The organism is Burkholderia sp. AU33545 (genome assembly GCF_020419685.1).
GTDB classification, from domain to species: domain Bacteria; phylum Pseudomonadota; class Gammaproteobacteria; order Burkholderiales; family Burkholderiaceae; genus Burkholderia; species Burkholderia diffusa.
In genome coordinates, this window is the sequence record NZ_JAIZRQ010000012.1 from 53,769 (window position 1) to 168,820 (window position 115,052).

The 115,052-nt window shown below is 66.8% G+C and carries 102 protein-coding genes, 1 tRNA gene, 1 pseudogene and 2 riboswitches (2 of these 106 cut by a window edge); of the genes and pseudogenes, 44 read left to right on the top strand and 60 right to left on the bottom strand.

Annotation, left to right across the window (positions count from 1 at the left end; genetic code table 11):
- Positions 1-798: the 3' portion of a phage late control D family protein gene (locus LGM71_RS31565; protein WP_226118429.1), read on the top strand. The gene continues 348 nt to the left of window position 1, outside the view; 798 of the gene's 1,146 nt are visible here — the last part of the coding sequence; its start codon lies beyond the left edge, outside the window; it ends in the stop codon at positions 796-798.
- A gap of 8 nt (positions 799-806) precedes the next feature.
- Here the strand turns inward: LGM71_RS31565 and LGM71_RS31570 are convergent, their stop codons facing one another.
- Positions 807-1,046, bottom strand: coding sequence for a hypothetical protein (locus tag LGM71_RS31570; RefSeq protein WP_226118431.1), 240 nt, complete (start codon positions 1,044-1,046; stop codon positions 807-809).
- A 223-nt stretch (positions 1,047-1,269) separates the two neighbouring features.
- On the opposite strand from LGM71_RS31570, the gene LGM71_RS31575 reads away from it, so the two are divergent.
- The gene (locus tag LGM71_RS31575) at positions 1,270-1,650 is read left to right on the top strand and encodes a helix-turn-helix domain-containing protein (RefSeq protein ID WP_226118433.1); all 381 of its coding nucleotides are present in this window, start codon (positions 1,270-1,272) and stop codon (positions 1,648-1,650) included.
- On the opposite strand, the gene LGM71_RS31580 is transcribed toward LGM71_RS31575, so the two are convergent.
- Positions 1,641-2,132, bottom strand: a complete 492-nt coding sequence (locus LGM71_RS31580; protein WP_413226928.1) for a helix-turn-helix domain-containing protein — start codon at positions 2,130-2,132, stop codon at positions 1,641-1,643. The genes LGM71_RS31575 and LGM71_RS31580 overlap by 10 nt on opposite strands.
- Positions 2,133-2,207: 75 nt before the next feature.
- On the opposite strand from LGM71_RS31580, the gene LGM71_RS31585 reads away from it, so the two are divergent.
- The 14 genes and pseudogenes from LGM71_RS31585 to LGM71_RS31650 all read left to right on the top strand — a co-directional run bounded on the left by LGM71_RS31585 (position 2,208) and on the right by LGM71_RS31650 (position 9,698).
- The gene (locus tag LGM71_RS31585) at positions 2,208-2,435 is read left to right on the top strand and encodes a hypothetical protein (RefSeq protein WP_226118435.1); all 228 of its coding nucleotides are present in this window, start codon (positions 2,208-2,210) and stop codon (positions 2,433-2,435) included.
- A gap of 16 nt (positions 2,436-2,451) precedes the next feature.
- Positions 2,452-2,643, top strand: coding sequence for a hypothetical protein (locus LGM71_RS31590; protein WP_017432096.1), 192 nt, complete (start codon positions 2,452-2,454; stop codon positions 2,641-2,643).
- Positions 2,644-2,671: 28 nt separating this feature from the next.
- On the top strand, positions 2,672-2,863 hold the full coding sequence (locus tag LGM71_RS31595) for a hypothetical protein (RefSeq protein WP_012734469.1): 192 nt from the start codon (positions 2,672-2,674) through the stop codon (positions 2,861-2,863).
- A 27-nt stretch (positions 2,864-2,890) separates the two neighbouring features.
- A complete protein-coding gene (locus LGM71_RS31600; RefSeq protein ID WP_006757081.1) occupies positions 2,891-3,139 on the top strand; it encodes an ogr/Delta-like zinc finger family protein in 249 nt (82 codons plus the stop codon).
- Positions 3,140-3,227: 88 nt separating this feature from the next.
- A complete protein-coding gene (locus LGM71_RS31605; protein ID WP_226118436.1) occupies positions 3,228-3,422 on the top strand; it encodes a hypothetical protein in 195 nt (64 codons plus the stop codon).
- Positions 3,423-3,426: 4 nt separating this feature from the next.
- A complete protein-coding gene (locus tag LGM71_RS31610) occupies positions 3,427-3,621 on the top strand; it encodes a hypothetical protein (RefSeq protein WP_226118437.1) in 195 nt (64 codons plus the stop codon).
- 43 nt (positions 3,622-3,664) lie between these two features.
- Entirely contained in the window at positions 3,665-3,859 is a 195-nt protein-coding gene (locus tag LGM71_RS31615; RefSeq protein ID WP_226118438.1) for a hypothetical protein, read from the top strand.
- Between the two features lie 4 nt (positions 3,860-3,863).
- Positions 3,864-4,319 (top strand): hypothetical protein, encoded by a 456-nt coding sequence (locus LGM71_RS31620; protein WP_226118439.1) that lies wholly within the window; start codon positions 3,864-3,866, stop codon positions 4,317-4,319.
- 3 nt (positions 4,320-4,322) lie between these two features.
- On the top strand, positions 4,323-4,685 hold the full coding sequence (locus LGM71_RS31625; protein ID WP_226118440.1) for a hypothetical protein: 363 nt from the start codon (positions 4,323-4,325) through the stop codon (positions 4,683-4,685).
- The gene (locus LGM71_RS31630) at positions 4,682-4,936 is read left to right on the top strand and encodes a hypothetical protein (RefSeq protein ID WP_226118441.1); all 255 of its coding nucleotides are present in this window, start codon (positions 4,682-4,684) and stop codon (positions 4,934-4,936) included. Before LGM71_RS31625 ends, LGM71_RS31630 begins: the two co-directional genes overlap by 4 nt.
- A gap of 2 nt (positions 4,937-4,938) precedes the next feature.
- Positions 4,939-7,731: a toprim domain-containing protein gene (locus tag LGM71_RS31635; RefSeq protein ID WP_226118442.1), complete on the top strand. Its 2,793-nt coding sequence runs from the start codon at positions 4,939-4,941 to the stop codon at positions 7,729-7,731.
- A 320-nt stretch (positions 7,732-8,051) separates the two neighbouring features.
- On the top strand, positions 8,052-8,348 hold the full coding sequence (locus LGM71_RS31640; RefSeq protein WP_226118444.1) for a hypothetical protein: 297 nt from the start codon (positions 8,052-8,054) through the stop codon (positions 8,346-8,348).
- A gap of 70 nt (positions 8,349-8,418) precedes the next feature.
- A pseudogene (locus LGM71_RS33240) lies at positions 8,419-8,508 on the top strand (DNA-binding protein); the annotation flags it as partial.
- A gap of 113 nt (positions 8,509-8,621) precedes the next feature.
- Entirely contained in the window at positions 8,622-9,698 is a 1,077-nt protein-coding gene (locus LGM71_RS31650) for a tyrosine-type recombinase/integrase (protein WP_264160650.1), read from the top strand.
- A gap of 54 nt (positions 9,699-9,752) precedes the next feature.
- Here LGM71_RS31650 and LGM71_RS31655 read toward each other — a convergent pair.
- Positions 9,753-9,828 (bottom strand) — tRNA-Arg (locus LGM71_RS31655).
- Between the two features lie 252 nt (positions 9,829-10,080).
- On the opposite strand from LGM71_RS31655, the gene LGM71_RS31660 reads away from it, so the two are divergent.
- Positions 10,081-10,980: a c-type cytochrome gene (locus LGM71_RS31660; RefSeq protein ID WP_174919996.1), complete on the top strand. Its 900-nt coding sequence runs from the start codon at positions 10,081-10,083 to the stop codon at positions 10,978-10,980.
- Positions 10,981-11,070: 90 nt separating this feature from the next.
- Here the strand turns inward: LGM71_RS31660 and LGM71_RS31665 are convergent, their stop codons facing one another.
- Positions 11,071-13,158, bottom strand: a complete 2,088-nt coding sequence (locus LGM71_RS31665) for a UvrD-helicase domain-containing protein (protein ID WP_059601965.1) — start codon at positions 13,156-13,158, stop codon at positions 11,071-11,073.
- Between the two features lie 405 nt (positions 13,159-13,563).
- Between LGM71_RS31665 and LGM71_RS31670 the strand changes: the two genes are divergently transcribed.
- Positions 13,564-15,003 (top strand): glycosyltransferase family 2 protein, encoded by a 1,440-nt coding sequence (locus tag LGM71_RS31670; RefSeq protein ID WP_226118447.1) that lies wholly within the window; start codon positions 13,564-13,566, stop codon positions 15,001-15,003.
- A gap of 82 nt (positions 15,004-15,085) precedes the next feature.
- Positions 15,086-15,880: an FkbM family methyltransferase gene (locus LGM71_RS31675; protein ID WP_059601969.1), complete on the top strand. Its 795-nt coding sequence runs from the start codon at positions 15,086-15,088 to the stop codon at positions 15,878-15,880.
- Positions 15,881-15,901: 21 nt separating this feature from the next.
- Here the strand turns inward: LGM71_RS31675 and LGM71_RS31680 are convergent, their stop codons facing one another.
- Complete coding sequence (locus tag LGM71_RS31680; protein WP_226118449.1) at positions 15,902-16,609, bottom strand: SGNH/GDSL hydrolase family protein; 708 nt, start codon at positions 16,607-16,609, stop codon at positions 15,902-15,904.
- 244 nt (positions 16,610-16,853) lie between these two features.
- Here LGM71_RS31680 and LGM71_RS31685 point away from each other — a divergent pair, with 244 nt between their 5' ends.
- The 9 genes from LGM71_RS31685 (at position 16,854) to LGM71_RS31725 (ending at position 29,205) form a co-directional block, all read left to right on the top strand.
- Positions 16,854-17,906: an oxidoreductase gene (locus LGM71_RS31685; RefSeq protein WP_226118451.1), complete on the top strand. Its 1,053-nt coding sequence runs from the start codon at positions 16,854-16,856 to the stop codon at positions 17,904-17,906.
- A 196-nt stretch (positions 17,907-18,102) separates the two neighbouring features.
- A complete protein-coding gene (locus tag LGM71_RS31690; RefSeq protein WP_226118453.1) occupies positions 18,103-18,471 on the top strand; it encodes a hypothetical protein in 369 nt (122 codons plus the stop codon).
- Positions 18,472-18,594: 123 nt separating this feature from the next.
- Positions 18,595-18,702: riboswitch (glycine riboswitch) on the top strand.
- A 31-nt stretch (positions 18,703-18,733) separates the two neighbouring features.
- Positions 18,734-18,866: riboswitch (glycine riboswitch) on the top strand.
- Between the two features lie 84 nt (positions 18,867-18,950).
- Entirely contained in the window at positions 18,951-20,069 is a 1,119-nt protein-coding gene (gene gcvT, locus LGM71_RS31695) for a glycine cleavage system aminomethyltransferase GcvT (RefSeq protein ID WP_124627961.1), read from the top strand.
- 127 nt (positions 20,070-20,196) lie between these two features.
- Complete coding sequence (gcvH, locus tag LGM71_RS31700) at positions 20,197-20,577, top strand: glycine cleavage system protein GcvH (RefSeq protein WP_057926424.1); 381 nt, start codon at positions 20,197-20,199, stop codon at positions 20,575-20,577.
- Between the two features lie 59 nt (positions 20,578-20,636).
- The gene (gene gcvP / locus LGM71_RS31705) at positions 20,637-23,564 is read left to right on the top strand and encodes an aminomethyl-transferring glycine dehydrogenase (protein ID WP_226118455.1); all 2,928 of its coding nucleotides are present in this window, start codon (positions 20,637-20,639) and stop codon (positions 23,562-23,564) included.
- 152 nt (positions 23,565-23,716) lie between these two features.
- Positions 23,717-24,853: an alginate lyase family protein gene (locus LGM71_RS31710; protein ID WP_226118457.1), complete on the top strand. Its 1,137-nt coding sequence runs from the start codon at positions 23,717-23,719 to the stop codon at positions 24,851-24,853.
- A 30-nt stretch (positions 24,854-24,883) separates the two neighbouring features.
- A complete protein-coding gene (locus LGM71_RS31715; RefSeq protein ID WP_059601985.1) occupies positions 24,884-26,272 on the top strand; it encodes an L-serine ammonia-lyase in 1,389 nt (462 codons plus the stop codon).
- Positions 26,273-26,410: 138 nt separating this feature from the next.
- On the top strand, positions 26,411-28,114 hold the full coding sequence (locus LGM71_RS31720; RefSeq protein WP_226118459.1) for a thiamine pyrophosphate-binding protein: 1,704 nt from the start codon (positions 26,411-26,413) through the stop codon (positions 28,112-28,114).
- Positions 28,111-29,205, top strand: coding sequence for an ADP-heptose--LPS heptosyltransferase (locus LGM71_RS31725; RefSeq protein ID WP_226118461.1), 1,095 nt, complete (start codon positions 28,111-28,113; stop codon positions 29,203-29,205). Before LGM71_RS31720 ends, LGM71_RS31725 begins: the two co-directional genes overlap by 4 nt.
- 60 nt (positions 29,206-29,265) lie before the next feature.
- On the opposite strand, the gene LGM71_RS31730 is transcribed toward LGM71_RS31725, so the two are convergent.
- The 3 genes from LGM71_RS31730 to LGM71_RS31740 form a co-directional block, all read right to left on the bottom strand.
- Positions 29,266-30,300 (bottom strand): helix-turn-helix domain-containing protein, encoded by a 1,035-nt coding sequence (locus tag LGM71_RS31730; protein WP_059601994.1) that lies wholly within the window; start codon positions 30,298-30,300, stop codon positions 29,266-29,268.
- 185 nt (positions 30,301-30,485) lie between these two features.
- On the bottom strand, positions 30,486-31,028 hold the full coding sequence (locus LGM71_RS31735) for a hypothetical protein (protein WP_226118463.1): 543 nt from the start codon (positions 31,026-31,028) through the stop codon (positions 30,486-30,488).
- 325 nt (positions 31,029-31,353) lie between these two features.
- Positions 31,354-32,880, bottom strand: a complete 1,527-nt coding sequence (locus LGM71_RS31740) for an aldehyde dehydrogenase family protein (RefSeq protein WP_059602002.1) — start codon at positions 32,878-32,880, stop codon at positions 31,354-31,356.
- 317 nt (positions 32,881-33,197) lie between these two features.
- Here LGM71_RS31740 and LGM71_RS31745 point away from each other — a divergent pair, with 317 nt between their 5' ends.
- On the top strand, positions 33,198-33,623 hold the full coding sequence (locus tag LGM71_RS31745) for a pyridoxamine 5'-phosphate oxidase family protein (protein WP_059602244.1): 426 nt from the start codon (positions 33,198-33,200) through the stop codon (positions 33,621-33,623).
- 272 nt (positions 33,624-33,895) lie between these two features.
- On the opposite strand, the gene LGM71_RS31750 is transcribed toward LGM71_RS31745, so the two are convergent.
- Complete coding sequence (locus LGM71_RS31750; RefSeq protein WP_226118465.1) at positions 33,896-35,500, bottom strand: MFS transporter; 1,605 nt, start codon at positions 35,498-35,500, stop codon at positions 33,896-33,898.
- Between the two features lie 151 nt (positions 35,501-35,651).
- On the opposite strand from LGM71_RS31750, the gene LGM71_RS31755 reads away from it, so the two are divergent.
- Positions 35,652-36,536 carry a LysR family transcriptional regulator gene (locus tag LGM71_RS31755; RefSeq protein ID WP_226118467.1) on the top strand — a complete coding sequence of 295 codons (885 nt, stop codon included), beginning with the start codon at positions 35,652-35,654 and terminating at the stop codon, positions 36,534-36,536.
- A 13-nt stretch (positions 36,537-36,549) separates the two neighbouring features.
- Here the strand turns inward: LGM71_RS31755 and eutC are convergent, their stop codons facing one another.
- The 4 genes from eutC to LGM71_RS31775 form a co-directional block, all read right to left on the bottom strand.
- The gene (gene eutC, locus LGM71_RS31760; RefSeq protein ID WP_124902767.1) at positions 36,550-37,341 is read right to left on the bottom strand and encodes an ethanolamine ammonia-lyase subunit EutC; all 792 of its coding nucleotides are present in this window, start codon (positions 37,339-37,341) and stop codon (positions 36,550-36,552) included.
- Positions 37,338-38,735, bottom strand: coding sequence for an ethanolamine ammonia-lyase subunit EutB (locus LGM71_RS31765; RefSeq protein WP_226118469.1), 1,398 nt, complete (start codon positions 38,733-38,735; stop codon positions 37,338-37,340). The genes eutC and LGM71_RS31765 overlap by 4 nt, the downstream gene beginning before the upstream one ends.
- 106 nt (positions 38,736-38,841) lie before the next feature.
- Positions 38,842-40,254, bottom strand: a complete 1,413-nt coding sequence (gene eat / locus LGM71_RS31770) for an ethanolamine permease (RefSeq protein ID WP_124627939.1) — start codon at positions 40,252-40,254, stop codon at positions 38,842-38,844.
- Between the two features lie 241 nt (positions 40,255-40,495).
- On the bottom strand, positions 40,496-41,959 hold the full coding sequence (locus tag LGM71_RS31775; protein WP_226118471.1) for a mechanosensitive ion channel: 1,464 nt from the start codon (positions 41,957-41,959) through the stop codon (positions 40,496-40,498).
- 278 nt (positions 41,960-42,237) lie between these two features.
- On the opposite strand from LGM71_RS31775, the gene LGM71_RS31780 reads away from it, so the two are divergent.
- Positions 42,238-43,116, top strand: coding sequence for an AraC family transcriptional regulator (locus tag LGM71_RS31780; RefSeq protein WP_226118473.1), 879 nt, complete (start codon positions 42,238-42,240; stop codon positions 43,114-43,116).
- A gap of 81 nt (positions 43,117-43,197) precedes the next feature.
- Here the strand turns inward: LGM71_RS31780 and LGM71_RS31785 are convergent, their stop codons facing one another.
- Positions 43,198-43,569: a zinc ribbon domain-containing protein gene (locus tag LGM71_RS31785; protein ID WP_226118475.1), complete on the bottom strand. Its 372-nt coding sequence runs from the start codon at positions 43,567-43,569 to the stop codon at positions 43,198-43,200.
- Positions 43,570-43,579: 10 nt separating this feature from the next.
- A complete protein-coding gene (locus LGM71_RS31790) occupies positions 43,580-46,189 on the bottom strand; it encodes a heavy metal translocating P-type ATPase (protein ID WP_226118477.1) in 2,610 nt (869 codons plus the stop codon).
- Between the two features lie 81 nt (positions 46,190-46,270).
- Between LGM71_RS31790 and cadR the strand changes: the two genes are divergently transcribed.
- Entirely contained in the window at positions 46,271-46,702 is a 432-nt protein-coding gene (cadR, locus tag LGM71_RS31795) for a Cd(II)/Pb(II)-responsive transcriptional regulator (RefSeq protein WP_059602032.1), read from the top strand.
- A gap of 68 nt (positions 46,703-46,770) precedes the next feature.
- Positions 46,771-47,343: a PadR family transcriptional regulator gene (locus LGM71_RS31800; RefSeq protein ID WP_226118479.1), complete on the top strand. Its 573-nt coding sequence runs from the start codon at positions 46,771-46,773 to the stop codon at positions 47,341-47,343.
- Between the two features lie 25 nt (positions 47,344-47,368).
- Here LGM71_RS31800 and LGM71_RS31805 read toward each other — a convergent pair whose 3' ends face one another.
- From LGM71_RS31805 to LGM71_RS31820, 4 genes are all read right to left on the bottom strand, one after another.
- On the bottom strand, positions 47,369-48,799 hold the full coding sequence (locus LGM71_RS31805; RefSeq protein WP_226118481.1) for an FAD-binding oxidoreductase: 1,431 nt from the start codon (positions 48,797-48,799) through the stop codon (positions 47,369-47,371).
- A 12-nt stretch (positions 48,800-48,811) separates the two neighbouring features.
- Positions 48,812-49,600 (bottom strand): ABC transporter substrate-binding protein, encoded by a 789-nt coding sequence (locus tag LGM71_RS31810; protein ID WP_124627925.1) that lies wholly within the window; start codon positions 49,598-49,600, stop codon positions 48,812-48,814.
- Positions 49,601-49,715: 115 nt separating this feature from the next.
- The gene (locus tag LGM71_RS31815) at positions 49,716-50,870 is read right to left on the bottom strand and encodes a pyridoxal phosphate-dependent aminotransferase (protein WP_226118483.1); all 1,155 of its coding nucleotides are present in this window, start codon (positions 50,868-50,870) and stop codon (positions 49,716-49,718) included.
- A gap of 267 nt (positions 50,871-51,137) precedes the next feature.
- A complete protein-coding gene (locus LGM71_RS31820) occupies positions 51,138-51,806 on the bottom strand; it encodes a TetR/AcrR family transcriptional regulator (protein ID WP_226118485.1) in 669 nt (222 codons plus the stop codon).
- A gap of 73 nt (positions 51,807-51,879) precedes the next feature.
- On the opposite strand from LGM71_RS31820, the gene LGM71_RS31825 reads away from it, so the two are divergent.
- Positions 51,880-53,532 (top strand): acyl-CoA dehydrogenase family protein, encoded by a 1,653-nt coding sequence (locus tag LGM71_RS31825; protein ID WP_226118487.1) that lies wholly within the window; start codon positions 51,880-51,882, stop codon positions 53,530-53,532.
- A 119-nt stretch (positions 53,533-53,651) separates the two neighbouring features.
- Here the strand turns inward: LGM71_RS31825 and LGM71_RS31830 are convergent, their stop codons facing one another.
- From LGM71_RS31830 to hemE, 4 genes are all read right to left on the bottom strand, one after another.
- The gene (locus tag LGM71_RS31830; protein ID WP_124902785.1) at positions 53,652-54,791 is read right to left on the bottom strand and encodes a branched-chain amino acid ABC transporter substrate-binding protein; all 1,140 of its coding nucleotides are present in this window, start codon (positions 54,789-54,791) and stop codon (positions 53,652-53,654) included.
- Positions 54,792-54,875: 84 nt separating this feature from the next.
- Complete coding sequence (gene putA, locus LGM71_RS31835; RefSeq protein WP_226118489.1) at positions 54,876-58,808, bottom strand: trifunctional transcriptional regulator/proline dehydrogenase/L-glutamate gamma-semialdehyde dehydrogenase; 3,933 nt, start codon at positions 58,806-58,808, stop codon at positions 54,876-54,878.
- A gap of 376 nt (positions 58,809-59,184) precedes the next feature.
- Positions 59,185-61,446 (bottom strand): primosomal protein N', encoded by a 2,262-nt coding sequence (locus LGM71_RS31840; protein WP_226118491.1) that lies wholly within the window; start codon positions 61,444-61,446, stop codon positions 59,185-59,187.
- 448 nt (positions 61,447-61,894) lie between these two features.
- Positions 61,895-62,989 (bottom strand): uroporphyrinogen decarboxylase, encoded by a 1,095-nt coding sequence (hemE, locus tag LGM71_RS31845; RefSeq protein WP_226118493.1) that lies wholly within the window; start codon positions 62,987-62,989, stop codon positions 61,895-61,897.
- A gap of 148 nt (positions 62,990-63,137) precedes the next feature.
- Between hemE and LGM71_RS31850 the strand changes: the two genes are divergently transcribed.
- Complete coding sequence (locus tag LGM71_RS31850; protein ID WP_174910508.1) at positions 63,138-63,947, top strand: transporter substrate-binding domain-containing protein; 810 nt, start codon at positions 63,138-63,140, stop codon at positions 63,945-63,947.
- Between the two features lie 693 nt (positions 63,948-64,640).
- Here the strand turns inward: LGM71_RS31850 and LGM71_RS31855 are convergent.
- From LGM71_RS31855 to LGM71_RS31975, 26 genes are all read right to left on the bottom strand, one after another.
- On the bottom strand, positions 64,641-66,368 hold the full coding sequence (locus LGM71_RS31855) for an AMP-binding protein (protein WP_226118495.1): 1,728 nt from the start codon (positions 66,366-66,368) through the stop codon (positions 64,641-64,643).
- A gap of 258 nt (positions 66,369-66,626) precedes the next feature.
- Positions 66,627-67,052, bottom strand: a complete 426-nt coding sequence (locus tag LGM71_RS31860; RefSeq protein ID WP_006477288.1) for a F0F1 ATP synthase subunit epsilon — start codon at positions 67,050-67,052, stop codon at positions 66,627-66,629.
- A gap of 104 nt (positions 67,053-67,156) precedes the next feature.
- Positions 67,157-68,551, bottom strand: coding sequence for a F0F1 ATP synthase subunit beta (gene atpD, locus LGM71_RS31865; RefSeq protein WP_034183838.1), 1,395 nt, complete (start codon positions 68,549-68,551; stop codon positions 67,157-67,159).
- Between the two features lie 66 nt (positions 68,552-68,617).
- Entirely contained in the window at positions 68,618-69,493 is an 876-nt protein-coding gene (atpG, locus tag LGM71_RS31870) for a F0F1 ATP synthase subunit gamma (protein WP_059602072.1), read from the bottom strand.
- Positions 69,494-69,562: 69 nt separating this feature from the next.
- On the bottom strand, positions 69,563-71,104 hold the full coding sequence (gene atpA, locus LGM71_RS31875; protein WP_059602075.1) for a F0F1 ATP synthase subunit alpha: 1,542 nt from the start codon (positions 71,102-71,104) through the stop codon (positions 69,563-69,565).
- A 44-nt stretch (positions 71,105-71,148) separates the two neighbouring features.
- The gene (locus LGM71_RS31880; RefSeq protein ID WP_014895498.1) at positions 71,149-71,688 is read right to left on the bottom strand and encodes a F0F1 ATP synthase subunit delta; all 540 of its coding nucleotides are present in this window, start codon (positions 71,686-71,688) and stop codon (positions 71,149-71,151) included.
- 2 nt (positions 71,689-71,690) lie between these two features.
- A complete protein-coding gene (locus LGM71_RS31885) occupies positions 71,691-72,161 on the bottom strand; it encodes a F0F1 ATP synthase subunit B (RefSeq protein WP_006477283.1) in 471 nt (156 codons plus the stop codon).
- Positions 72,162-72,290: 129 nt separating this feature from the next.
- Positions 72,291-72,560 (bottom strand): F0F1 ATP synthase subunit C, encoded by a 270-nt coding sequence (gene atpE / locus LGM71_RS31890; protein ID WP_006482730.1) that lies wholly within the window; start codon positions 72,558-72,560, stop codon positions 72,291-72,293.
- Positions 72,561-72,635: 75 nt separating this feature from the next.
- Positions 72,636-73,487, bottom strand: a complete 852-nt coding sequence (gene atpB, locus LGM71_RS31895; protein ID WP_039351439.1) for a F0F1 ATP synthase subunit A — start codon at positions 73,485-73,487, stop codon at positions 72,636-72,638.
- A gap of 110 nt (positions 73,488-73,597) precedes the next feature.
- On the bottom strand, positions 73,598-74,125 hold the full coding sequence (locus LGM71_RS31900) for an ATP synthase subunit I (RefSeq protein WP_226118497.1): 528 nt from the start codon (positions 74,123-74,125) through the stop codon (positions 73,598-73,600).
- 326 nt (positions 74,126-74,451) lie between these two features.
- Positions 74,452-74,577 carry a hypothetical protein gene (locus LGM71_RS33245; protein ID WP_264160653.1) on the bottom strand — a complete coding sequence of 42 codons (126 nt, stop codon included), beginning with the start codon at positions 74,575-74,577 and terminating at the stop codon, positions 74,452-74,454.
- 123 nt (positions 74,578-74,700) lie between these two features.
- Positions 74,701-75,831: an SLC13 family permease gene (locus tag LGM71_RS31905; protein ID WP_124902795.1), complete on the bottom strand. Its 1,131-nt coding sequence runs from the start codon at positions 75,829-75,831 to the stop codon at positions 74,701-74,703.
- Positions 75,832-75,844: 13 nt separating this feature from the next.
- Positions 75,845-76,738 (bottom strand): ParB/RepB/Spo0J family partition protein, encoded by an 894-nt coding sequence (locus LGM71_RS31910; protein WP_059682910.1) that lies wholly within the window; start codon positions 76,736-76,738, stop codon positions 75,845-75,847.
- A 31-nt stretch (positions 76,739-76,769) separates the two neighbouring features.
- Positions 76,770-77,549, bottom strand: a complete 780-nt coding sequence (locus LGM71_RS31915; protein ID WP_226118499.1) for a ParA family protein — start codon at positions 77,547-77,549, stop codon at positions 76,770-76,772.
- Between the two features lie 51 nt (positions 77,550-77,600).
- The gene (gene rsmG, locus LGM71_RS31920; RefSeq protein WP_226118501.1) at positions 77,601-78,287 is read right to left on the bottom strand and encodes a 16S rRNA (guanine(527)-N(7))-methyltransferase RsmG; all 687 of its coding nucleotides are present in this window, start codon (positions 78,285-78,287) and stop codon (positions 77,601-77,603) included.
- On the bottom strand, positions 78,284-80,254 hold the full coding sequence (mnmG, locus tag LGM71_RS31925; protein WP_226118503.1) for a tRNA uridine-5-carboxymethylaminomethyl(34) synthesis enzyme MnmG: 1,971 nt from the start codon (positions 80,252-80,254) through the stop codon (positions 78,284-78,286). Before mnmG ends, rsmG begins: the two co-directional genes overlap by 4 nt.
- Positions 80,255-80,773: 519 nt before the next feature.
- Positions 80,774-81,529 (bottom strand): ABC transporter ATP-binding protein, encoded by a 756-nt coding sequence (locus LGM71_RS31930; RefSeq protein WP_226118550.1) that lies wholly within the window; start codon positions 81,527-81,529, stop codon positions 80,774-80,776.
- Complete coding sequence (locus LGM71_RS31935; protein ID WP_174911559.1) at positions 81,529-83,313, bottom strand: ATP-binding cassette domain-containing protein; 1,785 nt, start codon at positions 83,311-83,313, stop codon at positions 81,529-81,531. The genes LGM71_RS31930 and LGM71_RS31935 overlap by 1 nt, the downstream gene beginning before the upstream one ends.
- A gap of 4 nt (positions 83,314-83,317) precedes the next feature.
- Entirely contained in the window at positions 83,318-84,373 is a 1,056-nt protein-coding gene (locus LGM71_RS31940; RefSeq protein ID WP_059682658.1) for a branched-chain amino acid ABC transporter permease, read from the bottom strand.
- Positions 84,374-84,574: 201 nt separating this feature from the next.
- Positions 84,575-85,732: an ABC transporter substrate-binding protein gene (locus tag LGM71_RS31945; protein WP_124627900.1), complete on the bottom strand. Its 1,158-nt coding sequence runs from the start codon at positions 85,730-85,732 to the stop codon at positions 84,575-84,577.
- A gap of 1,123 nt (positions 85,733-86,855) precedes the next feature.
- On the bottom strand, positions 86,856-87,830 hold the full coding sequence (locus LGM71_RS31950) for a branched-chain amino acid ABC transporter permease (RefSeq protein ID WP_226118505.1): 975 nt from the start codon (positions 87,828-87,830) through the stop codon (positions 86,856-86,858).
- Complete coding sequence (locus tag LGM71_RS31955; protein WP_059602103.1) at positions 87,830-88,714, bottom strand: branched-chain amino acid ABC transporter permease; 885 nt, start codon at positions 88,712-88,714, stop codon at positions 87,830-87,832. The genes LGM71_RS31950 and LGM71_RS31955 overlap by 1 nt, the downstream gene beginning before the upstream one ends.
- A gap of 114 nt (positions 88,715-88,828) precedes the next feature.
- Complete coding sequence (locus LGM71_RS31960; RefSeq protein WP_226118507.1) at positions 88,829-90,028, bottom strand: ABC transporter substrate-binding protein; 1,200 nt, start codon at positions 90,026-90,028, stop codon at positions 88,829-88,831.
- A gap of 76 nt (positions 90,029-90,104) precedes the next feature.
- Positions 90,105-90,860, bottom strand: coding sequence for an ABC transporter ATP-binding protein (locus LGM71_RS31965; protein WP_124627896.1), 756 nt, complete (start codon positions 90,858-90,860; stop codon positions 90,105-90,107).
- Positions 90,857-91,636 carry an ABC transporter ATP-binding protein gene (locus LGM71_RS31970; protein WP_226118509.1) on the bottom strand — a complete coding sequence of 260 codons (780 nt, stop codon included), beginning with the start codon at positions 91,634-91,636 and terminating at the stop codon, positions 90,857-90,859. Before LGM71_RS31970 ends, LGM71_RS31965 begins: the two co-directional genes overlap by 4 nt.
- A 486-nt stretch (positions 91,637-92,122) precedes the next feature.
- Positions 92,123-93,808, bottom strand: a complete 1,686-nt coding sequence (locus LGM71_RS31975) for a GMC family oxidoreductase (RefSeq protein WP_226118511.1) — start codon at positions 93,806-93,808, stop codon at positions 92,123-92,125.
- Between the two features lie 163 nt (positions 93,809-93,971).
- Here LGM71_RS31975 and LGM71_RS31980 point away from each other — a divergent pair, with 163 nt between their 5' ends.
- Together LGM71_RS31980 and LGM71_RS31985 are read left to right on the top strand one after the other, a co-directional pair.
- Entirely contained in the window at positions 93,972-94,871 is a 900-nt protein-coding gene (locus LGM71_RS31980) for a LysR family transcriptional regulator (protein ID WP_124627892.1), read from the top strand.
- A gap of 230 nt (positions 94,872-95,101) precedes the next feature.
- Complete coding sequence (locus LGM71_RS31985) at positions 95,102-95,635, top strand: class IV adenylate cyclase (RefSeq protein WP_124902813.1); 534 nt, start codon at positions 95,102-95,104, stop codon at positions 95,633-95,635.
- A gap of 54 nt (positions 95,636-95,689) precedes the next feature.
- Here the strand turns inward: LGM71_RS31985 and LGM71_RS31990 are convergent, their stop codons facing one another.
- A complete protein-coding gene (locus LGM71_RS31990) occupies positions 95,690-96,175 on the bottom strand; it encodes an Lrp/AsnC family transcriptional regulator (protein ID WP_006408082.1) in 486 nt (161 codons plus the stop codon).
- A 106-nt stretch (positions 96,176-96,281) separates the two neighbouring features.
- Here LGM71_RS31990 and phhA point away from each other — a divergent pair, with 106 nt between their 5' ends.
- Both phhA and LGM71_RS32000 read left to right on the top strand, forming a co-directional pair.
- Positions 96,282-97,208: a phenylalanine 4-monooxygenase gene (gene phhA, locus LGM71_RS31995; protein ID WP_174911571.1), complete on the top strand. Its 927-nt coding sequence runs from the start codon at positions 96,282-96,284 to the stop codon at positions 97,206-97,208.
- Between the two features lie 150 nt (positions 97,209-97,358).
- Entirely contained in the window at positions 97,359-97,667 is a 309-nt protein-coding gene (locus LGM71_RS32000) for a 4a-hydroxytetrahydrobiopterin dehydratase (protein WP_059452552.1), read from the top strand.
- A 92-nt stretch (positions 97,668-97,759) separates the two neighbouring features.
- Here the strand turns inward: LGM71_RS32000 and LGM71_RS32005 are convergent, their stop codons facing one another.
- On the bottom strand, positions 97,760-97,990 hold the full coding sequence (locus LGM71_RS32005) for a DUF3717 domain-containing protein (RefSeq protein ID WP_006756491.1): 231 nt from the start codon (positions 97,988-97,990) through the stop codon (positions 97,760-97,762).
- A 123-nt stretch (positions 97,991-98,113) separates the two neighbouring features.
- Here LGM71_RS32005 and LGM71_RS32010 point away from each other — a divergent pair, with 123 nt between their 5' ends.
- Both LGM71_RS32010 and LGM71_RS32015 read left to right on the top strand, forming a co-directional pair.
- Complete coding sequence (locus LGM71_RS32010) at positions 98,114-98,806, top strand: response regulator transcription factor (RefSeq protein WP_006401494.1); 693 nt, start codon at positions 98,114-98,116, stop codon at positions 98,804-98,806.
- Positions 98,807-98,922: 116 nt separating this feature from the next.
- Positions 98,923-100,407 carry a sensor histidine kinase gene (locus LGM71_RS32015; RefSeq protein WP_226118513.1) on the top strand — a complete coding sequence of 495 codons (1,485 nt, stop codon included), beginning with the start codon at positions 98,923-98,925 and terminating at the stop codon, positions 100,405-100,407.
- 95 nt (positions 100,408-100,502) lie between these two features.
- On the opposite strand, the gene LGM71_RS32020 is transcribed toward LGM71_RS32015, so the two are convergent.
- The 7 genes from LGM71_RS32020 to mnmC all read right to left on the bottom strand — a co-directional run bounded on the left by LGM71_RS32020 (position 100,503) and on the right by mnmC (position 109,394).
- Positions 100,503-101,024: an SET domain-containing protein gene (locus LGM71_RS32020; protein ID WP_226118515.1), complete on the bottom strand. Its 522-nt coding sequence runs from the start codon at positions 101,022-101,024 to the stop codon at positions 100,503-100,505.
- 188 nt (positions 101,025-101,212) lie between these two features.
- Positions 101,213-102,325, bottom strand: coding sequence for an NADH:flavin oxidoreductase/NADH oxidase (locus LGM71_RS32025; RefSeq protein ID WP_226118517.1), 1,113 nt, complete (start codon positions 102,323-102,325; stop codon positions 101,213-101,215).
- 203 nt (positions 102,326-102,528) lie between these two features.
- Positions 102,529-103,239, bottom strand: a complete 711-nt coding sequence (locus tag LGM71_RS32030; protein WP_226118552.1) for a glutamine amidotransferase — start codon at positions 103,237-103,239, stop codon at positions 102,529-102,531.
- Between the two features lie 28 nt (positions 103,240-103,267).
- The gene (locus tag LGM71_RS32035) at positions 103,268-103,906 is read right to left on the bottom strand and encodes a MarR family winged helix-turn-helix transcriptional regulator (protein ID WP_059602129.1); all 639 of its coding nucleotides are present in this window, start codon (positions 103,904-103,906) and stop codon (positions 103,268-103,270) included.
- A 505-nt stretch (positions 103,907-104,411) separates the two neighbouring features.
- Entirely contained in the window at positions 104,412-105,527 is a 1,116-nt protein-coding gene (locus LGM71_RS32040; protein ID WP_226118519.1) for a YbdK family carboxylate-amine ligase, read from the bottom strand.
- A 15-nt stretch (positions 105,528-105,542) separates the two neighbouring features.
- Positions 105,543-106,757, bottom strand: coding sequence for a cation:proton antiporter (locus LGM71_RS32045; RefSeq protein WP_151049751.1), 1,215 nt, complete (start codon positions 106,755-106,757; stop codon positions 105,543-105,545).
- A 675-nt stretch (positions 106,758-107,432) separates the two neighbouring features.
- Positions 107,433-109,394, bottom strand: a complete 1,962-nt coding sequence (gene mnmC / locus LGM71_RS32050) for a bifunctional tRNA (5-methylaminomethyl-2-thiouridine)(34)-methyltransferase MnmD/FAD-dependent 5-carboxymethylaminomethyl-2-thiouridine(34) oxidoreductase MnmC (protein ID WP_226118521.1) — start codon at positions 109,392-109,394, stop codon at positions 107,433-107,435.
- 389 nt (positions 109,395-109,783) lie between these two features.
- On the opposite strand from mnmC, the gene LGM71_RS32055 reads away from it, so the two are divergent.
- Positions 109,784-110,062 carry an HU family DNA-binding protein gene (locus tag LGM71_RS32055; protein WP_006401505.1) on the top strand — a complete coding sequence of 93 codons (279 nt, stop codon included), beginning with the start codon at positions 109,784-109,786 and terminating at the stop codon, positions 110,060-110,062.
- Positions 110,063-110,206: 144 nt separating this feature from the next.
- On the opposite strand, the gene LGM71_RS32060 is transcribed toward LGM71_RS32055, so the two are convergent.
- On the bottom strand, positions 110,207-111,520 hold the full coding sequence (locus LGM71_RS32060) for a GTP-binding protein (protein WP_124627879.1): 1,314 nt from the start codon (positions 111,518-111,520) through the stop codon (positions 110,207-110,209).
- 159 nt (positions 111,521-111,679) lie between these two features.
- Positions 111,680-112,129, bottom strand: coding sequence for a lytic transglycosylase domain-containing protein (locus LGM71_RS32065; protein ID WP_124902823.1), 450 nt, complete (start codon positions 112,127-112,129; stop codon positions 111,680-111,682).
- Positions 112,130-112,496: 367 nt separating this feature from the next.
- Here LGM71_RS32065 and gspD point away from each other — a divergent pair, with 367 nt between their 5' ends.
- Both gspD and gspE read left to right on the top strand, forming a co-directional pair.
- On the top strand, positions 112,497-114,821 hold the full coding sequence (gspD, locus tag LGM71_RS32070) for a type II secretion system secretin GspD (protein ID WP_174911590.1): 2,325 nt from the start codon (positions 112,497-112,499) through the stop codon (positions 114,819-114,821).
- Positions 114,818-115,052: the beginning of a type II secretion system ATPase GspE gene (gene gspE, locus LGM71_RS32075; protein WP_226118524.1), read on the top strand. It continues 1,265 nt past the right edge of the window; the window shows 235 of its 1,500 coding nt (coding positions 1-235); the start codon lies at positions 114,818-114,820; its stop codon lies beyond the right edge, outside the window. Before gspD ends, gspE begins: the two co-directional genes overlap by 4 nt.

A 115,052-nucleotide genomic window follows, 5' to 3' on the forward strand; every position in this document is an offset into this window, starting at 1 on the left:
GCGCGCAGCGTCGATCTTCGCGCGGGTCTGTCGATCAAGAAAGAGCGATCCTGGCACCGGCAGACGGTCGGTGCCATCGTGCGCGCGATCGCCAGTCAGAACAAGGTCGAGGCGCGCATCAGCAAGGCGCTCGACGCTCAGCTCGTCGACCACATCGACCAGACGGCCGAATCGGATGCAAATCTGCTGTCGCGCCTGGCGAAGATGTTCGACGCGATCGCCACAGTGAAGAACGGGCTGCTCCTCTTCATCAAGGCCGGCGAGGCGACCACAGCCAGCGGTAAGCCGTTGCCGGCCGTCACGATCACGCGCGACGTCGGCGATCGCCACGCGTTCGGCGTGGCAGATCGCGACACGTATTCCGGTGTGCAGGCGTTCTACTTGAACACTCGCACCGCGAAGAAGCAATCGACCACCGTGAAGCGGCGCAGGCGTCGCACGACGGCGAAGAAGAAGCCGATCGACAAGAGTGGCGAGGTGATGTTCGGCACGGCCGAGAACGTGAAGACGTTGCGGCATACGTATGCGAACAAGGGCAACGCGACGCGTGCGGCGAAGGCAGAGTGGGAGAAGTTGCAACGCGGCGTCGCAGAATTCAGCATCGTGCTTGCGCTCGGCCGCCCCGAGCTGATGACGGAATTACCAGTAACCGTGCGCGGTTACAAACGTGTCATCGATGATTGCAACTGGATCATTGCGCGCGTTACACACTCGATCGACGGTAACGGCGGATTTACATCGGACCTCGATCTGGAGGTAAAAGCTAGCGAGGTGCCGGAGATCGACACCTCGGAGTAGGAGTGACGTTACGTCAGTAACAACGTGCGGATGTTCGACAGACTGAGCATCGCGCTCGACACCTGCGCCAGTAGGGCAGCACGATCGCTGGCCGATAGATCGCGCACTGCACACGCATTGCGGTTCCCCGCTACAGTGGTAATCGCGCGCCCACACTGGGCGGCAATCGTGGCGTCTGCACAGCGCTGGATTACCTCGTCCTCGGCTGTTCCAATCGGGCACTGTGGATCTTCATGCTGGTAGGTCACTACGGCTTCCTCTTCGGATATTTTGAGAGGCGCTACGACGTGAAACGGCATTCACGCGTGCTGTAACGCTGCCCCATTTTCGTGCTTTTTTCAGACAAATGGAATGAAGGAGAAAGCCCCGTGAAAGTTAGGAAAACGCCTATCTTTCGCAGGCTTTCTCCCGCCTCTCGTCCCCCGCCCCTGCGAAGCGCGCATTACTGCAACAACAACTATCGCTCGAATCATGGTCTCCCGGACGACTCCCCCTCGGCTCAACTGGAATCTGCTGCGCGCATACAGCGAGATCGCGCGCTATCGCAGCATTTCGGAAGCGGCGCAGGCAATGGGCGTGCAGCGGCCGACCGTCAGCGAGAAGGTGTCCGCGCTCGAGCGCGTCCTCGGCCGCCTGCTGATGGAGCGTCGTTCGGGAAGTGATGGGTTTCGGCTTACCGATTTCGGAGCGCAGCTCCGCACCGTCGTAGCGCGGTTCGATCGTGAACTCGCTGCGTTGTGCGAATTGTCTCGTGAGGAATCAACCGAGCTGACAACGATCGACGTGTTAGGGGAAGTCGAAACAGCGATGGCGGCGCTCGAGCGCGCCGCAGAGACACTTCGTCAGTCCTGATCTTTCACACTGCTCTTACGCGGCGATCGCGAGCCCTGCGTGCGCTCCGCGTCTGCCTGCGCGTCTTTCAGCGCCTGCAGCGCCGCAGCATCCAGTTTCGCCGCTCGGTTTTCAGCAAGGCGCGGAAGCCGCTTCGCCGGCGCGCCTGAGATCGTCATCGTACCCGCGAGCAGGAAGCCATTGATCGACGCCTGGACGGCCGTGCGGCCGATGTCGTTCAACTGGCGAAACCCTTCGAGCAGCTCGGCTTCGTCGTCCGGCATGGAAGCCCCCTGCGCACGCTCGCCCGTGATCACGTACAGCACGTCGACCCCGGCCTTCGAAAGCGCCGCCAGATAGTTCGCGTCAGGCGATCGGGCATCGGCTTCGTAGTTGAACTCCGCCTGTTTCCCGAGCCCGCCGAGCGCAGCGAACTCCGCCTGGCTCATGCCAATGCGCATCCGCTCCTCCCTCAGCCGTAATCCGATTGTTGTATCAGACATCTTGCGTAATCGTTTTGAGTAACTTACACTTCACTTACCCCTAGTGAAGCACTATCGAAATTGAGTATACCCGCCATGACTACCCACAAAGGCCCGCGGCGTGCGCCGCCGGGCGTCATGTCCAGCAAGACAGTTTCGCTGCGCCTCCTTCCCACAGAGCGTGCCGGGCTGGAGCAGCTCGGCCGCCAAGAGCGGCGCTCGCTGTCGAGCCTGGCGCGTCTCATCTACCTCGAAGGGCTCCCCCTCTACCTCGCCAAGATGTCCTCGTTTGAGGACACCACGGGCAACGTTTCCGCAAGCTGAACCCGAGGTGACAACCATGTACCCCGATCCCAAGCGCGTCCGAGAAAGGCGCCTGATGGTGCGGTTCGACGATTACGAATACGCGCTCATCACTGCACTCGCCAACTACCAGGGCGAGCAAACCGCAACGCTGATTCGCCAGATGGTCCTGCGCGAAGCCGCCGAGGCTCTGTTGCCATCGAGCAATGTAGCCCACGAGCGCGGCTAAAGGCAGCAGCTCAGAAGCAGCCGATTCCATGCCCGAACTCGAAATCACATTCACCGAGCAGGACGCCGAACTGCTCGAGCGCGTGCGACAGCAGGAAGGTCTCGCGACGCTCCAGCAGGCGGCCGAATGGCTCGTGAAGCGACGACTGCGTCTCGGCACACGTCGCCTCACCGGACGAGACCGGGCTCTCTACGTCGTCCACAACAGCAGCCGTTCTTAACGCGGCAGTCTCCGACAGGAAGTCACGATGAAATTGAAGTGTCACCACTGCGGCAGCCGCGCCGTCATTCGAACCAGCCGCACGCTGTCCGCTCTCGTTCGTGAGGCGTACTGCCAGTGCACCAACATCGAATGTGCGACGACCTACAAGATTCACGTCGCGACCGTCCATACGATCGCGCCGAGCCTCAACCCGAATCCGCACGTGTACGTGCCGATCGGCAAGGTTGATCGGCTTCCGACCGATTCGCGACAGCTCCCGCTGCTCGACGCCTAAGCCCTAACCCGCTTTTTCGCTGAACACCCATCGCGCCCGCTCTGCGGGCGTGAGGGACTCCTTTTGCCTGAAATTTCTAGGAGGCCGTATGCAAACGCTGATCCCCGCACCGATCGCCGCACTCGCCCATTCGCTGTCCTACGACGAGCGTGTCGCTTACCTCACGAAGATCTTCGCAGCCGACGTGCGCGCCGATGTGTTCGTCGCATCCGCCCGTGCGTTGGGCTTCGTCGTGTCGTGGGACCTTGCGCGCGGTACGCCGGTGCTCGCCTGGATGCACTGACGCGATGCGCGCGCCCCTCTCCGAACTCGACCTGCGCGCGATGTGGCGCCGCCTGCGCATGGTCGGCAGTTTCGACGCCCTGTGCCCGGCGGCCCGCCACGCATTCGAATGCACGGCGAACGTGTGGCGCGATCGAGAACCCGTCCCCGAGCTGCCGACCGTCGACGGGAAATGCCGCGCCGCGAACGACTTCGACTGACCCATCCGCGCCGGCCGCCGGCGCACTCACCTGGAACCACAACATGAAGCCCTACGTTTTCAGCATCAGCGTGTTGCTGATGCTTTCCCTCTCCCTCACCGGCATCTACTGCCTGGTCGCCGATGTGCTGCGCCTGTTCGACGTTCGAAACACCCGTGCGATCGCTTTCGTGATCGGCGTCGTCGCGATGGTCGCGATTGTCGCGGCGCTTGCTTGGTCCGTCCCGCCGCGAGGGTAATGCGATGACATCCAACACAAACCCCTTCTGGTTTCAGTCAGTCGACACGTCCTACAGCAACGTGCTGTTCACCATCCACCACGACGGCCGCATTACGATCGCCGACCACCTGACCGTCGACGACGCCGCTCGCGAATTTTGGAACGCCGTCCGGCGCTTGAATCCGCTCACGCTACCGCTGGTGGCTCGACGTGATCTCACTCAGAACGACATCGAGGAGCTGCGCGCAGCGTTCGCATCGAGGCGTAGCGCCGACGTCATGCGTCTGATACCGGACGTCACGATGAATCACCGCGAGCAACGTGTCCGCATCGTCGTCGCGAAGCTCATGTCGCACCACGGATACGCACAGGCGAATCCGGACCAGGACGTCCTCGAGCTGCAGAGCCCGCGCGCACGTGCCTGGGTTTCGCTGGCCCGCGTAATCGTCGACGCGCTGTTTCCCGGCCAGAAGGGGTGATACGTGAACCACGAACCCACCATCCGTTACGAGCTGCTGACGTCGGCCGGTCTGCGTACCGTCGCCGGCGATCACGTCGTCATCCCCAACGACGCCAGCGCCGCATTCGGCATCCACGCCGAGCCGCACGTGCGCGACGGCCACCCCGAGAAGTGGATCGTCACTCACCTCGCGTCAGGCATCCGGATCGGCCACGGCGCAACGCGCACCGCAGCGCTTGCCAGCGCGACGTCGAACGTCGAGCGCAATCGCGATCGCCTGCGCGCGACGCTCGACCAGGCAATGACCTCGCGCTACGAGCTGCAGCACGCTGTTCAACGCCTGCAGCAGAACCATCACGACATCCTCGGAGGTACAGCAGCATGACGCACACAACCCCCCCTCACGACGCCGCGCTCGCTGCCTCCATCGCGGCGGCCGCCGACGCCCTTCGCTTCGACCATGAACCCGGCGGCCTGCAGCGCGTCGCGGTGCTCGCGCTGTTCGTGAGCGTCCTTGGCGATCGCCTGGCGCTTGCCTTCCCCGCGTCGGCCGGCGCGCTCCGCGCGCTCGTCGACAGCCCCGCGACACCCGGCAACCCTGCCGCCCTCTCCCTGCATCAACAGCAACAGCAATAACAATGGCCTCGATCGACGAACTGAAACAACGCATCGACCTGCACGACCTCGCCGATCGCCTCGGCCTGAAGCGCGGTCGCGGCGGCGACCGCGCGCTCTACCACTCGCCGCAGCACGACGACAAGAGCCCGTCCCTGTCGATCTACGTGAACCACCCGAAGCACGGCACCGGCTGGCGCGACCACAGCGCCGACGTTGGCGGCTCGTGCATCGACCTGGTGATTCACACGCGTGGCGGCACGGTCGCCGACGCGGTGCGCTACCTGCACGACGCGTACGGCATCCCGCTCGACCGCCAGGCGCCGGCCGAGCGCCGCGAGAAAACGACCGTCGAGTACATCGCCGATCGGTGCTTCGCCGAGCGCGACCAGGTGCGCGAATACCTCGGCGGCCGTGGCATTTCAGCCGCCGCGATCGACGCGGCGATCGCATCGCGCTCGCTGGGCTTCAACACGTGGACCAGCTCGAAGGTCGCCGCCGGCGAAGTCGGCCACGCCGGCCCGGCCGCCGCGTTCATCGTCCGCGCACCTGGCGACGCGCGTGTCGTCGCCGTCGACATGCGCTACATCGATCCGGCGCTCAACGGCGGCGTCAAGACGCAGACCCAGGGCGACAAGGCCGGCTACGGCTGGACCGCCGATCCGCGCCGGCTCGACAAGGCGAAGCGCGTGTTCATCGTCGAAAGCGCGATCAATGCGCTGTCGATCGACACCTGTGCGATGCCTGGCGCCGCCGCGCTCGCGCTGCGTGGCCTGGCGAACGTCGACGGCATCGACTTCACGTTCCTGCGCGGCAAACAGGTCGTGATCTGCCTGGACAACGACGAGCCGTTCGCCGACGGCCATCCACGCGCCGGCCGCCGCCCTGGACCGGAAGCCGCCTGGGCGCTCTACGAACGGCTGACGGCGCTGAACATCAGCGCCGTGCTCGTCGACCAGGCCGACTGGCTCGCCGACCTCGCGGACGGCGAGAAGACCGCCAAGCCCATCAACGACGTCAACGACTACCTGCAGCTGCGCGGCCCGCTCGAGCTGTCGCGCGCGCTCGAGCAGCTCGAGCCTTGGCTCATCGCCGGCCTGGCCGGCGACGCCACACGTCGTGGCCGGCCGCGCATCTTCCTGCCGTCGCACGACTTCGCGCAGTACTGGCGCTTCCGCGTGCGGCCGGACTTCACCAGCTACATCACGAAGATGGACCGCAACGAGGAATCCGGCGTCGAAACGCCCGTCATGACGGATCTGTGCGGCTTCCGCATTGCCGGCATCAGCCGCGTGTCGGTCGCGAGCGCGACGTCGACCATGACGGGCGACGCCGACCAGGCACCGACCGTCTACTTCGCCGTGTCCGTCCAGGCGCCGCGCCACGGCGCGCAGCTCGTGCGCCGCGTGATGCTCGACGACCAGTTGCACAACGTCGACCAGTGGGGCAAGTTCGGCCCGATCTGGGCGCCGGCGCCATTCAAGCGCATGGTCAACATCCTCGAGCGCGGCGCCGACCTCGGCGCGCGCCAGGCGGCAAACTTCGTCGGGCTCGCCTGGCGCGACGGCCGCCTGATCGTCAACGAAGGCCCGGACTGCTACTTCACTGAAGCCGACAAGCAGTGCCCGTATCACAACCTGACCTTCCCGACCGGCCCGGCCAGCGACGCGCGCCGCGTCATCACCGCGTACCAGGCGACGTTCAAACAGAACGCCGCGACGATTCCGCTCGTGTGGGCGCTCGGCGGCCACCTGAAGGCGCTGCTCGGCTTCTGGCCGCACATTACGATCCAGGCGAACAAGGGCGCCGGCAAGTCGACGCTCATCAAGCGCCTTGAGCGCTCGCTCGCGTTCACGATGTTCTCCGGGCAGTCGCTGCAGACCGAGTTCCGGCTGCTGACCAGCATCAGCCACACGAGCCACCCGGTCGGATGGGAAGAGCTGTCCGCGCGCCGGCAGGACGTGATCGACAAGGCCGTCGGCCTGCTGCAGGAGAACTACCAGTACACCGTGACGCGTCGCGGCACCGACATGACGGAATACCTGTTGTGCGCGCCCGTGATGCTGGCCGGCGAAGACGTGCCCGTGCGCAGCCTGCTTGGCAAGCTCGTGCGCACGACGCTGACCGGCAAGCGTGGCCCGCTGATGCCGGACGACCTGCCGCGCTTCCCGGTTCGCCAGTGGCTCGAATTCCTCGCCGGCCTGGACAAGCGCGCCGTGGTCGACCAGTACGCGACGCTGCGCGACAAGGCGCTGGCCAACTGCCGCGCGAGCGGCGAGGACGACGGCGCGAAGCGGATGTCCGGCAACTATGCGGCCGTCGCGCTCGCCTGGGGCTACCTGTGCGAGTTCGCCGGCATGGACCCGACCGAAGGGGACTTCCCGCGTGACCTGCTCGCCGAAATGAACGGTCACATCGCCGAGACGAGCGCCGATCGCGAGCCGTGGGTCTGGATCATGGAAACCGTGCTGTCAGAGATCGACGGCGGCAATTACAAGCACCCGTTCACGTTCGATACCGTCGACGGCGAGTTCTGCCTGCTGCTGCGCACCGGGCACGTGATGGACCACATCGCCCACACGAGCGCGCTGCGTGACAAATGGAATGGCCTGCCGGTCAAATCCGATCGCGTGTTCAAGGCCCAGCTCAAGCACGCTGGCGTCGTCGTCGGCGAGAAGGAAGTCGAGCGCCGCATCTACACCCGACGCGTGCCGTACCTCACCCCGATCTCGCTGGACCGCTTGACCGGCTTCGGGCTGCACGTGTCCATCCGTGAAGACCTGGCGACCGATGCCCGGCAAGGGGCTGCAGCGTGACGCCCTCTCAGCCGATGCGGCCGCCACGCGGCCGCACCCCTTCCCACCCTCTTACCGGCCGCGTAGCGGCCCTGTATTCGGGTTTGCGGTACGTGCGTCGATGCGCGCAGCAATCGGCGCACGCCGTCACGCGGCCCGCGTGCTGTCCGCTTCCCCCCGTCCCCCCCGCAAGTCGAAACGGCCGGGCAACTACGCGGGCCTTGAGGGAGAGGGGGCGCGCGAGCCGGTTTTTCCACAGGGAACGGGCAGGCAGCGCACGCGAATCGTGGTTTTCGGGGCCGTCCGCTCGTAAGTCTTTGATTGTTGAGAAGAGTGCCGCCATGAATCGCCTTCGAATTGCCACTAGTCGAGGCGTTTTCGCCACTAGTCCGGTTTTTGCGCCGGCCGCCGCCGTCCCTTTTTCTCTTCTCTCTAATTCATTGAAAAAGAAGAAGAAAGAATACGTAGAAGGGGCGGAAATTGATCGAAACGCTACGCCACGAGTCGGGCGCGTTTTGCCACGAGTCGCGGGCGCTGCCTATTTTTTAGGCCACGAGTCGGAAGGGGGTGCCACGGGTTTTTCATGGCAAATGATGGCAAGCAAAAACCTTAAAAATCAGATGGTTACGTATGAATAACGGGGCATGCCACGAATCCACGAGTTGTTTTGCCCCTCCCCCTGCCGCGTCGCGCTCGGGAGATAGCCCGATGCACACCGTCAACCTTGAGCAAGCGGCCGCGTTGCTCGGCGCACATCCGGAAACGGTGCGCCTGAAAGCAAAGGCCGGCGACATCCCGGGCCGTAAGGTCGGGAAGCGCTGGATGTTTTCGACGGTTGCCCTACAGCGTTACCTCGCCGGAGAATGGATCCCGCGAGTTGTGCAGGGCGATCGTCCTGGAGAAGTTGAAAAATGTCGCTCTACAAACGGAAGACCAGTCCCAACTGGCAATACAAGCTTTACCCCCCTGGCGGCGGAACGCCGCTACAAGGCAGCACTGGAACCAGCAACAAAGCGCAGGCCCAGGAGTTCCACGACCGGTTGAAGGTCGACCTCTGGAACCAGGCGCGGCTCGGCACCAAGCCGCGCTACACCTGGAACGACGCCGTCGTGCGATACATCAGCGACCGGGAAGGGCTGGCGAGTCTGGAAACGTCGAAAACGCACCTGCGGTGGCTCGACCAACACCTGTCCGGCGTCGCGCTGATCGACATCGACCGCGACAAAATCGACGCAATCGCCCAGGCGAAGAGGATGGAACCGAAAGTCATCCGCACGAAGCGCGGAATCGTCACCACCGACCAGCGCGTCAGCACCGGCACGGTGACGCGCGTGATCGGCGTGTTGAAGGCGGTGCTGAACGCGGCCGTCGAGTGGGAATGGTTGGACCGCGTGCCGGTCACGAAGCACGCGAAAGTCGTGCAGAAGCGGATCCGCTGGCTGACGCAGGCTGAAGCCGAACGTCTGCTAGCCCAGTTGCCCGATCACCTGGCCGACATGGCGCGCTTCGCGCTCGAGACAGGGCTGCGTCGCTCGAACGTGACCGGATTGCAGTGGTCGCAGGTCGACATCGTGCGGCGCGTCGCATGGATCCATCCGGACCAGGCGAAGGCGAAGAAGGCGATCACGGTGCCGTTGTCCGATACAGCGATCGCCGTGCTGCTGCGCCAACGCGGGAAGAAGCGCGCGCCCGAGTTCGTCGACAGCGTGTTCGTCTACCACGGTCGGCCGGTGTATCAGACCGTGACCGAAGCCTGGCGCAAGGCGTTGAAGCGTGCGCGTATCAGGGACTTCCGCTGGCACGACCTGCGCCACACCTGGGCGAGCTGGCACGTGCAACGCGGCACGCCGCTGCAGGTGTTGAAAGAGTTGGGCGGCTGGGAAACGCTGGAAATGGTGCAGCGGTATGCGCACCTGTCAGCCGATCATCTGGCGCATTGGGTCACGCCGCTAACGGCCGAGCCGGTGCCGGTGCTAGCTGCAATTTAGCTGCAATGAGTCTGTCCGACGAAGGGAGGAAACCGCTGAAAGCCTGACTAGGCTTGGCGCGCCCGGCTGGGATCGAACCAGCAACCCCTGCCTTCGGAGGGCAGTACTCTATCCATTGAGCTACGGGCGCATGTGACAGTGAAACGACCCCAATAAACCGGCCGCCCACCATTGGCAAGACGGCAAGGATACCCGGTTTCCCATGAAGCGTCCACCTTGCCTGCAGAATCCCCGTCAGGCCCCCATTCGTGCGGGTAAACACGCGCCTTCGCGCCGCTCGCCGTGATGTAAACGTTCCGTCTATAATCGTCCGTGCTTCATTGGACTGCCATTTTGCCGTTGCACCGCGCTCACAATTCCTATTCACGGAGACGAGGCAAGCATGAGCGAAGCACCCCACGAATCTCCCGTCAAAACCCCCGGGCAGCTGATTGCCGTCGTCATCGCATCATTCGCGATTCCGATCGCCCTGATCGTCCTGTTTGCCACCTATGCCAACCATGCGTTCCGCTCGGGCGCCGGCACGGACGCGCTATCGGACGAACAGGTCGCCGCGCGGATCGCACCGCTCGCGAAAGTCGACGTGAAGGACGCCAACGCGCCCCGCACGTACAAGACCGGCGAGGAAGTCTACAAGGCCGTGTGCGTGACCTGTCACGGCACGGGCGCCGCCGGCGCGCCGAAGTTCGGCAACAAGGATGACTGGGCACCACGCATCTCGCAGGGCTTCGACACGCTGCTGAAGACGGCGCTGTCGGGCAAGGGCGCGATGCCGCCGCGTGGCGGCACGAATCCCGACGACGTCAGCGACTATGAAATCGCGCGCGCGATCGTCTACATGGCGAACAACGACGGCGCGAACTTCCCCGAGCCGGCTGCCCCGGCCGCCAATGCGGCGCCGGCGGCGAGCGGCGCGGCGGGTGCGGCAGGCGCGTCGGGCGCGGATGCGTCGAACGCGCAGGCCGCGGCCGCAATGGCCGCGATCGCCGCGATTCCGAAGGCCGGCGAAAAGCCCGCGGCTGCGCCGACCAGCGCCGACGCCGCATCGGCCGGCAAGGCGCTGTACACGCAGGTCTGCCAGGCGTGTCACGCGGCCGGCGTGCTCGGCGCGCCGAAGTTCGGCAGCAAGGAGGACTGGGCGCCGCGCCTGAAGGACTCGATGGATATCGTCTACAACTACGCGCTGCACGGCAAGGGCGCGATGCCGCCGAAGGGCGGGTCGAGCGCGTCCGACGCCGACGTGAAGGCGGCCGTCGACTACATGGTCAACGCGTCGAAGTAACGTCTGCCGGCCAGAAAAAACCCCCGCGGCGCACGCGCATCGCGGGGGTTTTCCTTTCTTGGGACGGCGGCGCCGGCCGCCTCTCGCACGTCACTTCTGCAACAGCGCCTTCAGGCTCGCGAGCCGGTCCTTCGGTGTCATCGGGGCTTCCTCCGGCGTCGGCGGCGGCGCTTCGTCGAGGCCCATCTCGGGGATGAAGCGCGACGGCTCGCACACGACCGTCTCGCGCGCCCGCTTGCGCTTCTTGCACCAGTTCAGATGCAGGCTGCGCTGCGCGCGCGTGATCGCGACGTACATCAGCCGGCGCTCCTCCTCGATCCGCTCGTTGTCGATGGGGCCGTCGTCCTCGCTGCCACCGCGATGCGGCATGATCCCCTCCTCGACGCCGACCAGGAACACGTGCGGATACTCGAGCCCCTTCGACGCATGGACGGTCGACAGCCGCACCGCGTCCGGATCCTCGTCCTTGCCTTCGAGCATCGACATCAGCGCGACGGTCTGGATCAGGCCGAGCAGGTTCTTGCCGGTGTCCGCCAGCCCGTCGGCGTTGTGGAACCCGTCGGCCTCGCCGTCGACGGCTTCCGTCTCGGGCTTGGTGCCCTTGCGCTTCAGCCATTCGAGGAATTCGAGCACGTTCTGCCACTTCGACTGCGCCTGCCGCTCGTCGAACGCGTCGTACAGATAGGCCTCGTAGTGGATGGCCTCCATCATGTCGTCGAGCACGACGGTCGCGGGCTCCTTGTCCGCGCGATCGGTCAGGCGCTGGATGAAGTCGCAGAACATCCTGAGCGGCTCGACCTGGCGCGCGGACAGCCGCGCCTCGATCCCGCCCATGTACACAGCCTCGAACAGCGACACCTTCGCCTGGCCCGCAAACGAGCCGAGCGCTTCCAGCGTCGTGTTGCCGATCCCGCGGCGCGGCGTCGTGACCGCGCGGATGAACGCGGGATCGTCGTCGGCGTTCGCGATCAGGCGCAGGTACGCGCACAGGTCCTTGATCTCGGCCTTGTCGAAGAACGACTGACCGCCCGACAGCACGTACGGGATCCGCTCACGCCGCAGCACCTGCTCGAAGATGCGCGCCTGGAAGTTGCCGCGATACAGGATCGCGTAGTCGCGGAACTGCGTGCGCCGCTCGAACTTGTGCGCGGACAGCCGGAACACGACCGATTCGGCTTCGTGCTCCTCGTCGTTGCACGGCGTGACGGTGATCGAGTCGCCCATCCCGTGCTCGGACCACAGCTTCTTCTCGAACAGTTTCGGGTTGTTCGCGATCACGTTGTTCGCGGCGGTCAGGATCCGCACCGTCGACCGGTAGTTCTGCTCGAGCTTGATCACGTGCAGCTTCGGGAAATCCTTGCCGAGCTGCGCGAGGTTCTCGAGCGTCGCGCCACGCCAGCCGTAGATCGCCTGGTCGTCGTCGCCCACCGCCGTGAACGCGGCGCGCGGGCCGGCGAGCAGCTTGAGCAGCTCGTACTGGCACGCGTTGGTGTCCTGGTATTCGTCGATCAGCAGGTAGCGCAGCTTGTTCTGCCAGCGGTCGCGCACCTGCTCGTTCTTCGCGAACAGCTCGGCGGGCAGGCGGATCAGGTCGTCGAAGTCGACCGCCTGATACGCATGCAGCGTCGCGACGTAGTTGCGGTAGACCAGCGCGGCCTGGTGCTCGTCCTCGTTGGCCGCGATCGCCATCGCCTCATCGGGCATGATCAGGCCGTTCTTCCACAGCGAGATCGTGCTCTGGATCTTGCGGATCAGGCCCTTGTCGGTGGTGCCGATCTGCTCCTGGATCATCCCGAAGCAGTCGTCCGAATCCATGATCGAGAACTGCGGCTTCAGGCCGACGTGCTCGGCCTCCTGGCGCAGGATCTGCACACCGAGCGAGTGGAACGTGCACACGGTGAGCTGGTTGACGGGCACCTTGCGGCCTTCCTTGCCGGGCGTGGTGAGCGTCTTGCCCTCCAGCAGCTTCGACACGCGCTCGCGCATCTCGGCCGCGGCCTTGTTCGTGAACGTGACGGCCGCGATATGGCGCGGCTCGAAACCTTTCGCTTCGATCAGGTGCGCGATCTTCTGCGTGATCACGCGGGTCTTGCCGCTGCCCGCGCCGGCGAGCACGAGGCAGGGACCGTCGAGGTAGCGCACCGCTTCGTTCTGAGCGGGGTTGAGGCCTGCGGACATGATGACGGATGATGTTGCGGTTGACGGCGGAACGCCGGGAGGATGCCGCGCGCGGCAGGCCTGGAATGCAGGCGGACACGCGGGGCAGGACGCGCATGTTAACACGTCGGCGGCAGCCGGCGGATGACGATGCAGCCGGGTGGCGACGCGCGACACCGGCGGGCTTCGCGCCCCTTTTCCTGCGCCCTTTTCCTGCGCCCTTTTCCTGCCCCCTTTCCCCGCGCGCTTTCCGCGCGCTGCCCGCGCCGGTGGACGCGCCGGTGGACGCGCGCCGAATATCCGAACAGGCAGCAAATCTCCCCTCTGTTTGATCCATGACCGCGCGGCCCCCGGCGGCAAGATACGCGAAACGTCGGCGAGTACGCGCCGCCGCCCCTTCATTCGCCGTCATCGACTTCCGCCGCCATGAATGACACCGTCATCGCCGCCCCCGTTTCCGAGGCCGAGCTGGCCCACGCCGCCGCGCTTCACGCCGCCGGCTCGCTTCAGGACGCGGAGCAGGCCTACCGCCAGATCCTGCAAGCGCATCCCGAACATGCCGATTCTCACCTCCGCCTCGCGACGGTGCTCGAACAGCTCGACCGGCGCGACGCCGCGCTGCGGCACTTCCGGGCCGCGGTGGCAACCGAGCCGTCGCAGCGGCGCTACTGGATCGCGTGCATCGACGCGCTGACGCGCGACAACCAGATGGATGCGGCGCGCGCGCTGGTCGCGCAGGCCCGCACGCACGGCATCGACGCGTTGTCGCTCGAACTCGCGGCAGCCGATGCGCCGTCGGCCTCCGCCGACGAGCTGGCGGCCGTCCTCTCCGAATTCATGAATACGCTCGCGGCGCTGCTCGACAAGCGGCAATTCGCGCAGGCCGAAGGCATCGCGACCCAGCTGACCGAATGGATGCCCGACATCGGGCTCGGCTGGCGGGCGCTGGCCGTCACGCTGGTTCAGCAGGAGCGTCACGCAGAGGCGCTCGCGCCGATGCGCAAGGCCGCCGCGCTGATGCCCGACGACGCCGACACGCGGCAGGACCTCGCCGAGCTCGAGGCGCATGTGATGCAATCCGCGCCGGCGCCGCAGCCCGTCGCGATGCCGCTGGTGCCGAACGCGACGCTCTGCACGACGCTGCCGGGCAGCCGTCAGTTCCGGCATTTCGCGGGCGGCCTGGTCGCCACGGTGCCGGTGCTGATCCCGACCTTCAACAATCCGACCTATACGCGCCGGATGGTGGCCCAGCTGAAGGCCCGCGGCCTGCGCAACATCGTGATCGTCGACAACGCGTCGGGCGCGCCGGACATGCTCGCGTTCCTGGAAAGCGTGCAGGACGACGTGACCGTCGTGCGCCTCGATCGCAACGCGGGCCCGCGCGACCTGTTCCTGTCGGACGCGAACTACGCGCGCCTGCCGGAGCTCTTCTGCGTCACCGATCCGGACCTCGAACTGAACGACGCGCTGCCGCCCGAATTCCTGTTCGAGCTGATCGATGCGACCGAAGCGTTCCAGACCGGCAAGGCCGGCTTCGCGCTCGACATCTCGCAACCCGAGCTGATGAAGGAAACGACGCTCTTCTGCGGCGACCGCCAATACACGACGCTCGAATGGGAGGCGAACTTCTGGCGCCACCAGATCGGCAGCACGGCGGGCGGCGACCCGATCTACAACGCGCCGATCGATACCACGTTCGCCGTCTACAACAAGCGCTACTTCCGCCGCGAATCGCATCTCTGCGGCGTCCGGTTCGCGGGCCGCTACACCTGCAAGCACGTGCCCTGGTACAAGGAGACCGGCCTGACGGACGCGGAGGAACAGTACTACCGCGAACACCAGAAGTGGTCGAACTACCTGGCCTGACCCGCGGCGGCCGGCATCGGCGCATCGCAGCGCCGTGCACGCACGCCGCCCTCTTCGCCCGACAACCCTGACACCTCGCGCCATGCTACCCAGAGTCAACCTCGTCAAGACCGACAACGCCGATTACCTGCTGTTCGCAACCCGGGACGCGATTTCGGCGAACCTCTATTACAACGGCTCGTGGGACGCATCGCTGCTGACCATCAGCCAGATGTTCTACGCGAACGAGGAGGCGCCGCTGGTGCTCGACATCGGCGCGAACCTCGGCGCGTACGCGGTGCCGGTCGCCAAGAGCATCGCCGCGCAGGGCGGCATGGTCTACGCGTTCGAGCCGCAGCGCATCGTCTATTACCAGCTGTGCGGCAACGTGTTTCTGAACCGGCTCGAGAACGTGCATGCGTTCAACGTCGCGATCGGCAACCAGGACGGCATCATCCCGCTGCCAGCGATCGACTATTCGCGCTCGATCAACATCGGCGGCTTCTCCCTCGACGAGCAGTTCAACCTGCGTCGCAACTCGGTCGAGACCGTCGCGAGCCAGCAGCCGAGCGACGTGCCGATCGCCCGGCTCGACACCCTCAACTTCCCGAAGTCGCCGGCGCTGATCAAGATCGACGTCGAAGGGCTCGAACTCGACGTGCTGAAAGGCGGCACGGCCTTCCTCGAACGGCACGGCTTTCCGCCGCTGCTGCTCGAGGCCTGGAACCTCGAATGGTTCTCGGAAAAGCGCGCCGCGCTGCTCGACTACCTGAAGACGCTCGGCTACACGTGGTTCGCGATGGGCGACGAGCTCGTCGCGCAGCATCCGTCGTTCGCGCGGCAGGTCAGCTTCGAGACGGGCGCCGACGGCGTGATCCGGATGAACCGCACCCGCTGACGGTTCGCACCCGGCGCAACGTTACGCGCGCAGGCGCTGCCTGAGCGCGTCGGCGGCCTGTGCGGCCCAGGCGGCGCACGCGGCCGCGCCGGGATGAAAGCCGTCCGCCGCCATCAGGTGCGGCTCGAGCGGCAGCGCGACGCGCAGGAACGTACAACGCGATTGCGTCGCGGCCCACTCGGAGAGCGTCGCGTTGAGCCGCTTCGCGCGCAGGCCGAGATACCACGCAAGCGGCTGCGGCAGCGCCGGAAAGCGCTCGATCGGCGGCACCGCCGACAGGATCACGTGCGCGACCCCGAATCGCACGGCGAGCAGATCGACGAGCGCCGCCTGCGCGGCGCGCCAGCGCGCCGGCGACACGCCGCCCGTCACGTCGTTCACGCCGAGCGACGTCACTGCCACATCGAACGGCTGCGCCGGCTCGGCGGCAAGCCAGTCGACGAGTTCCTCGGCGGTCAGCCCCGTGCGCGCCAGCAATTTCCAGCTCACGCGGTGCGATGCCGCAAGCGCGCGGGCGAGCTGCCCCGACAGCGCGTCGCGCTGCGACGCGACACCGACGCCCGCGGCAGCCGAATCGCCCAGCACCAGCACGCGCAGCGGCGGCCCGTCGCCGGCCGTGCCGTCGCGCGGGCCGGCCGCCTCGGCGAGCCGCGGCGTGACGCGGCGGACACGACGCCCCTGCATCAGCAGCAACGGGCCCAGGGCGGCGGTGGCGAGCGGATATCCCATGGTTTCGATCCGGTAACGGGGCAAGCAGGCGACGCGGGACACGCGCCGGAACAGCCCCCATTGTGTCGGATTCGCGCGCCGGCGGGCTCGATCCGAGCCATTCGGCCGAGGTCGTGCGCACGCGCAGCGGTTCCTTGTCCGTTCGGCCAACGCCCGCTCGCGCGCGTGCCGCCGTGCCACAATAGCCGTCCGCGCGGCCGGTGGCCGCAGCGCTTTGCCCTTCGTACGCAGCCAAGGATTTGCCATGTCGTCATTGCTCAGGATTGGTTTGATGGGTTTCGGTTTCGCCGGCGCGACGTTCCACGCGCCCGTGATTGCCACGAGCGGCCGCACCGAGATCGCCGCGATCGCGACGGGGCAGCCCGATCGCGCGCGCGCCGCATACCCGGGCGCACGCATCGTCCCCGATCTCGACACGCTGCTCGGCCTCGACGACATCGACTGCGTGGTGATCGCCACGCCGAACGACACGCACTTCACGCTCGCCCGCCAGGTGCTCGAAGCCGGCCGCCACGTCGTCGTCGACAAGCCCGTCACGCTCACGGCCGACGAAGCGCTCGCGCTCGCGCGGCTCGCGAACGCGCGCAGCCGCCTGTTCGCACCGTTCCACAACCGCCGCTGGGACGGCGACTTCCTCACCGTGCGGCGCATCGTCGAATCCCGCGAACTCGGCCGGCTCACGTATTTCGCGTCGCACTTCGACCGCTTCCGGCCGACCCCGCGCACGCGCTGGCGCGAGGAGCCCGCACGCGGCGGCGGCCTGCTGCTCGACCTCGGCCCGCACCTGATCGACCAGGCGCTCGCGCTGTTCGGGCTGCCGGAAACGGTCAGCGCCACGGTCAAGACGCGCCGCGACAACGGCACGGCGCCCGATTTCGTGCACCTGCTGCTCGGCTATCCGGACAAGGACGTCGCGCTGCACGCGAGCGCGCTGTCGGCGATCGAGCCCGCGCGCTTCACGCTGCACGGCACGCGCGGCAGCTACCAGAAGTTCGGGCTCGACACGCAGGAAGATCAGTTGAAGGCAGGCCTCACGCCGGACCACGTCGAGTTCGGCGGCGGCAACCCGCCCGGCGTGCTGCGCGTGCTCGACGGCGAAGTCGAGGTCGAGCGGCCGGTGCCGACGCTAGACGGCCAGTACGCGGAGTTCTACCGCGCGCTCGCCGCGTCGGTCCACGACGGCGCGCCGTTCCCGATCACGCCGCAGGACGCCGTCGACGTGATGACGATCATCGAGCTCGCCGCGCAAAGCGAGCACGAAGGCCGCCGGGTACCGTTCGTGCGCCGCACCGTCTGACCGCCGGCCGGGTCGGCACCGTCCCGGCCTCGGCCGCTACCCCGCGCCGTCCCCGGCAGCGGCCACGCGTCAGCCGCCGCGACGGCACGGTCCCGAACATTCCGTTACAAATGGTGCGGGAACGAAAGTCATCGGTCGCCCAGTCTGATGCGTTTCTCAAAAAGTCGATCCGACACCAAACCGTCAGGAGAATGTGATGCAACGGTTGATTCGCGCAGCGGCATGCTGCGTCCTGGTTTCCTCGCTCGCGGCCTGTGTCGTGCAGCCGCAGCGGCCGGCCCGACAGGCGCCTCCGCCCCCGCCGCGGCCAAATCCGCAGGTCGTCGCGAACGATCGCCTGCTGGAGGTCCAGGGCCGGATCGACAACCTGCACCGCCGGATCGACTCACGCGTCAACGGCGGCTACTATCCGCCGCCGTACGGCGCGCAGCTGCACCACCGGCTCGACGTGATCCGCCAGGAAGCGAACGACATGTCGGCGCAGCACAACGGCGGCCTGTCCGGCGACGAGCAGCGCGTGCTGAACCAGGAACTCGACACGGCCGCGCGCGCGATCGGCGAGTAATACCGGCCCTGCCGGGACCGGCCGGTGCCGGCAAACGCGGCGGCGGCCCTCGCGCCGCCGCTTGTCGCGAAGCGACATTCTTTTGCTCAAATTGACAACGCCCACCCGCTCGCGTACAGTCGCCCGCACGCGTCGGGAGAGCGTGTGACCGCGTAGCAACTCGCAACGCCGGTCGCGCCGCCGAAGGGGCACACCCGCAAACTCTCAGGCAAAAGGACCGACCGCGTCGGGGAATCCCGTCCGCGCTTCGCGCGGGCCGCACTCCCCGCACTCTGGAGAGCGGCAGTAGCCCGCTGCGCGATTGCAGCGCGGGCAGGCTGCCCACCGAAGGGGCGCGCGTTCGCCGGCTTTGCCCGCGGCGCAATCTCTCAGGTATCGAGGACAGAGGGGCATGTATCGCATCGCTCGCAGGCCCAAGGCCGCGGCGGTCGGCACATGGCCGTTCTGACCCGCGCGCAAGCGCCTTGCCTGAGGCCTCGATGACTGCACTGAATCAAACCCCGCTCAACGCCGCGCACCGCGCGCTCAATGCCCGCATGGTCGACTTCGGCGGCTGGGACATGCCCGTCAACTACGGCTCGCAGATCGAAGAACACGAAGCCGTGCGCACCGACGCCGGCATGTTCGACGTATCGCACATGTGCGTCGTCGATTTCACCGGCAGCCGCGTGCGCGCGTTCTTCGAACACGCGATCGCGAACAACGTCGGCAAGCTCAAGACCCCCGGCAAGGCGCTCTACTCGTGCCTGCTCAATCCGCAGGGCGGCGTCGTCGACGACCTGATCGTCTATTACTTCACCGAAGACTTCTTCCGCGTCGTCGTCAACGCCGGCACGGCCGAGAAGGACATCGCGTGGTTCAACCAGCTCAACGAACAAGGCGGCTACGGCCTGACCATCGCGCCGCGCCGCGATTTCGCGATCGTCGCCGTGCAGGGCCCGAATGCCCGTGAAAAGGTCTGGACGACGGTGCCCGCCGCGCGTGCCGCGACCAGCGAACTGAAGCCGTTCAACGCCGCGCAGGTCGCCGGCACGCCGTTCGGCGATCTCACCGTCGCGCGCACCGGCTACACCGGCGAAGACGGCTTCGAAGTGATCGTCCCGGCCGTGCACGTCGAAGCGCTGTGGGCCGCGCTGCAGCAAAACGGCGTGCGCCCCTGCGGGCTCGGCGCGCGCGACACGCTGCGCCTCGAGGCCGGCATGAACCTGTATGGCCAGGACATGGACGACACCGTGTCCCCGCTCGACGCGGGCCTCGCATGGACGGTCGACCTGTCGGCGCCGCGCGAGTTCGTCGGCCGCGCCGCGCTCGAGCGCGACGGCTCGCGCGCTGCGTTCGTCGGCCTGATCCTGCAGAAGGAAAACGGCAAGGCGGGCGGCGTGCTGCGCGCGCACCAGAAGGTCGTCACGCCGCACGGCGAAGGCGAGATCACGAGCGGCACGTTCTCGCCGTCGATGCAGGAATCGATCGCGTTCGCGCGCGTGCCGGCGGCCGTCCAGGTCGGCGACACCGTTCATGTGCAGATTCGAGACAAGCAACTTCCCGCGCGCGTGGTAAAACTGCCGTTCGTGCGCAACGGCAAGGTCCTCGCTGCGTAACGACCGAGAGGCGACCGGGAGGCCGCCTCCCGGGGAAGCCGGGAAATGGCGCCCGGCGCAACCACACCCGGCGCGCCCCGGCGGCGCGCCAGCATAACGAACACACCCTTTTATCCAGGAGCATCCGATGAGCAACGTCCCGGCCGATCTGAAATACACCGACGAACACGAGTGGATCCGCACCGAAGCCGACGGCACGCTGACGGTCGGCATCACCGATCACGCGCAGAGCACGCTCGGCGACATCGTCTTCCTCGAACTGCCGCAAGTCGGCAAGTCGGTGAACGCGGGCGACGCCGTCGGCGTCGTCGAATCGGTGAAGGCGGCATCCGACATCTACTCGCCGGTGTCCGGCGAGGTCGTCGCCATCAACGAAGAAGCCGCCGACTCGCCGGAAGAAGTGAACAGCGACGCATACGGCACGTGGCTCTTCAAGATCAAGCTCGCGGCCGGCGCCTCGACCGACAAGCTGATCGACGCTGACGCCTACAGCAAGCTGATCGACTAATTTTCCCTACCCGAACCGCGCGGCCGGCCAGCCGGGCCGCGCGGGACCAGAGTCACGCCATGAAGCTCGAACACCCGGACCGCCTGATGAACCGCACGCCCCTCTCGCTCGCCGCGCTCGAAACGCACGACGCGTTCGCCGAACGCCACATCGGCCCCGATGCCGCCAGCCAGCAGGCCATGCTCGACACGCTCGGCTTCGCGTCGCGCGCCGCCCTGATCGACGCCGTGATCCCGGCCTCGATCCGCCGCGCCGAAACGCTGCCGCTCGGCCCGTTCGCGCAACCGAAGAGCGAGGCCGAAGCCCTCGCCGCGCTGCGCGCCCTCGCGGACAAGAACCAGGTGTTCCGCTCGTATATCGGCCAAGGCTATTACGACTCGCACACGCCGGCCGTGATCCTGCGCAACGTGCTCGAAAACCCGGCGTGGTACACGGCCTACACGCCGTACCAGCCCGAAATTTCCCAGGGTCGCCTCGAGGCGCTCCTGAACTTCCAGCAGATGGTCGCCGACCTCACGGGCCTCGCGATCTCGAACGCGTCGCTGCTCGACGAAGCAACGGCCGCGGCCGAAGCGATGACGCTGCTGCAGCGCACCGGCAAGCCGGCGTCGAACGTGTTCTACGTCGCCGACGACGTGCTGCCGCAGACGCTCGAGGTGATCCGCACGCGCGCGCTGCCGATCGGCATCGAGGTCAAGACGGGCCCGGCGGCCGACGCCGCGCAGGCCAACGCGTTCGGCGTGCTGCTCCAGTACCCGGGCGTCAACGGCGACGTGCGTGACTACCGCGCGCTCACCGAAGCGATCCACGCGGCGGGCGGCCACGTCGTCGTCGCGGCCGACCTGCTCGCACTGACCGTGCTGACGCCGCCGGGCGAATGGGGCGCGGACGTCGCGGTCGGCAACACGCAGCGCTTCGGCGTGCCGATGGGCTTCGGCGGCCCGCACGCCGCCTACATGGCCGTGCGTGACGAATTCAAGCGCCAGATGCCGGGCCGCCTCGTCGGCGTGACCGTCGACGCGCAGGGCAAGCCCGCGCTGCGTCTCGCGCTGCAGACCCGCGAACAGCACATCCGCCGCGAGAAGGCGACGTCGAACGTGTGTACCGCGCAGGCGCTGCTCGCGATCATGGCGAGCATGTACGCGGTCTACCACGGCCCGCACGGCCTGAAGACGATCGCGCTGCGCGTGAACCGCATCGCGGCGCTCGTCGCCGCCGGCGTGAAGCAGCTCGGCTTCGCGACCGTCAACGACACGTTCTTCGACACGCTGACGATCGACACCGGCGCGCGCACCGCGCAGGTTCACGCATTCGCGAAGGCCAAGCGCATCAACCTGCGCCGTGTGAGCGACACGCAAGTCGGCGTGTCGGTCGACGAAACGACGACCCGCGACGACCTCGCCGATCTCCTCGCCGTGTTCGCGCAGGCCGCGGGCGGCACCGCGCCGACCGTCGACGCGCTGGACGCGGGCCTCGCCGGCGTCGCCGCGCTGCCGGCCGGCCTCGAGCGCACGAGTGCGTACCTGACGCACCACGTGTTCAACCGCCACCATTCCGAAACCGAAATGCTGCGCTACCTGCGCAGCCTGTCGGACAAGGATCTCGCGCTCGACCGCTCGATGATCCCGCTCGGCTCGTGCACGATGAAGCTGAACGCGACGTCGGAAATGCTGCCGGTCACGTGGCCCGAATTCGGCCGGATCCACCCGTTCGCGCCGGCCGAGCAGACCGTCGGCTACCGCGAGATGATCGACCAGCTCGAGCAGATGCTGGTCGCGGCCACCGGCTACGCGGCCGTGTCGCTGCAGCCGAATGCCGGCTCGCAGGGCGAGTACGCGGGCCTGCTGATCATCCACGCGTACCACGCTTCGCGCGGCGAAGCGCATCGCGACGTGTGCCTGATCCCGGCATCCGCGCACGGTACGAACCCGGCGTCCGCGCACATGGCCGGCATGAAGGTCGTCGTCGTCGCCTGCGACGCGCAGGGCAACGTCGACATCGCCGACCTGAAGGCGAAGGCCGAGCAGCACGCGAACGACCTCGCGGCGATCATGATCACGTATCCGTCGACCCACGGCGTGTTCGAGCAGAACGTCCGCGAGATCTGCGAGATCGTGCACGCGCACGGCGGCCAGGTGTACGTCGACGGCGCGAACATGAACGCGATGGTCGGCCTGACCGCGCCGGGCCAGTTCGGCGGCGACGTGTCGCACCTGAACCTGCACAAGACCTTCTGCATCCCGCACGGCGGCGGCGGCCCGGGCGTCGGCCCGGTCGCGGTCGGCGCGCACCTCGCGAAGTTCCTGCCGAACCAGCGTTCGACCGGCTACGCGCGCGCGGAAGACGGCATCGGCGCGGTGTCGGCCGCACCGTACGGCTCGGCGTCGATCCTGCCGATCTCGTGGATGTACATCGCGATGATGGGCGCGAAGAATCTGACCGCCGCCACCGAAACCGCGATCCTCAACGCGAACTACATCGCGAAGCGCCTCGCGCCGCACTACCCGGTGCTGTATTCGGGCCCGGGCGGGCTGGTCGCGCACGAGTGCATTCTCGACCTGCGTCCGCTCAAGGAAACCAGCGGCATCAGCGTCGACGACGTCGCGAAGCGCCTGATGGACTACGGCTTCCACGCACCGACGATGAGCTTCCCGGTGCCGGGCACGCTGATGGTCGAGCCGACGGAATCGGAATCGCAGGAAGAACTCGACCGTTTCATCGCCGCGATGATCGCGATCCGCGATGAAATCCGTGCGGTCGAGGAAGGCCGCGCCGATCGCGAGGACAACCCGCTGCGTCACGCGCCGCACACGGCAGCAGTCGTCACCGCGAACGAATGGCCGCACGCGTACTCGCGCGAGCAGGCTGCGTACCCGGTCGCATCGCTCGGCACGAACAAGTACTGGCCGCCGGTCGGCCGTGCGGACAACGCCTACGGCGACCGCAACCTGTTCTGCTCGTGCGTGCCGATGTCGGAATACGCATAACGCCCGTCGCGCACCGGAGTCCGGCCGTGACCACACCGCACGCAACCTCCGGTTGCGTGCGGTTTTTGCGTTCGCCGCCAACCCGATCGATTCACGCTTGCCCCCCAATCCGGCTAACATCACACGCGATCCAGCCAATCAAGGAGTTCCGCATGGTGCGTCCGATGTTTCCGGGCCATGGTGCAGCGCACGAGCGGCCGCGCACGCGCCGCTTCGTGCCGCTGCTCGTCGCGTCGCTGTCGTTTGCCGTCGCCGGCCTTGGCACGCCGGGCAGCGCAAGCGCGGCGATGAATTTCTGCGCGGCGCCCGCGTTGCAGGCGAGCGAGACGACACAGGCCGAGCCGGGCGTGCAGGCGCTGATCCGCAGCGTCGACGCGCGTATCGGCGAGCAGCCGAAGGCGTTGGCGCGCGTGCACACCGAAGGCACGCTGCCGCACGAAGGCATCTACGACCAGAGCGCCGACGCGCTGAAAGACATGGAGCTGATGCGCGACGCCGCGCTCGCGTGGCGCGTGACCAATGCGCCGCGTTACCTGCAGCTCGTCGACCGCTTCCTGTCCGCGTGGGTTGCGACCTACCAGCCGAGCTTCAACCCGATCGACGAGACGCGCTTCGACAGCCTGATCGTCGCGTACGACATGACGGCGAGCGCGCTGCCGGTGAAGACCCGCAACGCGACGGCGGCGTTCATCGCGAAGCTCGGCGCCGGTTACGTCGCGCAGATCGACGCGCAGAAGCGCCCGCTCACCGGCACCTGGCGCAACAACTGGCAAAGCCACAGGATCAAGCTGATTGCGCTGTCCGCGTTCACGCTCGGCGACCGCAAGATGATGAACGCCGCGCAGCGGCTGTTCGTCGAGCATCTCGCCGACAACATCGGCCCGGACGGCAAGACCTGGGATTTCGAGGAACGCGACGCGCTGCACTACGCGGTGTACGACCTGCAGCCGCTGGTGACGGCCGCGCTCGCCGCGCGCCGCTTCAACCGCAACTGGCTGCGCGAGCGCGGCGCGAACGGCGCGACGCTCGCGGCCGCGCTCGACTGGCTCGTGCCGTACGCGCTCGGCGAGAAGACGCACGAGGAATTCGTGAATTCGCCGGTGCCGTTCGACGCGAAGCGCCGCGAAGCCGGCTTGCCGGGCTACACGGGGCAGTGGGACCCGAAAAACGCCACTGAACTCTTTCATCTGGCCGCGCGGCTCGACGGGCGTTATGCCCGCGTCGCGCGGCAGCTCTCCCCCATGCCGCCCGCATGGCTCGCCGCGTGCCTGCCATTGCAGGCGCGTTAGCACTATTCTCAAAGCAAGGCAGGAATCGAAATGGCAGTCAGCGTGTTTGACCTCTTCAAGATCGGCATCGGCCCGTCCAGTTCGCATACGGTCGGACCGATGCGCGCGGCGCTGATGTTCGTCCAGGGCCTCGAGCGCGACGGGCTGCTCGACGCGACGGCCCACGTGAAGGTCGAGCTGTACGGCTCGCTCGGCGCCACCGGCAAGGGCCACGGCACCGATCGCGGCGTGATGCTCGGGCTGCTCGGCGACGCGCCCGATACCGTCGATCCCGACACGATCGACGCGCGTCTGGAGGACGTCCGCACGTCGAAGAAGCTCGCGCTGCTCGGCACGCATCCGGTGCCGTTCGTGCTGAAGGAGAACATCGCGTTCTACCGCCAGGCGCTGCCCGAGCACCCGAACGGCATGAAGCTGCGCGCGTCCGACGCGAACGGCGCGGTGCTGGTCGAGCGCACGTACCTGTCGGTCGGCGGCGGCTTCGTCGTGACGGCCGGCGCGCCGAACACGAAGGTGCTGAGCGCGGCCGAGCAGATGACGCATCCGTTCCGCACCGGCGCCGAGCTGCTCGCGCTGACCGAGTCGACCGGCAAGTCGATCGCGCAGCTGATGTGGGAAAACGAGCGCGCGTGGCACACCGAGGAAGAGACGCGCGACGGGCTGCTGAAGATCTGGGCCGTGATGCAGTCGTGCGTGTCGCGCGGCTGCGGGATCGGCAACCCCGACGCCGACGGCAACCTGCCCGGCCCGTTCCAGGTCAAGCGCCGCGCGCCGCAGCTGTACCGCACGCTGACGGGAAGCCCGGAGCGCGCGCTGCAGGATCCGCTGTCGATGATCGACTGGATCAACCTGTATGCGATCGCCGTCAACGAGGAAAACGCGGCCGGCGGCCGCGTCGTCACCGCGCCGACCAACGGCGCGGCCGGCATCATCCCGGCCGTGCTGCACTACTACACGCGCTTCACGCCGGGTGCGAACGAACAGGGCGTGATCGACTTCCTGCTGACCGCCGCCGCGATCGGCATTCTGTACAAACTCAACGCGTCGATTTCGGGTGCGGAAGTGGGTTGCCAGGGCGAAGTGGGCGTCGCCTGCTCGATGGCGGCCGGCGCGCTCGCGGCCGTGCTCGGCGGCTCGCCGCGCCAGGTCGAGAACGCGGCCGAGATCGGGATGGAGCACAACCTCGGCCTCACCTGCGACCCGGTCGGCGGGATGGTACAGATCCCGTGCATCGAGCGCAACGCGATGGCATCGGTGAAGGCCGTCAACGCGGCACGCATGGCGCTGCGCGGCGACGGCTCGCACTACGTGTCGCTCGACTCGGTGATCAAGACGATGCGCGAGACCGGCGCCGACATGAAGACGAAGTACAAGGAAACGTCGCGCGGCGGGCTGGCGGTGAATATCGTCGAATGCTGATGCGGTGACGGCGGGCGGGCGCACGCGCCGAGGCACGCCGCCGCCCCGCTCGTTCCGATACTTTTCACCGGCCGGCGTACCGGCGCCCCGCCGACAGGCGTAAGCTGTACCTCCCGCTACCCAGGGAGACGGCAGCCCATGTCGCATTCCAAGGATCTCGAGCCGCGCGCCACCACCGGCGCGCGACTGCTCGTCGATGCGTTGCTCGCCAATCACGTCGAACGCGTGTTCTGCGTGCCGGGCGAGAGCTTCCTCGCCGTACTAGATGCGCTGGCGGACGACACCGCGCGCATCCAGACGGTCGTCTGCCGCCACGAGGCGGCCGCCGCGAACATGGCGGAGGCGGTCGGCAAGCTGACCGGCCATCCCGGCATCGCGTTCGTCACGCGCGGTCCCGGCGCGACCCACGCGTCGATCGGCGTGCATACCGCGTTCCAGGATTCGACGCCGATGATCCTGTTCGTCGGCCAGTGCGCGCGGGAGCACCTCGACCGCGAAGCCTTCCAGGAAATCGACTACCGCCGGATGTTCGGCCAGATGGCGAAGTGGGTCGCCCAGATCGACGACCCGCGCCGCATTCCCGAATACCTGAGTCATGCGTTCCACGTCGCGATGTCGGGCCGTCCGGGCCCGGTCGTGCTCGCGCTGCCCGAGGACGTGCTGTCCGAAGCCTGCGCGCCGCAGCCCGTCGTGCCGGCCGCGAAGCGCGTCGCCGCCGCGCCGTCGGCCGCGCAGGTCGACGAGCTGCGCGAACGGCTTGCGCGCGCCGAGCGGCCGTTCGCGATCGTCGGCGGCAGCGGCTGGACGCCCGACGCATGCGCGAACCTGCGCACCTTCGTCGAGCGGTGGCAGTTGCCGGTCGCATGCGCGTTCCGCTACCAGGACACGATCGACAACGCGCACCCGAACTACGCGGGCGACGTCGGGCTCGGGATCAACCCGGCGCTCGCGAAGCGCATCCGCGACGCCGACCTGCTGCTCGTGATCGGGCCGCGCCTCGGCGAAGCAACGACCGGCGGCTACACGCTGCTCGACATCCCGAAGACGCGCCAGACGCTGATCCACGTGCACCAGGGCGCGGACGAGCTCGGCCGCGTGTATGCGGCCGACCTGCCGATCGTGTCGGGCATGCCTGAGATCGCGGCGCCGCTCGCCGCGCTCGAACCGCCGGCGCCCCCCGCGTGGGCCGGCACGGCCGCCGACTCGCACCGCGCATACCGCGAATGGCATGCCCCGCTGCCGATGCCCGGCGACGTCCAGCTCGGCGACGTGATGGTGCAGCTGCGCGAGCGCCTGCCGCACGACGCGATCCTGACCAACGGCGCCGGCAATTACGCGATCTGGCTGCATCGTCACTTCGCGTACCGGCACTTCCGCTCGCAGCTCGCGCCGACCAGCGGCGCGATGGGCTACGGGCTGCCCGCCGCGCTCGCCGCGAAGTCGCTGTATCCGTCGCGAACCGTCGTCGCGCTCGCCGGCGACGGCTGCTTCATGATGGCCGGCAACGAACTCGCGACCGCGATGCAGTATGGACTGAACATCGTCGCAATCGTCGTCAACAACGGGCATTTCGGCACGATCCGCATGCATCAGGAGCGCAACTATCCTGGGCGCGTGCATGGCACCGGGCTCACGAATCCCGATTTCGCCGCGTATGCGCGCGCGTTCGGCGCGCATGGCGAGACGGTCGAGCACACCGCCGACTTCGCGCCGGCACTGGAGCGCGCACTGACCTGCGGGCTGCCGGCGCTGATCGAGATCCGCATCCCGCAGGACGCCAGCACGCCGGCCGCGACGCTCGAGCAGATCCGCGAACAGGGCCGCCGCGCGCGCGGCGCATGACCGTGGAACTGCGCACCACACCGGCCGGCCTCGCGCTGTCGCGCGACGACGCGCTCGCCCACCCCGGCACGCTGCTCGCGCCGGACGGCACGCTCGTCGCGCCGTACGACCTCGAGCACGGCGGCGGCCCCACGGAGGGCCATGTGCCGGCCGCGCCGGCGCTCGGCCTGCTGCACGCCGCCCACCAGCCGTTCCGGCTCGACTACGACCGCATGACGGACGTGCACGTGATCAACGGAATGGGCGTCACCCTCGGCGACTCGGTGATCGGGCTGACCGCGCTCGCCGCGCTGCGCGCGATGCATCCCGGCCTGCGCTTCACGCTGTTCCGGCCGGCCCGCGCGCCGCGCTACGTCGACGCGCTGTATGCGCTCGCGGCTGACGTCGTCGCGCCGTCGCATGCGCTGCCGTGCGCCGCCGATGCACTGCCCGCGCACGCGCCGTGCGTCGATCTCGGCAATCACCTGTACTGGCCCGCGTTCGCGCGGCAGCCGATGATCGACTTCTTCCTGGACGCGCTCGGCGCGGATCCGGCCACGGTGCCGGCCGCCGCGAAGCGCAACCGCTGGCTCGCGCGGCTGCGGCTGCCCGCGCTGCCGGCCGAATGGCGGCGGCCATACGTGCTGTTCTGCCCGACCGCGAGCACCGCGGTGCGCAGCGTGCCGCCGGCGCTGCACGCGACGTTCGTCGAGCGACTCGCGCAGCGTTACGGGCTGCCGGTGCTCGGCTTCGGCCCGGTCGCGCATCCCGCCTACGTCGACGTGAGCCGCGACGCGGCCGATACCGCGCACTTCATTGCCTGGGTCGAAGGTGCGAGCATGCTGTTCGCGCCCGATACGTCCGCGCTGCATCTCGCCGACGGCTTCGACGTGCCGACGCTCGCCTGTTTCACGACGATCGGGCCGGTGCTGCGGGTGCGCGACTATCCGCACTGCGTGCCGGTCGCGCTCGACGTGCCGGACGATTTGCACGGGCTGCATCGCAGCGAGCGACCGGGCGATCTCGCGGCGGTCGAAGCCGCTTACCGGGCGATCGACTGGGATGCCGTGCCGTGGCCTGCACCGCGCGACGCGGCGACTAAGTCCGGATAGAAAAACGAAGATCACCCGAAAGATCGGGCGTGCAGCGGCAGCCACGCACTGCCGCGCGGCTCATCCGGCCGTCACCGTCACTGCCCGCTCGCGCAGCGTCTCCGACGGCCGTTTGCCGAACAGCCGCCGGTAGTCGGTCGCGAACTGGCTCAGGTGCCAGAAGCCCCACGCCTCCGCGACGTCCTGCACCGAGCCGGCCGCCCGCCCGCACAGATCACGGCGCGCGCCGTTCAGCCGCAGCGTCCGCAGGTAGGTCGCGGGCGCCATGCCGAGCACGTCCTGGAAGCAGTACTGCAGCGTGCGCCGGCTCACGTGCAGTTGCTCGCACAGCTCGGGCACGCCGACCGGGCGCGTGCGGTGCGCGAGCACGTACTCGCGCGCCTGCTCGACGATCCAGCGCCGTGTCGACGGTGCGCCGCCGGCGCCATCGTCCGCCGGTTGCGCGCACGCATCGAACAGCGCGGCCAGCACCTCGGCCTGCAGGTCGTCGCGCTGCGCGTCGGGCAGCGGCCCGCCCACGGCCGCCGCGCCGTCGAGCCGGCGGCCGAGCAGCGCGCACAGGCGCGCGAGCCGCGTATCGCCAACCTGGATCACGTGCTGCGTGAACAGCCGCTCGTCGAGCGCGCGGTGTTCGACTTCCTCCGCGTAGCGGCGCAGCACGTCGCCGCGCACGACCACGCCATAAATCGAGAACTGCGCGGGCGTCAGCAATTCGAATTCGACGTTGCCGGGCCGGAACGCGAGCGCACCGGGCCCGATGCGGCACGCATCGACGCGCGCGGTGCCGTCGCTGACCAGCGGGATGCCGAACCAGTACGCGTCGCCGCGCACCTCGCATGCCTGGCGCAGCAGGTGGCTGGTCGATTCGCGAAACAGCTTCATCGTGTCGAGCGGCAGCTCGGTCAGCGTGCCGACGAAGCGGCCGGCCGCGAGCTGGTCGTAAGTCTGCCGCCAGCCGATCAGGTTGCGCGCCTGCTCGTCGGCGTCGTGCGCGACGCTGACCACGGCCTGGCCGGCGAGCGCGTCGTCACCCTGCGCGCTGCACCGCGTGTCCTCGGCCGTCGGCTCGGCCATGCACTCCAATCGTTGACCCATCGTGTTCTCCTCACCTGCCCGGAACCGCGTCCAACACGCAAGTCCCGTGCCGAACCGCGCGGCCCGGCGACAAGCCCGTCATTGCACGCCGTGCGGCCGCCGCGCGCCATGAGGGCGCACCCGGAGGCGGCATGCCACGCACCGTGCGGGTGCGGCTTGCGCGCCGCGGGCAGCCCGGCGACGCGCTACGCGCCCGGCCGCAACCGCACGACCCGCGTGCCGCAATTGCCGTACGCCTGCGCGACCGCCAGCTCGATGATCGGGCTGCCGGCCGGCCAGGGCGCGGCATCCGCTGCCGGCAGATCGGCGCGCAACGTCGCGCGGCCGTTGATCCGATAGCGGATGCCGCGAACGAAATCGATGAACAACAGCCCGATGCCGCCGCCGTCGCACGCGAGCGCATCGATCCGGTCGCCGTCGCCGCGCGTCGGCAGCGCGAAGCGCAGCGTCTTCGTGTCGATCACGCGCACGACCGGCCACAGGTCGCCGTTCGCGTCGCGCATGCCCTGCACGATGTCGCAGGTCACGCGCGCCGGGTCGCCGCGCGTCGTGCCGACGAACATGAACGGCTGCGATTCGACGAACTGGCGCACGCCGATGCTCAGCCGCGTCGTGATGACGTCGCTCATGCGCTCGGCTTCGTCGGCGACGCCGAACCGGTGCTGCGCGTCGAGCTCGCCCGCGTGAAACACGGGGTGACGCGGCCAGGATCGAGGCGGATCTGCCATGCTGGTTTCCGTCGGGGCCATCGGTGCGCGATGCGGGCGCGACCGCGCGACAGCCGATGCGGTTGCCGAGGCGGGCCGCCGGCGACGCGCAGCCGACGCCGCGTATCGAATGTCGAAAGGCGAAAAAAGCGAAGTGCCGGACGATCGGCCGCAAGCGCGCTGCCGCGCCGCGCGCACCGCCCGACGGCCGGGCAGCCATCGCCCGACCGTCGAACGCTGCCCGGCAATCCGGTTCCGGACACGCCGCCGTCCGGCACCGGTTGCCGTACCGCGCAGCGTCGCGCTGCCGCCCGGCCGGCCCGGCACTTCGCCCCTGCTGCGGCGATCAGAAGAACCCGAGCGCCTCGGCCTGGTAGCTGACCAGCAGGCACTTCGTCTGCTGGTAGTTCGACAGCGCCATCTTGTGCGTCTCGCGACCGATGCCCGACTGCTTGTAGCCGCCGAACGCCGCATGCGCGGGGTACAGGTGGTAGCAGTTGGTCCACACGCGGCCAGCCTCGATCTCGCGGCCCATCCGGTACGCGCGCGTGCCGTTGCGCGTCCACACGCCGGCGCCGAGCCCGTAGAACGTGTCATTCGCGAGTTCGATCGCTTCCTGCTCGTCCTTGAACGTCATCACCGACGCGACCGGCCCGAAGATCTCTTCCTGGAACACGCGCATCTTGTTGTTGCCGAGCAGCATCGTCGGCTTCACGTAGTAGCCCGTGCCGAGGTCGGCGGCCGGTGCCGTGCGCTCGCCGCCCGTCAGGCATTGCGCGCCTTCGTCGCGGCCGATGTCGATGTACGACAGGATCTTGTCGAGCTGCTGCTGCGACGCCTGCGCGCCGATCATCGTCTGCATGTCGAGCGGATGGCCGGCTTTGATGCGCTCGACGCGCGCGACGGCCTTCTCGATGAAGCGTTCGTAGATCGATTCCTGGATCAGGATCCGCGACGGGCACGTGCACACCTCGCCCTGGTTCAGCGCGAACATCGCGAGCCCTTCGAGCGCCTTGTCGAGGAACGCATCGTCCTGGTCGAGCACGTCGGCGAAGAAGATGTTCGGGCTCTTGCCGCCCAGCTCGACCGTCGACGGGATCAGGTTCTCGGCCGCGGTGCGCAGGATGTGCTTGCCGACCGGCGTCGAGCCCGTGAACGCGATCTTCGCGATCCGCTTGCTGGTCGCGAGCGCCTCGCCCGCTTCCTTGCCGAAGCCGTTGACGATGTTGATCGTGCCGGCCGGGAACAGGTCGCCGATCAGTTCCATCAGCACCAGCACCGACGCGGGCGTCTGCTCGGCCGGCTTCATCACGACGCAGCAACCGGCCGCGAGCGCCGGCGCGAGCTTCCATGCGGCCATCAGCAGCGGGAAGTTCCACGGGATGATCTGGCCGACGACGCCGAGGGGCTCGTGGAAGTGATACGCGACGGTGTTGTCGTCGATCTCGGAAATGCCGCCTTCCTGCGCGCGGATGCAGCCCGCGAAATAGCGGAAGTGGTCGATCGCGAGCGGCAGGTCGGCCGCCATCGTTTCGCGCAGCGGCTTGCCGTTGTCGATCGTCTCGGCCACCGCGAGCAGCTTCAGGTTCTTTTCCATCCGGTCGGCGGCGGCGAGCAGGAGGTTCGCGCGCTCGGCGACCGACGTCTTGCCCCACTTGCGGCGCGCGGCGTGCGCGGCATCGAGCGCGACCTCGATGTCGTCGGCGCCCGAGCGCGGCACGCGGCAGAACGGCTTGCCGTTGATCGGCGACACGTTCTCGAAATACTCGCCCTTCACCGGCGGAACCCACTTGCCACCGATGTAGTTGTCGTACTGCTGACGATACGGATATTCGACGTCGAGGCCCAGTTGTTTCAGGTCAAACGGGTTCATACATGTCTCCTGTTCATCGTGCTTGTGTGAATGCAGCGCCGGTTGGATCGCGCTACACGGTTTACGCAACATGCGTGCCAAACCGGCCGAAAACCGAACAGGAGCGGTGTGTCCGGCCGCCCGCCGCGGACGGCGCCGGCGCACGAAAAACGAGTGTCCCGATTCTGAACATCGCGACGGCACAGCCGGCACGGCGGGTGTTCTGATTTTCCACAGCGCACCCGCGCACGCTTCGCCGTGCACCGTGCTCGCAGCGTGGCATGTCACTTGCATGCGCAACGCGGATCCACACGCACCGGCCACGCGCCGACCGAACCATGAACCCGGGCCCCCTCGGCGACGATGCCGTCGCGTTCATCCATGAACAGGCATTCCTGATCGTCGCGACCGCGAACGCGGCGGGCGACAGCGACTGCTCGTATCGCGGCCGGCAGCCGCGCGCGGACGGTTCGTTCGCCCCGCTCGTCGACCTGCCCGACCGTCGTACGCTCGTGCTGCCCGATTTCGCGGGCAACAACCTGTTCAACACGATCGGCAACCTGCTCGTGAATCCGGCGATCGCGCTGCTGTTCGTCGACTTCGTCCGGCAGACGACGTGGCTCGTGCAAGGTCGCGCGACGATCGATGAAGATGCCGGAAGTCGCGCGCACCTGTGGCCCGATGCGCTGCGCTATGTGGTCGTCGATGTGGAAAGCGCGCAGGCACGGGCCGATGCGGGATTGCCGCCGCTCGTGCTGGCGTGATGCGCGGCACCCTTTCGTCGTCGGCACAAGGCGGGCAGGCAATGCCCGGTGCGGTGCTGCGCACGCTTGTGCAAGCGTGATGCGTCGAGCCAGTCGTCGGTGCCGGAGTACGCCGGCGCCATTCCCACAGGACGCGTGCCCGGCGGGCGACGCAACGCTCCACGCTCATTCGCGCGGGGGGCCGATCGTCGGTACACGGATTCGCGTGATCGCAACATGCGCGGGCACGCTGCCCGCGATCGTCGACCTGCGCGCCCCCTGAGACGCCCCGCTCACCGCCCGCTTGCCTCCGTGCAAGCCGGTTCGGTTCGGCGGCGCGCCGGCGCGCCGGGATGCGCAGTTTCACCATCGTCGCCGCGCGCTTCCGTCACCCCGGGCCGCGCACCGAGAAATGCGAACACCACCCCCGCACACAGCACCGTGACGATCGCGAGCCCGATCAGCAGCCGATCGAACGCATGCGTATAGCTCGCGAGCAGCGCCGTACGCTCGACGCCCGGCAATACGGCCGCCGCGCCCGCGAGATCGCCGGTGGCGAGCCGCGCGGCCGCGCGCAACGCTGCGTCGGACGCGCCGGTCGCCCGCCGCAGATCGGTGTGCGCGAGCGTCGCCAGCACCGCGCCGGCGATCGCGAGCGCGATCCCCTCGCCCGCCACGCGCGTCGTGCTGAAGATCCCGGTCGCCATCCCCGCGCGCTCCTTCGGCACGACGCTGACCGACAGCCCGTCCATCAGCCCCCACGGCATGCCGGCCCCGACGCCGATCGCGAGCATCGGCGCGATCGCCGTCGGCCCTGCGCCGCCGTGCAGCGCGACGCCCAGCCACACGAGGCCCGCCGCCGCGAGCAGGAGCCCGAGCCCCGAGATCACGCCGGCCGACAGCCAGCGCGTGAGCGTCGCCGCGACGAGCGGTACGACGAGCATCGGCGCGGAAATCGCGAGCATCAGCCAGCCTGCGTCGATTTCGCTGAAACCGTCGATGCCGATGAAGCGCAGCGGCAGCACGACGAGCAGGACGATGTAGCAGCAGCAGGTCGACACCGGCAGCACCTGGACGCCGACGAAGCGCGGAATCCGGAACAGCGACAGGTCGAGCATCGGCCGCGCGACGCGCGTCTCGATCGCGACGAACGCGCATGCGCCAAGCGCCGCAGCCGCCAGCAGCGCGACGACGAGCGGATGCGCCCAGCCGCGCGCGGGCGCCTCGATCACGCCGAACGTGAACAGCGTGAGCGCGGCGGTGAACGCGGCCGTGCCGGGCCAGTCGAGCCCCGTCGCGTGAGGATCGCGCGACTCGTGCATGCGCGGCAGCCCGAACGCGAGCGACAACGCGCCTGCCGCCGCGCCCGTGACGAAGATCGCGCGCCAGCCGTAGTGCGCGATCAGGCCGCCGGCGAGCACGGGCCCGAACGCGAGCCCGATCCCGAACGTCGTGCCGAGCAGGCTGAACGCGCGCGTACGCGCCGCGCCGTCGAACTCCTGCGCGAGCGCGGCCGTGCCGCCCGCGAGCGCCGCGGCCGCCGCGAGCCCCTGCGCGGCGCGCAGCAGGTCGACCGCGAGCATCGACGGCGCGAACGCGAGCGCCACCGACATCAGCGTGAAGCCGCCGACGCCGATCGCGAACACGCGCTTGCGGCCGAACTGGTCGGCCAGCGCGCCCGCCGCCATCAGGAAACTGCCGAACGCGAGCATGAATGCGTTGGTGATCCAGTTCATCGCGACCGGGCCGCCGTGCAGGTCGCGGCCGATCGCGGGTGTCGCGACGGCACCGCCCGAAAACGACAGCGGCAGCGCGACCGCGGCCATGCAGACGGCGGCCAGCACCCACGCGCGCCGACGCGCCGACGTGGCTGGACCGGGTGAAAACGGGTGATCCATCATCGCTCCTCGAAAAGCCGGCGCGGATGCGCCTCAAGCGCGATCAAGGATAATTTCGATTCAATCTTAGAAAAACAATGCGAAGCTCCGCATATAACGGACTAAAATTCTTCAATTCAACGCTTCGCGCCCCGCTCGCCCGTCTACGTCGATGGAAAACCTGAACGGCATCGCCGCCTTCGTCCGCACCGCCGAAGCGCTCAGCTTCGTCGCGGCCGGCCGCGCGCTCGGCATCTCGGCCTCCGCCGTCGGCAAGACGATCGCGCGGCTCGAGCAGTCGCTCGGCGTGCGCCTGTTCAACCGCACGACGCGGCGCGTCACGCTGACCGACGAAGGGCGCCATTTCTACGAACGCTGCCAGCGGATCCTCGAGGATTTTCGTGATGCGGAGGCGACCGTGACGGCCTCCGCGCAGCGCCCGCGCGGCAAGCTGCGCGTGAGCCTGCCGGTGATCGGCTACCGGTTCCTGCTGCCGGTGCTGCCCGAATTCAGGCTGCGCTATCCGGACGTCGAACTCGATCTGGATTTCAACGACCGGATGGTCGATGTCGTCGAAGGCGGCTTCGACGCGGTGATCCGCAGCGGCCCGCTGTCGGATTCGAGCCTGATGTCGCGGCGGCTCGGCCCGTTCGCGTTCGTGCTGTGCGCGACGCCCGCGTATCTCGCGCTGGCCGGCACGCCGCGGGCGCCGCACGATCTCGAAACCCACGATTGCGTGCGCTACTGTTTCCCGACCACCGGCAAGCTGCAGGACTGGGCGCTTGCCGCCGACGACGGCACGCCGCTGAAGCTGCGCACCGCGATGACCTGCAACAACATGGAAGCGCTGCGCGGCACGGTGATGGCGGGGCTCGGCATCGGCTACATGCCCGACTTCCTCGCGCGCGACGCGCTGGACACGGGCGCGCTCGTCACCGTGCTCGACGACTACCGGATCGCGCCGGGGCAGTTCTCGATCGTGTGGCCGTCGAGCCGGCAACTGTCGCCGAAGCTGCGCGTGTTCGTCGACTTCCTGTGCGAGCGGCTGTTCAAATAGACGGTCGGCCCCGTCACGCCGCGCCGATCCGCTCCGCTTCCGCCTGCGGCAACAACGAATCGCTGTCGTCCTTCAGGCCGACGCCCGTCAGCTTGAGCCTGCGCGCATGCGTCATCAGGTAATGCAACTTGTGCGCGGCGGCGGCATGCGGCAGCCCTTCGGGCCGCACGTTCGAGATGCAGTTGCGCAGCGCGTCGTGACAGCCGACCTTCGGCGCCCACGTGAGGTACACACCGAGGCTGTCCGGCGAGCTGAGCCCCGGCCGTTCGCCGATCAGCATCGCGACGACCTGCGCGCGCAGCAGTTCGCCGATCTCGTCGCCGAGCGCGACGCGCGCCTGCGTCGCGACCACCACCGGGCCGACCCGCCAGCCGTCCGCGTCGAGCCGCGGCCGCACGGCCTGCAGCAACGGTAGCGCCTGCTTCGCGGCCGCGAAGGCCGACAACCCGTCGCCCACCACGAACACGACGTCCGGCGCATCGTCGAGCGCCGCGCCGTAGCCGGCCAGCAGCGCGCGTCCGTCGTCGGACAGCTTGCGGCCGAGATCGGGCCGGCGCAGGTAATGCTGGCGGTCCGGCGCCGCGCTCTGCACGCCGAGCGTCGCGAAGCCGGCCGCGTCGATCTGGCGGCGCAGCGCGTCCGCGTCGAGCGGCTGATGCACGGCGTCGCGCGCCTGCGCGTGCGACAGGTTGAACGCGAGCAGCGGCGCGGTCGGCAGGCTGCTGCCCGCGCGGCCGAGCGCGATCCGCGCGTTCGTGAACGCCTTCAGCTGCGCCCACGGATTCTTTTCGACGGCGTCGCTCATGCCGAAATCCCCATCCAGTCGTTCGCGCCCGCGAGCAGCGGCACGCGCGCGCTCGCCACGCGCAGCGCGCCGCGCGCGTCGGCGATCTCCATCGTCTCCAGCCATTCCTCGAACTCGGGCGCGCGGCGCAGGCCGAGCACCTCGCGCACGTAGAGCTGGTCGTGAAACGACGTGCTCTGGTAGTTCAGCATCACGTCGTCCGCGCCGGGAATCCCCATGATGAAGTTGATGCCGGCCGCGCCCAGCAGCGTCAGCAGCGTGTCCATGTCGTCCTGATCGGCTTCCGCGTGATTCGTGTAGCAGATGTCGCAGCCCATCGGCACGCCGAGCAGCTTGCCGCAGAAGTGATCCTCGAGCCCCGCGCGGATGATCTGCTTGCCGTCGTACAGGTATTCGGGCCCGATGAAGCCGACCACCGTGTTCACGAGGAACGGATCGAACTTGCGCGCGACCGCATAGGCACGCACCTCGCAGGTCTGCTGGTCGACGCCGAAGTGCGCGTTCGCCGACAGCGCGCTGCCCTGGCCCGTCTCGAAATACATCAGGTTGTTGCCGACGGTGCCGCGCTTCAGCGACAACGCGGCCTCGTGCGCCTCGCCGAGCAGCGCGAGCGAGATCCCGAAGCTCGCGTTCGCCTTCTCGGTGCCCGCGATCGACTGGAACACCAGGTCGACCGGCGCGCCCTTCTCGATCGCCGCGATCGTATTGGTCACGTGGGTGAGCACGCACGACTGCGTCGGCACGCCGTAGCGCTCGCGGAACCCGTCGATCATCGCGAGCAGCTTCACGATCGCCGCGAGGCTGTCGGTCGCCGGGTTGATGCCGATCATCGCGTCGCCGCAGCCGTACATCAGCCCGTCGAGCATCGACGCGGCGATGCCCTTCACGTCGTCGGTCGGATGATTCGGCTGCAGCCGCACCGACATCCGGCCGGGCAGCCCGACCGTGTTGCGAAAGCGCGTGACGACGCGGCGCTTGCGCGCGGCCGCGATCAGGTCCTGGTTGCGCATCAGCTTCGACACCGCCGCGACCATCTCGGGCGTGAGGCCCGGCGCGATCCGTTCGAGCGCGGCGCCGTCGGCCGCGGGCGACAGCAGCCAGTTGCGGAAGTCGCCGACGGTGAGGTGAGAGATTTCCGCGAACGCGGCAGCGTCGTGATCGTCGACGATCAGGCGCGTGACCTCGTCGTCTTCATACGGAATCACCGCTTCGTTCAGGAACGCCTTCAGCGGCACGCCCGCGAGCGCGATCTTCGCGGCGACGCGCTCCTCCTCGCTCGCCGCCGCGACGCCGGCGAGCTGGTCGCCGGAACGCAGCGGGCTCGCCTTCGCGAGCAGCGTCTTCAGGTCCGCGAAGCGGTACGTGCGCGGGCCGATCGTCTCCGTGTAGGACATCGTTCGAATCTCCTTGCCAGTCCTTGCCTTGCATAACGCCGACGGCGCGCCCGTTCGACGGGGCGCGCCGGATGCCGTCACCAACGGCCGTTCGGGTCCACCATCCTCATTCCTCCAGCAGCACGTCGGCCGGCGCGCTCGCACGCTGCGAACGGGTCGCGAGGAAGTACGCGTAGCCGAGCGCGAGGAACGCGACGAACACCATCGCCACCAGCCCGTTGAAATACACCATCGTCGCGAGGCAAATCAGGGCCGCAACGATCGCGAATGCCGGGAAGAACGGGTACAGCGGCGCGCGGAACGGCCGCGCCATGTTCGGCTGCGAACGGCGCAGCTTGAACAGCGCCGCCATGCTTACGATATACATCACGATCGCGCCGAACACCGACATCGTCACGATGTTCGCGGTGAGCGTCTGGCCGCCGAACTGGATCAGCTCGTCGCTGTAGATCGCGGCAATGCCGACCACGCCGCCCGCGAGGATCGCGCGATGCGGGGTCTTGAAGCGCGGATGCACCTTGCCGAGCCACTCCGGCAGGTAGCCTTCGCGGGCCAGCGCGAAGATCTGGCGCGAATAGCCGAGGATGATCCCGTGGAACGACGCGACCAGCCCGAACAGCCCAAGCCACACGAGCATGTGCATCCAGCCGCTGTTCGCGCCGACGATGTACTTCATCGCCTGCGGCAGCGGGTCGTTGATGTTCGCGAGCTTGGTCCAGTCGCCCGCGCCGCCGGCGAACACCATCACGCCGATGGCCAGCGTGACGAGCGTCAGGATGCCGGCCACATATGCGATCGGGATCGAGCGCTTCGGGTTCTTCGCCTCCTCGGCGGCCATCGCGACGCCTTCGATCGCGAGGAAGAACCAGATCGCGAACGGGATCGCCGCGAACATGCCGTGGAATGCGCCGACGCTGAAATGATCGGCGCCCGACCAGCCGCCCTTCATGAAATTGCTCCACGCGAAGCCCGGCGACACGACGCCCATGAACACCAGCAGCTCGAAGATCGCGAACAGCGTGACGACCAGCTCGAACGTCGCGGCAATCTGCACGCCGACGATGTTCAGCGCCATGAACACGAGATACGCGCCCATCGCCGCGTGTTTCGGTTCGAGCCCCGGGAACTGCACGTGCAGGTACGCGCCGATCGCGAGCGCGATCGCGGGCGGCGCGAACACGAACTCGACGAGCGTCGCCGCGCCGGCGAGATAGCCGCCCGCCGGGCCGAACGCGCGGCGTGCATACGCGAACGGGCCGCCCGCGTGCGGGATCGACGTCGTCAGTTCGGTGAAGCTGAAGATGAAGGTGGTGTACATCGCCGCGACGAACAACGCGGTGACGACGAAGCCCAGCGTGCCCGCACTCGCCCAGCCGTAGCTCCAGCCGAAGTATTCGCCTGAAATCACGAGGCCGACCGCGATGCCCCACAGTTGCCAGGTCCCGAGCGTCTGCTGCAGCGCGGGCTGGCCGGACGACTTGGCGCCGGCGGCGGGCCGGCCATTCGACTCTGCTTTCATCGGATTCTCTCCTCAAATGCGCCGGGCCTGACGGCCTGCGCGACTGAGAATCGATGCTAGAGAGTCATTAAACGACGTGTTATCGAAATTCGGCAAAGATGACGGCTGACATTTCGCTGACGGAAATGCCGGCCCGGCCGGCCATGCGACGCGCGTCGATGTGCCGGGCGCGCACGCCCGACCGCCCCCTGCGGGCACCACCGCCGGCCGCGCGAAGCGGCCGGACGGGCACGCGGCAGGCTTACTGCCCGCCGCCGCGCTGGTTGAACCAGCGATCGAGCAGCTTGCCGGCCGCTTCGCGGCCGCCGAGGCCGAACGACAGCGCGACCGCCACCGCGATCGCGCCGAGCACGAGGCCGAACGCGAGCTGCACGATCTCGTTGGCGATGCCCATCGCACGCAGCCCCATCGCGAATACCAGGCCGAGGATCGCGAATTGCGCGATGCGCGCGAACAGCACGCTGTGCTCGCGGTCTGCCTGCTCGATCACGCGGCGCGCGAGGCCCGCGAGCCACACGCCGATCACGAGGATCACGCCGCCCATCAGTACGTGGCCGCCGAATTCGATGAACAGCGTGACGACGTCGCGCACCTGCGTGAAGCCGAGCCGGTTCGCGGCCTCGACCGACGCGAACAGCATCGCGAAGAACACGATCAGCCGCGCGACCAGCACCGACGGCTGCAGGATCCCCGAGAACACACGCTCGACGCCGAGCACGGCCGGCAGCCCGTCGACGCCGGCGGCTTCCAGCAGCTTCTGCGCGAGCGACGCGACGAAGCGCGCGAAGTAGAACGTGACGAGCACAATCACGATCGCCGCGACGATGTCCGGCACCGCGCCGAGGAACTGGTTCAGCATGTTGGTGGCCGGAATCGAGATCGCGTCGATCTTCAGCGCGTCGAGCGCGGAGATCAGCGTCGGCACGAACACGAACACGTAGACGATGGTGCCGACCAGGCTCGATACGCGCACCGGCGTCGGGCTGTCGAGGCTTTGCGTCAGGCGATCGGCGCCGGCGGCGACGAGCAGGTTCGTCACGAGACCGCGCAACACGCGCGCGACGATCCAGCCGACGATGCCGATCACCGCGGCAGCGAACAGGTTCGGCACGATCGCGAGCAGCTTGTCGACCATCCCCTGCACCGGCGACAGCAGGCCGGACAGCGCGAACGACCCGAGAATCGCGGGCAGGAACATCAGGATCACGAGCCAGAACAGCACGTCGCCGAGATAGCCGCTCATCGGCTGCATGCCTGCGCTTTCGGACAGCTTGTCGTCGACCTTGCTCGCCTTCAGCGCGCGGTTCGCGAGGCTGCGCAGCAGCGATGCGATCAGCCACGCGATCAGCGTCAGCGCCGCGCCGCCGATCAGGTTCGGCAGGTAGTTGACGATGTGCGTGACGAGCAGCGAGAACGGATTGGACACCGCGTACAGGTTGAGCACGTTGAAGATGCCCACCGCGGTGACGAGCAGCACAAGCCAGAACAGGCCGCCGGCGATGATCCGCTCGACGTACGCGCCCTGGCCGGTGCTTTCGCTGATCCGCTGATCGACCTTCAGCGCGTTGAGCAGCCGGAGCGCGCCGGCACGCACCGCCACGGCGATCAGCCAGCCGATCACCAGGATGCCGATCGCGCCGGCGATCTTGGGCAGGTATCCGCCTAGCGTGGTCTGCAGCGACGTGATGAAGCTGGAAGCATCCATTTCTTCTTCTCCCGAAAAACGTGGCGTTGCGATTGAACATCGACGAACTACCTGCGTACTTCGAAAACCGTGCGTTGCCGTCCGAGCAACTTACCCGAGAAAAATGACGCGATCATACGATTTCACCGTCTTTAACTTTAGTCGTAGATCGCAGGGGGGCAAGACCCCATTTCGTCATAATAAAAAGGGGCCGGATTTGTCGGCCTCCTACGCATTTCCGCAAGATTTATCAATTCGGCCCGTGCTACCGTGACGTCGGTTCCCGCCCGGACACGCCGATGACCGTCGAAACGAAACCCGACCAGCTCGCCTGGATCCGTTACGCGGCCAGCGTGGCGCGCGTCCACGAATACATTCGCGCGCACCTCGACGGCCCGCTCGACCTGAACCGGCTTGCCGAAGTCGCGTGCCTGTCGCCGTATCACTGGCAGCGCGTCTATCGCGCGCTGTATGGCGAGTCGGTCGTGCTGACGGTGCGGCGGATGCGGATCGTGCGCGCGTCCGAGGATCTCGTCTGCACGGCGCGGCCGATCGACGAGATCGCACGGCGCGCGGGCTACGGTTCGACGCACGCGTTCACGCGGGCGTTTCGCGGCGCATACGGCGTGCCGCCCGCGCAGCACCGGCGCACGGGCAGCCACCGGCCCATCTATCCGTTACAGCGAGGAGAAGAAGACATGTTCAAGCATGAAGTCGAAATCCGGCAGCTGCCTGAATTGCACGGCTATGCGATAGCGCACACCGGTTCGTACTTGAAGGTCAGCGAGGCGTTCATGCGGATCGGCGCGTGGGTCGGGCAGCACGGGTTGATCGGCCCCGGCGCGAAGATGATCGGCATTTTTTACGACGATCCGGACACCACGCCCGAAGCGCAGTTGCGCGCGAAGGCCTGCTTCATGCCCGCCGACGGTGCGCCGGACGTCGAGCCCGTGCCGCCGGTGGAGCGCGTGACAGTGGCGGGCGGCGAATATGCGGTGCTGTTGCATACGGGGCCGTATGCGGACCTGAAGACGGCCTACCAGTGGCTCTACGGCGACTGGCTGCGTCACTCGGGCCGAGAAGCCGCCGACGCGCCGCCGTTCGAGCTGTACCTCAATACGCCGATGAATGCGGCGCCGGCCGACCTGCGCACCGAGATCTACCTGCCGCTGCGCTGATCGAAAGACGGGTGTGCCTGCACCTGAAACGAAGCGCGCCGGCCGGCGTTCAGATGCCGCCGGCGCGGATGGCCGACGAACTTACGCAGCCTGTGTCCCGCACCCGGGACAGAACCGGGCGTCGGCCGCCAGCGCGGAATGGCAGCGGCTGCAGGACTTGCCGCGTTGCGCGGCACCGCACTGCGCGCAGAAACGCGCATCCGACGCATTGAGGGCGCCGCAGCCCGCGCACGCGAGCTGGCGCAGCGGCATGTTGCCGCCCGGCGCGTCGGTCGACGGCTGCCGGCCCCAGCCGTAGCGGTCGCGGCCGCGCGCATCGTGGCCGCCGTGACCGTCGCGTTGCTGCCCGCCGTGATGCCCGCCGCCACCGTGGCCGCCGCCCTGCCCGCTGCCGTGACCACCTCCGCCGTGACCACCACCGTGGCCGCGCAGGATCCGTTTCAGAAAGCTCACAGCCCGCTCCTCATCGCTTCGCCGTCGCGCCGTCGAACACGCTCGTCTTCGACAACAGCCGCAGCCCGTTGCCGACGACGATCAGGCTCGCGCCCGCATCGGCAAACACGGCCATCCACATCGTGCCGAGCCCCGCGACCGTGAGGCCGAGGAACACGATTTTCACGCCGAGCGCGAAGCCGATGTTCTGCACCAGCACGCGGTGCGTCGCGCGCGACAGCCGCACGAACGCGGGGATCTTGCGCAGGTCGTCGTCCATCAGCGCGACATCGGCCGTCTCGATCGCCGTGTCGGTGCCCATCGCGCCCATCGCGAAGCCGATGTCGGCGCGCGCGAGCGCCGGTGCGTCGTTGATGCCGTCACCAACCATCCCGACCGCGCCCGCACCGCCCGCCGACAGTTCCTCGACCGCCGCGAGCTTGTCCTCGGGCAACTGGTTGCCGCGTGCATCGTCGATGCCGGCCTGCCGCGCAATCGCCTCCGCGGTGTGCGGGTTGTCGCCGGTCAGCATCGCGGTGCGGATGCCGAGCGCGTGCAGGTCGGCGATCGCCGCGCGGCTGGTGTCCTTGATCGTGTCGGCCACCGCGAAGATGCCGAGCACGCGCGTGTCGTCGACCAGCATCACGACGCTCTTGCCCTGCCGCTCGAGCGCGTCGAGCTTCGCCTCCAGCGCCGGCGAGCAGCGTTCGAGCTCCTCGACGAGCCGGTGGTTGCCGAGCCAGTAGCGCGTACCGTCGATCGTGCCGCGCACGCCGCGCCCGACGAGTGCTTCGAAGTCCTCTACATCGGCGAACGCTGCCGTCTGCGTGTCGCGGGCCGCGGCGGCGATCGCCTGCGACACCGGGTGATCGGAGCGCGCCGCGAGGCTCGCGCCGAGGTGACGCACGCGCGCCGCGTCGACGTCCGTCGCATGCAGGTCGAAATCGGTCTGCACGGGCTTGCCGTGCGTGATCGTGCCGGTCTTGTCGAGCGCGAGCCACGCGAGCTTGCGGCCCTCTTCCAGATAGACGCCGCCCTTCACGAGAATCCCGCGCCGCGCCGCGGCTGCGAGCCCCGACACGATCGTCACCGGCGTCGAGATCACCAGCGCGCACGGGCACGCGATCACGAGCAGCACCAGCGCGCGGTAGATCCAGTCGTGCCACGCGCCGCCCATGACGAGCGGCGGCGCCACCGCGACCAGCAGCGCGACCGCGAACACGATCGGCGTATAGACGCGCGCGAACTGGTCGACGAAGCGCTGCGTCGGTGCCTTCGCGCCCTGCGCTTCCTCGACCGCGTGGATGATCCGCGCGAGCGTCGAGTTGGCGGCAACCGCCGTCACGCGATAGTCGAACGAACCCGCTTCGTTGATCGTGCCCGCGTACACCGCGTCGCCTGCCGTCTTGTCGACCGGCAGGCTCTCGCCGGTGATCGGCGCCTGGTTCACCGTCGAGCGGCCCGCGATGACCTCGCCGTCCAGCCCGATCCGCTCGCCCGGCTTCACGCGCACGATCGCGCCGAGCGCGACCTGCGCGGCCTCGATCGTGCGCCACGTGCCGTCGGCGTCCTGCACGGTCGCGGTGTCCGGCGCGAGCTGCATCAGGCCCTGGATCGCGTTGCGCGCGCGGTCGAGCGACTTCGCCTCGATCAGCTCGGCGATCGTGAACAGCACCATCACCATCGCGGCTTCCGGCCACTGGCCGATCGCCATCGCGCCCGTCACCGCGATGCTCATCAGCGCGTTGATGTTCAGGTTGCCGTTGCGGATCGCGATCCAGCCCTTCTTGTACGTGGTCAGCCCGCATGCGAGCACCGCCGCGAGCGCCAGCACCGCCGACAGCCACGTCGGCAGGCCGGCCCAGCTCACCGCCTCGGATGCGATCGCGGCGACGGCGGCCGCCGCAAGCGGCCACCACGGCTTCGCGGGCGGCGGCGCGACGGATGCTGCCGGTGCGTCGGCCGACGCGGCCTCCGGCGTCATCCCGAGCGTGCGGATCGCGCTTTCGATCGCCGGTTGCGCACCGGGCACGTGTTCGACGGTCAGCATCCGCTGCATCAGGTTGAATTCGAGCGCGGACACCTGCTCCATTCCGCCGAGCTTCTTGCGAATCAGGGTTTCTTCGGTCGGGCAGTCCATCTGCATGATGCGGAACGCCGAGCGGACGTGACCCGACGCGGTCGCCCGCGCGACCGGCAGCGGCGCGAGCGATAGCGCGGCCGGCGCGCAGCATGCGCCGGCCGCGTGGTCGTGGTCGTGGTCGTGGTCGTGGTCGTGGTCGTGGTCGTGGTCGTGGTCGTGGTCGTGGTCGTGGTCGTGGTCGTGACCGGCATGATCGTGCGCCGCGTGGTCGTGCGAGCACGCCGCTCCATGCTCATGCCCGTCGCCGTGCGCGTGGCCGGCATGGGTGTCGTGATCGTGCCCCGTGCCGTGCGCGGATGGGCGATCGTGGTCATGATCGTGACCGCATGCATGCGGCTGCGCGCGGTGCGCCGCCGCGTCGCCATGCGCGTGCTCGCCGGCCGCCGGCGCCGCGTCGGCAGTGGTCGCCGCCTGCGTGTCGCGCGCATCGGCGCAGCACGCATCGGCGCCGCCTGCAAGACGGTGTCGTGGGTCGGGGGTACGCTGGGCGTCGGTCATGACAACCTCCTCTGTGGCTTGACGGTGTAGAGTTAACACCCTGAAGCCACTACAAGGTCAACCCTTACAACGGAGAAAGCCATGAAGATCGGCGAACTGGCCAAGGCGGCCCGCTGCACGCCCGAGACGATCCGCTTCTACGAGAAGGAAGGGCTGATGCCGGACGCCGAACGCACCGATGCGAACTACCGCAACTACACCGACGTGCACGTCGAGCGGCTGCGCTTCATTCGCAACTGCCGCGCGCTCGACATGGCGCACGACGAAATCCGCGCGCTGCTGCAGCTCACCGACACGCCGGCCGACCCGTGCGATTCGGTCAACGCGCTGCTCGACGAGCACATCGGCCACGTCGACGCGCGCCTCGCCGAACTGACGCATCTGCGCGACCAGCTCACCGAATTGCGCCGCCAGTGCGTCGGCGAACATTCGGTCGAGGACTGCGGAATCGTCCACGGTCTCACGACGATGGAAACCGTCGCGCCAGCCGCGAAGCGCTCACACCTCGGCTGAAACGCTTGTGGAATATGATAGTCTAGTCGATACTAGTTATATTCTTACTAGACATAATCGAACTATTCATGGCAACAAGCCGCCCGTCTCCGCTCGCGCTCGCGGTCCTCGCGACGCTCACCGAAACGCCGATGCATCCGTATGGAATGCTCCAGCAGTTGAAGGCGCGCGGCTATGACGAAGTCGTCAACGTGCGACAGCGCACGAGCCTCTACCAGACGATCGACCGGCTGGTGCGCGATGGGCTGATCGCCGTGCATGACACCGAGCGCGACGGCGCGTTTCCCGAACGCACGCTGTACACGCTGACCGAAGCCGGGCATACGGCCGGGCAGGCGTGGCTGCATACGCTGCTCGCGGAGCCCGCGCGCGAGTTTCCGGCATTCGGCGCCGGTCTCGCATTCCTGCCGCTGCTCGACGCCGACGATGCGCGCCAGCAACTCGAGCGCCGCATTGCCGCGCTGGAGGCCGAACGCGAACGTCTCGAGTCGCTGCGCAACGCCGCGCAGAACGACCAGGTGCCGCGTCTGTTCCTGTTGCAGAACGAACATGCGCTCGTGCTGCTCAACGCGGAACTCGACTGGGCGCGCAGCGTCGTCGAACACCTGAGGATCGGCGCGCTGCGCTGGGTCGACGGCTGACGCGCCCACCATCGGCGAGTGCCGATCAAAGCACCTTGCCGGGATTGAGCACGCCGGCGGGATCGAGCGCGGCCTTCAGGCGCCGCATCAAGCCGATTTCCGCTTCGCTGCGCGTGTGCGCGAGATAGGCACGCTTGAGCATGCCGATGCCGTGCTCCGCCGACACCGAGCCGCCCATGTCCCGAACGACCGCGTACACGCAGCGATCGATCGCATCGGCGTCCGCGTCGCGCATGCCGGTGAGCGATACGCCGATATGCACGTTGCCGTCGCCGACGTGGCCGAAGAACAGGCAAACGATGCCGGGCCAGACCGCACGCAACGCCGCCTCGCAGCGCGCGGCGAACAGGCCGAGCTCACCCGTCGGCAGGCTCACGTCGAAGTTCACCAGATGCGGCAGCGCATCGATCGCGAGGCCTTCGCGCAACGTCCACAGGTCGCGCGCCTGCCGCTCGGACGTCGCGAGCGCCGCATCGTCGACGAGCCCCGCGTCGATCGCATCCGCCAGACCGGTTTCCAGCGCCTGCCGCGCATCGCCGCCCGGCGCGCTCGTCGCGCACTCGATCAGCACCGCGAAGCCGCCGTCGCCCGCGAACGGCGCAACGACGCCGGGCGTGTGGCCCGCGACGTAGTCGTAGAAGGCCGGCCACATCGCTTCGAAACTGACGATCTCGGGCAGTGCGCGCAGGCGGTTCCACAACCCGACGACGGCGTCGTAGCCACGCACGCGGCAGAGCGCGGTGGCCGGCGCGGCGAGCTTCGGATGCAGCCGCAGCACGGCGCGCGTGATGATGCCGAGCGTGCCTTCGCTGCCGATGAACAGCTGCTTCAGGTCGTAGCCCGCGTTGTTCTTCAGCATCCGGTTCATCGACGACACGATGGTGCCGTCGGCGAGCACGGCCTCGAGCCCGAGCACCTGCTCGCGCATCATTCCGTAGCGAATCGCGCGCGTGCCGCCCGCGTTGGTCGCGAGCATGCCGCCGATCTGGCACGAACCGCGTGCGCCGAGATCGACGCCGAACGTGAAGCCCGCCGCGTCCGCGGCTTCCTGCACCGTCTGCAGCGGCGTCCCGGCGCGCACCGTCATCGTGCCCGCCGCCGCGTCGATTGCCTCGACACCCGCGAAACGCTCCATCGACAGCACGATCTCGCCGCCCAGCGCGACCGCGCCGCGGGCGAGCCCGGTGAGACCGCCCTGCGGCACGACCGGCTGCCCGAGCCGCGTGCACAGCGCGAGCGTGCGCGACACGTCGTCGACGCTGCGCGGCCGCACCAGCGCGCGCGGCCGCACACCGGCCGGCTCGTTGTACGCGGTGAAGTAGCGCGGATCGATCTCGGCCGCCCGCGTGACCAGCGAGTCGCCCAGGCCGGCGACGAGCGCCGCCTCGAGCGCGTCGTCCGCCTGCACCGTCGCACCGTGGCCGCCAGTCTCTCCGCCCGTATCCAGGCTCTGCATCGTATGCGTCCGTTATTTGGTGGAGATGTCGATATCGCCGAAGTATTTCTGGCCGAGCGACTTCACCGTGCCGTCCGCCTTCAGCTTGTCGATCGCGGAATCGAGTTTCGCCTTCAGCGCGTCGTCGCCCTTGCGCAGGCCGAACGCGATCCCGCTGCCGAGAATCCGGTCGTCGCGCACCGGCTGGCCGACGAACGCGAAACCGTTGCCGTCCGGGCGCGACAGGAAACCGCGCTGACCGGCCGGCGCGAGCACCAGTGTCGCGTCGAGACGGCCCGCCACGAGATCCGCATACACCTGGTTCTGATCCTGGTACGCGACGATCGACACGCCGGCCGGCTCCCAGTGCGCCTTCGCGTAGGTTTCCTGGATCGATGCCTGCAACACGCCGACGCGCTTGCCCTTCAGCGATTCCGGCGTCGGCAGCAGGCCGCTGCCGGTGCGCGCGATCAGCTGCGTCGGCACGCGGTAGATGATCGTCGTGAAGTCGATCGCCTGACGCCGCTGCTCGGTCGCGTTCATCGCCGAATTGATCGCGTCGAACTTGCGGCCCTTCAGCGCGGGAATCAGCCCGTCGAACGACGTCTCGACCCACTTGCACGACAGCTTCGCGGTCTGGCAGACGGCGTTGCCGACGTCGATGTCGAAGCCCTGCAGGTCGCCGTTCGGCGCCTTCGACTCGAACGGCGGGTATTGCGCCTCGAGGCCGAAACGCAGCGTTTGCCCGTCGGCGAGCGCCGCGCCAGAACCGAGCGCGCACGCGAGTGCGAACGCGAGCTTGAGTGTGTGTGCATGCTTCATCGTGATCTCCTGGCTTGTCGGCCGGCGCCGTGCGTTCGCACGTGCTCCGGTTCCGTCGGTGGCTTTCCGTGCGACGTACACGTCGCCTGCTTGGGGTGCGGGCCGCGCCCGCGATTTACAGCGACCGCAACCGCCGCGCGCCTTCGATCAGCGTCGCGTCGTCTTTCGAGAAACTGAGCCGGATCACGCCCGCGTCGGTGCCGTCGGTATAGAACGCCGACAGCGGAATCGTCGCGACGCGCGCATCGCGGATCAGGCGCAGCACGAAGTCGCTGTCGCGTTCGTCCGAGAAGTGCCGGAACCGCGCGAGCATGAAGAACGAGCCTTCGCTCGGCAGCAGCTCGAAGCGCGAACCGGCCAGCTCGCGCGCGAGCAGGTCGCGCTTGGCCTGGTAGAACGCCGACAGGCCGAGATAGCTTTCCGGCCGCGCGAGGATCTCCGCGAACGCGACCTGCATCGGCGTATCGGCCGAGAACACCATGAATTGGTGCACCTTGCGGATCTCGTCCATCAGTTCGGCCGGCGCGAAGCAATGGCCGACCCGCCAGCCCGTCACGTGGAACGACTTGCCGAACGACGACACGATCACGCTGCGCTCGGCGAGCTCACGGTGACGCGCGACGCTCTGATGTTGCGCGCCGTCGAACACCACGTGCTCGTAGACCTCGTCCGACAGGACCACGATGTCGGTATTGCGCGTGAGTTGCGCGAGCCGTTCGAGATCGTCGGCGGAGAACACCGTCGCGGTCGGGTTGTGCGGCGTGTTGACGATGATCATTCGCGTGCGCGGCGTGATCGCCGCGGCCACTTCGTCCCAGTTCACGCGGAAATGCTCGGGCGACAGCTTGATCGCGACCGGCGTCGCGCCCTGCAACCGCACGATCGGCGCATAGCTGTCGAACGACGGCTCGAAATAGATCACTTCGTCGCCCGGATGCACGAGCGCGCTGATCGCCGCGTAGAGCCCTTCGCTCGCGCTCGCGATCACCGTGATCTCGGTGCCCGGGTCGTAGCGCGTGCCGTACAGCGCCTCCGTCTTCTCCGCGAGGCGTTCGCGCAGCGACACGACGCCGGCCATCGGCGCGTACTGGTTGTGGCCGTCGCGCATCGCGCGCGCGACGCCCTCGACGAGCGCCGGATCGGGCGCGAAATTCGGCGCGCCCTGCGACAGGTTCAGCGCATCGTGCTGCGCGGCGAGCTGGCCGATCACCGTGAAGATCGTCGTCCCGACGTCCGGCAGTTTCGAGCGGGGCGTGGTGGCGCTTCGCATGACTCCTCCTTCAGATGTCCTTCGCGCCGGCCCGCGCGACGCGCGCGGCCCGGTTCGTGACGCATGATTTAGCCCGAGTCAATAAGGGTGGACAATCGAAAGTTCGTCATGGCGGCCATGCATTTTTCTCATGACCGGCCATGCGCAAGGCTCAATGCCAAGACCATGTGCCCGGCAACGCATGCGCATCAGGCATCTCCTCCCAGGGCCTGCCCACACTCGCGACGGGCTTGCGCTGGCCGCCCGGACGCACGGCCACGCCGCGCATCACGCGCCCGCGGCCGCCAGATAGGCGCCGAGGACGGCCTGCAACTCGCCCCGCAACGCGGCGAAGTCCAGCGCGGGCCCGAGCGTGAGCAGCGCCTGCGACACGCCGCCGTAGCAGACCGCATGCGCCATTCGCGCGATCCCGTCGAGCCTCGCGGCCGGCGGCGGATCGCTGCACTGCGCAAGCGCGTCGCGCCACAGCGCGACATAGGCGTCGTAATGGCGGCGGTATGCGGACAGCGGCGACACCTGCCGCTCCAGCGCGAAGAACGCGCTCCACGGCGCGGCGTCGGCGGCGATCGCATCGACCTGCAGGTCGACGAGCACGGCCGCGACCTCGGCGCGCGGCACGCCGCGCAGCCCGTGCGCCGCTTCGCGCAGCCGGTCGGCCAGCGCCAGCACGCGCCGATGGATGCACAGCGCGGCGAGGCTCTGCTTGTCGCCGAAATATTCGTAGAAGGTGCCGACGCTCACGCCCGCGACGGCTGCGATCTCGCGGATCGTCGCCTTCGCGTAGCCGCGCTCGAGCAAAAGCTGAACGAAGGCCTGCTGGAGCGCCTCGGACGTGGCCTGCGCGCGCGACTGGCGCGGCCGGCGGCGCAACGCGGGCGCGGGTTGCGCCGCCGGCTGGCCGGGCGGCGCCGGAACCTGAACATGTCGCGGCGGCATATTTGCTACTCTGAAATTCAGCGGAAACGCGTTTGACCGGCAGACCGCGAAGCACGAGACCGGAGACAGCCCGATGACCGAATCGACCCATGCCATCACGAACCAGTTCGACGAACTGGTCGACTATAACCTCTTCGCCACCGACGTCGCGCTGCGCGAGGCACTCGCCCGCGCGGGCGCCGGCTGGGCCGTGCCGCAGCTCGACGCGTACGGCGCGCGGCTCGGCAGCGCCGACACCGCGCGGCTCGCCGACGAAGCAAACCGCCACCCGCCGGAACTGAACGCGTTCGACCGGCGCGGCCGGCGCATCGACTGCGTCGACTTCCATCCGGCGTGGCACACGCTGCTCGGCATGTACCGCAACGAGGGCTTCGTGTCGCTCGCGTTCCGCGATACGCGCCCGGGCCGCTGGGCCGCGACCGCGGCCGGCTTCTACCTGCACGGCCAGATCGAGGCCGGCACGCTGTGCCCGGCGACGATGACGCAGGCCGCGATTCCGGTGCTGCAGAAGGAACCCGCGCTGTGGGACCTGCTGCGCGACAAGCTGTACAGCGACGACTACGATCCGCGCGACGTGCCGGTCGCCGACAAGCGCTCGATCTGGTTCGGCATGGGCATGACCGAGAAACAGGGCGGCTCCGACGTGCGCGCGAACACGACGCTGGCGAGCGCCGTCGGCGCGGGCGGACGCGGCGGCGAATACCGGCTCCGCGGCCACAAGTGGTTCTTCTCCGCGCCGATGTGCGACGCGCACCTGGTCGTCGCGCGCACCGCGGCCGGCGGCCCGTCGTGCTTCTACGTGCCGCGCTGGCGGCCCGACGGGACGAAGAACGCGGTCGAGATCCAGCGGCTGAAGAACAAGGTCGGCAACCGCAGCAACTCGAGCAGCGAGATCGAGTTGAACGACGCGTGGGGCATCATGCTCGGCGACGAAGGCCGCGGCATTCCGACCATCATCGAGATGGCCACGTACACGCGGCTGAGCTGCGTGCTCGGCAGCGCGGCGATGCTGCGCCAGGGCGTCGTGCAGGCGATCGCGTACACGCGCCAGCGCCATGCGTTCGGCCGAGCGCTCGCCGAGCAGCCGCTGATGCGCACCGTGCTCGCCGATCTCGCGCTCGAAAGCGAAGCCGCGCTCGTGCTCGCGATGCGTCTCGCCGACGCGTTCGAGCGCGACGACTCGCCGCGCGAACGCGCGTGGAAGCGGATCGTCACGCCCGCCGCGAAATTCTGGGTCTGCAAGCGCGCGGTCGAGCTGACCGGCGAGGTGATGGAAGTGTTCGGCGGCAACGGCTACGTCGACGACGGCCCGATCGCGCGGCTGTTCCGCGAAGCGCCGGTCAACTCGATCTGGGAAGGCTCCGGCAACGTGATGTGCCTCGACGTGCTGCGCGCGGTATCGCGCGAACCCGACGCGGCCGCGGCGCTCTTCGACGAGCTGACCGACCTCTGCGCGGGCGAGCCCCGCATCCGCGCGGCGCTCGATGCGCTGCGCGCGAGGCTCGCGGCACCGGCCGATACGCTCGAGGCGTCGGCCCGCGTGTTCGCGCAGCGGCTCGCGCTCGTCGCGCAGGCCTGCCTGCTGCGGCGCGACGCGCCCGCGGCCGTCGCCGACGCGTTCATCGCGACGCGGCTTGCCGCGCCCGACTGGGGCCGCATCGCGGGCGGCTTCGATCCGCACGCGCTCGACGTCGCCGCGCTGCTGCAGCGCGCATACGCGGCCTGACGGGCGCCGAACCGACCACCGACGCCAAAGAAAAAGCCACCGGACCCGACGGCCCGGTGGCTTCTTCACATGATGCCCGGCACGGCGCCCTTCGACGCCGCCGGCGACTCACGCCATGCTTACTTGCCGCCGATGCTCTTCAGCGGCTTCCACTCGCCCTTCTCGACCTTGTACATCGTGATGCCGCCGTTCTTCAGGTCGCCCTTCGCGTCGTACGCGACGTGCGACGACGTGACGCCGGCCATGTCGGTCTTCGCGAGCACCGGCAGGTACTTCGCCGGATCGGTCGAGTCGGCCTTCTTCATCGCGTTGAGCATTGCCATCGCGCCGTCGTACGCGTACGGCGAGTACGTCTGCACGTCTTCGCCGAAGCGCTTCTTGTACTTGTCGGCGTAGCCCTTGCCGCCCGGCATTTCCTCGAGCGGGAGGCCTGCCAGCGATGCGATCGTGCCGTCGGCCGCGTTGCCCGCGATCTTCAGGAACGTCGGCGTCTTCACCATTTCGCCGCTCATCAGCGGTGCGGTGATGCCGAGTGTCTTCATCTGCTTGACCATCGGCGCTGCCTGCGAATCCGCGCCGCCGTAGTAGACGAGGTCCGGCTTCGCCGCCTTCAGCTTCGTCAGGATCGCCTTGAAGTCGACGGCCTTGTCGTTCGTGAATTCACGGTCGACGATCGTCGCGCCGCCGGCCTTCGCGGCCTTCTCGAACTGGTCGGCGAGACCCTGGCCGTAGGCCGTGCGGTCGTCGACGATCGCGATCTTCTTCATGCCGAGATCCTTCGCCGCGAAGGTGCCCGCCACCGAGCCCTGCTGCGTGTCGGACGTCATCATGCGGAAGGTCGTCTTGTAACCCTGCTGCGTGTATTCCGGCGCCGTCGCCATCGCGATTTCCGGAATGCCGGCGTTTGCGTAGATGCGCGAAGCGGGAATCGTCGTGCCCGAGTTGAAGTGGCCGAGCATGCCCTTGATGCCGTCGTCGACGAGCTTCTGCGCAACCGTCGTGCCGGTGCGCGGGTCAGCCTGGTCGTCCTGCGTCTCGAGCACGAACTTCACCGCCTTGCCGCCGATCTTCGGGTTCGTCGCGTTGAAGTCTTCCAGCGCGAGCGCGATCCCGTTCTGCATATCCTTGCCGTAGTGCGCCTGGGCGCCCGTCATCGGCCCTGCGTAACCGATCTTCACGTCGTCCGCATGGGCCGTCCCCGCAAGCGACATGACGGCGACGAACGTCGCGCCTGCCAGCTTTTTCATCGTGTGTTGCATAGCATCTCCTTGGTACCAGGGTAAATGGAGCGGCTTCGGGATCGCCTTGCCGCTTCCTTTGTTTGATCCGAACGGCAAGGATGGTCAGCCGATCGTCATCAAATTCGCATTGCCGCCCGCCGCGGCCGTGTTCACGCTCACCGAGCGCTCGGTGAGCAGGCGCTCGAGCGCGTAGTCTTCCGCGTCGCCGTTCTCGAACGCGCCCGCCGACACGCCCTGCACCGACACGATCGGGCCCGGTCGCTGCGCGACGTCCTTCACGAGCGTCTGCAGTTCGTCGCTGTCGCCTTCGAACAGCACTGCGTCGAACGCCACGTCCGCCTGCTTGCGCACGGTCGCGTGCGCTTTCAGCGACGCCGGCAGCGCGGCGACGAGCGCCTCGCCGGCCGCGCCGGCGAACAATGCGCGGTTGCCGGTCGCCAGCACCGCCGCGAACTGCGCACGCGCACCGCCCGGCGTCGCCGCGACACACAGCACCGTGCCGCGCGGGCCGAGTGTATACGTGTTTCGCTCGCCCGTCGGGCCGGTCAGCACCGCGGTCGCGCCGGCCGGCACCTGCGCCAGATAGCCGTCGCAGCGTGCGGCCAGCGCCGGCTCGCGCTGCTCGATCAGCCAGTCGCGCAGCGTCGTGAGCGCCGCCGCGGGGTTGCCGCGTGCGTCGCCTTCGACCGCGCCGTCCGCGATCAGCATCTGCGCGAGCGAGCGCGGCAGGCCCGACGGACGCGTCGCGAGCAGGCGCTGCAGGTACAGCGCGCCGCCGGCCTTCGGGCCCGTGCCCGACAGCCCTTCGCCGCCGAACGGCTGCACGCCGACCACCGCGCCGATCACGTTGCGGTTCACGTAGATGTTGCCGACGTGCGCGTTCGAGATCACGTGCGCGATCGTCTCGTCGATCCGCGTGTGGATGCCGAGCGTCAGGCCGTAACCCGTCGCGCGGATCTGCTCGAGCAGCTTGTCGAGCTGGCTGCGGCGATAGCGCACGACGTGCAGCACCGGGCCGAACACTTCACGCTTCAGCTCGTCGATGCTGCCGATCTCGATCAGCGTCGGCGGCACGAACGTGCCGTGTGCGCAAGCTTCCGGCGACGACAGCTGCGTGACCGCGTGGCCCTTCTCCTTCATCGCCGCGACGTGCGTGTCGATCGTCTGCTTCGCTTCGGCGTCGATCACCGGGCCGACGTCGGTCGACAGCCGGTCCGGGTTGCCGAGCGCCAGCTCGTGCATCGCGCCCTTGAGCATCGTCAACGTGCGGTCCGCGACGTCATCCTGCAGACACAGAACGCGCAGCGCCGAACACCGTTGACCGGCCGAGTCGAACGACGACTGCATCACGTCCGCGACGACCTGCTCCGCGAGCGCCGACGAGTCGACGATCATCGCGTTCTGGCCGCCCGTTTCCGCGATCAGCGGAATCGGCTTGCCGTCCGGGTCGAGGCGCGCGGCGAGCGTCTTGTTGATCAGGCGCGCGACTTCGGTCGAGCCGGTGAACATCACCGCGCGCGTGCGCGGATCGGCGACCAGCGCCGCGCCGACGGTCTCGCCGGTGCCCGGCAGCAGCTGCACCGCGCCGGCCGGCACGCCGGCCTCGCGCAGCAGGCGTACGGCCTGGGCGGCGATCAGCGGCGTCTGTTCGGCCGGCTTCGCGAGCACCGTGTTGCCGGCCGCGAGCGCGGCCGCCACCTGGCCCATGAAGATCGCGAGCGGGAAGTTCCACGGGCTGATACAGACCACGGGGCCGAGCGGGCGGTGCGTGTCGTTCGAGAATTCGTCGCGGATCTGCGCCGCGTAGTAGCGCAGGAAGTCGACGGCTTCGCGAATTTCGGCGATCGCGTTCGGCAGCGACTTGCCGGCTTCGCGCACGATCAGGCCCATCAGCGTGTGCATCTGCGCTTCGAGCAGGTCGGCAGCGCGCACCAGGCAGTCGGCGCGTGCATCGACCGGCGTCGCCTGCCAGATCGGCGCGGCGGCCACCGCGTGCGCGAGCGCCGCGCTCACGTGTTCGGCCGTCGCTTCGCTGACGGTGCCGACCAGGTCGCGCTGGTCGGCCGGGTTGCGCACGTCGCGCGCCGGGGCGTCGGCGAGCGCGTCGTCGGCGAGCATCGGCGCCGCGCGCCACGGATGGTGCGCGCTCGCGAGCAGCGCGGACGACAGCGATGCGAGACGATGTTCGTTCGACAGGTCGAGGCCCATCGAGTTGGGACGCTCGTCGCCGTAGAGGTTGCGCGGCAGCGGGATCTTCGCGTGCGGCGCGCCGAGCGGCACGACCTTCGATGCCTCGTCGACCGGATCGGCGACCAGTTCCTTCACCGACACCGTCTTGTCGGCGATGCGGTTCACGAAGGACGTGTTCGCGCCATTCTCCAGCAGGCGACGCACGAGGTACGCGAGCAGCGTTTCATGCGTGCCGACCGGTGCATACACGCGGCACGGACGGTTCAGCTTGTCGCGGCCCGTGACTTCCTCGTACAGCGGCTCGCCCATCCCGTGCAGGCACTGGAATTCGTACTGGCCGGGGTAGTAGTTCTGGCCGGCCAGGTGATAGATCGCGGCCAGCGTGTACGCGTTGTGCGTCGCGAATTGCGGGTAGACGGCGTCGGGCGCCGCGAGCAGCTTCTTCGCGCACGCGAGGTACGACACGTCCGTATAGATCTTGCGCGTGTAGACCGGATAGCCTTCGAGGCCGTCGACCTGCGCACGCTTGATTTCGGTATCCCAGTACGCGCCCTTGACGAGGCGGATCATCAGGCGGTGACGGCTGCGGCGCGCGAGGTCGATCAGGTAGTCGATCACGAACGGGCAACGCTTCTGGTAGCCCTGCACGACGAAGCCGATGCCGTTCCAGCCGGCCAGCTCCGGATCGAAGCAGAGCGCTTCGAGCAAGTCGAGCGAGATTTCGAGGCGATCCGCTTCTTCCGCGTCGATGTTCAGGCCGATGTCGTAGCGGCGCGCGAGCAGCGCGAGCGCACGCACGCGCGGCAGCAGCTCGCTCATCGTGCGGTCCTGCTGCGAGCGCGAGTAGCGCGCGTGCAGCGCCGACAGCTTGATCGAGATGCCCGGGCCTTCGTAGATGCCGCGGCCGCCGGCGGCCTTGCCGATCGCGTGGATCGCCTGCTCGTACGACGCGTAGTAGCGCTGCGCGTCCTCTTCGGTCGTCGCCGCTTCGCCGAGCATGTCGTACGAGTAGCGGAAGCCGCGCGCTTCGTACTTGCGGCTGTTCGCGAGCGCTTCGGAAATCGTCTCGCCGGTGACGAACTGCTCGCCCATCAGACGCATCGCCATGTCGACGCCCTTGCGGATCAGCGGCTCGCCGCCGCGGCCGATCAGGCGCGTGAGCGCCGACGACAGGCCCGCTTCGCTATTGGTCGTCACGAGCTTGCCGGTGATCATCAGGCCCCAGGTCGCCGCGTTCACGAACAGCGACGGCGCGTGGCCGACGTGCGAGCGCCAGTCGCCCTTGCTGATCTTGTCGCGGATCAGCGCATCGCGCGTCGCGCGATCGGGAATGCGCAGCAGCGCTTCGGCCAGACACATCAGCGCGACGCCTTCCTGGCTCGACAGCGAGAACTCGTGGATCAGCCCCTCGACGCCGCCGCCCGAGCTCTTCTCGCGCAGCGCCTCGACGAGCTGCGTCGCGAGCGTCTGCACGTCGGCCTGCAGGTTCGCGGGCAGGCGCGCCTGGCCCAGCAGGAACGGCACGCATTCCGGCTCGGGGCGGCGATACGCGGCCGTGATCGCCGCGCGCAGCACCGATTGCGGCTGCACGTTCTGCGCGAACTCGAGGAACGGATGCGGCGAGTTGTCGTCGTCGCCGTCCGTCGCCTGGCCGTCGGCGAGCTCCGTCACGCCGCTGTTGCCCGACAGTTCAGGCGGCAGCTGGCCGTGCTCGATCCGCTCGAGATACGCGAAGATCGCCTGCTTGATCAGCCAGTGGGGAGTGCGCTCGAGACGCGCTGCCGCGTCTTTCAGGCGCGAGCGGAGAAGGTCGTCGACTTTGACGCCGAGAGTCGTGCTTGCCATGGTGGGTTCGTGCGCCGGTGCGAGCCCGGCGATGTGGTGTGAGAGGATGCGCGAAATCCTACGGCACGCAATAAAAAGGTGCAACCGAATTGATGGATCGGTTGCACCTTCAACTTACTCAATATAATCAGCCACTTATGAAGTTGCAACCTAGGAGTTGCCCGTGGTCGGCGGATCGGTGTTTTCCCTGATCGGGGCGAGTCGGCGCGCGTGGGCAACCCTCGGCGTGCACCACCGAGGGGAAAAGCGGGTTGCACTGTGCGAGGTGGCAGGGAATTCAGGCGGGTGTGGGACTGGCCGGCAGGCGGATCGCGCAGGTCGCCGGTTCCGGCCGGCTCGGTATCGGCGAGCGGTGTGGCGGCCGCGCGCGCAGCGCTCAGATATCCAGCGGATCGACCTCGACGCTCCACCGCAGCACGCCCTTCAGCGCACGCAGTTCCGGCTGCCATGCGCGCAGCGCATGCTGCAATGCCGCCCGCGACGCGCTTTCGAGCAACAACTGCGCGCGGTGGACGTTCGCGACCTTGACGATCGTCATCGGCACCGCGTCGTAGACAGTCACGCGATCGGCGCCCGGCAGCCCCGGCAACGCGGCCGCGGCCTGCAGCAGGAACGCGAGCGCCGCATCGAGCGTGCGTCCTTCGGCGCGCAGCAGCGCCTGGTAGACGAACGGCGGCAGGTGCGCGTCGCGGCGCTCGCCGAGCGTCGAATTCGCGAAGCCGACGTAATCCTGCCGGCCGAGCGCGTGATACAGCGCGTGACGCGGGTAACGCGTCTGCACGAGCACCTCGCCCGGCAGTCCGGCGCGCCCCGCGCGGCCGCTCACCTGCATCAGCTGCGCGAACAGCCGCTCGCTCGCGCGGAAGTCGTGCGAGAACAGCGCGGTGTCGGCATTGAGCACGCCGACGAGCGACACGCGCTGGAAGTCGTGCCCCTTCGCGATCATCTGCGTGCCGACCAGGATGTCGACTTCGCCGGCGTGCACGTCCGAGAACAGCGCCTGCGCACTGCCCTTGCGTCGCGTGCTGTCCGCGTCGATCCGCAATATCCGTGCGCCCGGCACGGCCTCGGCGAGCGCCTCCTCGATGCGCTGCGTGCCGCGCCCGAGCGGCGCGATATCGACGTTCCCGCATTCCGGGCACGACCGCGGAATGCGCGCTTCCCAGCCGCAGTGATGGCAGCGCAGCGCATGCTCGGGCTTGTGCAGCACGACGTAGGCGCTGCAGCGCGGGCAACCGGCGACCCAGCCGCACGCGTCGCACGCGAGCTGCGGCGCGTAACCGCGCCGGTTCAGGAACACGAGGCTCTGTTCGCCGCGCTCGAGCCGCGCCTTCAACGCCGCGACGAGCGGCCCCGACAGCCCGCCCATCGACGCGCGCCCGCGCCGCCGCTCCTCTTCGAGATCGATCAGCCGCACGGTCGGCAGCGTCGCGTCGGCTACCGCGCGGCGCGACAGCGTGAGCCGCGTGTAGCGGCCCTGATCGGCCTGCCACCAGCTCTCGAGCGAAGGCGTCGCCGAGCCGAGCACGACCGGAATGCCGAGATGCTTCGCGCGCCACACGGCAAGATCGCGCGCCGAATAGCGCAGCCCTTCCTGCTGCTTGTACGCGGGCTCGTGCTCCTCGTCGACGACGATCAGTGCGAGCGTCGGCAGCGAAGCAAGCACCGCGAGCCGCGTGCCGAGCACGATCCGCGCGCGGCCCGTGTGCGCGGCGAGCCAGTTGCGCGCACGCTCGCCCTCGGCGAGCCCGCTGTGCAGCGTGACGATCGCGTCGTCGGCGAGCGTGCCCGCGAAGCGTGCGCGGAACGCGGCCTCGAACTGCGGCGTCAGGTTGATTTCGGGCACGAGCACGAGCGCCTGCGCATCGGGCCGTGCATCGAGCAGCGCGGCGAGCGCATGCAGATAGACCTCGGTCTTGCCGCTTCCGGTCACGCCATGCAGCAGGAACGGCGCGAAGCCCTGCGCGGCGCGGATCGCGTCGAGCGCCTCCGCCTGCTGGTCGGTGAGCGCCGGCGGCACAGTTCGTCCACTGGTTGTCGACAGGTTATCCACAGCTTTGGGCACAGGCGCGTCGGCCCAGCCGATTTCCTCGATGGCGACCCAGCCGCGCGCCGCCCAGTCGTCGAGCGTGGCGGCGGCCTTCGGATGCAACGCACGCGCATCGGGCAACGTCATCGAATCGGAGTCGGCGAGCGCCAGCGCGAGCCGCCGCAGCGCGGCCCCGCGCGCCGGCAGTGCGTCGGGCAGCGCCGCGCGGCCGGCTTCGGTCAGCCGGTAGCGCACCTCGGGCGCCAGCAGCCGGCCCCAGCGCTCCGCGTCGCGCAGCGCCTGCGGCAACGCCGGCAGCGCGACTTCGCCGCGACCGCGCTGGTAATAGTCGGCCGCGAACGACACGAGCGCGAGCCAATCCGGCGCGAGCGGCGGCAGCTCGGTACAGATCGCGTCGATCGCCCGCAACCGGGACGGCGGCACGTCGGTGTGAGTCGTCACTTCGCAGACGAGGCCGACAACCTGCCGCTTGCCGAACGGCACCTGCACCAGGGTGCCGGGCTCAGGCGCCGGCTGGACGTCGCAGCGGTAGTCGAACAGGGTGGCGAGCGGATGGTCGAGGGCGACCCTGAGGTAGGTGCCGCCCATCACCGCGCTCCGGCGACAGCACGGGGCGCACCGGCGAATTGCACCCGGGTCCGCGCCACGGTGGCGAACTTAAAGTAAAACTTCAGATTCGGCGCTAAGTTTTGGATTCGCATTAGGAATCGCCGTATACCCTGACCAGCCTGTGGATAACTTTGTTGAGAACTCGCCGTTCAACAGCCGCGAAGCGCGCGGGGCCGTGCTTCCCGCTGATTTCGGCCGCCGTCGGCCGCGCCCCGCGGAGCCTTATTCCATAAGGCTGCTATTCAAATTACGGAACCATAGCGAGACATTTCGACCGATACAGGGCTCTACCGCGCTGCAACGTGGAAAATGTGCATAAGTCAAGTCTTGACAAGCCTTGAATCGGCAACCGGTGCGGGGTTGCGCCCTGTTTAGCGCCGACAGCGAAACGCCGCCACCCCGCAGTGCAGCATGACAGCGCTTGCGCTTAGCCGACCGATCCGCTACGGATCTTGCGGCTGTGGGTGTGCACTTCGTCGACGAGCTCGGCGACGTGGTCGGGCGACGTGAACTGCGAAATGCCGTGGCCGAGGTTGAATACGTGACCGGGGTGATTGCCGTAGCTGTCGAGCACCGCACGCGCCTGCTCGCGCACCGCGGCCGGCGGCGCAAACAGGATCGTCGGGTCGAGGTTGCCCTGCAGCGCGACGCGCCCGGCGACGCGTTCGCGCGCGGCGCCGAGATTGACCGTCCAGTCGAGGCCGACCGCGTCGACGCCGGTCGCCGCGATTTCCTCGAGCCACAGCCCGCCGCCCTTCGTGAACGTGATCACCGGCACGCGCTCGCCGTCCTGCTCGCGCTTCAGCTGCGCGACCACGCGACGGATGTAGTCCAGCGAGAAGCGCTGATATGCGCCGTCGGCGAGTGCGCCGCCCCACGTATCGAAGATCATCACGGCCTGCGCGCCGGCTTCGATCTGCGCGTTCAGGTACGCGGCCACGGCCTGCGCGTTCACGTCGAGGATCCGGTGCATCAGGTCGGGGCGCGAATACGCCATCGACTTCACCGTGCGGAAATCGTCCGACCCGCCGCCTTCGACCATGTAGCACGCGAGCGTCCACGGGCTGCCCGAGAAGCCGATCAGCGGCACGCGCTGGCGGCCCTGGCCGTCGGTCAGCGCGCGGCGGATCTCGCGCACGGCGCCCGTCACGTAACCGAGCGTCTCCTCGATGTCCGGCACCGCGAGCTTCGCGACGTCGGCCTCGGTGCGCACCGGATGCGCGAACTTCGGCCCTTCGCCGACCTGAAAGTCGAGGCCGAGGCCCATCGCGTCGGGAATCGTCAGGATGTCCGAGAACAGGATCGCGGCGTCGAGCGGGAAGCGCTCGAGCGGCTGCAGCGTCACTTCGGTCGCGTAGTCGGGATTCTTCGCGAGGCCGAGGAAGCTGCCGGCGCGCGCGCGCGTCGCGTTGTATTCGGGCAGATAGCGGCCGGCCTGACGCATCAGCCAGATCGGCGTGTAGTCGGTCGGCTCGCGCAGAAGCGCACGCAGGAAGGTGTCGTTGAGCAGGGTATGGGCCACGGTAGGAGCGACGAGCGAAGGCAAAGCGGCATTTTACCGGAGCGCGGCCGCACGGCTGCGTATGCCGATGCGATGGCGGCCATATGACGCGCGCGATGGCTCCGTTATGATCGGACGCTGATATCGAACCGACCGAAGGAGGAGACCGATGAAGACATTCGCCACGCTGGCCACGCTCGCCGCTGCCATGCTTTGCTGCGCCGCCGCGCACGCGCAGGGTACGACCACGACGGCGGCCCCGGCCACCGCGGCCGTCGGCTCGCGGCTCGACGACGTGGTCGCACGCGGCACGCTGCGCGTGTGCACGACGGGCGACTACAAGCCGTATTCGTACTACCGCGCGGACGGCCGCTTCGAGGGCATCGACATCGACATGGCCGAGTCGCTCGCGAAATCGCTCGGCGTGAAGGCCGAGTTCGTGAAGACGAGCTGGTCGAACCTCACCAACGACTTCGTCGCGAAGTGCGATGTCGCGGTGGGCGGCGTGTCGACGACACTCGAGCGCCAGAAGCGCGTGTTCTTCACGCAGCCGTACGTGGTCGATGGCAAGACGCCGATCGTGCGCTGCGCGGACGCCGACAAGTACCAGACCGTCGCGCAGATCGACCGGCCCGAGACCCGCGTGATCGTGAACCCGGGCGGCACCAACGAGCGCTTCGCGAAGCAGTTCTTCACGCATGCGAACCTGAGCGTCTATCCGGACAACGTGACGATCTTCAAGCAGATCCTCGCGGGCAAGGCGGACGTCATGGTGACGGATGCGTCCGAGACGCTGCTGCAGCAAAAGCTGAATCCGGGCCTGTGCTCCGTGCATCCGGACAAGCCGTTCCAGTTCGGCGAAAAGGCGTACATGGTGCCGCGCGGCGACGTCGTCTTCCAGCAGTACGTCGACCAGTGGCTGCATCTGGCGCTATCGTCCGGCGAATACCAGGCGATCTCCGACAAGTGGCTGAAGTGAGCACGATCGCTTGCGGAACGGGCGTCCGATAACGACGTGGACCCGTTGCCGCCGCCGGCCACGCCGTTACACATCGGCGTGGCGCGTGGCCGGCGTGAAATCGCGAAAACCGGCCGAATGGCCGACTATCGCGTGCCTCAATCACGTTTCAAAATCTTTCCGACGAATGAATCGTCATGTGCGGTATCTGCCGCGCGATGCACATTCCGGCGTGTAAATCGGCATTTCATCGACGCCGATACGCATGAAAAACGCATTATGCGCACCCGATGAAAACTCTGCGGAAATGACGAGTAAATATGACCTTCTTCAGGACCCCGAAAACAGAAAAAAATCCCGGAAAGCCTTATCTGGCGGGCGTTACAACCTGAAACACTTTGTTACCGTGAGGGATCATTAATTCGCCCACAATGGGCTCAACGGTTTCAACACGGATGCGGTCTCGTGTGCCAAGTGTGAGCGGACGCGAAGCGCTGCGAGCCAGTCGGTCACGTACCGAAGCCCTTCCGAGGGGCATCCCTGTTGGAGTCGTTTCCGGCTCCCGCCGGACTCGGTTTCATCTTTGGTCTCCTCGCGCTAACCCCGTAGCGTGTGGTTTTTAGCGGGCTAATAAGCCCGCTTTTTTTCGTCCATCGAAAACGCAACGGCCCGCAGGCCGCCGCGTTCGTCCCGCCGCCGGGCCGCTTGCTCGTATCAAGCGGTCTTCTGCACGTCGAGCTTCAGCTCGTCGATCATCCGTTCGCGCATCACGAATTTCTGCACCTTGCCCGTCACCGTCATCGGCAGCTCGTCGACGAAGCGGATGTAGCGCGGAATCTTGTAGTGCGCGATCTGGCCGCTACAGAACGCGCGCACGTCGTCCTCGGTCATCTGCTCGTTCGCGCGCAGCACGATCCACGCGCACAGCTCCTCGCCGTATTTCGCGTCGGGCACGCCGAACACCTGCGCGCTCTGAATCTTCGGATGCCTGAACAGGAATTCCTCGATCTCGCGCGGATACACGTTCTCGCCGCCGCGAATCACCATGTCCTTCAGCCGGCCGACGATGTTGCAGTAGCCGTCGGCGTCGAGCGTCGCGAGGTCGCCCGTATGCATCCAGCCGTCGACCAGCACCTCGCGCGTCTTCGCGTCGTCGTCCCAGTAGCCGAGCATCACCGAGTAACCCTTCGTGCACAGCTCGCCCGTCGCGCCGACCGGCACGATCTCGCCGGTTGGGTCGACGATCTTCACCTCCAGGTGCGGCTGGATGCGGCCGACCGTCGTCGTGCGCTTCTCGAGCGGGTCGTCGGTCGAGCTCTGGAACGACACGGGGCTCGTCTCCGTCATTCCGTACGCGATCGTGATCTCGGACAGATGCATCTGCGACACGACGCGCTTCATCGTCTCGATCGGGCACGGCGAGCCGGCCATGATCCCGGTGCGCAGCGTCGACAGGTCGAACTTCGCGAAGTCCGGATGATCGAGCTCCGCGATGAACATCGTCGGCACACCGTGCAGCGCGGTACAGCGCTCCTCGGCGACGGCCGCGAGCGTCGCGACCGGATCGAACGCCTCGCCGGGGAACACCATCGCCGCGCCCTTCGACACGCACGCGAGCACGGCCAGCACCATCCCGAAGCAGTGATACAGCGGCACCGGGATGCAGAGCGAATCCTGCTCGGTGAAGCGCATCGCCATCGCGATCGAGCGCGCGTTGTTGACGACGTTGCGGTGCGTGAGCGTCGCGCCTTTCGGGCTGCCGGTCGTGCCGCTCGTGAACTGGATGTTGATCGGATCGGTGGCCGCGAGTGTCGCGCCGATCGCGTCGAGCCGCGCGACATCGAGCGTGTCGCGGCCGCGCGCCATCACGTCCGCGAAGCGGAACATGCCGGCCGTCGCGACCTCGCCCATCGATACGACCGTGCGCAGGCTCGGCACGCGTGCCGCATGCAGGTCGCCCGGCGTCGCGCTCGCGAGCTCCGGCGCGATCGTCTGCAGCATCTCGACGTACGCCGACGTCTTGAAGCGCTCGGCCGCGATCACGGCCTTGCAGCCGACCTTGTTCAGCGCGTATTCGAGTTCCGCAAGCCGGTAGGCCGGGTTGATGTTGACGAGGACTGCGCCGATGCGCGCGGTCGCGAATTGCGTGAGCAGCCATTCGCTGCGGTTCGGCGACCAGATGCCGACGCAGTCGCCCTTCGCGATCCCGAGCGCGGCGAGGCCCGCCGCGAGCACGTCGACCTCGTGCGCGAACGCGCGCCAGGTCCAGCGCACCTGCTGTTCGCGGAACACGACGGCCGGGCGATCGGGAAAGCGGCCCGCCGTGTCGAGCAGGAACCGGCTGATCGTCGCTTCGGATAGCGGCACGTCGGTCGCGCCGCGCACGTACGACAGTCCGTTTTCGGGCGCGATCAGCGCCCCCTTGCCAAGGTCTGCTGCCATCGATGTCTCCGTCCGTTTTTGTCTGATCGGCTCAGCACGCGGCTGACGCGCGCGCCTGCTCCGCCACGATCGCGGCGGACTGCCTCTGCGCGGATGATGCCGCGTTCTGCTGACGACACTCTGACATCAAATCGCGGCGGGCGGATGAAATAGCACGACCGGACGATACGATCCGGCTCGCAAAAAACCGACGAAAACGACGGACGAAAAAAAAGCAGCCCGAAGGCTGCTTTCTTTCGCGGGATACGCGCGCGCGGCTCAGTGCCGGCTGCGAATCTTCGCCAGACGCTGGATCGCTTCGAGCTGCGCCATCGCGGTCGCGAGCTCCGATTGCGCCTTTGCGAGGTCGAGGTCCGACTTCGCGTTCTGCAGCGTTTCCTCGGCACGCTTGCGCGCTTCCTCGGCTTTCGCCGCGTCGAGGTCCTTGCCGCGGATCGCGGTATCGGCGAGCACCGTCACGGCGCCCGGCTGCACTTCGAGAATGCCGCCTGCGACGAACACGAATTCGTCGTTGCCGCCCTCGACTTCGATGCGCACCGCACCCGGACGAATCCGCGTGATCAGCGGCGTGTGACCCGGCAGAATACCCAGCTCACCCGTTTCGCCCGGCAGCGCGACGAATTTCGCCTCGCCCGAGAAGATCTGCTCTTCCGCGCTGACGACGTCTACTTTGATGGTTGCCATATCGACTCCTGGTTGAGCGTATTACGTGGGCGCCCGTCCGTGAAAAGATGCCATCGAGACATCCTTCACGAACGCACGGGCGCCCGCTGCGTTACACCCGACCTTTACTGGATCTTCTTGGCCTTTTCGAAGGCTTCGTCGATCGTGCCGACCATGTAGAACGCCTGTTCCGGCAGGTGGTCGCACTCGCCGTCGACGATCATCTTGAAGCCACGGATCGTTTCCTTCAGCGGCACGTACTTGCCCGGCGAGCCCGTGAACACTTCAGCGACGTGGAACGGCTGCGACAGGAAACGCTGGATCTTACGAGCGCGCGCGACCGACAGCTTGTCTTCCGGCGACAGTTCGTCCATGCCCAGAATCGCGATGATGTCGCGCAGTTCCTTGTAGCGCTGCAGCGTCTGCTGAACGCGACGGGTGATCGAGTAGTGCTCTTCACCGATCACGTTCGGGTCGATCTGGCGCGACGTCGAGTCGAGCGGGTCGACCGCCGGGTAGATACCCAGCGAAGCGATGTCACGCGACAGAACGACGGTTGCGTCCAGGTGGCCGAAGGTGGTTGCCGGCGACGGGTCGGTCAAGTCGTCCGCAGGGACGTACACGGCCTGAACCGACGTAATCGAGCCCTTCTTGGTCGACGTGATGCGTTCCTGCAGCTTGCCCATTTCTTCAGCCAGCGTCGGCTGATAGCCCACTGCCGACGGCATACGGCCGAGCAGTGCCGACACTTCGGTACCGGCCAGCGTGAAACGGTAGATGTTGTCGACGAAGAACAGCACGTCGAGGCCTTCGTCACGGAAGTGCTCGGCCATCGTCAGGCCGGTCAGCGCAACGCGCAGACGGTTGCCCGGCGGCTCGTTCATCTGGCCGTACACCAGCGCGACCTTGTCGAGAACGTTCGAGTCCTTCATTTCGTGGTAGAAGTCGTTCCCTTCACGGGTACGCTCGCCCACGCCCGCGAACACGGAGTAACCGCCGTGTTCCTTCGCGATGTTGTTGATGAGCTCCATCATGTTGACGGTCTTGCCCACGCCAGCACCGCCGAACAGGCCAACCTTGCCGCCCTTTGCGAACGGGCAGATCAGGTCGATAACCTTGATACCCGTTTCGAGCAGCTCGGTCGACGGCGACAGTTCGTCGAACGCCGGAGCCTTCTGGTGGATCGAACGCGTGTGTTCGCTCACGATCGGGCCGGCTTCGTCGATCGGACGGCCGAGCACGTCCATGATACGACCGAGGGTCGGCTTGCCGACCGGCACCGAGATCGGATTTGCCGTGTTCTTCACGGTCAGACCGCGGCGCAGGCCGTCGGATGCACCCAGACAGATGGTACGGACAACGCCGTCGCCCAGCTGCTGCTGGACTTCGAGCGTCAGTTCCGAGCCATCGAGAATGAGCGCGTCGTAGATCTTCGGCATGCTGTCGCGCGGGAATTCCACGTCGATAACGGCGCCGATGCACTGTACGATCTTGCCTTCTACCAAAGCAGCAGTACTCATCGCTTTTCCTTTAAATACCTGATTCTTTACTCGCGCAAAGGCGCAGTTGTCGTCCGTGGCGCGCGCTTAAACAGCAGCTGCGCCGCCGACGATCTCCGACAGTTCTTTCGTAATCGCGGCCTGGCGGCTCTTGTTGTATACGAGCTGCAGTTCGCTGATCACCGTCTTCGCGTTGTCGGACGCGGCCTTCATCGCGACCATCCGCGCCGATTGCTCGGACGCCATGTTTTCAGCGACGGCCTGGTACACCAGCGCCTCGACGTAACGCACGAGCAGTTCGTCGACGACTGCCTGCGCGTCCGGCTCGTAGATGTAGTCCCACGACGTAGCCGGCGTACCGTCATCGGCTTCGAAGTGTTCCGACGACAGCGGCAGCAGCTGCTCGATCACGGCTTCCTGCTTCATCGTGTTGACGAAGCGCGTGTAAGCGATATAAACCGCCGACAGCTTGCCTTCCGAATACAGGTCGAGCTGCGTCTTCACTGCGCCGATCAGCTTGTCCAGATGCGGGGTGTCGCCGAGGTGCACGACCTGCGACATCACCTTCGCGCCGAAGCGGTTCAGGAAACCGAGGCCCTTGCTGCCGATCGCCGTGGCTTCGACCTTCTGGCCCTTCTCTTCCAGCTCCTTGAACTTCTGCACCGTCGCACGCAGCACGTTGGTGTTCAGCCCGCCGCACAGACCCTTGTCCGTCGTGACGAGGATGATGCCGGCCGTGTTCGCGCCGTCGTTTGCCACCATGAACGGGTGGCGGTACTCCGGGTTCGCGCGGCTCATGTGCGCGGCGATGGCACGGACCTTGTCCGCGTACGGACGAGCGGCGCGCATGCGTTCCTGCGCGCGGCGCATCTTCGATGCGGCCACCATCTCCATCGCCTTCGTGATCTTGCGCGTGTTCTGCACGCTCTTGATCTTGCCGCGAATTTCCTTCATTCCAGCCATAGCTTGCTCCTTGACCGAAGCTGCGCGGGCGCATCAGCACCCGCGCGGCCTCAGTGTGTCACTCGCGGATCAATAGGCACCCGACTTCTTGAAGGATTCGATCGCCGCGCGCAGCGCGCCTTCGTCGTCCTTCGAGAGATCCTTGGTGTCTTCGATGCGCTTGATGAGGTCAGCGTGGCTGGTCTTCAGGTTGTCGCGCAGGCCCTTCTCGAACGGCAGCACTTGCTTCACGTCGAGGTCGTCGAGGTAGCCGTTGTTCGCGGCGTACAGCGACACGGCCAGTTCCCAAACCTGCAGCGGCTGGTACTGCGGCTGCTTCAGCAGTTCCGTCACGCGGCGGCCGCGCTCGAGCTGCTTGCGGGTCGCTTCGTCGAGGTCCGATGCGAACTGCGCGAATGCGGCCAGTTCACGGTACTGCGCGAGGTCGGTACGGATACCGCCCGACAGCTTCTTCACGACCTTCGTCTGAGCGGCGCCACCGACTCGCGACACCGACACGCCGGCGTTGATTGCCGGGCGGATGCCTGCGTTGAACAGGTCGGTTTCCAGGAAGATCTGGCCGTCGGTAATCGAGATCACGTTCGTCGGAACGAACGCGGTCACGTCGCCAGCCTGCGTTTCGATGACCGGCAGTGCCGTCAGCGAGCCGCTCTTGCCCTTCACTTCGCCGTTCGTGAACTTCTCGACGTACTCTTCCGACACGCGAGCAGCACGCTCGAGCAGACGCGAGTGCAGATAGAACACGTCGCCCGGATATGCTTCACGGCCCGGCGGGCGGCGCAGCAGCAGCGAGATCTGACGGTATGCCCAAGCTTGCTTGGTCAAGTCGTCGTAAATGATCAGCGCGTCCTGGCCGCGGTCGCGGAAGTATTCGCCCATCGTGCAGCCGGCGTACGGTGCGAGATACTGCATCGCTGCCGAATCCGAAGCCGTAGCGGCGACGACGATCGTGTATTCCATCGCGCCCGTTTCTTCGAGCTTGCGAACCACGTTCATGATCGACGAAGCCTTCTGGCCGATCGCGACGTAGATACAGATCAGGTCCTTGCCCTTCTGGTTGATGATCGCGTCGAGCGCCACCGCGGTCTTGCCGCACTGACGGTCGCCGATGATCAGCTCACGCTGGCCACGGCCGATCGGCACCATCGCGTCGATCGACTTGATACCCGTCTGCACCGGCTGCGACACCGACTTACGCCAGATCACGCCCGGGGCGATCTTTTCGATCGCGTCGGTCAGCTTCGCGTTGACCGGGCCCTTGCCGTCGATCGGGTTGCCGAGCGCGTCGACCACGCGGCCGACGAGTTCCGGACCAACCGGGACTTCCAGAATGCGGCCCGTCGTCTTGACGACGTCGCCTTCCGAGATGTGTTCGTATTCGCCGAGAATCACCGCGCCGACCGAGTCGCGCTCGAGGTTCAGCGCGAGGCCGAACGTGTTGCCCGGAAACTCGAGCATTTCGCCCTGCATCACGTCCGACAGGCCGTGGATGCGCACGATACCGTCGGTCACGGAGATCACGGTGCCCTGGTTGCGAACGTCTGCGCTCGCTTCAAGGCCCTGGATCCGGCTCTTGATCAGCTCGCTGATCTCAGAGGGATTGAGTTGCATTATTCGCTCCTGATAGTCAATTCTGTTGCGTGCCGGCGTGGCGCTCAGGCGGTCAAGGCAGCCTGCATCGATGCGAGGCGCGCGCGAACCGAGGTGTCGAGCACTTCGTCGCCGACCGTCACGCGCACGCCGCCGATCAGCGACGAATCGACTTCGACCGTCGGCTTCAGCTTGCGCTTGAACTTGCGTTCGAGGCCAGAGACGAGGCTTTCGAGATCCGCGCCGTTCAGCGGGAACGCGCTCACGATCTCGGCGTCGGCTGCACCTTCGCGTTCGTTCTTGAGCGCCTCGAACTGCTCGGCGATTTCCGGCAGCAGCGCGATGCGATGATTGTCGACCAGCATCTGCACGAAGTTCTTCGCTTCGGCGCCAGCCGCGACCGGCGACTTCACCGCAGCAAGCAGCAGCTCGGCCACTTGCGTGCGCGTCACCTTCGGGCTCGACGCGACCGACAGCACTTCCGGCAGACGCGCAACCTGGGCCAGCTCTTGCACGAGCGTGGACCAGGCGGCGATGTCACCTCCCTCGGCCACGCGGAACAGCGCTTCTGCGTAAGGGCGGGCGATGGTTGCAAGTTCGGCCATGATCAGAGCTCGGCTTTCAGTTGATTCAGCAGTTGGGCGTGGGCCGTTTGATCGACTTCGCGCTTCAGGATCTGCTCGGCGCCCTTCACGGCCAGCGCGGCGACTTCGCCACGCAGCGCTTCGCGCGCCTTCACGATTTGCTGTTCTGCTTCCGCTTTCGCCTGGGCGACGATGCGGGCGGCTTCAGCCTGGGCGTTGGCCTTGATTTCCTCGGCGACCGCCTGTGCACGCTTTTCAGCGTCGGCGATGCGCTGCTGGCCGTCGTTGCGGGCCTGCGCGAGTTCCTGGTCCACGCGCTTGTGCGCTGCGTCGAGTTCCGCCTTGCCCTTCTCCGCGGCGGCGAGGCCGTCGGCGATCTTCTTCGAACGTTCGTCGAGGGCGTTGATCAACGGCGGCCACACGAATTTCATCGTGAACCACGCGAGGACCAGGAACACGACCATTTGCGCAAACAGAGTTGCGTTGAGATTCACGGTGTTTCCTTATCTGCTATTCCGGAAAAATGAAACGGTAAGGCGCTCATCGAGTTGCATTCGATCAGCGCCCCAAGTCTCCGTTCCGCCCTGCGCCGGCTCACGCCGGGCGCATATTTCCGAGGAACCTTAGCCTGCGAGCTTCGACAGGAGCGGGTTCGCGAACGCGAACAGCATTGCGACACCAACGCCGATCAGGAATGCAGCGTCGATCAGGCCGGCCAGCAGGAACATCTTCGTTTGCAGCGGGTTGATGAGTTCCGGCTGACGTGCGCAGGCTTCGATGTACTTGCCACCCATCAGCGCGATACCGATACAGGCGCCGATTGCACCCAGGCCGATGATGATGCCGATACCGATGGCGGTCAGACCCTGGATGTTGGCGATGTAAGCTTGCATGATCACTCCTTTGTGAAAAGACTTGGAACTGAGATTTAAAAAACTAAAACGGAAACTCTTTTTTGCACGCCGCGCTTAGTGCTTGTCGTGCGCCTGGCCGAGATACACCAGCGTCAGCATCATGAAAATGAATGCCTGCAACAGAACAATCAGGATGTGGAAGATTGCCCAGACGCTACCCGCGATCACGTGACCAACGAAGCCGAGGAACGTTGCGTCGCCACCGAAGCTCCACATGCTGCCGAGCAGGGCGATCAACAGGAACAACAGCTCACCCGCGTACATGTTGCCGAACAGCCGCATGCCGAGGGAAACGGTCTTTGCGAGATATTCGACGATGTTCAACGCGAGGTTCGGGATCCACAGCAGCGGGTGCGCGCCGAACGGGGCCGACAGCAGCTCATGCACAAAGCCGCCCGCGCCCTTGATCTTGATGCTGTAGTAGATCATCAGGACGAACACGCCGAGCGCGATGCCGAGCGTGCCGTTCAGGTCGGCCGTCGGGACGATGCGGTGGTGGGAAATCACGTCCGACAGACCGAGCAGGCCGATGACGCGGCCCGGCAGGTCGACGGGGAGGAAGTCGAGGGAGTTCATCAGCGCGACCCACACGAATACCGTGAGGGCGAGCGGAGCGATGAAGGTGCGGTTGCCGTGGACGATGGCTTTCGATTGATCCTCGACCATTTCGACGAGCATCTCGATCGCACACTGGAAACGGCCCGGCACGCCCGAGGTCGCCTTGCGGGCGGCCAGACGCAGCAGGAGGATCGTCACGATACCGCACACGATCGACCAGAACAGCGTGTCGAGGTTCCAGACGTGGATGTCGAAAATCGACGTCTGATGCGAGGTGGAGAAATTCTGCAAGTGGTGCGCAATGTACTCGGACGGATCCGGACCGCGCGTGCCTTCGCTAGCTGCCATATCGTTAATGCCACCCAAATTGTCGAAAATCGTTTTGCCCCGTTCCGCAATACGCTATTGCGGGAACGGGCCGGTGCGGTTCATTGTCGAAACCGCACGCTGCTTGTTGCTTACCGCCAGGCCAGCGCGATCCAGTACGTCTTCAGCACGACGAGGTAGGTGACGAGGAGCGCCGGCCAATGCACGCCGGCATAGCCGTACGCCACTGCGGCGAACATCCCGATCGTCACACCGAGCTTCAGGGCTTCGCCCATCACCCAGCTCATCACGGTGGCCGAACCACCTGCCTTCAGTCGTGCCACGAACAACGCGCTTGGCACCCAGCCGATCGCCCCGCCCAGAAACGCGGATTGCGCAGCGGCGCCCGGCGACTTCGAAAACAGCCACCACGCCAGCGTTGCAACCAGGGACAAGACCACCTGCGCGATCACCACCTTGTAGGGGGTTACGCGCGGCGGCTTGCTCACGTTCGGACCGAACAGCCTCTCGGCTTCCGTCCGCGTGAGCGGAACGATGTTGTTATCTTGCAGCTCGGCATCCCAGTCGTCGCCATCGAACTCGCGCCGCTCGCCGGCCGCTGAAGCGGTGCGTTGCGCTCGGTGATCATCGTGCCTGTCGTTCGGCGCCTGACCCGCCATCGCAATCTTCCGCAAAATCCTTGAACCCGGCCCCAAGCTTTCTGAAAGCTTTCAGGGGTGCCTAGCTAACAAATCCGGGCGATTGTAAGCGATAGTTGCAGGTGATTCAAGGCTTTAGACGCGACAAAAACCTGCGTAAAACGACGCCTCATGATGTGAAAAAGCGTGCGCGTCGATGACGTACGATGACAGTTGTAAGGTCGGCTTTTTGCGCCGGCATTTCTTGCCCGAAAAAGCGCGGTCGCGATGAATTGAGGTGACAACGAAGTCTGGTGCGGGCGACACCGGCGCGACGTGATCGCAGCAGAAATCCTGCTGTGACGCGATCACGGGAAATGACCCGACGCGGCGACGGGTAACAGAGGAAACACTGTGGCCACCACGTCGAGCGCGATGCGCGAAATGCGCTTGAACGTGAGCACGCCGATGCCTGCAATCAGTTGTCGTGCCACCACAGTCGTTCGACTGTGGTGGCACGACACTTATCAACAGGACCGCCCTCGCAACGACCGGGAACGCTGTGCGCCCTCCCCGCCACGCTTGCGGCATGCATAAGCCGCACTGATCCGCATCGCTCAGCCGTGAACGAGCAACCACGCACCCAGCGCCGCGCTCAGGATCGCGAACGGAATCGACACGAGGTGAAACGGCAGCCACATACGAGGCTCCTTCGCAAGACGCACCGCGATCAGGTTCGCGAGCGAACCGATCGCGAAACCGAAGCCGCCGACCGATACGCCGAACGCGAGCGCCCGCCAGTCGCGCGTGAATTCCGACAGCAGGATCGCCGCCGGCACGTTGCTGATTCCCTGTGACACCACCGCGCCCGCTGCGAACACACGCAGCGGCGAATCGAGATGGGTTCGCGCGATCGCATCGTGGACGACCGGCAGCGCAGCCGCGCTGCGCAGCACGACGAACATCAGCACGAAGATCAGCAGCAGCAGCCAGTCGATCTTCAGGACCGCGTCACGTCTCGCCACCAGCAGCGCGATCACGACGGCGATCAGACCCGGCACGGGATTGTGCGCATCGGCGAGCAGCACGAACGCACCGAACAGCACCGCCGCGAGCAACGCATGCATGCGCTGCACGGGAACGGCCTGGACGTCTCCCGACAGATCGAGCGGCTTCGCGCGAAACGCGCACGCCGTCAGCACGAGCAGCAGCGCCATCAACGCCAGTGCGAGCGGCCCGAGCGTGACGACGAAGCGGCCAAACGATACGCCGCTCAATTGCCACAGGAAAAGGTTCTGGGGATTGCCGAGCGGGGTCGCGACGGACCCCGCGTTGACGGCCAGCGCGACCACGATCACGAGCCGCCGGAACGGCAGCGGCGTCAACGTACGCAGCGATACCATCAGCGGCACGACGACGAACAGCGCGACATCGTTGGTGAGCCACATCGCGAGCGCCGCCGCGAACACGACGAGCAGCATCGCAAGCCCGCGCTCGGAATGCACGTGATGCACGATGCGATGCGCGAGCCACATCAGGCACCCGGACAGCTCGAGCGCCTTGGTCAGCATCAGCAGACCCGCGAGCGTCGCGACGGTCTGCCAGTCGACGAGACCGACCAGCGCGGCAATTGGTTGCGGACGCAACCATTGCAGAACAACCAGCGCAAGCGCCAGCACCGTTAGTACGGGTTCCTGCAAAAGCCAGCCAAGCCACCGGCGCGGCGCCGGTGCGCCCGTGTTTTCCATCGATCGTGCCTCGTTATTCTTCGGCCGCGACGTTGCCGCGCAAGCGCGCAAGAATGCCCTCGAGCGCGTCGAGGTTGCCGAAATCGATCATCACCTGCCCTCGCCCGCGGCGGCCGAGCTTGATCTTCACCGTCGACGCGAGCAGGTCGGACAACTCCTCCTCGAGACGACGCGTGTCGCGGCCGCCGTCATCCTTCGCGCGCGCCTTCACCGCCGGCGCTTCCTTCGTCGTATGCGCGACCAGCTTCTCGGTCTCGCGCACCGACATGCGCTTGTTGACGACCTGGTGCGCGAGCGTGATCTGCGTCGCGGCATCGACCGCAAGCAGCGCACGCGCGTGGCCCATGTCGAGGTCGCCGGCCAGCAGCATCGTCTGCACCGGCGCTGCGAGGTTCAGCAGACGCAGCAGGTTCGATACCGCGCTGCGCGAGCGGCCGACCGATTCGGCCGCCTGTTCGTGCGTGAAACCGAACTCGTCGAGCAAGCGCTGGATACCGTGCGCCTCTTCCAGCGGATTCAGATCCTCGCGCTGGATGTTCTCGATCAGCGCCATCGCGGCGGCGGCCTGATCGGACACGTCCTTCACGAGCACCGGTACTTCGTCGAGGCCGGCCAGGCGTGCCGCGCGGAAACGCCGCTCGCCCGCGATGATTTCGTATTTGTCAGATGAAATAGGTCGTACCAGGATCGGCTGCATCACGCCTTGCGCGCGAATGCTGGCCGCCAGCTCCTGCAAGCTGCCTTCGTCCATCCGCGTCCGCGGTTGGTACTTGCCCGCCTGCAGCTTGCCGAGCGCGAGCGTGTTCGGCGCCCCTTCGATCTTCACCGCTTCGGTGATGTCCGCACTGCCGCCGAGCAGCGCTTCGAGGCCACGTCCCAAGCCCTTCTTCTTTGGTACCGCGTTCATGTCTTTCTTCCTCGCTTCGCTCATGTCCGGATCACGACACCTCGAACGCGCGCACGCGATCGATCATCTCGGCACCAAACTGGATATACGCCTGCGCACCGCGCGAGTTGCGGTCGAATACGACGCCCGGCAACCCGTAACTTGGCGCTTCCGCCAAGCGCACGTTGCGCGGAATCACCGCGTCGAACACCTTGTCGCCGAAGTGCGCTTTCAATTGATCGGAGACTTGCTGCTGCAGCGTGATGCGCGGATCGAACATCACGCGCAGCAAGCCGATGATCTTCAGGTCGCGGTTCATGTTCGCGTGAACCTGCTTGATCGTATTGACGAGATCCGACAGCCCCTCCAGCGCGAAGTATTCGCACTGCATCGGGATCACGACGCCATGCGCCGCGCACAGCCCGTTCAGCGTCAGCAGCGACAGCGTCGGCGGGCAATCGATCAACACGAAGTCGTAGTCGTCGGCCACGCGTTCGAGCGCGGCCTTCAACCGTCGCTCGCGGTTATCGATGCTGATCAGCTCGATCTCGGCACCGGACAGTTCACGGTTGGCCGGCAGCACGTCGTACGTGACGCCTTCCGGACGCACGCGCGCTTCCGTCACCGATACGCCGTCGACCAGCACTTCGTACACGGTCGACTCGCAGGCGGCCTTGTCGATCCCACTACCCATCGTCGCGTTGCCCTGCGGGTCGAGATCGATCAGCAGGACTCGTTGCTCCTGCGCTGCAAGGCTTGCGGCGAGATTGACCGATGTCGTCGTCTTGCCGACGCCCCCCTTCTGGTTCGCAACGCAGAAGATCTTTGCCATCGTTGGTGTGTTCCCTTTACCTTCAAACAAACGGCGCGCTACCGCGCGCCTTCAATTCGCCTCGTCGACGGTGACCTCGATCAGATGCCGTTCGGCATCGAGCATCGGTACCGCCAGCCGCATCGTCTGCTTTACATGACTGCCCTCCGGCAACCGTGCAATTTCGTCGTCCGGATGGACACCCTTCATTGCCCAGATCGATCCACCGGGCGCGACGAGATGTCGAGCAAGTTTAACGAAGTCGGATAGATCCGCGAAAGCGCGGGATACGATCATGTCGAATTTTTCCGGCACTTCGATACCCGGCCGCAGCGATTCGACACGCCCGGTGACGACAGACAGGTTCGCGAGCTTCAGCTCGGCGCGCATCTGCGTCTGGAATGCAGACTTCTTCTGCACGATATCGTTCAGCGTGACCTGCCAGTCCGGCTGGACAATCGCCAGCACGATACCGGGCAACCCGCCGCCCGAACCCACGTCGAGCACGCGCGCCGATGCATGGTCGCGCAGATGCGGAACGATGGAAAGCGAATCGAGAATGTGCTGGATCAGCATCTGCTTCGGGTCGCGGATCGCGGTCAGGTTGTAGACCGCGTTCCACTTGCCGAGCAGCGCGACATAGTCGAGCAGCTGGTTCCGTTGTGCATCCGTCAATGTGATGCCGAGCTCGGCCGTGCCGTCGACGAGCATCTGTTCAAGTACGTCCCGATTAACCGCCGGCGCGCGACGCGCCGTCATTGTTGCGTCGGGACGGTGCCGCCCCCCTGTTCCGTCACCTCTGCGGCGGTGCCGTTACGACGGCCAAGGCCGCGGCGTTTCAGGTGCACCATCAGCAGCGAGATCGCTGCCGGCGTGACGCCCGAGATCCGCGATGCCTGGCCGATCGTTTCCGGGCGGAACTCGTTCAGCTTCTGGCTCACCTCGAACGACAGGCCGCGCACCTCGCGGTAGTCGATACCGTCCGGCAGGCGTGTGTTCTCGTTCGCATCGTTGCGCTCGATCTCACTGGCCTGCCGCTCGATATAGCCCTGATATTTGATGCCGATCTCGACCTGTTCCTTGATCTGCTCAAGCAGCACCGGATCGTCGGCCAGCGGCTCTGCAGGCGCGCAGTCACCGCCCTTCAGGCCGCACACACCGTCGTAGCTGATACCGGGGCGGCGCAGCAGTTCCGCGAGGCTGTACTCGTGATCGATTGCCTTGCCGAGCAACGCGGTCGCCTCTTCTGGCGGCAGCGTCTTCGGCGTAACCCACGTCGACTTCAGTCGTTCGGTTTCACGTGAAACAGCGTCGCGCTTCCGGCTGAATGCGTCCCAGCGCACGTCGTCGACGAGGCCCAATTCGCGGCCGATCTCGGTCAGGCGCATGTCCGCATTGTCTTCACGCAGGCTCAGACGGTACTCGGCACGGCTCGTGAACATCCGGTACGGCTCGGCCACGCCACGTGTGACGAGGTCGTCGACCAGCACGCCAAGATAGGCCTGGTCGCGACGCGGGCACCAAGCGTCCTTCTCTTGCACGTAGCGGCCCGCATTCAGACCGGCCAGCAGCCCTTGTGCGGCCGCTTCTTCGTAGCCGGTCGTGCCGTTGATCTGGCCCGCAAAGAACAGCCCGTTGATCGCCTTCGTTTCGAGCGATGCCTTCAGGGCGCGCGGGTCGAAGTAGTCGTATTCGATCGCGTAGCCGGGGCGCAGGATGTGCGCGTTCTCGAGGCCGCGCATCGAGTGCACGAGCTCGAGCTGCACGTCGAACGGCAGGCTCGTCGAAATCCCGTTCGGATAGAACTCGTTGGTCGTCAGCCCTTCCGGCTCGAGGAAGATCTGGTGCGATTCCTTCGATGCGAATCGGTGGATCTTGTCCTCGATTGACGGGCAGTAACGCGGGCCGACACCTTCGATCACGCCTGTATACATAGGCGAACGGTCGAGGCCGCCGCGAATGATGTCGTGCGTACGCTCGTTCGTGTGCGTAACCCAGCAAGGCAGCTGCTGCGGATGCTGCTCCGCACGGCCCAGGAACGAGAATACGGGGATCGGATCGAGGTCGCCCGGCTGCTCGTCCAGCTTCGAAAAGTCGATCGAGCGGCCATCGATACGCGGCGGCGTACCGGTCTTGAGGCGTCCCTGCGGCAGCTCCAACTCCTTCAAGCGCGCCGACAGCGACACGGCCGCCGGATCGCCCGCGCGACCGCCCGTGTAATTGTTCAGGCCGACGTGAATCTTGCCGTCGAGGAACGTACCAGCCGTCAGCACGACCGCACGTGCGCGGAAGCGGATGCCGATCTGCGTGACGGCGCCGACCACGCGATCGCCTTCGACCATCAGGTCGTCGACAGCCTGCTGGAACAGCCACAGGTTCGGCTGGTTCTCGAGCCGATGGCGGATCGCTGCCTTGTACAGGATGCGGTCGGCCTGCGCACGCGTCGCGCGCACGGCCGGGCCCTTCGACGAATTGAGGATCCGGAATTGAATACCGCTCTCGTCCGTCGCGGCGGCCATCGCGCCGCCGAGCGCATCGACTTCCTTGACCAGATGGCCCTTGCCAATGCCGCCGATCGACGGATTGCAGCTCATCTGGCCAAGCGTTTCGATGTTATGGGTCAGCAGCAGTGTTTTCGCACCCATACGGGCCGATGCCAATGCGGCTTCCGTGCCGGCGTGCCCGCCACCGACGACGATGACGTCAAATTCTGTGGGAAAAAGCATGGTGGATTCCGGGCGCAGAACTGCGCACGAACCTATCTGAGAAATGTATGGGCCGAATTATAGCGGGTTCGCTTTTCACCCGAAGACCGTCCGAATGGTAGGGCCGGTTCATTTGGCCACTTTTTTTGCCCGATCGGCTGAGCTGTGCCGTGCGGCCTGCTTCGGCGGCGCTGCTGCAGCCTCAGCGCACATCGTCATACTGTGCAAAATCGCGCACCCGGCAGTGGTTTGCGACCTCCGCCATCGCTGTGCCATCACAGCATTTCGGATCGACCTGCCCGAGCTTATCCCCTGTGCCGCTTGGCTCATGTCGATGGAATGCTGTCACGCGTGCAGCGCTCACTGCCCTGTGCAACCCGGCGCGATGAGGCCCCCCGCTCTCGTCACAGGGTTTCTGCTTGTTGCTCCGGCACTTATCCCCACGCCCGATTCGCCGACGCATCTCCCCACTCCCAGAAAACAAAAGCGGCGTGTTTCACGTGAAACACGCCGCACGTTTGCCGCCGACCGCCCCTCCCATCAAGCCGTTTTTTTCACCAGCCCCAGGTATGTTTCGATCACGCGCGGATTCTGCGCCAGCTCCGCCGCCGGCCCTTCCAGCGCAAACTCCCCCGTCTCCAGTACATAGCCGTAGTCCGAAATCTGCAGCGCAGCCCGAGCGTTCTGCTCGATCAGAAGCGTCGCGACGCCTGTGCCGCGTAACGCGCTGATGATATGAAAAATCTCCTTCACGATCAGCGGCGCCAGCCCGAGGCTCGGCTCGTCGAGCATCAGCAGATCGGGCTTACCCATCAGCGCGCGGCCCACCGCGAGCATCTGTCGCTCACCACCCGATAGCGTGCCGGCTGCCTGCTTGCGCCGCTCCTTGAGCCGCGGAAACAGCGCAAACACGTGATCGAGCTGGTCGAGGAAGTTCGACTCGCCTGCGAGCTTGCGGCGATACGCGCCCAGCACGAGGTTATCCTCGACCGTCATCGTGCTGAACAGCTCGCGCTTTTCCGGCACAAGGCACATTCCCCGCGCGACACGCTGTTCGACCGGCAGCGCGCCCACGTCCTTGCCACGGTACACAACTGCCCCTGTCGCATGTCCGGTCACCGGCAACGCGCCCATGATTGCGTTCAGCAGCGTCGACTTGCCTGCCCCGTTCGGGCCGATCACGCTGACGATCTGTCCGGCGCCGACCTTGATCGCCGCTCCGTGTAACGCCTCTACCTTCCCGTACCGCACCGCCAGGCCGCGCACGTCGAGAATCGGCACCGTCGTCTCCGCCATCATTCCACCCCGCCCAGATACGCTTCGAGCACCGCCGGATCCTGCTGCACGTCCTGCGGCAGTCCTTCCGCGATCCGCGTGCCGAATTCCATCACCACTAGCCGGTCGGTGAGATTCATCACGAAATCCATGTCATGTTCCACGAGCAACACGCTCATTCCTTCCGCCTTCAGGCGCCGCAGCAGGTGGGCGAGTTGCTGCTTCTCCTGGTAGCGCAGCCCGGCGGCCGGCTCGTCGAGCAGCAGCAGCGTCGGATCGCAGCAAAGCGCGCGCGCGATTTCGAGAATCCGCTGCTGGCCAAGCGCGAGGCTGCCGGCTTCATCGTACATGTGCCTCTCCAGCCCGACGCGGCGGATCTGTCGTGCCGCCTCGGCCAGTAGCTGCGCTTCCTCGTGCGCATTGAACCGCGCGATGCTGCGCCACACGCCCGTATGGCCGCGCAGGTGCGCGCCGATCGCGACATTCTCGAGCACCGTCATCGTCGGCAGCAGCTTCACGTGCTGGAACGTACGGCCGATCCCCCGCCGGACAATCTGGCGCGACGTGAGCCCGTCGATCCGCTCTCCGCGAAACGTGATCGTGCCGCCGGTCGGCTGCAGCACGCCGGTTACGAGGTTGAACGTGGTCGACTTGCCAGCGCCGTTCGGGCCGATCAGGCCGATGATCTGTCCCGCCTTCACGTCGAAGCTGACGTCGTTGACGGCCACCAGGCCACCGAACTGCTTGCGCGCGTTGTCGACGACGAGCAGCGGCTCCCCCGCCACCGGCTTCGCGCGCTGCGGCAGCGGATCGGCATGGTCGGGCACGTGCGCGCGCGGCCCGCGCGGAAACAGCTTCGCGACGAACGGCCACACGCCTTGGCGTGCGTACTGCAGCAGCAGCACCATCAGCACGCCGAACACGATGATCTCGAAGTTGCCCTCCGAGCCGAGCAGCTTAGGCAACAGCGTCTGCAGGTAGTCCTGAAGCACGGTGAGGATCGCGGCACCGAGCACCGCGCCCCACACGTGCGACACGCCGCCGACCACGGCCATGAACAGGAATTCGATCCCGTGGTTCAGGCCGAACGGGGTCGGGTTCACCGCGCGCTGCAAGTGCGCGTACAGGAAGCCCGAAACCGCAGCGAGCACGGCCGCGTAGATGAAGATCACGACGCGCATCCACGCGGTGTTCACGCCCATCGCCTCGGCCATCACGCCGCCGCCACGCAATGCGCGGATCGCACGGCCTGGCCGGCTGTTGAGCAGGTTCTGCACCGACACGATCGCGGCCAGCACGACGGCCCAGATCAGGAAGTACAGGCTTCGGCCGCTTCCGAGCTCGATGCCGAACAGGTTAAGTGCCGGAATCCCGTTGATCCCGTCGTACTTGCCGAGCAGTTCGAGGTTTCCGAAAAGATAGAACAGCGCGAGACCCCACGCGATCGTGCCGAGCGGCAGGAAGTGTCCGGACAGGCGCATCGTGACCGCACCGAGCACGAGCGCGACGAGCGCCGTCAGCACGACGCCGACGATCAGCGCGAGCCACGGCGACACGCCGTAGCGCGTCGTCAGGAATGCGGTCGCATACGCGCCGATGCCGACGAATGCGGCCTGACCGAAGCTCGTCATGCCGCCAACGCCTGTCAGCAGCACGAGGCCGATCGCGACGATCGCGTAGAGGCCGATGTAGTTCAGCAGCGTGATCCAGTATTCGGGCACCTGCAGCGCGCCGGGCAGCACCGGCAGCGCGAACAGCACCACGAGAAACACCCAGAAAGTCTTGTTGCGTACCATCGTCTTCATCGCGTCACTCCTCTTCCTCTTCCGTGTGCGGTGTCGCGAAACTGCGCCACAGCAGCACCGGGATGATCAGCGTGAACACGATCACTTCCTTGTACGCGCTCGCCCAGAACGACGAATACGATTCGAGCACGCCGACCAGCAGCGAGCCGGCGGCCGCGAGCGGATAGCTGACCAGCCCGCCGATGATCGCGCCGACGAAACCCTTCAGGCCGATCAGGAAGCCGGAGTCGTAATAGATCGTCGTCAGCGGACCGACGAGGATGCCGGACAGCACACCGAGCCCGGCCGCCAGCGTGAACGCGAGCCGCCCTGCTTCGGTCGTGCCGATGCCGACGAGCCGCGCGCCGAGCCGGTTCACGGATGTCGCACGCAGTGCCTTGCCGGCGATCGTGCGGCCGAAATACACGTAGAGCGCGCCGATCAGCACCAGCGCGGTCACGACCACGAGGATGCTCTGTACCGACACCGTCATGCTGCCGACCGACAGCGACGCATCCGCGAAGCCGTTGGTGCGCGAGCCTTCCGCCCCGAACATCACAAGCCCGAGGCCGACCATCGCGAAATGGACGGCGACGGACACGATCAGCAGCAGGAGTGTCGTGCCTTCGGCGATCGGCTGATAGACGAGCCGGTAGACGAACGGCCCCATCGGCACGACGATCGCGAGCGTCAGCGCGATTTGTGCAAGCATCGGCATCGGCTGCGCGGCAAAGCCGCGCGTAATCGCGAACACCGCGAGCGGCAGCAGCACGTAGCGGCTGCCGAGCGTCGCGAGCGTGCGGCCGAGCTGATGACGGCGTTCGCGATGGCGAATCAGGCCGCCGACTTCCAGCAGGAAGCACGCGATGCCCATCACGAACAGCAGCCAGCACGTGGCGGGAAATTTCTGCGCCTGCAGCGCTGCAAGCGTGAGCGCACCGTAGGCGACGAATTCGCCCTGGGGAATGAAGATCACCCGCGTGACGGAAAACACCAGCACGAGCGCCAACGACAGCAATGCATAAATGGCGCCGGTCGTGATGCCGTCTTGCGCGAGGATCGCCGCAATCGAGAGATCCATACGTTTCGGGTATCGAAAATGCTGCGGAGAAACGAAAGACGGGAATGGCCGCGGCGCACGAACGGCAAAATCGGCGCGTCAGGCGCCACGCGGCGGGCCCCGGTGATTCCATGCGGCACGGGAGCGGCCCGTCAGGCCCGCTCCGCTGCCGACGGCGCGCACGGCGCCGTTCGCGCCGCGCCCGCCGGTTTCACGTGGTGCTTACTCGGCCTGCAGCTTCCACTTGCCGTCGACGATCTGCACCATCACGCGCGCACGCGTGTCGAAGCCGTTGTGATCGGTCGGTGTCGTGTTGATCACGCCGTGCGACACGGGCAAGTCCTTCACGCTCTCGAGCGATGCGCGCAGTGCCTCGCGGAACGCCTCGGTGCCCGGCTGGCCCTTCTTCAGCGCTTCGGGGATCGCACGCTGCAGCAACAGCCCCGCATCCCATGCGTGGCCGCCAAAGGTCGACAGCGACCCCGCGCCGTAAGCCTTCTCGTACGCGGCCTTGTAACCGAGCGCCGGCTTCTTCACCGGGTTCGAATCGGGCAGCTGGTCGGTCACGAGCACCGGGCCGGCCGGGAGGATCTCGCCTTCGCAATCCTTGCCGCACACGCGCAGGAAGTCGTTGTTCGCGACGCCGTGCGTCTGATACACCTTGCCCTTGTAGCCACGCTCCTTCAGCGTCTTGGCGGGCAGCGCGGCCGGCGTGCCGGACCCGGCGATCAGCACCGCATCGGGATTCGAACCCATCAGCTTCAGCACCTGTCCCATCACCGACGCGTCGGTGCGGTTGTAACGCTCGTTCGACACGACCTTCAGCCCGTTCTTCGCGGCAGCCGCATTGAACGTGTTGTACCAGCTGTCGCCGTACGCATCGGCGAAGCCGATGAAGCCGACCGTCTTCACGCCGTGCTTCGCCATGTAGCCGGCGATCGCATCGGCCATCAGCTGGTCGTTCTGCGGCACCTTGAACATCCATGCGCGCTTCGCGTCCATCGGCGAGATGATCTGCGCGCTCGCCGCGAGCGAGATCGTCGGCGTCTTGCCCTGCGATATCGGATCGAGCATCGCGAGCGAGTTCGGCGTGACGGACGAACCGATGATCGCGTCGACGTGATCCTCGTCGATCAGCTTGCGCACGTTCTGCACCGCGCGGCTCGTGTCGGACGCATCGTCGAGCACGATGTACTGGACGCTCTTGCCCGCGATTTCCTTCGGCAGCAGCGCGATCGTGTTCTTTTCCGGAATCCCGAGCGACGCGGCCGGCCCGGTGGCCGACAGCGTTACACCGATCTTCACCTGCGCCGACGCCGTGGCCGCCGCGCACACGAGGCCCGCGGCAAGCAGAACCTCCATCCATCGATTCATCTTCATTTACGTTGTCTCCAAACGCTGCTCGAAAAATCCGCGGGTCGCTCGGGCGGCTCCCGGTCCTCAAACAAGTTAATAATTTAACTATCTCGCCGTACCGCGCCTACACTCGTTTTCCCGTGAAACGCCTGCACCGCCATCAAGCCCCGGTGATACCGCGCGCGCACGCGCCGCGGCGCGTTCCGAAACGGTCGTGCGACCGCCACGATGCGCGGCAGTAATGTCGTCTGGATGAACCAACCGGAGAAATGCAGCGTTGCGCGAGACACGATCGATGCGGACGCAACGATCATCGGAAGGTCGGCTGGCCGGGCCGGGTTCGGCTCCACAAGCGGGCGATGCAGGATCGAAAAATCGGCCGTTCATGCGAACGCGAACGACACGTCGGATGCGAACGCAACGACCGCGGAGACCGTCGTGCCGGCAAATCGCACCGGAACGCGCATGCCGGCCGCAGGACGGCTCGTGAACGCCGGGGTATATCCGTGCACCGCCGACCCCGAACGAGCGGCGCCAGCCGCCCCTTGCACCCCGATCCATCGTCCCGCGCTTCTCATCCAACCGCACTCCCTCTTCTGCATTTTGCTTGTAGGAGAACTGCCGACCGTTTTCCCGACCGCACGGTCGGCGAAAGCTGAGTGTAACGGACGCTTTTTGCGCACGCCAACCGGGTAAGCCCGGACGGCAATGCACGTGGCTGCGCGCCAGCGGCGATCGACCGGCAGGAAGGAAGGACGAAAACGGAGGAAGACGGGATGAGGCGCGAGCGAAGTCGGGCAGAATGTGGCGGCACGCCTTTGCACCAGCAACGGAAATTCGCGCACCAAATGAAAAAGCGCTGTTGGATTCCGTCCAACAGCGCTTTTGGGGTCCGGGCACTTTGTGCCTCGATTGTCTCCTCGTTCTCCACCTGCAAATTCGTTTCGCGGTGCATCAGAACTGAAACGAAGATTAAAGGACCTTTCACCCTGCGACAACTTAGCATTTACCCCTATGGTGCATCGCCGCACGAAAATGGGGCACCAGCCTTGCCGCGCGGCACCGGCGCGAGGCCGCCGAAACGCCCTTCCCGGCTGCGCCGGATGGTGCTTCGCATCAACGCGCCGCAACGGCCGCTGCGATGCAATCAGGACGGCCTGAGCGTCTTCACCCGCGCGACCATCTCGCCGACGATCCCGCGCCGGAACGCAAGCACGCATGCGATGAAGATCAGCCCCGTGACGATCGTCGCCGATTCGCCGAGCGAGTGGAACCAGCCGATGCCGGTCGCCGACGCGAGCCATTCGCCGATGTCGCCGAGCCGGTCCTCCAGCGCGACGATCAGCGCCGCGCCGAGCAACGGGCCGAACAGCGTGCCCATCCCGCCGACGAGCGTCATCAGCACGACGAGGCCCGACATCGTCCAGTACGCGTCGGACAGCGTCTCGAAACCGAGCACCAGCACCTTCAGCGAACCGGCCAGCCCCGCGAGCCCGGCCGACAGGATGAACGCGAGCAGCTTGAAGCGATCGGTGTCGTAGCCGAGCGAGATCGCGCGCGCCTCGTTCTCCTTGATCGCGACGAGCACCTGGCCGAACGGCGAGTGCACGATCCGCACGATGAAGGCGCACGCCGCGACGATCACCGCGAGTACGACGTAGTAGAGCGCGACGTCGTTCGACAGGTCGACGACCCCGAACAGGTGCCCGCGCGGCACGCCCTGCAGGCCGTCCTCGCCGTGCGTGAACGGCGCCTGCAGATAGATGAAGTAGACCATCTGCGCGAACGCGAGCGTGATCATCGCGAAGTAGATGCCCTGCCGGCGGATCGCGAACAGGCCGACGACGAGCCCGAGCAGCGTCGCGGCAACGGTACCGACCAGCACGCCGAGCTCCGGCGTGAAGCCGAGCGTCTGGATCGCATAGCCGGTCACATAGCCGGCGGTCGCGAGGAACATCGCATGACCGAACGACAGCAGCCCCGTATAGCCGATCAGCAGGTTGAACGCGGCCGCGAACAGCGCGAACGTGAGCACCTTCATCACGAACACCGGATACGCGCCGATGAACGGCGCGGCGAGCAGTGCCGCGAGCAGCACGCCGTAGAGCACTTTTCTCTGCATCATTTTTCCTTGCCGAACAGGCCCGCCGGGCGGAACAGCAGCACGATCGCCATGATCACGAACACGACCGTGGCCGATGCTTCCGGATAGAACACGCGCGTGAAGCCCTCGATCACGCCGAGCAGCAGGCCGGTGATGATCGAGCCGAGGATCGAGCCCATCCCGCCGATCACGACCACCGCGAACACGGTGATGATCATCGGCTGGCCCATCAGCGGCGACACCTGGATCACCGGCGCCGCGAGCACGCCCGCGAACGCCGCGAGCGCGACGCCGAAGCCATAGGTGAGCGTGATCATCATCGGCACGTTCACGCCGAACGCCTCGACGAGTTTCGGGTTCTCGGTGCCGGCGCGCAGATAGGCGCCCAGGCGCGTCTTCTCGATCACGAACCAGGTCGCGAGACACACCGCGAGCGACGCGACGACCACCCACGCGCGGTAGTTCGGCAGGAACATGAAGCCGAGATTGGTCGCGCCGGACAGCTGCGACGGCACGTCGTACGGCTGGCCGGACGATCCGTAGATCGACCGGAACACGCCTTCGACGACCAGCGTGAGCCCGAACGTGAGCAGCAGCCCGTACAGGTGATCGAGCTTGTACAGCCAGCGCAGCATCGAACGCTCGATCAGGATCCCGAACGCACCGACGATCAGCGGCGCGAGCACGAGCATCGCCCAGTACGGCAACGCGAAGTACGACAGCCCCATCCACGCGAGCATCGCGCCCAGCATGAACAGCGCGCCGTGCGCGAAGTTGATCACGTTGAGCAGCCCGAAGATCACCGCGAGGCCGAGGCTCAGGATCGCGTAGAACGAGCCGTTGACGAGCCCGAGCAGCAACTGGCTCAGCATCGCCGGCAACGGAATGCCAAAGATTTCCATCGACTTAGCCGTCAGAATGAGTTTCGTTGCGCGCGCAACGTTCAAGCCGTCGCGCGCACGGGCGGCGCAGCGGGCACATCGCTGCGGCCGCCACCACGCGCCGCTATGTCGCGCTTACTTCCACATCGTGCAGCGCGATTCCTGCTTGGTGCCGAATGCCTGGTCGCCCGGAATCGTGGCGAGCACCTTGTAGTAGTCCCACGGCTCCTTCGATTCCGACGGCTTCTTCACTTCCATCAGATACATGTCGTGAATCATGCTGCCGTCCTGGCGAATGAAGCCCTTCGCGTAGAAGTCGTTGATCTTCATCTTCTTCAGCTCGGCCATCACCTTGTCGGAGTCGGTCGTGCCGGCCGCCTGCACGGCCTTCAGGTACGTCGTCACCGACGAATAGTCGGCCGCCTGCAGGCTCGACGGCATCTTCTTCATCTTGCCGAAGTAGCGCTGCGCCCACTGGCGCGATGCCGCGTCGCGGTTCCAGTACCAGCTGTCGGTCAGCACGAGGCCCTGCGTCGTCTCCAGGCCGAGGCTGTGCACGTCGTTGATGAACATCAGCAGCGCGGCGATCTTCATCGTCTTCGTGATGCCGAATTCCTTCGCGGCCTTGATCGAGTTGATCGTGTCGCCGCCCGCGTTCGCGAGGCCGAGGATCTGCGCCTTCGACGACTGCGCCTGCAGCAGGAACGACGAGAAGTCCGACGCCGACAGCGGGTGGCGCACCGTGCCGAGCACCTGGCCGCCATTCGCCTTCACGACATCCGACGTGTTCTTCTCGAGCGCCTTGCCGAACGCGTAGTCGGCGGTCAGGAAGAACCAGCTCTTGCCGCCCTGCTTCACCACCGCCGAGCCGGTGCCCTTCGCGAGCGCCATCGTGTCGTACGCGTAGTGGACCGTGTACGGCGTGCACTGCTCGTTGGTCAGCGTGTCGGCGCCCGCGCCGATGTTGATGTAGACCTTCTTCTTCTCGGCCGCGACCTGGTTCATCGACAGCGCGGTCGCGGAGTTCGTGCCGCCGACCAGCAGGTCGAGCCCGCCGCGGTCCATCCACTCGCGCGCCTTCGACGCGGCGATGTCGGCCTTGTTCTGGTGATCGGCATAGACGACCTCGATCGGCTTGCCGAGCACCTTGCCGCCGAAGTCGGCGACCGCCATGCGGATCGCCTCGAGGCCGCCCTGCCCGTCGATGTCCGCGTAAAGGCCCGACATGTCGGTGATGAAGCCGATCTTCACGGTATCCGCGGCCTGCGCGGCGCCGGCGGTGAACGCGGCAGTCGCGAGGGCGAGACAGGCGTGTGCGAGGGTCTTCATTTTCATTGACGTCTCCTGTTGTTCTGATGCGTTGTGGTTGTTCGAAGCCGCCACGGCTAGCGGCGAGAGAGACGGGGCGGCGTCACACCCCGAGCAGGTCGTGCAGGGTGGGCATCTTGCTTTCCAGTTCGGCCGCGCGGAAATGCTCGACGATGCTGCCGTGCTCCATCACGTAGAACCGGTCGGCAAGCGGTGCCGCGAAGCGGAAATTCTGTTCGACCATCACGATCGTGTAGCCGCGCGCCTTCAGCGCGACGATCATCCGCGCCAGCGCCTGCACGATCACCGGCGCGAGGCCTTCGGAAATCTCGTCGAGCAGCAGCAGGTTCGCGCCGGTGCGCAGGATCCGCGCAACCGCGAGCATCTGCTGCTCGCCGCCGGACAGCCGTGTGCCCTGGCTCTGCCGGCGCGACGCGAGGTTCGGGAACATCGTGTAGATCTCGTCGATCGACATCGCGTGGTCGCGCGGCCCGATCGGCGGCGGCAGCATCAGGTTCTCCTCGCACGACAGGCTCGAGAAGATCCCGCGCTCCTCCGGGCAGTAGCCGATGCCGAAATGCGCGATGCGGTGCGTCGCGAGGCCGATCGTCTCGTTGCCCGAAACCTTGATCGACCCGCTGCGGCGGCCCGTGAGGCCCATGATCGCGCGCAGCGTCGTCGTGCGGCCCGCGCCGTTGCGGCCGAGCAGCGTGACGACCTCGCCGCGATGCACCGTCAGGTCGACGCCGTGCAATATGTGGGATTCCCCGTACCAGGCCTCCAGGCCCGTGATCTCCAGCGCGGGCGTACCGCTCTCGACGCCGCTCAATTCGCGTTCCTCCCGTTCGCTGTGCTTCATGCGTGCGCCCCCGCGAGCGCCGCATCGGCGCTGCCCATGTAGGCTTCGATCACGAGCGGATTCTTCGACACTTCCGCATACGAGCCTTCGGCCAGCACCTCGCCGCGTTGCAGGACGGTGATCGTGTCGGAGATGCCCGCGATCACGTTCATGTTGTGCTCGACCATCAGGATCGTGCGGCCGCTCGCGACCTTCTTGATCAGCGCGGTCACGCGATCGACGTCCTCGTGGCCCATCCCCTGCGTGGGCTCGTCGAGCAGCATCAGTTCGGGTTCCATCGCGAGCGTGGTCGCGATCTCGAGCGCGCGCTTGCGGCCGTATGCGAGCTCGACGGTCGGCACCTGCGCGAAATCGGTGAGGCCGACCTGCGTGAGGAGGTCCATCGCGCGGTCGTCGAGCCGCTTCAGCGAGCGCTCGCTGCGCCAGAAATGGAATTCGGTGCCGAGCGCGCGCTGCAGGCCGATGCGCACGTTCTGCAGCGCGGTCAGGTGCGGGAACACGGCCGAGATCTGGAACGAGCGGATGATGCCACGCCGTGCAACCTGCGCGGGCCGCTCGTCGGTGATGTCGATGCCGTTGAAGACGATCTGGCCGGCCGTCGGTGTCAGGAACTTGGTGAGCAGGTTGAAGCAGGTGGTCTTGCCCGCGCCGTTCGGTCCGATCAACGCATGGATCGCACCGCGCCGCACACGCAGGTTGACACCGTTCACGGCGGTGAAGCCCCTGAATTCCTTCGTCAGTCCGCGTGTTTCGAGAATCGTGTCGCCGAGAATCATGTTCCCTTCCGTACGAAGTCAGGCGAAGCACCGGGAAGATTCGCGAGAAGCGTCCGCGAACAGGTCCGCGGATCAGCGGGCTGCCCCCCGGGCGCCGAATTACGCCTCGAGGGTGGTCTCCCGCGCCGACGCGTATGCACACTGCGCAACATTGTCGCGCCGTTGGTGCAGTGCAATCATCGGGATTTGCACTTATAGGGCTGGCCGCCATATGGCACGCGGCTGAGCGCGAATTTCGACGCGTTTTTTTTGACGCGCGCATCATCGAAGGTCGCTCAATCGCACGACGCGTGCCTGCGCGAACGCGGGCACGTTACGCCGCGCGTCATGTCGTCGCGCAACGAGAAGGCCGCGAGCAATGCGCGGCTTGCGGCGCAATCGCCGTGCGTGTCGTCGATCTGTTGCGATCCGCGCGCCGGCTTGTTTCGCATAGCGAATCAGCGGGCACCCGCATGACCGCCCGCTGTCGTGCCTGTCAGCGTGGCGTCATGCAGCCGTCATCGTCGCTTCCGTTCGCACCTGCGTCGCGTCGTGCGCAGCACGTCGATCGGCGCGGATCATGTCGCTCGCGCGCTCGGCGATCATCAGCGTTGGCGAATTCGTGTTGCCCGACGTGATGAACGGCATCACCGATGCATCGACGATCCGCAGCCCGGCGATGCCGCGCACGCGCAGCCGGCTGTCGACGACGGCACGCTCGTCATCCGTGCGCCCCATCCGGCACGTACCGACGGGATGGAAGATCGTCGTACCGACCGCACCCGCCGCTTCGATCAGTTCGGCTTCGGTCTGGTACCGCCTGCCCGGCAGGATCTCTTCCGGATGGTAGCGCGCGAGCGCCGGCGCGGACGCGATGCGCCGCGTGAGGCGCAGCGCATTCGCCGCGACATGACGATCGTAGTCGGTCGACAGATAGTTCGGTGCGATCGACGGCGCCGCGCCCGCATCGGGGCTCGCGATGTGCACGCTGCCGCGCGAGCTCGGCCGCAGATGGCAGACGGACGCCGTAAAGGCGTTGAAGCCGTGCAGCGGCTCGCCGAAACGCTCCAGCGACAGCGGTTGCACGTGGTATTCGAGATCGGGGCGCGTGAGCGCGGGATCGTCCGGATCAGACTTCGCGAACGCGCCGAGCTGCGACGGCGCCATCGACATCGGCCCGCGCTGCAGCAGCGCATATTCGGCGCCGATCATCAGCTTGCCCCACCAGTGCGCGGACAGCGTGTTCAGCGTGCGCACGCCTTCGACGCGAAACGCCATCCGCAACTGCAGGTGATCCTGCAGGTTCTCGCCGACACCCGGCAGATCCTGCACGACGTCGATGCCGAGCGCCTGCAGCCGCGCGCCCGCACCGATGCCCGACAATTCGAGCAGCTGCGGCGAATTCACCGCGCCGGAGGTGAGCAGCACTTCGGCCCGCGCGCGCGCGACGTAGTCGGTGCCACCGCCGCGATATTCGACGCCGACCGCGCGCCGCCCGTCGAAGATCACGCGCTGCGCATGCGCGCCGGTGATCACCGTCAGGTTCGGGCGCGTCATCGCAGGCCGCAGGAACGCCTTCGACGTATTCCAGCGCACACCGCGCTTCTGGTTCACCTCGAAATAGCCGACCCCGGCATTGTCGCCGCGGTTGAAATCGTCGGTCGCCGGGATGCCCGTCTGCTGCGCGGCCTGTGCGAACGATTCGAGGATCTCCCAGCGCAGCCGCTGCTTCTCGACACGCCAGTAGCCGCCTGCGCCGTGCGCATCGCTCGCGCCCGCGTGGTGATCCTCGCTGCGCTTGAAGATCGGCAGCACGCTGTCCCACGACCAGCCGGCGTCGCCGGTTTCCTGCGCCCAGCTGTCGTAATCCTCGCGCTGGCCGCGCATGTAGATCATCCCGTTGATCGACGAGCAGCCGCCGAGCACGCGGCCGCGCGGATACGACAGCGCGCGGCCGTTGAGCGCCGCCTCGGGCTGCGTCTTGTACAGCCAGTCGGTGCGCGGATTGCCGATGCAATACAAATAGCCGACCGGGATGTGGATCCAGTGATAGTCGTCCTTGCCGCCGGCCTCGAGCAGCAGCACGCGGATCTCGGGATCCTCGGTCAGGCGGTTCGCGAGCACGCAGCCCGCGGTGCCCGCGCCGACGATCACGTAATCGAATTCGCCCTCGAGCGTGCGTTGAGTACTCACGAGTGTCTCCATCAATTGTTGTGCACCGCGCGCGCGATTCCGCGCGTCGTTTTCAGCATAGTGCGGCGCGGGCGATGCGGTCGATGAAGCGTACTCCGGCCGCCCGCCGCCGATCCAATGAGTTATGCTGAACCGCGTTATAAGCTGCGCTCATATCACGACGATGGATCTCACCCTGCTCCGTGCGTTCGCGACGGTCGCCCGCGAAGGCAACCTGACGCGCGCCGCCGTGCAGCTGCACCTGACGCAGCCGGCCGTCAGCCTGCAGATCAAGCATCTGCAGGAAACGCTCGGCGTCACACTGTTTACGCGCACGTCGCGCGGGCTTGCGCTCACGCGCGACGGCCAGACCCTGCTGCCGCACGCCGAGCGCGCACTGGCCGCGGCCGCCGACGTGCAGCGCGCCGCTGCTGCGCTGCGGCACGAGGTGCGCGGCCGGCTGCGGATCGGCACGATCCTCGATCCCGGCTTCCTGCGGCTCGGCGGCTTCCTGCGCGCGCTGGTCGAAACCCATCCGCAGATAGAAACCGCATTGCGGCACGGGATGTCCGGCTGGGTGCTCGAACAGGTGCGTGCGCAGGCGCTCGACGTCGGCTATTACATCGGCCGGCCCGACGAGGACGATCCGCGCGACGACACGCTGTTCCACACGATCACGCTCACACGTTTCCAGTACCGCGTGCTCGCGCCGGCCGGCTGGAAGGAGCGCGTGCAGCGCGCGCACGACTGGCGCGCGCTCGCCGCGCTGCCGTGGATCTGGACGCCGCCGGCGTCCGCCCATCACCGGCTGCTGTCGCGGCTGTTCGCGGCGGCCGGCGCGCAACCGGTGAAGGTCGCCGAGGTCGACCAGGAGCAATCGATGCTCGATCTCGTGAAATCGGGGATCGGGTTGACGCTCGCGCGCGACTCGACCGCGCTGGCCGAAGCGCACGCGCATGCGCTGGCCATCGTCGAACACGTGACGGTGCCGACCGAGCTGACCTTCGTGACGCTCGCCGAGCGGCGCGCCGAACCGGCGATCGCGGCCGCGCTGCGGCTGATCGAGACCCAATGGGCGATATGAATGCCGCTGATGCCGGTGCGGCCGGTGCATCGGGCTCAGGACGCAGGCGTGCGACGCGCCGCGGGTGTCCAATCGACGCCCGCAGGTGAGGGGTGTTATCGCGAACGGGCTCGAATCGCGTGCCCCGCATCGCGTCGCCGCTTCCCGCTTGCGCGTCACGCCACCATCGCAAGCTTTTTGCTAGATTGTGCCTTCGCACACCGCGAGACCCCTGATTGAAGGAGACCCGCATGGCCCGCAACATCGAGATCAAAGCCCGCGCCCGCGAATTCGACCGGCTGCGCGAACAGGCGGCCAGGCTCGCTGCCGAAGCGCCGCTCTTCTACCGCCAGCAGGATTTCTTCTACGACGTGCCGCGCGGCCGGCTGAAGCTGCGCCGCTTCGAGGACGGCACGCCGGCCGAACTGATCTTCTACCAGCGCGACGACCGTGACGGGCCGAAGGCGTCGTACTACACGCGCAGCCCGGTGACGAACCCGGACGCGATGCACTCGCTGCTCGCGACCGCGCTCACCACGCGCGGAATCGTGACGAAGGAACGGCACGTGTACCTCGTCGGCCGCACGCGAATCCATCTCGACCGCGTCGACGGCCTCGGCGACTTCATCGAACTGGAAGTGGTGCTCGGTCCCGACGACGACGAAGCCGGCGGCGAAGCCGAGGCCCATGACGTGTTCGCGAAGCTCGGCGTGGCGCAGGAGGATCTCGTCGCGGTCGCGTACGTCGACCTGCTGAACGCCGACGCACGATCCGAAGCGGCCTGATCCGGCCCTGTCCGCGGCGGCGCCTCGCGCCCCGCCGCCGGCCCGGCCGCCACGTCAGGCGGCGCCGGGCGCCAGGTGCGCGAGCGGCAGCGCGCCGTTGCGCTTGAAGGTCGTCAGCACGATGTTCGAGCGCACGCTGTCGACGCCCGGTACGCGCATCAGCTTCTTCATCACGAACTGCGACAAGGCGTTGAGATCCGGCGCGACGATCCGCAGCAGATAGTCGGCGTCGCCGACCACCGCATGACATTCGAGCACTTCGGGCAGCACGTCGATCTGTTGCTGGAACTGCTCGATGATCGAATCGCCGTGGTGCTTGAGCTTCAGGCTCGTGAACGCCGTGACGCCGAGCCCGAGCTTTTCGGGGCGCAGCATCACGCGGTAGCCTTCAATCACGCCGGCCGCCTCGAGCCGCTGCAGCCGCCGGCCGATCTGCGACGGCGACAGCGGCACCTCCTCGCCGAGCTGCTGGTGCGTCGCACGGCCGAAGCGCTGCAGCACGTCGAGAAGCGCGAGATCGAAGTGATCGAGTTCCAGCATGAGCGTTCTCCGCATTAATTCCTGTTTTGATGCGCGATTATCGCATCAACAGGCGAATTCACGCCATCTTTGCGCTCATTCCGCACGCCACTCGCTCTACACTTGCATGGTTCCCAACCACAGCGTGCAGAGCCTCACCATGTCCACCGTCGTCACCGCGAAACTGCAGGAGCAGTTCGACGCGGGCCTCGAAACCCGCGCCGATTTCACCATCGACCAGCCGCTAGAACGCTACGGCCAGGTCGACCACGCGGTGTGGCAGCAGCTCTATGCGCGCCAGTCGGCGCTGCTTCGCGGACGCGCATGCGGCGCGTTCATCGCAGGGCTCGGGAAGATCGACCTGCCGGCCGATCGCGTGCCGTCGTTCGCCGACGTGAATCGCCAGCTCAAGCCGGCCACCGGCTGGGAGATCGTCGCCGTGCCGGGCCTCGTGCCCGATCGCGTGTTCTTCGAGCACCTCGCGAACCGGCGGTTTCCGGTCACCTGGTGGATGCGCCGCCCCGATCAGCTCGACTACCTGCAGGAACCCGACTGCTTCCACGACCTGTTCGGCCACGTGCCGCTCCTGATCGAGCCGGTGTTCGCTGACTACATGCAGGCATACGGCCGCACCGCGCTCGCGGTCGCGGACGACGAAGCGGCGCTCGCGCGCCTGGCGCGCCTCTACTGGTATACGGTGGAGTTCGGGCTGATCCGCGACGCAAACGGCACGAACGGACTGTCGATTTACGGCGCCGGGATCGTGTCGAGCAAGGGCGAGAGCCTGTACAGCCTCGAAAGCGCGGCGCCGAACCGGCTCGGTTTCGACCTCGAGCGCGTGATGCGCACGCGCTACCGGATCGACACGTTCCAGAAGACCTACTTCGTGATCGATGATTTCGCGCAGTTGTTCGCGCTGGCTGACGTCGATGGCCGTGCGCTGGCCGACCGGCTGGCCCCGCTGTCCGAGTTCCCGGCCGGCGCGGTGGTCGACCGCGATCTCGTGCTGCATCGCGGCACGGGCGAAGGCTGGCCGGACGACGCCGACGCGTAAGGCCGCGGGCCACGCCGGCATGATTCCCGCGCCGGCGCCCGGATGCCCGTTGCCGGATGGCCATCCCGCAACTATGAAACAATGACCGGTACCGGCTTTGCCGCGTGGCCTCTGCCCGCGTGCGGGCGCCGTTACCGAACGAGGTGCAACATGATTCACAAGCTCACATCAGAAGAACGCAAGACCCGACTCGAAGGCCTGCCTCACTGGACGGCCGTGCCGGGCCGCGACGCGATCCAGCGCAGCCTGCGCTTTGCCGATTTCAACGAGGCCTTCGGCTTCATGACGCGTGTCGCGATCAAGGCGCAGGAAATGAACCACCATCCGGAATGGTTCAACGTGTACAACCGCGTCGACGTGACGCTGTCGACCCACGACGCGGACGGCCTGACCGAACGCGACATCGCGCTCGCGACGTTCATCGACCAGGTGTGCGCACACACCGATCCGGCCGCCTGAGACCTTCCTCTACCGCCGCGCATCTTTCGACGCGCGGCGCGTCAACTTTTCATTTCGATGAACGTTTTCTAGGATGTACTCAGCGAAAGCCTTCAGCTTTCCAAGCCATCCTTAAGGCGCACGTAAGTCTCGTACGCTTTCCGCGCCTTGGGGTCCAAACCTTCCAGTTGCAGCGCGCCTTCGCGCTGTACAATCAGCAGCGCATACGGCTTGGAGAGCGCGCTGGCCTCTTCGCAGAGTTTGAGTTCGTCGCCGCTCGACGGCGAGCGGGCGCGCCAGAAATTGATCGCGGCTTCGAGGTCGTGAATCGAAATATCGGACATGATTGGATTTAATCGTTCGCTGGCCGCCATGCTTGATTGTCAGGCGATGCGTCGCCCCTGTGGAAACGGCGTCGTGCTGTCCGCGTGCCTGAACCGCCAACCCATTGTACTTGAGCGAACTTCATGCGACTCCTTCTGATCGAAGACGACCGCCCCATCGCACGCGGTATCCAGAGCAGCCTCGAGCAGGCTGGCTTCACCGTCGACATGGTGCATGACGGCATCTTTGCCGAACAGGCGCTGGCACAAAACCGCCACGAACTCGTGATCCTCGACCTCGGCCTGCCGGGCATCGACGGTATGACGCTGCTCACACGCTTTCGCCAGACCAATCGCCACACGCCGGTCATCGTGCTGACCGCGCGCGACGAATTGAACGACCGGATTCAGGGCCTGAACTCCGGCGCCGACGATTACATGCTCAAGCCGTTCGAGCCGGCCGAGCTCGAAGCGCGCATCCGCGCGGTGATGCGCCGCAGCGGCCCGCACAGCGACATGCCGCGTCCGGAAGTGTCGCTCGGCGGCGTCCGCCTGTCGGGCGTCGATCGCCGCATCTTCAACGACGACAAGCCGCTGGAACTGTCGCCGCGCGAATTCGCGGTGCTCGAAATGCTGCTGCTGCGTCACGGCCGTGTGGTCAGCAAGGCCCAGCTGCAGGATCACCTCACGCACTTCGGCGGCGATCTCGGCGACACCGCGATCGAAGTCTACGTGCACCGGGTGCGCAAGAAACTGGAGCAGTGCCGTGTCGAAATCGTCACGGTGCGCGGCTTCGGCTACCTGCTGCAGGAAATCCGCCAGACCGCGAGCGTCTGAGCGGCGCCGCACGCCGGCCGGCCGCGTGCCGCCGGCAAGCCGCCCTGCCCGCGTCGCCGTCCGACGCACGTCCGCGCCGCTCCCCGTGAGCGGCGCTTATCCATTTGCCCGTCGAAATGTCTTCTGATCCGGCTGTCACCACCAGCCTGCGCCGCTCGCTGCTTCGGCGCCTCGCCGCGCCGCTGTCGATGCTCGCGCTGATGAGCGGCCTGATCGCCTACTGGCTCGCGTGGCAATACACGCAGCACGTGATCGACCGCTCGCTCGCCGATCTCGCCACCGCCATCTCCAAACAGATCCAGATCGCCGGCCCCGACGCGCCGTTCACGGTGCCGCCGCTCGCGCAGGCGATGTTCTCCGATCCGGCGGAGGCGCTGATCTACCGGATCAGCGACGGCGAACAGGAACTCGCCGGCGACCCGAAGCTGCCGCTGCGCGGCATCAACGTGCGCCGCATGCATCACGCGTACGTGTTCGAGGCCGAGTACGACAATCGCGCGGTGCGCGTCGCGCAGGTGCGTGTCGACAATGTCGAGGGCGGCAAGCCGATGGTGGTCGAGGTCGCGCAGCCGGTGCGCCACCGTTACCGGATCGCGGCCGAATTCCTCGTCGCGATCATGATGCCGCTGTTGCTGTTGCTGCTCGCGGGCTGGGGCATCGTGTGGCGGGTCGTGAACCAGCAGCTCGGCCCGCTCACGCATCTCGCCGATTCGCTGAACCGGCAGACCCACACGTCGCTGGAGCCGGTCGACGAAACCGACGTGCCGCTCGAGATCCGGCCGCTGACGAGCGCGATGAACGCGCTGCTCGGCCGCCTGAAGACCGCGCTCGACGCGCAGCGCAAGTTCATCGCCGATGCCGCGCACCAGTTGCGCACGCCGCTCACGGCCGTGAAGCTGCATGCGGAACAGGCCGCCGTCGCGCGCGACCCGCAGCAGACCTATGCCGCCGTGCGCGAACTGCGCGCGGCCGCCGACCGCGCGGTGCGGCTGTCGAACCAGTTGCTGTCGCTCGCGCGTGCGGAGCCGGGCGAACAGGCCGCGCGTTTCGTCGATGTCGACCTGGCCGCGATGGCGTTCGAGACGGGTGCCGAGTGGGTGCCGCGCGCGCTCGCCTCGCATGTCGATCTCGGCTTCCAGCGCAGCGACGATCCCGGCGAAGACGAAACGCTGAACGTGCGCGGCAACCCCGTGCTGCTGCGCGAAGTGATCGCGAACCTGCTCGACAATGCGCTGAAGTACGTGCCGCTCGCACGGCCGGCGGGCGCGCGGATCACGGTGAACGTCGCACGCGGCGCGCTCGAGGACGGCCAACCAGCCGCCGAGATCGTCGTCGAGGACAACGGCCCGGGCGTGCCGGCCGGCCAGCAGGCCGACCTGTTCAAGCGCTTCTTTCGCGGCGATGCGCAGAGCGGCAACGGCGTCGAGACGGGCGCCGGGCTCGGCCTCGCGATCGTGCACGACATCATCGCGATGCACGGCGGCACGGTGTCGTACGAGGATGCAGCGGAAGGCGGCTCGCGTTTCGTGGTGCGGGTGCCGCTCGCCAAGCGCACCGCGAAGCCGGCGAGCGAGACGCCGGCCGCCACGCCGACGCACTGAGGCGCGTGCTGGCCCGTATCGGGCAGGACGGATGGCCGCGCGGCGGCCATCCTGGTGAAGGTGAAGCAGCCGCGCACGATGCACGGCCGCGCCGGTCACTTATTCTTTTTCTTGTCCTTCGCGACGGACTCTGACTTCCTGTCCTTCTTCTTTTTCTTCTTGCCGTCGTCGTCCGGCGTGGCGAGCAGCGTGCCGCGACACGCGGCCGCGCCGCAATGGCACGCGTATTCGCGCTTGAGCTTCTTCGTCAGCTTCTCGTCGATCACGAGGCCGTAGTCGTAGAACAGCTCTTCTTCTGGCCCGATATCGCGCAGCGCATGGATGAACACGCGGCCCTCGATCTCCTCGGCCTCGCAGTTCGGCGCGCACGAATGGTTGATCCAGCGCGCGCTGTTGCCGTCGATCTTGCCGTCGATCACGCCGCCCTCTTCCAGTGCGAAGTAGAACGTATGGTTCGGCTCGTTCGGGTCGTGCGGATGGCGGCGCAGCGCTTCCTTCCACGAAATTCGCTCGCCCTTGTATTCCACTACGCGTTCGCCGGCCTTGATCGGCGCCACCGCGAACACGCCCTTGCCGTGTACTCCCGAGCGGCGCACCGCGATCCTGCGTGAACTCATCGAACGAATCCTTTGAAGACGACTTGAATGGAAGACAGCCGCGCTTTCGACTTGTGCGACTCTACGTCGCGCGAAACGAAAACGTGGCACCGGTTGGTGCCGCGTCGGGGCATGCGGCGAATCACCCGCATCCTACACGTTCACGATTGCTTCGTTCAACATCGCGCGCAATATCGCGCGCATGCCGCTCAGCGCTGGCCGAATGCGATGTCGCCGAACAACGCCTTGTGCTCGCGCGGCTGCGAACGCCAGTACTGCGGCGGCGCCGACACCTGCGCGCCGAGCTCGGCGGCCGCATGCCACGGCCAGCGCGGGTCGTACAGCATCGCGCGCGCCATCGCGACGAAATCGGCGTCGCCGGCCTCGATCAGCTGGTTCGCATGCGCGGGCTCGTTGATGAGGCCGACCGCGATCGTCGGCATCCCGACCGCGCGCTTCACGGCCTTCGCGAACGGCACCTGGTAGCCGGGCGACAGCGGGATCTTCTGCAGCGGCGACACGCCGCCGGACGACACGTCGATCCAGTCGCAGCCGCGCTCCTTCAGTTCGTGCGCGAACGCGATCGTATCCTCGAGTTCCCAGCCGCCCTCGACCCAGTCGGTCGCCGACACGCGCACGCCCACCGGCCGGTCCGCCGGAAACGCCGCGCGCACAATCTCGAAGATCTCGAGCGGAAAGCGCATCCGGTTTTCTCGCGAGCCGCCGTATTCGTCGGTGCGCTGGTTCGAAAGCGGCGACAGGAACTGATGCAGCAGATAGCCGTGCGCCGCATGCACCTCGATCGCATCGATGCCGAGGCGCGCGGCGCGCTTCGCTGCGGCAGCGAACGCTTCGCGGATCCGGTTCAGGCCGGCCGCGTCGAGCGCGAGCGGCGGCGTCTCGCCGTCCTTGTGCGGTAACGCCGACGGCGCATGCGGCAGCCAGCCGCCATCGGCGACGGACACGAGCTGGCCACCCTTCCACGGCACCTCGCTCGACGCCTTGCGCCCGGCATGCGAGAGCTGCATCGCGACACGGACCGGCGAATGCTTGCGGATCGCCGCCAGCACGGGCTTGAGCGCCGCTTCGGTCACGTCGTCCCACAGACCGAGGTCGCCGGCCGTGATGCGCCCGTCGGGTTCGACGGCGGTCGCTTCGATGCAGAGCAAGCCCGCACCGGACAGCGCGAGATGGCCGAGGTGAATCATGTGCCAGTCGGTCGCCTCGCCGCGCTCGGCCGAGTACTGGCACATCGGGGAGATCACGATCCGGTTCGGAAGGGTCACGCCGCGCAGCGTGAACGGAGAAAACAACGCAGTCATGGATGCCGCTCGCCAGGAAAGGGAAACAGCGGACCAGCGTAGCATGCGGGCTCGAAGCCTGCTCGTAGCCGGCTCGGCAGTAAGCGGATGGTCAGGCAGGGCCGGCGTGCAGCCGGCCGCGAGGCAGCGCGCACGCGGCGTGCGGCGGTGCGCCGACCCGCAATGCCCGCGGGCCGGTCACGCGCGGTGCCGCTCGCCCGGGATCAAAGCCCGACGCTGTCGAGCCACTCGCCGAACATGCGTCGTGCGGCCGTCTCCAGCGCAGGACCGTGCTGAACCGTGTCGGCGCGCAACTGGCGCGCATCGATGCCGGGCGTCGACGCGATTTCGCCGGCGTTGCCGATCAGCCAGGGTTCGAAGCGGTCTGTGCGGATTTCTGGATGACATTGCAGCGCCAGCACGTGCTGCCCCCACGCGAACGCCTGATGGCGGCACGCCGGTGTCGATGCAAGATGGATCGCGCCGCCCGGCAGGTCGAACGTATCGCCGTGCCAGTGCAGCATCGAGGTCACCGCGCCGTCGAGGTGGCGCAGCGGCGACGCGCGGCCCGCGTCGGTGAGCGTCAGCGGCGCCCAGCCAAGTTCCTTCTGCGCAGCCGGATAGACGCGCGCACCGAGCGCGCGGGCGATGAACTGCGCCCCGAGGCAGATGCCGAGGATCGGCAGTCCGGCATCGATGCGCTGGCGCACGAGTGCCGCGAGCGGCGCGATCGACGGATACTGCGCATCCTCGTACACGCTGAGTGGCCCGCCGAGCATCACGATCAACGCAGGCTTGAGCGCGTCGAGCGCTTCGACGCGCGACGATCCGACGTCGACGTATCGCACCCGCCGCCCGCGCTCTCCGAGCACCTGCTCGAAGCTGCCGAGGTCCTCGAAATGCACGTGGCGGATCGCCACCACTTCAGCGTTCATCATCGGCCTCCCGGTCGATCGACGGACGTCAGCCGGCGAACAACTTCCAGGTCTTCTTTTGCGTCGCCGCGTCGGCTTCTTCGTGCACCGAACAGTCGAGACGCAGATCGCTGTCGGCCATCGACAGATCGAGCGCCGCGCAGTGGTGCACGGTCTTCTTCGACTGCTTGCCCGGCTGGAAATGCGCGCACGTCAGGCACATGCGCTGCGGCGGCGTCGCGCCGGCCACCTGCAGCTCGCGCAGCGTCTTCAGCAGCGCGCGGTACAGCGTGCCCTGCTCGTCCGCGCCGAGCTTGCCGACTGCTTTCGTCAGGAATTCAGGCCATTGCAGCGCCTTCTTCGCCGCGGTGCGGCCGCGGGCCGACAGGCGCACGGCGAGCGCACGGCCGTCGTCCAGTGCGCGACGCTTCTCGACGAGCCCCTTCGTCTCGAGCGTGCTGACCGCGTCGCTGGTGGTCGCAGCCGTGAGCTGCGTCTCGCGGGCGATCTCGCCGAGCCGCATCGGGCCCTTGCGTTGCAGCAGCAGCACGAGGATCTCGCCCTGCGTCGGCGTGAGGCCTGCACCTTCCGCCCAATCCCATGCCTGGCTTCGCATGGCCGTACTCAACCGCAGCAAGCTGTGGGTCACACGTCCCGAAGCCTGATTCCCGTAAACGCCTTCGCTCATAGTCTTTTCGCTTTGCCGCCGCCCGGATCGCCGAGCAGCCGTAGTGTGGAGATCGAATGTCTATCTCAAAACAGACGCTCGTTGAAGAGCGTCGACACGGCCGTCGCGAGGCACACGCGGCGGTCGCGTTCGCGGCGACCGGTGAGACACGGGTCGTTCCGGTGTCCGCAAAGCCGACATTCTAAGCGAGAGCGGAAAATCGCACAGCTAAGTTATCCCCTTCAATCTGTGGAAAATCGCTGGATAACCGGATTTTTTCGTTGTGCCGGCAATCTCTGCCGACCCCACAGCCGAACGCGCAAACATTTTCCTGTTGGAATCGGCCATCGTGCCGATGGTACCGATCCACCGGGTTATCCATCCCGCAGAGCATTGACTTTGAAGCGGAATATCAGGTTATCCACAGATTTTCAGGACGACTGGCGACGCGCGACGCACGAATCGGCGTCGAACGGCGTTCAGCGAATCGGCGCGCGGTCGAGCCTGTAATCTGCAAAACATTTTTTCATTCACGCCAGCGCAGGCACTGCTGACGGACCGTCTCGTTCAGCGATTTTTCCTGTTTGAAAACGGTTCTCAACCACGATGCGTCATTCACCCGCGCCTTCGCGAGCGCGCCGATCTCGTCGAGCGCCGCGCGCGAGCCGAGCGCGGCCGCATGCGGCGCGATCCGGTCGAGCGTGTCGAGGATGTCTTCCGCGATCGTGCGGCGCTCACCTGTCTGAGGATTGACGCAGGTGCCCTCGAGCCCGAAGCGGCACGCTTCGAAACGGTTGAATGTGTAGACGAGATAGTCGTCCTCCGACAGCTTCAGCGGCCGGTCGGTCAGCAGGTAGCGCGCGAGCGTCTGGATGTAGCAGGCAATCGCGGCCGCGCGATCGACCGACAGCGGCGTGTCCATCACGCGCACTTCGATCGTCCCGTAGCCGGGCTTCGGCCGGATGTCCCAGTAAAAGTCCTTCGCCGAGTTGACGACGCCCGTGTTGACCATCTTCGTGAAGTACTCCTCGAAGCTGTCCCAGGTCAGCACGAACGGCGCGCGGCCCGACAGCGGGAACGCGAACACCGAATTCAGGCGCGCCGAATGGAAGCCGGTGTCGACGTTCTGCACGAACGGCGACGACGCGGACAGCGCGATGAAGTGCGGAATGAAGCGCGACATCGAGTGCAGCAGGAACAGCGCGCTGTCCGGATCGGGGCAGCCGATGTGCACGTGCTGGCCGAACACGGTGAACTGCTTCGCGAGATAGCCGTACAGCTCGGAGATGTACTGGAAGCGCGGCGCGTCGTAGATCTGCCGGTCGCTCCACTGCTGGAACGCGTGCGTGCCGCCGCCGGCGAGCCCGACGTTGAGCTGGTCGGCCGCCTTCACGAGCACGTCGCGGATCGCGTGCAGCTCGCTGACCGCCTGTTCGTGCGAATGGCAGATGCCGGTCGACAGCTCGATCATGCTCTCGGTGATTTCGGGCGTGATGTTGCCGGGGAAGGTCTCGCCCTGGATCAGGCGCATCAGGTCGGATGCCGCCTTGGTCAGGTCGTAGTTGTGCGTGTTGACGACCTGGATCTCCAGTTCGACGCCGAACGTGAACGGTTCGGAATTGACGAAAGTTTCGAGTGCCATGGCAGGTTCCGGAAATCAGTTGCCGTCGCTGCGTTCGCTGACCGCCGACAGGCAGCGGTAGACGACGAACGGGCTGACGAGCTGCAGGATCACGATCGTGCACATCACGATCGCACGCAGGTGCGGGTCGAAATTCGGATAGAGCTGGTAGGTGTCGTCGACGAGCAGGTACGACAGCGCGGACATCGGTGTGAGCGCGATGCCGAGCGCGATGCCTTGCTTCATCCCGATGCCGCTCGGCTTCGCGAACGCGACGACGCCGGCCAGCTTCGCAACGAGCCGCGTGACGATCAGCACGATCGCGAGCAGCCCGCCGAGCGCGATGTCGCCCCACGTGAACGACGTGAGCGTCAGCACGAACAGGACCACCGTCAGCAGCCAGCCGGCCGTGCCGAAATGCTCGGGCCACAGCTGCGGCCGCGCTTCGAGGTTCTTCACGATGATGCCGGCGAGCAGCAGCGTGAGCAGCGTCGAGAGCTTCAGCGCCTGCGCCACCGCGATCGCCAGCATCACGAGCCCGAACAGCGCGACGAACGAATGCTCGTCGCGCATCGTCGAGGTCATGTGGCGGAACAGGTAATTGCATGCACGCGCGACCAGGTACGCGACGATGAACGAACCGGCGATCAGATAGACGGGCTGCAGGATCGTCGCGAAAACGTTCCCGTACGCCTCCTGGTGGAGCCAGCTCGTGACGAGCTTGGTCAGCACGATCGCGTACACGCTGTTCAGCGCGGTCAGCGTGATGAGGCGCTGCGACACCTGCCCTTCCGCGCGCAGTTCGGTCTTGAGCTGGATCACCATCGACGGCGACGTCGCGATCGCGATCGCCGACAGCACGAGCGCGACCATGCCCGACACGCCGAGTGCGAGCATCACGAACAGCACGAGCACGAATGTCAGTGTCGCCTCGGCAAGGCTCGACGCAATGAGCCACGGATTGCGGCGAATCCATTTCAGGTCGAGACGGCTGCCGAGCTCGAACAGCAGCAGCCCGAGCGCGACGTCGATCAGCAGCCGGGAGGTTTCGTCGGTGCTCGCGTCGATCACGCCGAATCCGAACGAACCGGCGACGAGGCCGATCACCGCATAGCCGGTGATACGCGGCAACCGCCATGCGCGGTAGCACAGCTCGCCGCACAGACCGGCCGCGAACAACACGAGCCCGGCCCAGAACACGGCATCCGGTGCGAGCGGCCAGTTGGGCAGGAATGAAAACGCCGACTTCATCGTGGTGACTTCTCCTTTGGAAGCAATCGCCAGCGGCGCGGGGTCAAGCGTCAGAAATGAGATGCACGCCGGCTGGGTATCGCCCCGAATGTGATTGTTGTGGTCGACGACGGCGGGACATGGGATCCGCCTTTTTCCGCCGTCCGGCGGAACTGTCGTTCAGGCTGCCGATCTGGATTGTCGGCCTGGTGTGTGAACGGACTGCGCAGTCTCGAAGATTCAGATTCGAAATCGAGCAGACCGTTCCATTGAAGCACGTTCGGCGCCTGGCCGAACGAACGCGAAGGAAACCGATTGTGCCACAGCTTTTTCGCTCCGGAGCCGATCGAATCGACTCGCGGCCCTGTGAGGCGCCACAGGTCTTTGGTTTCAATGGTTTACTTGTATATATACGTAGTAGAAGTTAACAAGGCTTGCACAGTTCTGTGGATAACTTCGGTTTACGCAACAAGATCAAAGCGTTGGCACAGCCATAACCCGTTGCACAGGCTGTTTGCTCACAGAGGTTTGAGTTGAGCAACTTTTGGGCCGCTCGACGGCTGTGCCGAGTTGCCCAGTTTACGTCCACTGTGATTACACACGAACCGCGCGTGGATTCCGCGCGGTTATCCACAGCATCGAGTGGATAACCTTGCGCGAAAAGATCGAAGCACTGTGAGGATTCGGCTGACGAGATCAGCCGATCTGGCGGCCGCGCAGCGCGCGGATCAGGAACCGGGCCGGGTCGACGGCATCGGCGAGCTCACGCTCGAGCGGCAGCGGCTCGCCTTCGAGTTGCGACGCGATCAGCTCGGCGCCAAGCGCCGCCCACACCAGGCCGCGGGAGCCGTAGCCGAATGCGCCATAGAGGCCCGCGGTACGAGGCAGGTCGCGCGCCTTCGCACCGCTCAGTGCGCGTGCGTTCGCGACGGTCTGCGCTTCGTCGGCAAGCGGGCCGATCACCGGCACACGGTCGGCGACGACCCAGCGAAATGCGACGCGCCCGCGCAGCGTCCCGACGTCCGGCAGCTCGCCGATCAGGCCGGGCAGCAGATGCCGCACGCGCTCGATATTTTCGATATGTCCGGCGGGGCGCATCGCTGGATCGAGGTCGTCGGGTTCGAACGTTGCACCGATCAGCAGCGTGCCGTCGTCGAGCGGCACCGCATAGCCGTCGCCGATCGCCGGACACGGCAGCGGCGCCGTGCTGCCGGGCGGCAGCAGCGTCAACTGGCCGCGCACCGGCTGCAACGAGACATGCCGCAGGCCGGCGAGACGCACGGCATCGCCCGCGTTCGCAAGCACGACGACCGGCGCTTCGGCGAGCGTTGTGCCTGCCGCGTCGACAGCGCGCCACGTGTCGCCATCACGCTCGAGTCGATCGACTTCGGTGCCGGCCAGCAGCTTCACGCGCTCACCGGCCGCCGCGACTTGCGCGGCGCAGAGCCCTGCCGGCCATACGGCGCCGCCGTGCGGAAACAGCAGGCCACCATGTGCGACGGGCAGGTTCAGATGCGCGCGTGCGGCGTCGGTGTCGAGCAGCGACACATAATCGGACGGTGCGCCGAGCGCGTCGAACGCATCGCGCATCCGCACGAAATCGTCGGCCGATTCCGCGAGGTGAATCATCCCGCGCGTGCTGCGCGCGAACGCATGGCCTGCCTGCTCGAGCGCGCGCCAGCGTGCGAGCGCATGCAGGAAACCGCTGCGCGTGAGGCGGCTCGCGACGTTGTCGTCGCGCGTCATCAGTGGATGAAATACACCGGCCGGATTGCCCGATGCGTCGCTCGCGATCCGCGCGTGCCGCTCGATCAGCGTGACGTTCCAGCCGCGTGCGGCGAGCCGTTCGACGATCGCGCAGCCAGCCAGGCCCGCACCGATCACGATCGCATCGCGCGCGGCAACCGGCAATGCGCGTGGCGGTTCGTGCCGGCGCATCCGCCAGCGCGGTGCATATTCGCCCGCGAGCATCGCATGCTTGCCGGCCAACCCGGTGATCTCGCGGTACGTGAAACCCGCTTCGAGGAGCGCCTTTTTCACCACGCCCGCGCTCGAATACGTCGCAAAGGTCGCATTGTCGGCGGCGACGCGCGCGAGTGCGCGGAACACATCGACCGACCAGAGATCGGGATATTTCGCGGGCGCTACGCCGTCCAGATAGAACGCATCGGCGCGTGCGACCAGTTTCGGCAGCATCTCGCGCGCGTCGCCCAGCGCGAGCGTGAGCACGACCCGGCCGGCGTCGAATTCGAGGCGATGAAAACCTGGAACGAGCATCGGCCACGCATCGGCGAGCATCTCCGCTTCTGTCGAGATGGTTGTGTTCGCAACGATATGGGAGAGTGCCTGGCGCAGGTCGTCGCGCGAAAACGGATGTTTCTCGAACGACACGAAATGCAGCCGCTCGCAGCGCGCGGGATCGTCGCGCCAGGCGGCCCAGGTCGCGAGGAAGTTGGCGCCCGCGCCGAATCCCGTTTCGACGATGGTGAACGTGCGGCGGCCTTGCCAGCGCGCGGGCAGCGCGTTGCCCGCGATGAACGTGTGGCTCGCCTGCGCGAGCGCGCCCGCGACATTGTGATAGATGTCGCCGTACTCGGGCGAGACGAGGATGCCGTCGTCGCGAAACGCGAGCGTGGCGGGAACGAGTCGGTCGGGCATGCGAAACAAAAAACGTGGCAGCCAAGCCTGGCAAGGGATTGCGCGGAGGCGTCCGGCGGGCCGTTGGCAAAAACCAACGGCGTCGCGCGACGGCGGACCCGGCTGCGTACCCTGTCAGGTTGGCGCAGGTCAAAAAACGGGCAATCGACGATTCATTCGGCGAAATACCGATGAAAATCTTTGAAACCCTTGTCGTTATTGGGTTTGCGCTGCGCTATCATAGCAACGCCGTACCGCGGGGTGGCCGCCGGCAAGCCGGACGGCACGTCGCGCGGGCCAGGATTCGGCGCTGTGCCGTCGGAGTCTGACTCTCGACGGCACGGTTCGCGCACGTATAATCGGCGCGTTCGCGCTGTTCGTGTCAAACCTAACCTGAAAAAGGAACCTTAATGAACAAACAGGAACTGATCGACGCCGTCGCCGCCCAAACGGGCGCCAGCAAGGCTCAAACCGGCGAAACGCTGGACACGCTGCTCGAAGTCATCAAGAAGGCCGTGTCGAAGGGTGATGCGGTTCAGCTGATCGGCTTCGGCAGCTTCGGTTCGGGCAAGCGCGCAGCACGTACGGGCCGCAACCCGAAGACGGGCGAAACCATCAAGATCCCGGCAGCCAAGACGGTCAAGTTCACGGCTGGCAAGGCGTTCAAGGACGCCGTCAACAAGCGTTAATTCAGCGCCTGTTCCAGGAAAAAAACCCGCCTTCCGGCGGGTTTTTTGTTGGGGGCGCGCGACATTTTTGCCACAGTTCGCGTCACTCTTGCAAGATTTAACGGTTACTTTTCACTGACCGTCTTCGCCGAGTTTTACCGCGTATTACGCGTGCACGATCTGCGTGTCGCCGGGATCTTCGTCGTCATGCGCATCGACATCCCACACCGGAAACGGATCGTCGAACGCGGTCCATTGCGCCGCGCCGAGCGCGAATTCCGCATCGGTGAGCAGGCACGTGTCGAGTTTCGCGCGCCATGCGTCGGCATCGAGGCCGATGCCGATCAGCACGAGTTCCTGACGGCGATCGCCGACCGAGCGGTCGTCGAGGTCGCCCTGCCACTCCGTGCGAATTTCGGCGAGCAACTCGTCGTCGTCCGGCCATTCCGCGCGATCCTGCGCGGCCCACCAGAGACCTGCCGGGCCATGCCGGCACACGCCGCCCGCCTGCGACAGCGAACCGGCGATGTCGTTGCGCGTCGCGAGCCAGAAGAAGCCCTTGCTGCGCAGCACGCCCGGCCACTCCTGATGCAGCAGCGCCCAGAGTCGCGCCGGATGAAACGGCCGGCGCGCGCGGTAAACAAAGTTGCCGATGCCGAATTCGTCGGCTTCGCCATGCACGTGCGCGTGATGCGGATCGTGGCACTCGGGATCGTCGCAAGGCGTGTGATCGTGATCGAGCGACGCGAGCCAGCCCGGCGCGTTCGCGGCTTCGTCGAAATCGAAGCGGCCGGTGTTCAGCACTTCGTCGAGCGGCACGTTGCCGAACGTCGACACGACCTGATGCGCGCGCGGGTTGAGCCGCGCAAGGATGTGCTGCAGGCGCGCGAGTTCGTCCGCGCCGACGAGGTCGGCCTTGTTGATCACCAGCACGTCGCAGAATTCGATCTGCTCGATCAGCAGCTCGACGAGCGTGCGATCGTCTTCGTCCGATGCGGCGATGCCGCGCGTCGCGAGCGCGTCGTCGGAACCGTAGTCGCGCAGGAAATTGTAGGCGTCGACCACGGTGACGAGCGTGTCGAGGCGCGCGACGCTCGACAGCGACGCGCCGTCGTCGTCGACGAACGTGAAGGTTTCGGCGATCGGCATCGGCTCCGCGATGCCGGTCGATTCGATCACGATCGCATCGAAGCGGCCGTCCGCCGCGAGATTGCGGATCTCGACGAGCAGGTCGTCGCGCAGCGTGCAGCAGATGCAGCCGTTCGACATCTCGACGAGGCGTTCCTCGACGTGCGACAGCGCCTGCGCATCGCGCACGAGCGACGCGTCGATGTTGACCGCAGCGAGATCGTTGACGATCACGGCAACTTTCAGGCCCGCGCGGTTCGCGAGGATGTGATTGAGTAGCGTGGTCTTGCCGGCGCCGAGAAAACCGGACAGCACGGTGACGGGCAACGGCTGGTTCATTGCCGGATTCATAACGATTTGCACCAACGGAAAAGAGGGAAAAGCGGCCGCGGCGCCCTGGCGGGGCGCGATCGGCCCGGAGCCGGTCGAAACCGCGGCGTGAGATGCGCATTGTGCATCAAACGCGCGCCGGCCGAGCGCCACGGCGTCAGCTGGCGCTGCGGCGCGGCGTCACTGCTCGGGCGGCAGCAGCTTCCACTGCGCCAGGATCGAGGCGATCTGCCGCGCGTACTTGTCGCGCAGCGACGGCGTTTCGGAATGATAGGCGCCGACGGCCTGCCATGTGTTGCCGTAGCGATTCATCTTCTGGCGCAGGTGCCACGCGGCGATGTAGACGTTCTTGCACGGCTGCATCAGCGTGTCGCGGCCGATGCCGTAGCGCGACAGCGTCGGCAGGTGGATCGAATTGATCTGCATCAGGCCGTAGTCGACCGAGCCGTTCGTATTCTTGTTCAGCGCGTCGGGCCGGTTGCGCGACTCCTGCCACGCGATCGCGCGCAGGATCAGCGGATTGACCTTCTGGTACCGGGCGGCCTCGTCGAAACAATCCGCGCGAGCGTTTCCGCAGGCGAACCACACGCCGGCGGCGATCAACACGATCGAAGCGAACCGTCTGCTCATGTTGCGGAAACGAAAAGGAAATGACGCAAGGATCGGGAAAACCCGTGTCTGTTATTCGTACGACTGGAAACGCGCCGCCCGTATCATACAGATAGTCCGTCACGTGGCGACAAGCAAAAGGCGGCAGCCCGTTTATACCGCATTTTCGTGTCGATTCATCGCAAAACGACGGCGATGGCCTGAATGCCGGGGCATTGCCGAAATCTTACATATTGCATACGGTGTGCCGGATACATGTCGTATGTGAGACAGTCCTCGGATCAATGTGATATTTCGGACATGAAAAACTGCTAATGTCGCGCCTTTAGGACTTGGATCCCAGCACTACCGCCGGAAGTGGCCCGAGCCGGCATCGACCCATTCATCCATGACAAGAAATCGCTTCGTTATGCGGCGCATCGCCACGACCCTGATGGTCGCCGGCATCATCGTCTCGCAGGCCGCCTACGCTCAGGTCACGCTCAATTTCGTGAATGCGGATATCGACCAGGTCGCCAAGGCGATCGGCGCCGCAACCGGCAAGACGATCATCGTCGACCCCCGCGTGAAGGGGCAGCTCAATCTCGTGGCCGAACGGTCGGTGCCGGAAGACCAGGCGCTGAAGACGCTGCAGTCGGCGCTGCGCATGCAGGGCTTCGCGCTGGTGCAGGATCACGGCGTGCTGAAGGTCGTGCCGGAGGCCGACGCGAAGCTGCAGGGCGTGCCGACCTATGTCGGCAATGCGCCGCAGGCGCGCGGCGACCAGATCATCACGCAGGTGTTCGAGCTGCGCAACGAATCGGCGAACAACCTGCTGCCGGTGCTGCGGCCGCTGATTTCGCCGAACAACACGGTCACCGCCTACCCGGCGAACAACACGATCGTCGTCACCGACTACGCGGACAACGTGCGCCGCATCGCGCAGATCATCTCGGGGGTCGACAGCGCCGCGGGCGCGCAGGTTCAGGTCGTGCCGCTGCGCAACGCGAACGCGATCGACCTTGCCGCGCAGCTTCAGAAGATGCTCGACCCCGGCGCGATCGGCAACAGCGACGCGACGCTGAAGGTGTCGGTCACGGCCGACCCGCGCACCAACTCGCTGATGCTGCGCGCATCGAGCGCCTCGCGCCTCGCGGCGGCGAAGCGCCTCGTGCAGCAGCTCGATGCGCCGAGCGCCGTGCCGGGCAACATGCACGTCGTGCCGCTGCGCAATGCCGACGCGGTGAAGCTCGCGAAGACGCTGCGCGGGATGCTCGGCAAGAGCAGCAACGACAGCGGCTCGTCGGCGTCGTCCAACGATGCGAACAGCTTCAACCAGGGCGGCGGCTCGTCGTCGAGCGGCAACTTCTCGACCGGCACGTCGGGCACTCCGCCGCTGCCGTCGGGCGGCCTCGGCGGTTCGTCGTCATCGTCGTACGGCAGCGGCGCGTCGGGCAGCGGCGGGCTCGGCAGCGGCGGCCTGCTCGGCGGCGACAAGGACAAGGGCGACGACAACCAGCCGGGCGGGATGATCCAGGCCGACGCGGCCACCAACTCGCTCATCATCACCGCGTCCGATCCGGTCTACCGGAACCTGCGCTCGGTGATCGACCAGCTCGACGCACGGCGTGCGCAGGTCTATATCGAAGCGCTGATCGTCGAGCTGAACTCGACGACGCAGGGCAACCTCGGCATCCAGTGGCAGGTCGCGAGCGGCCAGTTTCTCGGCGGCACGAACCTGAGCCCCCAGCTCGGCCTGGGTAACAGTATCGTCAACCTGACGACGGGCTCGGCGGGCAGCACCGGGGCCGGCCTGGCGGCCAACCTCGCAACGCTGACCCCGGGCCTCAACATCGGCTGGCTGCACAACATGTTCGGCGTGCAGGGCCTCGGCGCGCTGCTGCAGTATTTCGCGGGCGTGAGCGACGCGAACGTGCTGTCGACGCCGAACCTGATCACGCTCGACAACGAGGAAGCGAAGATCGTCGTCGGCCAGAACGTGCCGATCGCGACCGGTTCGTATTCGAACCTGACGAGCGGCACGACGAGCAACGCATTCAATACCTACGACCGTCGCGACGTCGGCCTGACGCTGCACGTGAAGCCGCAGATCACCGACGGCGGGATTCTGAAGCTGCAGCTCTACACGGAGGATTCGGCGGTCGTCAGCGGTACCACCAACGCGCAGACCGGCCCGACCTTCACGAAGCGCTCGATCCAGTCGACGATCCTGGCCGACAACGGCGAGATCATCGTGCTCGGCGGCCTGATGCAGGACAACTACCAGGTATCGAACAGCAAGGTCCCGCTGCTCGGCGACATTCCGTGGATCGGCCAGCTGTTCCGTTCGGAATCGAAGGTGCGCGCGAAAACCAACCTGATGGTGTTCCTGCGCCCGGTGATCATCTCCGATCGCAGCACCGCGCAGGAAGTCACTGCCAACCGCTACGACTACATCCAGGGCGTGACGGGCGCGTACAAGTCGGACAACAACGTGATCCGCGACAAGGACGATCCGGTCGTCCCGCCGATGCCGCTCGGTCCGAGCCAGGGCGGCACGCCCGCCGGGAACCTGTTCGACCTCGACAAGATGCGTCGCCAGCAGATGCAGCGCCAGGTGGCGCCGGTTCCGGCCCAGCCGTTGCCGGAGGCGACGCCCGCGCAGCCGCGGAGCGTGCCGCAGCAGGCGGTACCGCAACAGCCGCTGACCGCTACGCCGGGAGCCTCGCAGTGACGGACGTGCTCGCGTCCTCCACCCACGACGGTGCGCCGGGCGAACGGCAGCCGCCGTCGCCGCTCGCCGCGCGCCTGTTGCCGTACGGCTTCGCGAAGAGCGGCCAGGTGCTGATCGCGCACCAGCTCGACGACACGCTCGAGGTGTGGATCAGCGAACGCACGAGCGACGCCGCGCTCGCGGAGATCGCGCGCAACTTCGGCTCGATCTCCGTGCACCGCGTGCCGGCCG

Bases quoted from the DNA above. Each gene is read 5' to 3' on its own strand.
- LGM71_RS31595 (WP_012734469.1), top strand. From the start codon at position 2,672: ATGCCCGAACTCGAAATCACATTCACCGAGCAGGACGCCGAACTGCTC.
- LGM71_RS31945 (WP_124627900.1), bottom strand. From the start codon at position 85,732: ATGAAGATGAATCGATGGATGGAGGTTCTGCTTGCCGCGGGCCTCGTG.
- LGM71_RS31745 (WP_059602244.1), top strand. From the start codon at position 33,198: ATGAACCCGGGCCCCCTCGGCGACGATGCCGTCGCGTTCATCCATGAA.
- LGM71_RS31630 (WP_226118441.1), top strand. From the start codon at position 4,682: ATGACGCACACAACCCCCCCTCACGACGCCGCGCTCGCTGCCTCCATC.
- LGM71_RS31805 (WP_226118481.1), bottom strand. From the start codon at position 48,799: ATGCAGAGCCTGGATACGGGCGGAGAGACTGGCGGCCACGGTGCGACG.
- LGM71_RS31790 (WP_226118477.1), bottom strand. From the start codon at position 46,189: ATGACCGACGCCCAGCGTACCCCCGACCCACGACACCGTCTTGCAGGC.
- LGM71_RS32030 (WP_226118552.1), bottom strand. From the start codon at position 103,239: ATGAACGCTGAAGTGGTGGCGATCCGCCACGTGCATTTCGAGGACCTC.
- LGM71_RS32055 (WP_006401505.1), top strand. From the start codon at position 109,784: ATGAACAAACAGGAACTGATCGACGCCGTCGCCGCCCAAACGGGCGCC.
- LGM71_RS31860 (WP_006477288.1), bottom strand. From the start codon at position 67,052: ATGGCAACCATCAAAGTAGACGTCGTCAGCGCGGAAGAGCAGATCTTC.
- LGM71_RS32015 (WP_226118513.1), top strand. From the start codon at position 98,923: ATGTCTTCTGATCCGGCTGTCACCACCAGCCTGCGCCGCTCGCTGCTT.
- LGM71_RS31900 (WP_226118497.1), bottom strand. From the start codon at position 74,125: ATGGCGGGTCAGGCGCCGAACGACAGGCACGATGATCACCGAGCGCAA.
- LGM71_RS31810 (WP_124627925.1), bottom strand. From the start codon at position 49,600: ATGAAGCATGCACACACACTCAAGCTCGCGTTCGCACTCGCGTGCGCG.
- LGM71_RS31825 (WP_226118487.1), top strand. From the start codon at position 51,880: ATGACCGAATCGACCCATGCCATCACGAACCAGTTCGACGAACTGGTC.
- LGM71_RS31935 (WP_174911559.1), bottom strand. From the start codon at position 83,313: ATGAAGACGATGGTACGCAACAAGACTTTCTGGGTGTTTCTCGTGGTG.
- LGM71_RS31855 (WP_226118495.1), bottom strand. From the start codon at position 66,368: ATGGCAGCAGACCTTGGCAAGGGGGCGCTGATCGCGCCCGAAAACGGA.
- atpB (WP_039351439.1), bottom strand. From the start codon at position 73,487: ATGGCAGCTAGCGAAGGCACGCGCGGTCCGGATCCGTCCGAGTACATT.
- eat (WP_124627939.1), bottom strand. From the start codon at position 40,254: ATGAAAGCAGAGTCGAATGGCCGGCCCGCCGCCGGCGCCAAGTCGTCC.
- LGM71_RS31615 (WP_226118438.1), top strand. From the start codon at position 3,665: ATGAAGCCCTACGTTTTCAGCATCAGCGTGTTGCTGATGCTTTCCCTC.
- cadR (WP_059602032.1), top strand. From the start codon at position 46,271: ATGAAGATCGGCGAACTGGCCAAGGCGGCCCGCTGCACGCCCGAGACG.
- LGM71_RS31780 (WP_226118473.1), top strand. From the start codon at position 42,238: ATGACCGTCGAAACGAAACCCGACCAGCTCGCCTGGATCCGTTACGCG.
- LGM71_RS31940 (WP_059682658.1), bottom strand. From the start codon at position 84,373: ATGGATCTCTCGATTGCGGCGATCCTCGCGCAAGACGGCATCACGACC.
- LGM71_RS31670 (WP_226118447.1), top strand. From the start codon at position 13,564: ATGAATGACACCGTCATCGCCGCCCCCGTTTCCGAGGCCGAGCTGGCC.
- LGM71_RS32040 (WP_226118519.1), bottom strand. From the start codon at position 105,527: ATGGCACTCGAAACTTTCGTCAATTCCGAACCGTTCACGTTCGGCGTC.
- LGM71_RS31665 (WP_059601965.1), bottom strand. From the start codon at position 13,158: ATGTCCGCAGGCCTCAACCCCGCTCAGAACGAAGCGGTGCGCTACCTC.
- eutC (WP_124902767.1), bottom strand. From the start codon at position 37,341: ATGAGCGACGCCGTCGAAAAGAATCCGTGGGCGCAGCTGAAGGCGTTC.
- LGM71_RS31605 (WP_226118436.1), top strand. From the start codon at position 3,228: ATGCAAACGCTGATCCCCGCACCGATCGCCGCACTCGCCCATTCGCTG.
- LGM71_RS31990 (WP_006408082.1), bottom strand. From the start codon at position 96,175: ATGCTGGAACTCGATCACTTCGATCTCGCGCTTCTCGACGTGCTGCAG.
- LGM71_RS31980 (WP_124627892.1), top strand. From the start codon at position 93,972: ATGGATCTCACCCTGCTCCGTGCGTTCGCGACGGTCGCCCGCGAAGGC.
- LGM71_RS31950 (WP_226118505.1), bottom strand. From the start codon at position 87,830: ATGCAGAGAAAAGTGCTCTACGGCGTGCTGCTCGCGGCACTGCTCGCC.
- LGM71_RS31620 (WP_226118439.1), top strand. From the start codon at position 3,864: ATGACATCCAACACAAACCCCTTCTGGTTTCAGTCAGTCGACACGTCC.
- LGM71_RS31730 (WP_059601994.1), bottom strand. From the start codon at position 30,300: ATGGGTCAACGATTGGAGTGCATGGCCGAGCCGACGGCCGAGGACACG.
- atpG (WP_059602072.1), bottom strand. From the start codon at position 69,493: ATGGCTGGAATGAAGGAAATTCGCGGCAAGATCAAGAGCGTGCAGAAC.
- LGM71_RS32035 (WP_059602129.1), bottom strand. From the start codon at position 103,906: ATGAGCGAAGGCGTTTACGGGAATCAGGCTTCGGGACGTGTGACCCAC.
- LGM71_RS31680 (WP_226118449.1), bottom strand. From the start codon at position 16,609: ATGGGATATCCGCTCGCCACCGCCGCCCTGGGCCCGTTGCTGCTGATG.
- LGM71_RS31640 (WP_226118444.1), top strand. From the start codon at position 8,052: ATGAATCGCCTTCGAATTGCCACTAGTCGAGGCGTTTTCGCCACTAGT.
- LGM71_RS31880 (WP_014895498.1), bottom strand. From the start codon at position 71,688: ATGGCCGAACTTGCAACCATCGCCCGCCCTTACGCAGAAGCGCTGTTC.
- LGM71_RS31740 (WP_059602002.1), bottom strand. From the start codon at position 32,880: ATGAACCCGTTTGACCTGAAACAACTGGGCCTCGACGTCGAATATCCG.
- LGM71_RS31970 (WP_226118509.1), bottom strand. From the start codon at position 91,636: ATGATTCTCGGCGACACGATTCTCGAAACACGCGGACTGACGAAGGAA.
- LGM71_RS31830 (WP_124902785.1), bottom strand. From the start codon at position 54,791: ATGCAACACACGATGAAAAAGCTGGCAGGCGCGACGTTCGTCGCCGTC.
- LGM71_RS31635 (WP_226118442.1), top strand. From the start codon at position 4,939: ATGGCCTCGATCGACGAACTGAAACAACGCATCGACCTGCACGACCTC.
- rsmG (WP_226118501.1), bottom strand. From the start codon at position 78,287: ATGACGGCGCGTCGCGCGCCGGCGGTTAATCGGGACGTACTTGAACAG.
- LGM71_RS32065 (WP_124902823.1), bottom strand. From the start codon at position 112,129: ATGAGCAGACGGTTCGCTTCGATCGTGTTGATCGCCGCCGGCGTGTGG.
- LGM71_RS32020 (WP_226118515.1), bottom strand. From the start codon at position 101,024: ATGAGTTCACGCAGGATCGCGGTGCGCCGCTCGGGAGTACACGGCAAG.
- LGM71_RS32045 (WP_151049751.1), bottom strand. From the start codon at position 106,757: ATGAAGTCGGCGTTTTCATTCCTGCCCAACTGGCCGCTCGCACCGGAT.
- LGM71_RS31905 (WP_124902795.1), bottom strand. From the start codon at position 75,831: ATGGAAAACACGGGCGCACCGGCGCCGCGCCGGTGGCTTGGCTGGCTT.
- atpE (WP_006482730.1), bottom strand. From the start codon at position 72,560: ATGCAAGCTTACATCGCCAACATCCAGGGTCTGACCGCCATCGGTATC.
- LGM71_RS31750 (WP_226118465.1), bottom strand. From the start codon at position 35,500: ATGGATCACCCGTTTTCACCCGGTCCAGCCACGTCGGCGCGTCGGCGC.
- LGM71_RS31765 (WP_226118469.1), bottom strand. From the start codon at position 38,735: ATGTCCTACACGGAGACGATCGGCCCGCGCACGTACCGCTTCGCGGAC.
- mnmG (WP_226118503.1), bottom strand. From the start codon at position 80,254: ATGCTTTTTCCCACAGAATTTGACGTCATCGTCGTCGGTGGCGGGCAC.
- LGM71_RS31710 (WP_226118457.1), top strand. From the start codon at position 23,717: ATGGTGCGTCCGATGTTTCCGGGCCATGGTGCAGCGCACGAGCGGCCG.
- LGM71_RS31660 (WP_174919996.1), top strand. From the start codon at position 10,081: ATGAGCGAAGCACCCCACGAATCTCCCGTCAAAACCCCCGGGCAGCTG.
- LGM71_RS32005 (WP_006756491.1), bottom strand. From the start codon at position 97,990: ATGTCCGATATTTCGATTCACGACCTCGAAGCCGCGATCAATTTCTGG.
- LGM71_RS31910 (WP_059682910.1), bottom strand. From the start codon at position 76,738: ATGAACGCGGTACCAAAGAAGAAGGGCTTGGGACGTGGCCTCGAAGCG.
- LGM71_RS31580 (WP_413226928.1), bottom strand. From the start codon at position 2,132: ATGTCTGATACAACAATCGGATTACGGCTGAGGGAGGAGCGGATGCGC.
- LGM71_RS31610 (WP_226118437.1), top strand. From the start codon at position 3,427: ATGCGCGCGCCCCTCTCCGAACTCGACCTGCGCGCGATGTGGCGCCGC.
- LGM71_RS31955 (WP_059602103.1), bottom strand. From the start codon at position 88,714: ATGGAAATCTTTGGCATTCCGTTGCCGGCGATGCTGAGCCAGTTGCTG.
- gcvP (WP_226118455.1), top strand. From the start codon at position 20,637: ATGAAGCTCGAACACCCGGACCGCCTGATGAACCGCACGCCCCTCTCG.
- putA (WP_226118489.1), bottom strand. From the start codon at position 58,808: ATGGCAAGCACGACTCTCGGCGTCAAAGTCGACGACCTTCTCCGCTCG.
- atpA (WP_059602075.1), bottom strand. From the start codon at position 71,104: ATGCAACTCAATCCCTCTGAGATCAGCGAGCTGATCAAGAGCCGGATC.
- gspD (WP_174911590.1), top strand. From the start codon at position 112,497: ATGACAAGAAATCGCTTCGTTATGCGGCGCATCGCCACGACCCTGATG.
- LGM71_RS31650 (WP_264160650.1), top strand. From the start codon at position 8,622: ATGTCGCTCTACAAACGGAAGACCAGTCCCAACTGGCAATACAAGCTT.
- LGM71_RS31720 (WP_226118459.1), top strand. From the start codon at position 26,411: ATGTCGCATTCCAAGGATCTCGAGCCGCGCGCCACCACCGGCGCGCGA.
- LGM71_RS31755 (WP_226118467.1), top strand. From the start codon at position 35,652: ATGGAAAACCTGAACGGCATCGCCGCCTTCGTCCGCACCGCCGAAGCG.
- LGM71_RS32025 (WP_226118517.1), bottom strand. From the start codon at position 102,325: ATGACTGCGTTGTTTTCTCCGTTCACGCTGCGCGGCGTGACCCTTCCG.
- LGM71_RS31675 (WP_059601969.1), top strand. From the start codon at position 15,086: ATGCTACCCAGAGTCAACCTCGTCAAGACCGACAACGCCGATTACCTG.
- LGM71_RS31915 (WP_226118499.1), bottom strand. From the start codon at position 77,549: ATGGCAAAGATCTTCTGCGTTGCGAACCAGAAGGGGGGCGTCGGCAAG.
- LGM71_RS31820 (WP_226118485.1), bottom strand. From the start codon at position 51,806: ATGCCGCCGCGACATGTTCAGGTTCCGGCGCCGCCCGGCCAGCCGGCG.
- LGM71_RS31685 (WP_226118451.1), top strand. From the start codon at position 16,854: ATGTCGTCATTGCTCAGGATTGGTTTGATGGGTTTCGGTTTCGCCGGC.
- gcvT (WP_124627961.1), top strand. From the start codon at position 18,951: ATGACTGCACTGAATCAAACCCCGCTCAACGCCGCGCACCGCGCGCTC.
- LGM71_RS31930 (WP_226118550.1), bottom strand. From the start codon at position 81,529: ATGGCGGAGACGACGGTGCCGATTCTCGACGTGCGCGGCCTGGCGGTG.
- LGM71_RS31850 (WP_174910508.1), top strand. From the start codon at position 63,138: ATGAAGACATTCGCCACGCTGGCCACGCTCGCCGCTGCCATGCTTTGC.
- LGM71_RS31815 (WP_226118483.1), bottom strand. From the start codon at position 50,870: ATGCGAAGCGCCACCACGCCCCGCTCGAAACTGCCGGACGTCGGGACG.
- LGM71_RS32000 (WP_059452552.1), top strand. From the start codon at position 97,359: ATGATTCACAAGCTCACATCAGAAGAACGCAAGACCCGACTCGAAGGC.
- LGM71_RS31725 (WP_226118461.1), top strand. From the start codon at position 28,111: ATGACCGTGGAACTGCGCACCACACCGGCCGGCCTCGCGCTGTCGCGC.
- LGM71_RS31600 (WP_006757081.1), top strand. From the start codon at position 2,891: ATGAAATTGAAGTGTCACCACTGCGGCAGCCGCGCCGTCATTCGAACC.
- LGM71_RS31590 (WP_017432096.1), top strand. From the start codon at position 2,452: ATGTACCCCGATCCCAAGCGCGTCCGAGAAAGGCGCCTGATGGTGCGG.
- LGM71_RS31960 (WP_226118507.1), bottom strand. From the start codon at position 90,028: ATGAAAATGAAGACCCTCGCACACGCCTGTCTCGCCCTCGCGACTGCC.
- phhA (WP_174911571.1), top strand. From the start codon at position 96,282: ATGGTTCCCAACCACAGCGTGCAGAGCCTCACCATGTCCACCGTCGTC.
- LGM71_RS31985 (WP_124902813.1), top strand. From the start codon at position 95,102: ATGGCCCGCAACATCGAGATCAAAGCCCGCGCCCGCGAATTCGACCGG.
- atpD (WP_034183838.1), bottom strand. From the start codon at position 68,551: ATGAGTACTGCTGCTTTGGTAGAAGGCAAGATCGTACAGTGCATCGGC.
- mnmC (WP_226118521.1), bottom strand. From the start codon at position 109,394: ATGCCCGACCGACTCGTTCCCGCCACGCTCGCGTTTCGCGACGACGGC.
- LGM71_RS31800 (WP_226118479.1), top strand. From the start codon at position 46,771: ATGGCAACAAGCCGCCCGTCTCCGCTCGCGCTCGCGGTCCTCGCGACG.
- LGM71_RS32010 (WP_006401494.1), top strand. From the start codon at position 98,114: ATGCGACTCCTTCTGATCGAAGACGACCGCCCCATCGCACGCGGTATC.
- LGM71_RS31585 (WP_226118435.1), top strand. From the start codon at position 2,208: ATGACTACCCACAAAGGCCCGCGGCGTGCGCCGCCGGGCGTCATGTCC.
- LGM71_RS31840 (WP_226118491.1), bottom strand. From the start codon at position 61,446: ATGGGCGGCACCTACCTCAGGGTCGCCCTCGACCATCCGCTCGCCACC.
- gcvH (WP_057926424.1), top strand. From the start codon at position 20,197: ATGAGCAACGTCCCGGCCGATCTGAAATACACCGACGAACACGAGTGG.
- LGM71_RS31715 (WP_059601985.1), top strand. From the start codon at position 24,884: ATGGCAGTCAGCGTGTTTGACCTCTTCAAGATCGGCATCGGCCCGTCC.
- LGM71_RS31775 (WP_226118471.1), bottom strand. From the start codon at position 41,959: ATGGATGCTTCCAGCTTCATCACGTCGCTGCAGACCACGCTAGGCGGA.
- LGM71_RS31575 (WP_226118433.1), top strand. From the start codon at position 1,270: ATGGTCTCCCGGACGACTCCCCCTCGGCTCAACTGGAATCTGCTGCGC.
- LGM71_RS31965 (WP_124627896.1), bottom strand. From the start codon at position 90,860: ATGAAGCACAGCGAACGGGAGGAACGCGAATTGAGCGGCGTCGAGAGC.
- LGM71_RS31735 (WP_226118463.1), bottom strand. From the start codon at position 31,028: ATGGCAGATCCGCCTCGATCCTGGCCGCGTCACCCCGTGTTTCACGCG.
- LGM71_RS32060 (WP_124627879.1), bottom strand. From the start codon at position 111,520: ATGAATCCGGCAATGAACCAGCCGTTGCCCGTCACCGTGCTGTCCGGT.
- LGM71_RS31690 (WP_226118453.1), top strand. From the start codon at position 18,103: ATGCAACGGTTGATTCGCGCAGCGGCATGCTGCGTCCTGGTTTCCTCG.